This is a genomic window from Klebsiella sp. 141161 (assembly GCF_050600815.1).
Classification (GTDB): Bacteria; Pseudomonadota; Gammaproteobacteria; order Enterobacterales; family Enterobacteriaceae; genus Klebsiella; species Klebsiella aerogenes.
In genome coordinates, this window is the sequence record NZ_JAQIRN010000001.1 from 110,674 (window position 1) to 224,873 (window position 114,200).

Annotated in this window: 110 protein-coding genes, 1 pseudogene and 2 riboswitches (2 of these 113 only partly in view); of the genes and pseudogenes, 36 read left to right on the top strand and 75 right to left on the bottom strand. The window is 55.4% G+C overall.

Features of this window, described 5'->3' with window-relative positions:
• Positions 1–138, bottom strand: partial view of a winged helix-turn-helix domain-containing protein gene (locus PGR79_RS00595; protein WP_411324897.1) — the 5' portion only. It extends 618 nt beyond the left edge of the window; only the first 138 of its 756 coding nucleotides appear in the window; it begins with the start codon at positions 136–138; its stop codon lies beyond the left edge, outside the window.
• 302 nt (positions 139–440) lie between these two features.
• Between PGR79_RS00595 and PGR79_RS00600 the strand changes: the two genes are divergently transcribed.
• The 5 genes from PGR79_RS00600 (at position 441) to PGR79_RS00620 (ending at position 6,286) form a co-directional block, all read left to right on the top strand.
• Positions 441–1,190 (top strand): fimbrial protein, encoded by a 750-nt coding sequence (locus PGR79_RS00600; RefSeq protein WP_316423890.1) that lies wholly within the window; start codon positions 441–443, stop codon positions 1,188–1,190.
• A 76-nt stretch (positions 1,191–1,266) separates the two neighbouring features.
• Positions 1,267–1,773, top strand: a complete 507-nt coding sequence (locus PGR79_RS00605; RefSeq protein ID WP_015366620.1) for a CS1 type fimbrial major subunit — start codon at positions 1,267–1,269, stop codon at positions 1,771–1,773.
• Positions 1,774–1,847: 74 nt separating this feature from the next.
• Positions 1,848–4,565 carry a TcfC E-set like domain-containing protein gene (locus PGR79_RS00610; protein WP_411324898.1) on the top strand — a complete coding sequence of 906 codons (2,718 nt, stop codon included), beginning with the start codon at positions 1,848–1,850 and terminating at the stop codon, positions 4,563–4,565.
• Between the two features lies 1 nt (position 4,566).
• Positions 4,567–5,724: a CfaE/CblD family pilus tip adhesin gene (locus PGR79_RS00615; RefSeq protein WP_213316067.1), complete on the top strand. Its 1,158-nt coding sequence runs from the start codon at positions 4,567–4,569 to the stop codon at positions 5,722–5,724.
• A 10-nt stretch (positions 5,725–5,734) separates the two neighbouring features.
• Positions 5,735–6,286: a LuxR C-terminal-related transcriptional regulator gene (locus PGR79_RS00620; RefSeq protein ID WP_213316068.1), complete on the top strand. Its 552-nt coding sequence runs from the start codon at positions 5,735–5,737 to the stop codon at positions 6,284–6,286.
• Here the strand turns inward: PGR79_RS00620 and PGR79_RS00625 are convergent.
• Positions 6,269–7,192, bottom strand: a complete 924-nt coding sequence (locus PGR79_RS00625; RefSeq protein WP_430920791.1) for a LysR family transcriptional regulator — start codon at positions 7,190–7,192, stop codon at positions 6,269–6,271. The two genes, PGR79_RS00620 and PGR79_RS00625, sit on opposite strands and share 18 nt — an antisense overlap.
• 130 nt (positions 7,193–7,322) lie before the next feature.
• Between PGR79_RS00625 and PGR79_RS00630 the strand changes: the two genes are divergently transcribed.
• Complete coding sequence (locus PGR79_RS00630; RefSeq protein ID WP_271032512.1) at positions 7,323–8,711, top strand: MFS transporter; 1,389 nt, start codon at positions 7,323–7,325, stop codon at positions 8,709–8,711.
• Between the two features lie 43 nt (positions 8,712–8,754).
• Here PGR79_RS00630 and hpxK read toward each other — a convergent pair whose 3' ends face one another.
• The 7 genes from hpxK to hpxU form a co-directional block, all read right to left on the bottom strand.
• Positions 8,755–9,981 (bottom strand): allantoate amidohydrolase, encoded by a 1,227-nt coding sequence (gene hpxK, locus PGR79_RS00635; protein WP_430920794.1) that lies wholly within the window; start codon positions 9,979–9,981, stop codon positions 8,755–8,757.
• Positions 9,978–11,219: a pyridoxal-phosphate-dependent aminotransferase family protein gene (locus PGR79_RS00640; RefSeq protein WP_271032514.1), complete on the bottom strand. Its 1,242-nt coding sequence runs from the start codon at positions 11,217–11,219 to the stop codon at positions 9,978–9,980. The genes hpxK and PGR79_RS00640 overlap by 4 nt, the downstream gene beginning before the upstream one ends.
• A gap of 14 nt (positions 11,220–11,233) precedes the next feature.
• Positions 11,234–11,971 (bottom strand): amino acid ABC transporter ATP-binding protein, encoded by a 738-nt coding sequence (locus tag PGR79_RS00645; protein WP_015705410.1) that lies wholly within the window; start codon positions 11,969–11,971, stop codon positions 11,234–11,236.
• Positions 11,952–12,608, bottom strand: coding sequence for an amino acid ABC transporter permease (locus PGR79_RS00650; RefSeq protein WP_162750154.1), 657 nt, complete (start codon positions 12,606–12,608; stop codon positions 11,952–11,954). Before PGR79_RS00650 ends, PGR79_RS00645 begins: the two co-directional genes overlap by 20 nt.
• Entirely contained in the window at positions 12,608–13,273 is a 666-nt protein-coding gene (locus tag PGR79_RS00655; RefSeq protein WP_087860779.1) for an amino acid ABC transporter permease, read from the bottom strand. Before PGR79_RS00655 ends, PGR79_RS00650 begins: the two co-directional genes overlap by 1 nt.
• Positions 13,274–13,282: 9 nt before the next feature.
• On the bottom strand, positions 13,283–14,068 hold the full coding sequence (locus PGR79_RS00660) for a transporter substrate-binding domain-containing protein (RefSeq protein WP_271032592.1): 786 nt from the start codon (positions 14,066–14,068) through the stop codon (positions 13,283–13,285).
• Positions 14,069–14,280: 212 nt separating this feature from the next.
• Positions 14,281–15,120, bottom strand: a complete 840-nt coding sequence (gene hpxU, locus PGR79_RS00665; RefSeq protein ID WP_271032515.1) for a MurR/RpiR family transcriptional regulator HpxU — start codon at positions 15,118–15,120, stop codon at positions 14,281–14,283.
• A 177-nt stretch (positions 15,121–15,297) separates the two neighbouring features.
• On the opposite strand from hpxU, the gene hpxW reads away from it, so the two are divergent.
• The 4 genes from hpxW to hpxZ are packed head-to-tail and all read left to right on the top strand — an operon-like array spanning position 15,298 to position 18,860.
• Positions 15,298–16,881 (top strand): oxamate amidohydrolase, encoded by a 1,584-nt coding sequence (gene hpxW / locus PGR79_RS00670; protein ID WP_271032516.1) that lies wholly within the window; start codon positions 15,298–15,300, stop codon positions 16,879–16,881.
• A 10-nt stretch (positions 16,882–16,891) separates the two neighbouring features.
• A complete protein-coding gene (gene hpxX / locus PGR79_RS00675) occupies positions 16,892–17,080 on the top strand; it encodes an oxalurate catabolism protein HpxX (protein WP_032708053.1) in 189 nt (62 codons plus the stop codon).
• Positions 17,077–18,474 (top strand): AtzE family amidohydrolase, encoded by a 1,398-nt coding sequence (locus tag PGR79_RS00680; protein WP_271032517.1) that lies wholly within the window; start codon positions 17,077–17,079, stop codon positions 18,472–18,474. Before hpxX ends, PGR79_RS00680 begins: the two co-directional genes overlap by 4 nt.
• Positions 18,471–18,860 carry an oxalurate catabolism protein HpxZ gene (gene hpxZ, locus PGR79_RS00685; RefSeq protein ID WP_271032518.1) on the top strand — a complete coding sequence of 130 codons (390 nt, stop codon included), beginning with the start codon at positions 18,471–18,473 and terminating at the stop codon, positions 18,858–18,860. The genes PGR79_RS00680 and hpxZ overlap by 4 nt, the downstream gene beginning before the upstream one ends.
• 693 nt (positions 18,861–19,553) lie before the next feature.
• Here the strand turns inward: hpxZ and puuE are convergent.
• Genes puuE through PGR79_RS00700 form a run of 3 tightly spaced genes read right to left on the bottom strand, consistent with a single transcriptional unit; the run spans position 19,554 to position 21,958 of the window.
• Positions 19,554–20,486 (bottom strand): allantoinase PuuE, encoded by a 933-nt coding sequence (puuE, locus tag PGR79_RS00690; RefSeq protein ID WP_430920798.1) that lies wholly within the window; start codon positions 20,484–20,486, stop codon positions 19,554–19,556.
• A 15-nt stretch (positions 20,487–20,501) separates the two neighbouring features.
• Positions 20,502–21,242, bottom strand: coding sequence for an allantoin racemase (hpxA, locus tag PGR79_RS00695; RefSeq protein WP_416348343.1), 741 nt, complete (start codon positions 21,240–21,242; stop codon positions 20,502–20,504).
• Positions 21,242–21,958: a GntR family transcriptional regulator gene (locus PGR79_RS00700; protein ID WP_271032519.1), complete on the bottom strand. Its 717-nt coding sequence runs from the start codon at positions 21,956–21,958 to the stop codon at positions 21,242–21,244. The genes hpxA and PGR79_RS00700 overlap by 1 nt, the downstream gene beginning before the upstream one ends.
• Before the next feature lie 143 nt (positions 21,959–22,101).
• Between PGR79_RS00700 and PGR79_RS00705 the strand changes: the two genes are divergently transcribed.
• Both PGR79_RS00705 and guaD read left to right on the top strand, forming a co-directional pair.
• The gene (locus PGR79_RS00705) at positions 22,102–23,598 is read left to right on the top strand and encodes an NCS1 family nucleobase:cation symporter-1 (protein WP_271032520.1); all 1,497 of its coding nucleotides are present in this window, start codon (positions 22,102–22,104) and stop codon (positions 23,596–23,598) included.
• 94 nt (positions 23,599–23,692) lie between these two features.
• On the top strand, positions 23,693–25,006 hold the full coding sequence (gene guaD / locus PGR79_RS00710) for a guanine deaminase (protein ID WP_430920801.1): 1,314 nt from the start codon (positions 23,693–23,695) through the stop codon (positions 25,004–25,006).
• 43 nt (positions 25,007–25,049) lie between these two features.
• On the opposite strand, the gene uraH is transcribed toward guaD, so the two are convergent.
• From uraH to PGR79_RS00725, 3 genes are read right to left on the bottom strand one after another with little or no spacing between them, the layout of a single operon-like run.
• A complete protein-coding gene (gene uraH, locus PGR79_RS00715) occupies positions 25,050–25,376 on the bottom strand; it encodes a hydroxyisourate hydrolase (protein WP_087860786.1) in 327 nt (108 codons plus the stop codon).
• Positions 25,373–25,873, bottom strand: a complete 501-nt coding sequence (gene uraD / locus PGR79_RS00720; protein WP_348854674.1) for a 2-oxo-4-hydroxy-4-carboxy-5-ureidoimidazoline decarboxylase — start codon at positions 25,871–25,873, stop codon at positions 25,373–25,375. Before uraD ends, uraH begins: the two co-directional genes overlap by 4 nt.
• Positions 25,851–27,233 (bottom strand): nucleobase:cation symporter-2 family protein, encoded by a 1,383-nt coding sequence (locus PGR79_RS00725; protein ID WP_395226238.1) that lies wholly within the window; start codon positions 27,231–27,233, stop codon positions 25,851–25,853. The genes uraD and PGR79_RS00725 overlap by 23 nt, the downstream gene beginning before the upstream one ends.
• 359 nt (positions 27,234–27,592) lie before the next feature.
• Between PGR79_RS00725 and hpxO the strand changes: the two genes are divergently transcribed.
• Positions 27,593–28,747, top strand: coding sequence for an FAD-dependent urate hydroxylase HpxO (gene hpxO, locus PGR79_RS00730; protein ID WP_430920804.1), 1,155 nt, complete (start codon positions 27,593–27,595; stop codon positions 28,745–28,747).
• Here the strand turns inward: hpxO and hpxR are convergent.
• Positions 28,726–29,661: a LysR family hpxDE operon transcriptional regulator HpxR gene (gene hpxR, locus PGR79_RS00735; RefSeq protein ID WP_430920806.1), complete on the bottom strand. Its 936-nt coding sequence runs from the start codon at positions 29,659–29,661 to the stop codon at positions 28,726–28,728. The two genes, hpxO and hpxR, sit on opposite strands and share 22 nt — an antisense overlap.
• A 125-nt stretch (positions 29,662–29,786) precedes the next feature.
• On the opposite strand from hpxR, the gene hpxD reads away from it, so the two are divergent.
• Entirely contained in the window at positions 29,787–30,824 is a 1,038-nt protein-coding gene (gene hpxD, locus PGR79_RS00740) for a molybdenum cofactor-independent xanthine hydroxylase subunit HpxD (RefSeq protein WP_430920808.1), read from the top strand.
• Between the two features lie 15 nt (positions 30,825–30,839).
• On the top strand, positions 30,840–31,808 hold the full coding sequence (locus tag PGR79_RS00745) for a PDR/VanB family oxidoreductase (protein ID WP_430920810.1): 969 nt from the start codon (positions 30,840–30,842) through the stop codon (positions 31,806–31,808).
• A gap of 39 nt (positions 31,809–31,847) precedes the next feature.
• Here PGR79_RS00745 and PGR79_RS00750 read toward each other — a convergent pair whose 3' ends face one another.
• Positions 31,848–32,453, bottom strand: a complete 606-nt coding sequence (locus PGR79_RS00750) for a hypothetical protein (RefSeq protein ID WP_228302248.1) — start codon at positions 32,451–32,453, stop codon at positions 31,848–31,850.
• Between the two features lie 40 nt (positions 32,454–32,493).
• Positions 32,494–33,753, bottom strand: coding sequence for a mechanosensitive ion channel family protein (locus PGR79_RS00755; RefSeq protein WP_430920812.1), 1,260 nt, complete (start codon positions 33,751–33,753; stop codon positions 32,494–32,496).
• 224 nt (positions 33,754–33,977) lie between these two features.
• Here PGR79_RS00755 and ivy point away from each other — a divergent pair, with 224 nt between their 5' ends.
• Positions 33,978–34,427, top strand: coding sequence for an Ivy family C-type lysozyme inhibitor (gene ivy / locus PGR79_RS00760; protein WP_430920814.1), 450 nt, complete (start codon positions 33,978–33,980; stop codon positions 34,425–34,427).
• A 57-nt stretch (positions 34,428–34,484) separates the two neighbouring features.
• On the opposite strand, the gene PGR79_RS00765 is transcribed toward ivy, so the two are convergent.
• The 37 genes from PGR79_RS00765 to PGR79_RS00945 all read right to left on the bottom strand — a co-directional run bounded on the left by PGR79_RS00765 (position 34,485) and on the right by PGR79_RS00945 (position 71,393).
• Positions 34,485–35,072, bottom strand: coding sequence for a hypothetical protein (locus PGR79_RS00765; RefSeq protein ID WP_430920816.1), 588 nt, complete (start codon positions 35,070–35,072; stop codon positions 34,485–34,487).
• Complete coding sequence (locus tag PGR79_RS00770) at positions 35,072–35,404, bottom strand: thioredoxin family protein (protein ID WP_430920818.1); 333 nt, start codon at positions 35,402–35,404, stop codon at positions 35,072–35,074. The genes PGR79_RS00765 and PGR79_RS00770 overlap by 1 nt, the downstream gene beginning before the upstream one ends.
• Before the next feature lie 74 nt (positions 35,405–35,478).
• The gene (locus PGR79_RS00775) at positions 35,479–35,871 is read right to left on the bottom strand and encodes a DUF4150 domain-containing protein (RefSeq protein ID WP_015366584.1); all 393 of its coding nucleotides are present in this window, start codon (positions 35,869–35,871) and stop codon (positions 35,479–35,481) included.
• 10 nt (positions 35,872–35,881) lie between these two features.
• Positions 35,882–36,487 carry a DUF3540 domain-containing protein gene (locus PGR79_RS00780; protein ID WP_430920820.1) on the bottom strand — a complete coding sequence of 202 codons (606 nt, stop codon included), beginning with the start codon at positions 36,485–36,487 and terminating at the stop codon, positions 35,882–35,884.
• An 11-nt stretch (positions 36,488–36,498) separates the two neighbouring features.
• Positions 36,499–37,569, bottom strand: coding sequence for a pentapeptide repeat-containing protein (locus tag PGR79_RS00785; protein ID WP_430920822.1), 1,071 nt, complete (start codon positions 37,567–37,569; stop codon positions 36,499–36,501).
• Positions 37,566–40,106: a DUF2169 domain-containing protein gene (locus tag PGR79_RS00790; RefSeq protein ID WP_430920825.1), complete on the bottom strand. Its 2,541-nt coding sequence runs from the start codon at positions 40,104–40,106 to the stop codon at positions 37,566–37,568. The genes PGR79_RS00785 and PGR79_RS00790 overlap by 4 nt, the downstream gene beginning before the upstream one ends.
• A 65-nt stretch (positions 40,107–40,171) precedes the next feature.
• Positions 40,172–40,552, bottom strand: a complete 381-nt coding sequence (locus PGR79_RS00795; RefSeq protein WP_430920828.1) for a DUF3592 domain-containing protein — start codon at positions 40,550–40,552, stop codon at positions 40,172–40,174.
• A 33-nt stretch (positions 40,553–40,585) separates the two neighbouring features.
• Complete coding sequence (locus PGR79_RS00800; protein ID WP_430920829.1) at positions 40,586–40,963, bottom strand: hypothetical protein; 378 nt, start codon at positions 40,961–40,963, stop codon at positions 40,586–40,588.
• A 129-nt stretch (positions 40,964–41,092) separates the two neighbouring features.
• Complete coding sequence (locus tag PGR79_RS00805; RefSeq protein WP_349177262.1) at positions 41,093–41,482, bottom strand: hypothetical protein; 390 nt, start codon at positions 41,480–41,482, stop codon at positions 41,093–41,095.
• A 39-nt stretch (positions 41,483–41,521) separates the two neighbouring features.
• Positions 41,522–41,908, bottom strand: a complete 387-nt coding sequence (locus PGR79_RS00810) for a DUF3592 domain-containing protein (protein WP_308959007.1) — start codon at positions 41,906–41,908, stop codon at positions 41,522–41,524.
• A gap of 13 nt (positions 41,909–41,921) precedes the next feature.
• The gene (locus PGR79_RS00815) at positions 41,922–44,180 is read right to left on the bottom strand and encodes a type VI secretion system Vgr family protein (protein WP_430920831.1); all 2,259 of its coding nucleotides are present in this window, start codon (positions 44,178–44,180) and stop codon (positions 41,922–41,924) included.
• Between the two features lie 38 nt (positions 44,181–44,218).
• The gene (locus PGR79_RS00820) at positions 44,219–44,593 is read right to left on the bottom strand and encodes a DUF3592 domain-containing protein (RefSeq protein WP_032708080.1); all 375 of its coding nucleotides are present in this window, start codon (positions 44,591–44,593) and stop codon (positions 44,219–44,221) included.
• 24 nt (positions 44,594–44,617) lie between these two features.
• Positions 44,618–46,057 (bottom strand): serine/threonine protein kinase, encoded by a 1,440-nt coding sequence (locus PGR79_RS00825; protein ID WP_430917577.1) that lies wholly within the window; start codon positions 46,055–46,057, stop codon positions 44,618–44,620.
• 24 nt (positions 46,058–46,081) lie between these two features.
• The gene (tssH, locus tag PGR79_RS00830) at positions 46,082–48,694 is read right to left on the bottom strand and encodes a type VI secretion system ATPase TssH (RefSeq protein WP_430920833.1); all 2,613 of its coding nucleotides are present in this window, start codon (positions 48,692–48,694) and stop codon (positions 46,082–46,084) included.
• A gap of 49 nt (positions 48,695–48,743) precedes the next feature.
• Positions 48,744–49,787: a type VI secretion system baseplate subunit TssG gene (tssG, locus tag PGR79_RS00835; RefSeq protein ID WP_213794030.1), complete on the bottom strand. Its 1,044-nt coding sequence runs from the start codon at positions 49,785–49,787 to the stop codon at positions 48,744–48,746.
• A complete protein-coding gene (gene tssF / locus PGR79_RS00840; protein ID WP_020078759.1) occupies positions 49,784–51,655 on the bottom strand; it encodes a type VI secretion system baseplate subunit TssF in 1,872 nt (623 codons plus the stop codon). Before tssF ends, tssG begins: the two co-directional genes overlap by 4 nt.
• 2 nt (positions 51,656–51,657) lie before the next feature.
• On the bottom strand, positions 51,658–52,221 hold the full coding sequence (gene tssE / locus PGR79_RS00845; protein WP_015705452.1) for a type VI secretion system baseplate subunit TssE: 564 nt from the start codon (positions 52,219–52,221) through the stop codon (positions 51,658–51,660).
• Positions 52,218–53,012, bottom strand: a complete 795-nt coding sequence (locus PGR79_RS00850; protein WP_430920835.1) for a type VI secretion system accessory protein TagJ — start codon at positions 53,010–53,012, stop codon at positions 52,218–52,220. Before PGR79_RS00850 ends, tssE begins: the two co-directional genes overlap by 4 nt.
• Positions 53,013–53,021: 9 nt before the next feature.
• Positions 53,022–54,005: a hypothetical protein gene (locus tag PGR79_RS00855; RefSeq protein ID WP_430920837.1), complete on the bottom strand. Its 984-nt coding sequence runs from the start codon at positions 54,003–54,005 to the stop codon at positions 53,022–53,024.
• A 21-nt stretch (positions 54,006–54,026) separates the two neighbouring features.
• The gene (locus tag PGR79_RS00860; RefSeq protein WP_015705455.1) at positions 54,027–54,821 is read right to left on the bottom strand and encodes a PP2C family protein-serine/threonine phosphatase; all 795 of its coding nucleotides are present in this window, start codon (positions 54,819–54,821) and stop codon (positions 54,027–54,029) included.
• Positions 54,821–56,548 carry a type VI secretion system-associated FHA domain protein TagH gene (tagH, locus tag PGR79_RS00865; protein ID WP_348854682.1) on the bottom strand — a complete coding sequence of 576 codons (1,728 nt, stop codon included), beginning with the start codon at positions 56,546–56,548 and terminating at the stop codon, positions 54,821–54,823. The genes PGR79_RS00860 and tagH overlap by 1 nt, the downstream gene beginning before the upstream one ends.
• 80 nt (positions 56,549–56,628) lie before the next feature.
• Entirely contained in the window at positions 56,629–57,036 is a 408-nt protein-coding gene (locus tag PGR79_RS00870) for a putative T6SS immunity periplasmic lipoprotein (RefSeq protein ID WP_213794026.1), read from the bottom strand.
• A 9-nt stretch (positions 57,037–57,045) separates the two neighbouring features.
• Entirely contained in the window at positions 57,046–57,225 is a 180-nt protein-coding gene (locus PGR79_RS00875) for a hypothetical protein (RefSeq protein WP_113373352.1), read from the bottom strand.
• 55 nt (positions 57,226–57,280) lie between these two features.
• On the bottom strand, positions 57,281–57,763 hold the full coding sequence (locus tag PGR79_RS00880) for an Hcp family type VI secretion system effector (RefSeq protein WP_015366565.1): 483 nt from the start codon (positions 57,761–57,763) through the stop codon (positions 57,281–57,283).
• 179 nt (positions 57,764–57,942) lie between these two features.
• Complete coding sequence (locus tag PGR79_RS00885; protein WP_113373351.1) at positions 57,943–58,365, bottom strand: T6SS amidase immunity protein Tai4 family protein; 423 nt, start codon at positions 58,363–58,365, stop codon at positions 57,943–57,945.
• Entirely contained in the window at positions 58,362–58,868 is a 507-nt protein-coding gene (locus PGR79_RS00890; RefSeq protein WP_182941316.1) for a type VI secretion system amidase effector protein Tae4, read from the bottom strand. Before PGR79_RS00890 ends, PGR79_RS00885 begins: the two co-directional genes overlap by 4 nt.
• Before the next feature lie 16 nt (positions 58,869–58,884).
• The gene (locus tag PGR79_RS00895; RefSeq protein WP_228302251.1) at positions 58,885–59,271 is read right to left on the bottom strand and encodes a Rap1a/Tai family immunity protein; all 387 of its coding nucleotides are present in this window, start codon (positions 59,269–59,271) and stop codon (positions 58,885–58,887) included.
• 59 nt (positions 59,272–59,330) lie between these two features.
• Positions 59,331–60,830, bottom strand: a complete 1,500-nt coding sequence (gene tssC / locus PGR79_RS00900; RefSeq protein ID WP_015705459.1) for a type VI secretion system contractile sheath large subunit — start codon at positions 60,828–60,830, stop codon at positions 59,331–59,333.
• 3 nt (positions 60,831–60,833) lie between these two features.
• Positions 60,834–61,358 carry a type VI secretion system contractile sheath small subunit gene (gene tssB / locus PGR79_RS00905; protein ID WP_015366559.1) on the bottom strand — a complete coding sequence of 175 codons (525 nt, stop codon included), beginning with the start codon at positions 61,356–61,358 and terminating at the stop codon, positions 60,834–60,836.
• A 75-nt stretch (positions 61,359–61,433) separates the two neighbouring features.
• A complete protein-coding gene (gene tssA / locus PGR79_RS00910; RefSeq protein ID WP_430920839.1) occupies positions 61,434–62,444 on the bottom strand; it encodes a type VI secretion system protein TssA in 1,011 nt (336 codons plus the stop codon).
• Between the two features lie 11 nt (positions 62,445–62,455).
• On the bottom strand, positions 62,456–63,163 hold the full coding sequence (gene tagF, locus PGR79_RS00915; protein WP_015366557.1) for a type VI secretion system-associated protein TagF: 708 nt from the start codon (positions 63,161–63,163) through the stop codon (positions 62,456–62,458).
• A gap of 16 nt (positions 63,164–63,179) precedes the next feature.
• Positions 63,180–66,791 (bottom strand): type VI secretion system membrane subunit TssM, encoded by a 3,612-nt coding sequence (gene tssM, locus PGR79_RS00920; protein WP_430920841.1) that lies wholly within the window; start codon positions 66,789–66,791, stop codon positions 63,180–63,182.
• A gap of 2 nt (positions 66,792–66,793) precedes the next feature.
• Positions 66,794–68,023 (bottom strand): DotU family type VI secretion system protein, encoded by a 1,230-nt coding sequence (locus tag PGR79_RS00925; RefSeq protein ID WP_032714535.1) that lies wholly within the window; start codon positions 68,021–68,023, stop codon positions 66,794–66,796.
• Between the two features lie 14 nt (positions 68,024–68,037).
• On the bottom strand, positions 68,038–69,381 hold the full coding sequence (tssK, locus tag PGR79_RS00930; protein WP_430920843.1) for a type VI secretion system baseplate subunit TssK: 1,344 nt from the start codon (positions 69,379–69,381) through the stop codon (positions 68,038–68,040).
• Positions 69,382–69,405: 24 nt separating this feature from the next.
• On the bottom strand, positions 69,406–69,912 hold the full coding sequence (gene tssJ, locus PGR79_RS00935) for a type VI secretion system lipoprotein TssJ (protein WP_101704605.1): 507 nt from the start codon (positions 69,910–69,912) through the stop codon (positions 69,406–69,408).
• A 24-nt stretch (positions 69,913–69,936) separates the two neighbouring features.
• Positions 69,937–70,431: a hypothetical protein gene (locus tag PGR79_RS00940; RefSeq protein ID WP_015366552.1), complete on the bottom strand. Its 495-nt coding sequence runs from the start codon at positions 70,429–70,431 to the stop codon at positions 69,937–69,939.
• A 647-nt stretch (positions 70,432–71,078) separates the two neighbouring features.
• On the bottom strand, positions 71,079–71,393 hold the full coding sequence (locus PGR79_RS00945; RefSeq protein WP_087860815.1) for a DUF2502 domain-containing protein: 315 nt from the start codon (positions 71,391–71,393) through the stop codon (positions 71,079–71,081).
• 280 nt (positions 71,394–71,673) lie between these two features.
• On the opposite strand from PGR79_RS00945, the gene PGR79_RS00950 reads away from it, so the two are divergent.
• Positions 71,674–72,957 (top strand): glycoside hydrolase family 10 protein, encoded by a 1,284-nt coding sequence (locus tag PGR79_RS00950; RefSeq protein ID WP_032715566.1) that lies wholly within the window; start codon positions 71,674–71,676, stop codon positions 72,955–72,957.
• A gap of 74 nt (positions 72,958–73,031) precedes the next feature.
• On the opposite strand, the gene PGR79_RS00955 is transcribed toward PGR79_RS00950, so the two are convergent.
• Positions 73,032–74,009 (bottom strand): NAD(P)H-dependent flavin oxidoreductase, encoded by a 978-nt coding sequence (locus PGR79_RS00955; RefSeq protein ID WP_271032545.1) that lies wholly within the window; start codon positions 74,007–74,009, stop codon positions 73,032–73,034.
• Positions 74,010–74,171: 162 nt separating this feature from the next.
• On the opposite strand from PGR79_RS00955, the gene PGR79_RS00960 reads away from it, so the two are divergent.
• Positions 74,172–75,056 carry a LysR family transcriptional regulator gene (locus tag PGR79_RS00960; RefSeq protein WP_271032546.1) on the top strand — a complete coding sequence of 295 codons (885 nt, stop codon included), beginning with the start codon at positions 74,172–74,174 and terminating at the stop codon, positions 75,054–75,056.
• Between the two features lie 47 nt (positions 75,057–75,103).
• Here the strand turns inward: PGR79_RS00960 and PGR79_RS00965 are convergent, their stop codons facing one another.
• The 6 genes from PGR79_RS00965 to PGR79_RS00990 form a co-directional block, all read right to left on the bottom strand.
• A complete protein-coding gene (locus PGR79_RS00965; RefSeq protein ID WP_015366547.1) occupies positions 75,104–75,652 on the bottom strand; it encodes an RNA polymerase sigma factor in 549 nt (182 codons plus the stop codon).
• A 17-nt stretch (positions 75,653–75,669) separates the two neighbouring features.
• Positions 75,670–76,092 (bottom strand): hypothetical protein, encoded by a 423-nt coding sequence (locus PGR79_RS00970; protein ID WP_271032547.1) that lies wholly within the window; start codon positions 76,090–76,092, stop codon positions 75,670–75,672.
• Positions 76,093–76,201: 109 nt separating this feature from the next.
• Positions 76,202–77,155 (bottom strand): hypothetical protein, encoded by a 954-nt coding sequence (locus PGR79_RS00975; protein WP_271032548.1) that lies wholly within the window; start codon positions 77,153–77,155, stop codon positions 76,202–76,204.
• 72 nt (positions 77,156–77,227) lie between these two features.
• Complete coding sequence (locus PGR79_RS00980; RefSeq protein ID WP_213316102.1) at positions 77,228–78,334, bottom strand: DUF4056 domain-containing protein; 1,107 nt, start codon at positions 78,332–78,334, stop codon at positions 77,228–77,230.
• Positions 78,335–78,400: 66 nt separating this feature from the next.
• Positions 78,401–79,354: a hypothetical protein gene (locus PGR79_RS00985; protein ID WP_045382251.1), complete on the bottom strand. Its 954-nt coding sequence runs from the start codon at positions 79,352–79,354 to the stop codon at positions 78,401–78,403.
• 14 nt (positions 79,355–79,368) lie between these two features.
• Positions 79,369–80,493: a BamA/TamA family outer membrane protein gene (locus PGR79_RS00990; RefSeq protein WP_271032549.1), complete on the bottom strand. Its 1,125-nt coding sequence runs from the start codon at positions 80,491–80,493 to the stop codon at positions 79,369–79,371.
• Positions 80,494–80,750: 257 nt separating this feature from the next.
• Positions 80,751–80,854: riboswitch (TPP riboswitch) on the top strand.
• Between the two features lie 66 nt (positions 80,855–80,920).
• Between PGR79_RS00990 and PGR79_RS00995 the strand changes: the two genes are divergently transcribed.
• The 6 genes from PGR79_RS00995 (at position 80,921) to PGR79_RS01020 (ending at position 87,216) form a co-directional block, all read left to right on the top strand.
• A complete protein-coding gene (locus PGR79_RS00995; RefSeq protein ID WP_271032550.1) occupies positions 80,921–81,616 on the top strand; it encodes a TenA family protein in 696 nt (231 codons plus the stop codon).
• On the top strand, positions 81,613–82,338 hold the full coding sequence (locus PGR79_RS01000; protein ID WP_430920847.1) for an ABC transporter ATP-binding protein: 726 nt from the start codon (positions 81,613–81,615) through the stop codon (positions 82,336–82,338). Before PGR79_RS00995 ends, PGR79_RS01000 begins: the two co-directional genes overlap by 4 nt.
• The gene (locus PGR79_RS01005; protein ID WP_430920849.1) at positions 82,335–83,075 is read left to right on the top strand and encodes an ABC transporter permease; all 741 of its coding nucleotides are present in this window, start codon (positions 82,335–82,337) and stop codon (positions 83,073–83,075) included. The genes PGR79_RS01000 and PGR79_RS01005 overlap by 4 nt, the downstream gene beginning before the upstream one ends.
• A 27-nt stretch (positions 83,076–83,102) precedes the next feature.
• Positions 83,103–84,032, top strand: coding sequence for an ABC transporter substrate-binding protein (locus tag PGR79_RS01010; protein ID WP_063410364.1), 930 nt, complete (start codon positions 83,103–83,105; stop codon positions 84,030–84,032).
• A gap of 307 nt (positions 84,033–84,339) precedes the next feature.
• The gene (locus PGR79_RS01015) at positions 84,340–85,725 is read left to right on the top strand and encodes a diaminobutyrate--2-oxoglutarate transaminase (RefSeq protein WP_047048511.1); all 1,386 of its coding nucleotides are present in this window, start codon (positions 84,340–84,342) and stop codon (positions 85,723–85,725) included.
• Positions 85,726–85,734: 9 nt separating this feature from the next.
• Positions 85,735–87,216: a pyridoxal phosphate-dependent decarboxylase family protein gene (locus PGR79_RS01020; protein ID WP_271032554.1), complete on the top strand. Its 1,482-nt coding sequence runs from the start codon at positions 85,735–85,737 to the stop codon at positions 87,214–87,216.
• Positions 87,217–87,283: 67 nt separating this feature from the next.
• Here PGR79_RS01020 and PGR79_RS01025 read toward each other — a convergent pair whose 3' ends face one another.
• From PGR79_RS01025 to PGR79_RS01040, 4 genes are all read right to left on the bottom strand, one after another.
• Positions 87,284–88,474, bottom strand: coding sequence for a cytochrome c biogenesis protein/redoxin (locus PGR79_RS01025; protein ID WP_271032555.1), 1,191 nt, complete (start codon positions 88,472–88,474; stop codon positions 87,284–87,286).
• Positions 88,475–88,562: 88 nt separating this feature from the next.
• Positions 88,563–89,915 carry an ATP-binding protein gene (locus PGR79_RS01030; RefSeq protein ID WP_271032556.1) on the bottom strand — a complete coding sequence of 451 codons (1,353 nt, stop codon included), beginning with the start codon at positions 89,913–89,915 and terminating at the stop codon, positions 88,563–88,565.
• Positions 89,915–90,652 (bottom strand): response regulator, encoded by a 738-nt coding sequence (locus PGR79_RS01035; protein ID WP_430920853.1) that lies wholly within the window; start codon positions 90,650–90,652, stop codon positions 89,915–89,917. The genes PGR79_RS01030 and PGR79_RS01035 overlap by 1 nt, the downstream gene beginning before the upstream one ends.
• Positions 90,653–90,738: 86 nt before the next feature.
• Positions 90,739–91,731, bottom strand: coding sequence for an alpha/beta fold hydrolase (locus tag PGR79_RS01040; protein WP_337071900.1), 993 nt, complete (start codon positions 91,729–91,731; stop codon positions 90,739–90,741).
• 247 nt (positions 91,732–91,978) lie between these two features.
• Between PGR79_RS01040 and PGR79_RS01045 the strand changes: the two genes are divergently transcribed.
• The 7 genes from PGR79_RS01045 (at position 91,979) to pqqF (ending at position 98,645) form a co-directional block, all read left to right on the top strand.
• Positions 91,979–92,998: a dipeptidase gene (locus tag PGR79_RS01045; RefSeq protein WP_430920855.1), complete on the top strand. Its 1,020-nt coding sequence runs from the start codon at positions 91,979–91,981 to the stop codon at positions 92,996–92,998.
• Between the two features lie 138 nt (positions 92,999–93,136).
• The gene (gene pqqA, locus PGR79_RS01050; RefSeq protein ID WP_002905689.1) at positions 93,137–93,208 is read left to right on the top strand and encodes a pyrroloquinoline quinone precursor peptide PqqA; all 72 of its coding nucleotides are present in this window, start codon (positions 93,137–93,139) and stop codon (positions 93,206–93,208) included.
• Between the two features lie 54 nt (positions 93,209–93,262).
• A complete protein-coding gene (pqqB, locus tag PGR79_RS01055; RefSeq protein WP_113373334.1) occupies positions 93,263–94,180 on the top strand; it encodes a pyrroloquinoline quinone biosynthesis protein PqqB in 918 nt (305 codons plus the stop codon).
• Between the two features lie 2 nt (positions 94,181–94,182).
• Entirely contained in the window at positions 94,183–94,938 is a 756-nt protein-coding gene (gene pqqC / locus PGR79_RS01060; RefSeq protein WP_430920857.1) for a pyrroloquinoline-quinone synthase PqqC, read from the top strand.
• Between the two features lie 2 nt (positions 94,939–94,940).
• Positions 94,941–95,219 (top strand): pyrroloquinoline quinone biosynthesis peptide chaperone PqqD, encoded by a 279-nt coding sequence (pqqD, locus tag PGR79_RS01065; RefSeq protein ID WP_015366526.1) that lies wholly within the window; start codon positions 94,941–94,943, stop codon positions 95,217–95,219.
• Positions 95,206–96,348, top strand: a complete 1,143-nt coding sequence (gene pqqE / locus PGR79_RS01070; RefSeq protein ID WP_020078732.1) for a pyrroloquinoline quinone biosynthesis protein PqqE — start codon at positions 95,206–95,208, stop codon at positions 96,346–96,348. The genes pqqD and pqqE overlap by 14 nt, the downstream gene beginning before the upstream one ends.
• Entirely contained in the window at positions 96,348–98,645 is a 2,298-nt protein-coding gene (pqqF, locus tag PGR79_RS01075; protein WP_430920859.1) for a pyrroloquinoline quinone biosynthesis protein PqqF, read from the top strand. The genes pqqE and pqqF overlap by 1 nt, the downstream gene beginning before the upstream one ends.
• A gap of 5 nt (positions 98,646–98,650) precedes the next feature.
• Here the strand turns inward: pqqF and mrdA are convergent, their stop codons facing one another.
• Both mrdA and PGR79_RS01085 read right to left on the bottom strand, forming a co-directional pair.
• Complete coding sequence (gene mrdA, locus PGR79_RS01080; RefSeq protein WP_183269073.1) at positions 98,651–100,570, bottom strand: penicillin-binding protein 2; 1,920 nt, start codon at positions 100,568–100,570, stop codon at positions 98,651–98,653.
• A gap of 186 nt (positions 100,571–100,756) precedes the next feature.
• Positions 100,757–101,389, bottom strand: a complete 633-nt coding sequence (locus tag PGR79_RS01085; RefSeq protein WP_087859615.1) for a LysE family translocator — start codon at positions 101,387–101,389, stop codon at positions 100,757–100,759.
• A 17-nt stretch (positions 101,390–101,406) separates the two neighbouring features.
• Positions 101,407–101,486, bottom strand: a riboswitch (ZMP/ZTP riboswitch).
• A gap of 363 nt (positions 101,487–101,849) precedes the next feature.
• Between PGR79_RS01085 and katG the strand changes: the two genes are divergently transcribed.
• A complete protein-coding gene (katG, locus tag PGR79_RS01090) occupies positions 101,850–104,021 on the top strand; it encodes a catalase/peroxidase HPI (protein WP_430920861.1) in 2,172 nt (723 codons plus the stop codon).
• Between the two features lie 76 nt (positions 104,022–104,097).
• Here the strand turns inward: katG and zapE are convergent, their stop codons facing one another.
• Both zapE and PGR79_RS01100 read right to left on the bottom strand, forming a co-directional pair.
• Positions 104,098–105,120, bottom strand: a complete 1,023-nt coding sequence (gene zapE, locus PGR79_RS01095) for a cell division protein ZapE (protein ID WP_430920863.1) — start codon at positions 105,118–105,120, stop codon at positions 104,098–104,100.
• A complete protein-coding gene (locus PGR79_RS01100) occupies positions 105,104–105,712 on the bottom strand; it encodes a TetR/AcrR family transcriptional regulator (protein ID WP_087859612.1) in 609 nt (202 codons plus the stop codon). The genes zapE and PGR79_RS01100 overlap by 17 nt, the downstream gene beginning before the upstream one ends.
• Before the next feature lie 168 nt (positions 105,713–105,880).
• Here PGR79_RS01100 and PGR79_RS01105 point away from each other — a divergent pair, with 168 nt between their 5' ends.
• A complete protein-coding gene (locus PGR79_RS01105; protein WP_087859611.1) occupies positions 105,881–106,750 on the top strand; it encodes an arginase family protein in 870 nt (289 codons plus the stop codon).
• 98 nt (positions 106,751–106,848) lie between these two features.
• Here PGR79_RS01105 and mgtU read toward each other — a convergent pair whose 3' ends face one another.
• Genes mgtU through mgtA form a run of 3 tightly spaced genes read right to left on the bottom strand, consistent with a single transcriptional unit; the run spans position 106,849 to position 109,793 of the window.
• Complete coding sequence (gene mgtU, locus PGR79_RS01110; RefSeq protein ID WP_271032594.1) at positions 106,849–106,935, bottom strand: magnesium transporter protection protein MgtU; 87 nt, start codon at positions 106,933–106,935, stop codon at positions 106,849–106,851.
• Positions 106,936–106,946: 11 nt separating this feature from the next.
• Complete coding sequence (mgtR, locus tag PGR79_RS01115; RefSeq protein ID WP_020078726.1) at positions 106,947–107,039, bottom strand: protein MgtR; 93 nt, start codon at positions 107,037–107,039, stop codon at positions 106,947–106,949.
• Between the two features lie 21 nt (positions 107,040–107,060).
• Positions 107,061–109,793: a magnesium-translocating P-type ATPase gene (gene mgtA / locus PGR79_RS01120; RefSeq protein WP_430920865.1), complete on the bottom strand. Its 2,733-nt coding sequence runs from the start codon at positions 109,791–109,793 to the stop codon at positions 107,061–107,063.
• A 687-nt stretch (positions 109,794–110,480) separates the two neighbouring features.
• On the opposite strand from mgtA, the gene PGR79_RS01125 reads away from it, so the two are divergent.
• A complete protein-coding gene (locus PGR79_RS01125) occupies positions 110,481–111,602 on the top strand; it encodes a polysaccharide pyruvyl transferase family protein (protein ID WP_113373328.1) in 1,122 nt (373 codons plus the stop codon).
• A 39-nt stretch (positions 111,603–111,641) separates the two neighbouring features.
• Here the strand turns inward: PGR79_RS01125 and PGR79_RS01130 are convergent, their stop codons facing one another.
• Complete coding sequence (locus PGR79_RS01130; protein ID WP_087859608.1) at positions 111,642–112,160, bottom strand: anti-virulence regulator CigR family protein; 519 nt, start codon at positions 112,158–112,160, stop codon at positions 111,642–111,644.
• 272 nt (positions 112,161–112,432) lie between these two features.
• On the opposite strand from PGR79_RS01130, the gene PGR79_RS01135 reads away from it, so the two are divergent.
• Complete coding sequence (locus PGR79_RS01135) at positions 112,433–113,839, top strand: MFS transporter (protein WP_430920867.1); 1,407 nt, start codon at positions 112,433–112,435, stop codon at positions 113,837–113,839.
• Here the strand turns inward: PGR79_RS01135 and PGR79_RS01140 are convergent.
• Entirely contained in the window at positions 113,836–114,036 is a 201-nt protein-coding gene (locus tag PGR79_RS01140; RefSeq protein WP_430920869.1) for a hypothetical protein, read from the bottom strand. The genes PGR79_RS01135 and PGR79_RS01140 overlap by 4 nt on opposite strands.
• Between PGR79_RS01140 and PGR79_RS01145 the strand changes: the two are divergent.
• Positions 113,969–114,200 (top strand): annotated as a pseudogene (locus PGR79_RS01145) (substrate binding domain-containing protein) (its annotated part continues 497 nt past the right edge of the window); the annotation flags it as partial. The gene PGR79_RS01140 and the pseudogene PGR79_RS01145 overlap by 68 nt on opposite strands.

The window sequence follows — 114,200 nt, forward strand, 5'->3', positions numbered from 1 at the left end:
TCCTTTATGACGAATAAACTCCTGTAACAGACGCACGGCGGGTGCCGAAAGCGTTAATACGGATTCAGGTTGTCCAACAACACTTATTGTGTGAGCTTCAGGATCAAATAACAACGAATTGTTGCATATAAAAAACATATTTCACTCTCATCTGTTGCCGCTTGCTTTTAATCCTTGTAACAGCAGGCAAGAAAGCCCTTCTGAATTAGCTTGTTTTTTCATCAGTGGGAATTTTCTTAAGCCCTTTAGGATTTGGCATTTTCTTTTAACTATACAACTTTAAAGTCCGGATTGCAGGATAAAGAACTGTATTTTTTGAGTTAACTAATACAAATTTTCACAACCTGCTGTTCCGGTTAAAGTTTCCCTGTCCTGAAGCGATACGAAAGCAGACGGTGTCGTGGTGTCAAAACGTTGTACATGAACTCAGAGCAGGCAGAATGAATGTGAAAGTAAAAAACAGAGTAAACAAATCCACTGCGCTTTATCTCGCTGCCTTGTCGATGTCATTTTTCGCAGAAATGACACAGGCCAATATGAGCGTCTACCCGATGGAACTTAACGTCGACAGTTCCGGGACGGCCCAAATCAGAGTGGCCTCTAAAAGCGATGATATTCAGTTCATTCGGGTGAGGCAAAAGAAAATTCTTAATCCGGGTACGCCACAGGAAAAAGAAGTTGAGATGGCAGCCTGGAAAGACGGAGGCGTTGTCGTCACCCCTGAAAAATTTGCTTTAGCGGCAGGCGCTTTACGTATCGTAAGGCTGGTTTCTCTGACGCCGCCAGAAAAAGAGAGTACCTGGCGCGTTTATTTTGAAGGTGTAAAACAGCCGGATAGCATTCTGCCAGTACAATCTTCGGGGACGCCGGCTTCGGCCAAACTCGGCGTTAACGTTATCTGGGGAGCATTGGTACATTTGGCGCCGGAAAAGCCGCTGGTTTCCCTGCGAATAAATCCCGCGTCAGGAACATTAAAAAATGATGGCACGTTGCGGGTACCGTTGAAAGAAATTGGCGCATGCGATGTTAATGATAAATGCCAATGGTTTAAAGAAGACGCGACCATTTATCCTGACACTGAGCGAAAGTTAAAAGTGCTCGCTAAGGCTCGCGGCCAAAAATATAAATTCCGCTATTTCAACTGGATTAATAAAACAGCTGAAGAAGCAGACTTACCCGTCGTGCAATAACACGACATCACTGTCAAAACCACGAGTGGTTTGTTTAAAGAGCTAATGGAGCTCGTTTATAAATATGGAGATATCAATGAAGAAGTATATTAAACCTCTGATGATCGTTGCTGCGATGTCTACTGCGTTCAGCGCAATGGCTATTCAGAAGGATATTACGGTTAATGCCAACGTCGATTCCCAGTTGGATATGACCCAGGCCGATAATACGCCGTTACCTGCCAGCATCGATATGCAATATCTGCCGGGCCGTGGGCTGGAAAGCTACCGTCTCAATACCAAAATCTGGTCGAACTCAGCCACCAGCAACGTCAAAGTCCGTCTGGTTAGCGCAGCGAATCTGACCAATGAAGATGGCGCCGAGACGGTACCGATGACCGTAAAACTGGGCGATAAAACCCTGAACACTACCGATGCAGAATTTACCGGCAGCGAGCTGTTCCCGGGCAGCGTTGAAAACGGTTCTGCGGTCCTGCCGCTGACCATCTCTCAGACCACCAAAGGCATTCTGAAAACCGGTCAGTACAGCGGCGTGGTGAGTCTGATGCTGACTCAGGCGACCACCGCGGAAGGCGGCGCGTAACCCCACAATACGTATAAGGAAGTACATCAGAGGGCGCCTGCCCTCTGATGTCAGGATGACGTCGAGGCTCGTTCATGGCTTTTCACAGAAATGCTCTTCTTTTTGTCGTTTTGTTACCTGCTTCCGTTCAATTAGCCAGCGCCAGTATCGTCGTACCTGCGGGTTTTGAAGATCTGGCGAAAACGCAGCGCCTGTGGACAGAAGTCAGTCTGTATGGCGCGTCGCTTGGCCTGTTTGAAGCCGATATCACGCTTGAAACGGTAACCTTTGTGGCGCCGGAAACGCTCATCGCGGCAATTAAGCGTCAGTTCAACGATGATCCTGCCTTGATCGCCTCTGTGACCGGCGCCCTTTCCTCTCCGCTTGCGCGTAACGGCAATCTCGCCTGCAGCAGCAATGGTTCCGCGGCGGGTTGCGATTTTATCGACACCAAAAGCGTGGCCCTGATTTATGACGAGAATAACGCCCGTATTAACCTGTTTTTCGACAGGCGGTATCTACCGAAACAAACGGCGGAAAATCAGTGGTATCAGCCTACGCGCAATACTGAGAACGCGCTGATCCACCAGCAAAATATCAACTTCGTGGCCGATGAAGACTATCAGTCGATGACCGTGCAGGGAAACGGCGCGCTGGCCATGACTGAGAATGGGTATTTTAACCTCGACTGGACCTGGCTTGGGCAGCGCTCTCGCCATCAACAGCAGCAGGAGATCACGGTCAATAATGCCTGGTTCCGTCAGGATCTGTGGCATGAATATTACGTTCAGTTAGGTGAAATGGATACGCGCGATCTCTTCAGCGCGGCTGGCGGCAATATCAACCTCAGCCAGCTACCGATTGGAAAAATTCGCGGTCTGCGTACCGGCTCGACGCGAGCGTGGATCAACCCCGTTCAGCAGTCCAGTGGAACGCCCATTACGGTGCTGCTTTCCCATGACGCGCGTATCGACGCCCGCCGAGGCAATCAACTGCTGGCCAGTTTTTATCTTAATGCCGGGGCGCAAACCCTGGACACCCGTTCGTTTCCGGACGGGAGCTATACCGTGACGCTGGCGATTTATGAAAACAACCGCCTGACCCGCACCGAGCAGGTTCCGTTTACCCGCACCGGCATCACGCCATTCGACCGCGTCGAGTGGTTTATGCAGGCCGGTGAAACCGATAACGACGATATGAGCGACGAACGCAGCGCCGTGGCGCAAGCGGGCATTCGCCTGCCGGTGACATCTACGCTTGCGGTCACCAGCGGCGCAACGGTGAAAAAGAACCAGCGTTTTGTGGAAAGCGCCGTCGACTGGAGCCGCGGATTCAATACCGGCCCCATTGATGGGGTGCTCAGCACACGCTTTAGCTACCTTTATGGCAGCCAGGGCCAACGCGGCAATATCCAGCAAATCAGCTATAACGATGGCTTTTCACTGAGCTTTTATCGCAATGCCTTATCGGCCGACAACTGTAATTCCAACAGTACCGGATTTGACGCGGTGAATGGTTGCTACCGAAGCCTTTCGGTGATGTTCTCCGTTCCTGTCGGTTCGTGGTATGCCAACCTGGGTTATTCCGATAACCGCAATGAAGGCCGTTATGTCTCGCGGCGTGAATTACCGAATAATGACGATCGGCGCGACGACGGTTTGCCCTGGGAATCGGTGTATATGACCCGTTCCCGTTCGCAGGCATGGCAGGCCGGACTCAGCAACGCGTTCAGCACCCGCGGATTGAATATCAACAGCAGCATAAACCTGTTTATGCGTAACGATCATTTTGGTGATGGTAAGGATAAAGGCGGCTTCCTCAGCGTAAGCCTGTCGCTGGCACATAATCGTCAGGGCGATGCCTCCAGCTACACCTCGGTGGGAGCCACGTGGCAACAGCAGAAGCATGAAAAAAATCAGCTCAACTATAACGTCGCGCACAACTGGTACACCGACGCGCGCGGTGAAAATGAGTATGGTCTCAACGCATCCGGGATTAATAGCGACTCGCTGAATACTTCAGCCTATACCCGTCAGGGCGGCCGATTTGGTAACGGAAGTTTGACCGTCAGTGATTCGTGGGATCGCCAGGATCATCGCCACCGGTTCAGCAGCAGCGGAAACTACAGTTCTACGCTGGCGTTATCTCGTTCCGGCCTGTGGTTTGGCCGCTGGGGGGACGGACGCCCGGCGTCAGCCATTGCGGTCAATGTCGCCACACCGGAAGCGACTCCTGATTCTCGCATAGCTGTATCGCTTGATAACAGCGGTAGCGCCGATATCCCGGCAAACGCCCGTGCGTTGTTCGCCCTGCCCGGCTATCAGCAAACCACGCTGACTATTAATGAGTCGACGGACATTTCCCACGGCGCCAACAGTGAAATCACGCAGGGCTCAGGAAGCAGAACGGTATTTATGGTGCCAGGAAAAATGCTGCACAGAGAGGTGCAAACCACCACGCGTTATACCTGGCTTGGCCAGTTGACCGATGAACAACATACGCCGTTTATCGGCGGCATGCCGCTCAATGTCAGCGGCTGGAGCGATTTAGGTAATGGCGGCTTTAGTGCGGAAAGCGACAGCCTGATCCAGTCGCTCTACCTGGTGAAACAACAGCAGTTTTACCAGTGTGCGCTGAAGGTGAAGACCATGCGAGACGTCGTGCGCTATGTCGGCACGGTGACCTGCGAAGAACTGACTTATTCCGCGTTACCGGAAACCGTGCAGCAGCAGGCGCAACTGTTGCTGGCTGGCCGTACGCCGGCGGTCAGCCCAACGGCGATGAATAACTCTACTCTCTCTACAGGAAAATGATGTGATAACGCGTCTTTTGATTTTACTGCTTGCCTGCATCTGTTTTACCGAGGCTCAAGCCGCTAGTCCTGCCGGCAGGAATACCAGCGTGGCGTTCGCCTTCGATCGCCAGTCTCCTCCTGCCCGCCTGGATATCTGGCTACACGAGTCCGGCGGTTATGATACGAGCGATCCGCAAAAATGGGGACGAAATACCCTGACCTGCCAGTCGCGTACCGATACAACCTATGGCGCCTGCATGACCGCGCCGGTATGGTTTTCGGCGAACCCGGCCGCGCCCTATCCGATAAACCTGCGTTTTACCCACGCAATAACCAACAAAACGGTGGACGTAAAAGTCTATGGCGAACACCGTATGTTCATCAATAACAAAACCTTTATCTTCGCCAGCTACGTAACGGGCGGTACAGAAGATTTGCCAGCCTGGAACAGTGCGCCCTATTTTGATTTTTACATCGTCCGTAGCGAATTAAACAAACTCGATCAGGCCGGGATCTGGACGGCCACGCTGAGGCAGGATTTGCGCGAATGGGGCACCGCCAACTGCGGCGGTAACTTTAATAACGTCAACATTGGCTGCCCAGGCTACCTCACCCTTGCTAAGTGGCAAGCAAACCTGCGTGTTGAGGTGGTCGATCCGGGCAACCAGCAGATTTATTTACCGGCATTTCCGCACTCCACGCCGGTGGTGAACCTCAACCTCACCAATTTCCCGGGCAGACCCGGCGGCAGTGAGATTAAGGGCGAAAACTCGCTGGATATGTGCCTCTATGATGGCAATAACAGCACCAGCTCGCGGGCATTTCTACGCTTCGAGGACGATGGGCTTGACGCGACCGGGCGTGCCGAAGGGGCGTTTTCTATCCGGCGACGGGGGGGCAGCCAGACAGACCCAAGAGATCGTCTCGATTATCAGGTGCTGGTGACCAACCCGACCACCGGCGCAACTGAAGTTGCCGCTAACGGTAAAACGTTGACCTGGGAGGGTACCAACAATCGCCGCTATTTGCGCCAGGTTGTCCTGCCGGGCGGCCGCGAAAGCGTGTTATGCATCCCGGCGCCCATTACCCTGAAAACCCCCGCCTTTGCCGCCAGCAGCAAAAACGCGGGTGACTATACCGGTACGTTACGCGTTATCTATACCCCCAGTACGTTATAAAGAGGCCACTGTGAGCTACGTTGTTCTTGATAATAATCGCTTTTATGCGGAGGGGCTGCGTTACGCCCTTCTCCGTCGTAACCTTACGATGGAAGTGCATAGCGGCACGGTGCAGTGGCAGCCCTTACTGTTAGAGAGCACGACGCTGGTTATTCGCTGCCGTTTCTCCATCAGCGGCACGCATCAGTCGCTGGTTGATATTTTGCTTTCCCTGGAAGCCCATTGCTGGCGAGGAACGGGCTATCTGGTGTGTAATGAAAAAAGCTGGGGGCTGGCCACCTATCTACGCAAGCGTTTTGAAACCTTAACGTTGCACATCATCGATGACCGGATCTCCGTGGCGGATGCCGCCTGGCTGTTATCTAAAGAGCCAAGGCGGATCCGCACCCTGCGCTGCTGCCTGACCGAGATGGAATTTAACGTCCTCGACAGGCTGGTTAAGGGGCAGTCGGTAAGATATGTCGCGCACATGACGAAGATGAGTGAAAAACAGGTCTCGACCTATAAATGTAACGCCCTGAAGAAACTCAATGCCAATAATCTTCTACAGCTTCTGGTGTAACGACTTGTCCACGCGGCATATCGCCACAATTTTCTCTCTGAGCCAGCGGTGAGCGGGATCGCGTTCAATTCTCGGATGCCACATTTGCGAGACGGTAATCCGCCGGCTTTTAAACGGCAGCTCAAAAAGATGTACCTGCTCCATGACCTGCTGATTGACTAAATAGAGAGCGGGGATCATGGCGATAAGATCCGATTGCAGCGCCACGGAAAGCGCGGTCGGAAATCCGGGGACGACGCTGGCGATTTTGCGTTTCATGCCGAGCTCGGCCAGCACATCATCGACGGACCCGTGCAGCGTACCTTCTGGTGAGGCCACCACATGACCCCAGGCGACATAATCCGCCACGGTTATCTCTCTCAGGGCGGCCAGCGGGTGCCCCTTACGCACCACCCCCACAAACCGATCTTCAAATAGCCGTTGCAGTCGTATTTCAGGCCCCATATTGCTCTGGACGCCAATCTCCAGATCGACCAGCCCTTCCCGTAGATAGCGTGACGTTTTTTCGGGCTTAGGCGCAAAGCGTAGACAAACATTGGGCGCGGCTTCGGCTACTGCCGCAATGAGCGAAGGGCCAAACGCCACCACAAAACCATCGTTTGCCCTGATGGTGAAAAGACGCTCCAGATTTTGTACGTTGAGCGCTTCGGCCGCTGGCTGCAGCACCGCCTTCGCCTCGAGGACCGCGCGACGGGCGCGATCGCGGGTCGCCTCCGCCCACGGCGTTAGCACCATGTTACGCCCGGCGCGAACCAGTATCGGATCTCCGGTGACGTCGCGTAACCGGCTTAGCGTGCGGCTCATGGCTGACGTACTGAGATTCAAACGACGTGCTGCGCCCGCCACGCTGGCTTCGTTCAGTAATACATCGAGTGCAATCAATAAATTAAAATCGGGGTCTGTCATGACCACAACTCCTGCAACCTTCAGATAAGGCGTTTAATGCAACTATAGAGTGTAAATGGTGCGCCTTCCGCCCGGTAAAAGCCAACTTTATAGTTTCGTCATCCAGATATCCTCTGCAGGAGACAACACGATGACACTATTTTCCAGCCAACCTGGCGATGACGGCCTACCAGGCCCGGCGCGAGCGCGGGTAATGGCCGCGATAATGACCACCACCTTAATGGGCGTCTTTGATGGCACTATGGTAAACATTGCTCTGCCGTCGATGGCGCAGGAACTGCAGGCGTCAGCCAGTACCGCCATCTGGTTCGCCAACGGGTATCTGCTGGCGGCGGCGATGACGCTGGCGATATTCGCCGCGCTGGCGGCGCGTTTCGGCTACCGCCCGGTGTTTCTGGCCGGACTGACGACATTTATTGTGGCATCAGCAGGTTGCGCGCTGGCGACGACGCCTGAGCTGCTCATCGGCATGCGGGTGCTGCAGGGGATCGGCGGCGCGGCAACGCTCAGTATCGCACCCGCCATATTGCGCTCCGTTTTTCCGGCGCGACTGCTGGGGCGTATTCTCGGGATACACGCCCTGCTTATCGCTTCGAGCTCCGCCATCGGGCCGGTACTGGGCGGCACGATCCTGCATACTTTGAGCTGGCAATGGCTGTTTGCAATAAACGTGCTCCCCGGTACCCTCGCCCTACTGCTGGCGGTCAGATCGCTCCCGCGGCCGACAGTTGGCGGGCAAGCCGCTTTCGATACGCCCGGAGCGATATTGTCGGCGCTGCTATTGGGTTCAACGATCATGGCGGCGAATAGCATGCAGAGCGCTTCGCATCATATCGATAGTCTGTACTGGACGTTACTTGCGGCAATAAGCGGCACCGCCTTTATCTGGCGCATCCGGCAGACGGACAACCCGCTGCTGCCGCCTGCGATGTTTAAGAATGAACGCTTTACCCTTTCGGCCTTTACGTCGCTGATCGCCTTCGTAAGCCAGGGGATCACTTTTATTGCGCTGCCGTTCCTGTTCCAGAACGAGTATGGCTATAGTCCGGTGCTCTCGGCGCTGCTGTTTACTCCGTGGCCATTAGGGATAGTGCTGATCGCACCGCACGCCGGCCGCTGGGCGGACTCAATCTCCGCTCCGCTCATCTCGACGCTGGGATTGATGATTTTTGTCGCGGGTTTAATCCTTCTGGCGATGCTGCCCGCTACGCCCGCCGCGTGGGATATCTGCCTGCGGAGCCTGGTATGCGGTATTGGCTTTGGCTGCTTCCAGAGCCCGAATAACCGGGAAATGCTGTCAAACGTGAGTCGCGAACAGGCGAGCTATGCCTCAGGCGTTTTATCCATCATGCGCACGTTCGGGCAGTGTCTGGGCGCCGCCGTGATGGGCGTACTGTTGGCAAAAGACGAAAGCGCCGTTCATCTTGCGCTGTGGATTGCCGCCGCGGCCTCGGCGTTGTCGGTGGCCGTTAGCGCCAGCCGACTGCGGAGAATAGCTTTTCCTGCGGGAGCGGAATAAGTTTGCGGCGCATCCCCGAAAAGAGGATGCGCCCGTTAGTGATTTACCCGGCAAGTTTTATCACTGTCCGGCTAAAGGCATCAATGGCCAGTTCGACATCTGCTTCGCTGACCGATTCCGCCGGATGGTGACTAATTCCCCCTTTGCAGCGCACAAACAGCATCCCCACCGGCCAGCGTTCCGCAATGGCAATCGCATCATGTCCGGCGCCGCTTGGCAGCGTCAATGCCGCTCCCTGTACCTCGCATACCGCTTCGGCAATCACCGCCTGTAATCGCGGATCGCAGGCGGTTGCCGCTATGCGATAGAACTCCTCAGCGGCAAACTGCAGGCCGCGACGCCCGGCAATCTCTGCGGCGGCCGCCAGCAATGGCTCCAGTAATGCATCGAGCGGTTGATCCTGCGGACCGCGGATATCCAGAGTCAACGCGGCCTCGCCGGGAATGACGTTGACCGCCGCCGGCGAGCAGCGCAATGTCCCGACGGTGGCGACCAGGTTGCCTCCCTGCTGGCGCGTCGTGCTCTCAATATACAGCATCCACTCCGCGGCGGCGGCAAGCGCGTCCCGGCGCTGGTCCATCGGCACCGTGCCTGCATGACCTGCCTCGCCGGTAAAACAGCAATTGAGCCGCCGCGCGCCGTTGATCGCCTCGACCACGCCGAGTGCCGAACCGGCCTGTTCCAGCCTGGGCCCCTGCTCGATATGCAGTTCCAGATAGGCGGAAAAATCTTCCGCCGGGCGCGAGGCTGAATGGACGCGTGATGGATCCAACCCGGCGCTGACCATCGCCTGCGTCAGGCTAATGCCTTCGGCATCGCGCTGGTCCAGCCAGGTTTGCGGCCAGCTTCCCGTCAGCCCCTTGCTGCCCAATAGCGTGATACCAAAGCGCGTTCCTTCTTCATCGCAGAAGCCGACGATTTCGATGGCCTGCGCCAGGCGGCGCGCCTGATTATGTAAGCTCTGCACCACTTCAATGGCGGCTAACACCCCCAACATGCCATCATATCGCCCGGCGTTGCGTACCGTATCGAGATGCGATCCGAGCAAAATCGCCGGCGCCCCTTCTTCTCTGCCTTCATAGCGCCCGCAAATATTGCCGACGCTGTCCTGCCAGACAATCATGCCTGCCTGACGCATCCACTGTGCAACCTGCTGATTAGCTTCAAGATGTTGTGGCGAAAGGTAAACCCGCGTCAGGCCTTCCGGCGTTTCGCTTATCGCCGCTAATCTCTCTGCCCGCGCCATCACTCGCGCTGCGGCCAGGTTCATAGCGGTTTCTCGCTGCGATAATGATCCCACGCCGCCTGCATGGCTGCCCCTTGCGTGGTGGGGAATTTCAGGTAATTGAGTACTGATTCCAGCGCGCTGAGGGTGGTCATGACGCAATCTTTTCGCGCGTTGTAACCCATTGTGCCTATACGCCACACTTTGCCGTGCAGCGGGCCGAATGAGGTGCCAATCTCAATGGCGAAATCTTCCAGCATCAGTTGGCGTACCTGGTCGCCATTAATGCCCTGCGGGATGATCACGCCCAGTACGTTATTCATTTTGTGTTGCAGGTCGCCAAAAATTTTCAGCCCCATCGCCTGAATCCCTTTCACCAGCGCGTCGCCGTGTAGTTTGTGGCGGGCAATGCCGTTATCGAGCCCTTCTTCAAGCATCAGGCGCGCGCATTCGCGGGCGGCGAACAGTGCGGATGTCGCTTCAGTATGATGGTTAAGGCGTTCTGGCCCCCAGTAATCCATCACCATCCCGAGATCGAAATAGTTGGAGTAAACCATCTCATCGACGCCATCAAGGTGCTCGGCGGTGCGGATCCCCTGCTCAACGCATTTACGTCGACGAATAGTCTCTTCCATCCGCGGACTCAGGGTAATGGGCGAGGTGCCGGAGGGGCCGCCGAGGCACTTTTGCATTCCCGCCGATACCGCATCCAGCCCCCAGGCATCGGTCTCAAGCGCATTGCCGCCCAATGAGGCGGTGGCGTCGGTATAAAACAGCACATCATAACGACGGCAGATCTCGCCCAGCTCCGCCAGCGGCTGCAGCATGGTGGTCGAGGTGTCTCCCTGCACCGTCAGCAGCATACGTGGACGCACCCGTTTGATCGCATCTTCAATCTGCTCGGGAGAGAACACTTCACCCCACGGCACCTCAATGGTATGCACTTCCGCCCGGCAGCGGCGAGCAATTTCACATAACAGATGGCCAAAGCGGCCAAATACCGGCACCAGTACTTTGTCGCCGGGGCGGATCGCGGAGATCAGAATGGCTTCAATCCCCGCCCGTGAGGTGCCATCCACCAGCATGGTCCAGCGGTTGCTGGTGCGGAATACCCCGCGGTATAACGCCATGACTTCGTTCATATAGTGCGTCATAGCCGGATCGTATTGGCCGATAAGCTGGCTGGACATCGCGCGCAGGACGCGCGGGTCGGCGTTGATCGGCCCCGGCCCCATCAGCAGACGATGCGGAGGATTGATTGGTGAAAATTGAGCGATATCCATCGTAGATTCCTTTATTAATTCAGTCCGCGCACGGAGGAGATAAATTGTTTGAGTTCATTGGTTTGCGGCTGGCTGAACAGCGTTTTGCTGTCGCCCTGCTCCCAGACTCGCCCCTGATGCATAAACACCACCCGGTCGCCGACTTCACGGGCAAAATTCATTTCATGGGTAACCAGAATCAGCGTCATTCCTTCCGCGGCCAGCTGTTCCAGCACTTTGAGCACCTCGCCCACCAGTTCCGGATCCAGCGCTGAGGTGATTTCGTCGCAGAGTAAAACTTTTGGCGACATCGCCAGCGCGCGGGCGATAGCTACCCGCTGCTGTTGCCCGCCGGAGAGGCTGGAGGGATAGAAATCCAGCCGATCGCCAAGCCCGACTTTAACCAGCATTTGCTGCGCCAGTTCGCGGCATTCGGCAGGTTTTTTTTTCAATACCCGCCGCGGCGCCAGCATCACGTTTTCCAGCGCCGTCATATGCGGAAATAAATTGAAGTTCTGGAATACCATGCCAACGGAGCGGCTAATCTCCCGCGCCTGCGAATCGCTGTCGGTAATGGTCATGCCGCCGAGCTTAATACTGCCTTCCTGGTACCCCTCCAGCCCGTTAATGCAGCGCAATAAAGTGCTTTTCCCCGAGCCGCTTCGGCCGATGATGGAGATCACCTCACCCATATTGATATCGAGATCAACTCCCTTCAGCACGTGATTATCGCCGTAGAATTTCTGCACCTGATTAATGGTGATGAGCGGCATTGAATTTATTCTCCAGATAGCGGCTGTAACGGGACAGCGGATAACACAAGATGAAGTAGCCCAGCGCGACCAGCGCGAAAACTTTAAACGGCTGATATGTCACGTTGGTGAGCATGGTGCCAGCCTTGGTGAGCTCGACGAAACCGATAATCGACGCCAGCGCGGTGCCCTTTATTACCTGTACGGCGAAACCCACGGTGGGGGCGATGGCAATACGCACCGCCTGCGGCGCCACCACGCGACACAACGTCTGGGTGAAATTTAACCCCAGACAACGCGATGCCTCCCACTGTCCTTTCGGCAAGGCCCGGATACTGCCGTACCAGATATCCAGCAAAAAGGCGCTGGTATAGAGGGTCAGCGCCAGGGCGGCGGCGGTCCACGGCGACACATCGATCCCGAATAACGCCACGCCGAAAAAGGCGAGAAACAGCTGCATCAGCAATGGCGTCCCCTGAAAAAGCTCGATATAGCCGCGAATGAGGCGCTGCAGCCACAATTTACCCCGCAGGCGCAGCAGCAACAGCGGTAATGTCACCAGCGCGCCGCCAATAAAGGCCGTCAGCGATAGCAGCACGGTCCAGCGTCCGGCCAGCAGCAGGTTGCGTACGATGTCCCAGTCGGTAAAGGTTGTCATCATGCCTGTACCCTCAGCCATCTACGTCCAGCCGCCATTAGCAGCTGGCGCATCGCTATCGATAACGCTAAATAGAGACCGGTCGTCACCAGATACACCTCGAAGCTCAAAAACGTTCGCGATTGAATTAAGTTGGCGGCAAAGGTCAGCTCTTCATAAGAGACCTGCGATACCACCGACGATCCGAGCATTACGATAATGCACTGGCTCACCAGCGCCGGGTAAATACGCTGCAACGCCGGCGGTAAAACCACCTGAATAAAGGTCTGACTCCGGCTTAGCCCCAGTACCCGGCCGGCCTCCCACTGCCCTTTTGGCGTCACCTGGATCCCGGCGCGGACGATCTCCGTACTGTAGGCGCCCAGGTTGACGATCATCGCCAGCAGCGCCGCTTCGCCCGCCGTCATCTTCAATCCCAGATTCGGCAGGCCGAAGACAATAAAGAACAGTTGAACCACGAACGGCGTATTACGGATAACCTCAACGTAAGCCCCCCATATCCGACTCAGCCAGCTTGTCCGTCCGCTACGCAGAGCCGCACCGATAATCCCGATGGCCAGGCCGCCGAGCGTGGCGAGTACAGTGAGTTGGATAGTAACCCAGAGTCCCGCAACGAGCTCCGGCCAATAAGGCCAAAGCGCGGAAAAATGTAATTGCTCCGTCATCGCCGTACCTTAAGCGGCAAAGTCGCTGGGCAACGGCGCTTTCAGCCACTGCTGCGATAACGTATTGAGGGTGCCGTCTTTAATGCCCTGCGCGATTAAGGCATTCACCTTTTCCTTCAGCGCCGGTTCATTTTTTTTCAGGCCAATCACGCACGGTGAATCCTTAAGCATAAAGTTGGCGACCGGGGCTTTCGCCGGGTTTTGCCGCGAGATAGCCGCCACCACCAGATTACCCGTCGCCACGTATTGCACCTGACCAGAAAGCCAGGCCGACAGCGTGGTGTTGTTATCTTCGTAACGCTTAATCTGCGCCGCTTTCGGCGCAATGCTGGTCAGGACCATATCTTCCACCGCGCCGCGGGTCACGCCGATGCTCTTACCGCTCAGTTCGGCTGCGTCTTTCAGGGCAGCTCCCTGCGGGCCGAAGACGCCAAGGAAAAACGGAGCGTAGGGTTGGCTGAAATCAATGACCTTTTCCCGCTCGGCGTTCTTACCCAGGCTTGAGATCACCAGATCCACTTTATCGGTCTGCAGATACGGTACCCGGTTGGCGCTGCTCACCGGAACCAGCTGCAGTTTTAGCTTCATCTGCTTTGCCAGATAGCGGGCCATATCAATGTCATACCCCTGTGGCTGGAGATCGGTGCCGACAGAACCAAACGGCGGGAAATCCTGGGGAACGGCGATGCGGATCACCCCGCGTTTTTCAATATCCTGGAGTTGGTCCGCGTGTGCGGCGGTGATTTGTGTCAACAGACAAGCGGCCCCGGTCAGCGCAATCAGCAGTTTTTTCATCATCATTACCCGTTACGTTAGTATGAAACAAAAGATTCTTTAAATAAACTTCTGCAACTAATGTGCCAGATACGGACAAAAGAAATTTGCGCTGCCTAATCGGCTTTTAGCGAGAAATGACGCGAATATTAACCATGGCGGTAAGAAGAGTCGCCCTTCTCCTTACCGCACTTTGGCACCAAAAAGGTGCAAAGCACCAGACTGGCTCCCCATTATCGTTGTTCAAGCTCATCCAACTGCTGGTATAACGTGGCGATGTCATGAATGCGCGGGCGACCGCTATCGAGAATTTCATGTAGCAAGGCGTTCGCCAGCAGGTTGATAAGACTATTGGCCGACGCGTAGCTGTCGAAAGCCGACACGCTATCCAGCGGGGCGCATAACCGCCAGCACGCCAGCGGAAACAGGCTATGCGCCTGCGGCTCGCAGATTAGCAGTTGCGGAACTCCCCGCTGTTGCAGTTGCTGCATCAGGGGACGAATAATCCGCGGCCGACGGCGAAACGCCATCACCACCACGATATCTTCCGCGCTTATATCGACCAGCTCTTCACTTAGGCTTTGCCCCGGTTGCGGCAGCACCACCACTTGCCCGCGCGCCTGAAGCAACTGCTGGCGCAAATGCAGCGCCACCGGCCAGGAATTTCGCATCCCAATAATGACGACGCGCCTGGCCTTGACCAGCGCGTTAATGGCTTCGGCAAACTGCCGGGCATCCAGCGCGTTTACCCACTGCGTCAGGTTTGCCATCTCCTGTTTATAATGCCGCGCCAGCAGCGTATTACCCTGCACCGCCTCGCGATGATCGGTCAACGGCATCCCGCTCTGGCGTAACGTGCGCAGCTCATCGCGCATATCGCGATACTTTTCATATCCCAGCCGTTTAAACAGACGGCTTACCGTCGCTTTTGATACCCCGCTCAGTTGGGCCAGCTCGGCGCTGTTGTAGCTAATCAGGTCATCAAAGTGGTCGACAATGAAATCCGCCACCCGTTGCTCCTGGGGTGACAACGACGCATATTGCGCCTTCAGCCGTTCATCGAGTTGTTCCATAGCGCCTCTGTAACTTTTGTTTCACTGAACTATACCGCTAACCCCCTTCACAATGCATGCCACAATGAGAAAAGACAACGGCAGCCGCAACATTGAAACTTTCTTTTCAAAGTGGAACAGCTTTTGCACGGACAGCATTCGCAGCAGTGGCTGCATGATTCGTTACGAGGATAAGTTATGCAGAGTCATTTCTCGACCCAGGGGATGGCGGTCGCCCCCCATCATCTGGCTAGCCAAAGCGCGCTGTCCGTGCTGCGCGAGGGCGGAAGCGCAATAGAAGCGATGGTCGCCGCCGCCGCGACCATCGCGGTGGTCTATCCGCATATGAATGGTTTAGGCGGCGATGGGTTCTGGCTGATCGTACCGCCACAGGGCGATCCGATCGCCATTGACGCCAGCGGCGCCGCGGGTTCACTGGCGACGCCGGAAGCCTATGCCGGACTAACGCACATCCCGCATCGCGGCCCGCAATCCGCCCTGACCGTCGCCGGCACCGTCAGCGGCTGGGATGAGGCGCTGAAAGTTTCACACTCGCTGACCGGTAAATCACTACCGCTTTCGCGCCTGTTACAGGACGCGATCGGCTATGCCGATAACGGTATTCCGGTGACCGCCTCGCAAGCCAGCGCCACCGCCGGAAAATTAGATGAACTTCAGCGCCAGCCGGGCTTCGCTGAGACCTTTCTGGTCAATGGCCGCCCTCCGCAAAGCGGCAGCCGCTTTTGTCAGCCTGCGCTGGCCTCCACGCTAAAACGGCTGGTTGCGGAAGGGCTTGATAGTTTCTATCGCGGCTCTCTGGCGGAACAACTGGCGGCCGGCATGGCCCGTTATGGCCTGCCTATTACGCTTGACGATCTGCGCCAGCATCGCGCGCGCCGCCCGCAACCACTGCGGTTACAGCATCAACATGGAGAGTTATGGAACCTGGCACCGCCGACGCAGGGGCTGGTATCGCTGGCCATCCTCGGCATCACTGACCGGCTGGAGATGGAACAGGCCGACGATGCGCAGACCATCCACCGTATCGTGGAAGCGACAAAACAGGCCTTTAGCCTGCGAGATAAACATATTACCGACCCGCAGCATCTGGACGTGGATATTCAAAGCCTGCTGTCCCCGCAGGCGTTACAACCGCTGGCGGAGAAGATCGACGACCAGCGCGCCGCGCCATGGGGCGCAGGCAAAGGCCCCGGCGATACCGTCTGGATGGGCGTGATGGATAGTAACGGGCTGGCGGTTTCCTTTATCCAGAGTCTCTATCATGAGTTTGGCAGCGGCGTGGTGCTGGCGGACAGCGGTATTGTCTGGCAAAACCGCGGTGCGTCGTTCAGCCTCGACCCGGCGCATTTGCTGGCCCTGGCGCCGGGCAAGCAACCCTTCCATACCCTTAATCCCGCCGCCGCGCGCCTGAACGATGGCCGGGTGATGGTTTATGGCTCAATGGGCGGCGACGGGCAGCCGCAGACGCAGGCGGCGCTTTTCACCCGCTATATCCTGCAGAATGTCCCGCTTCAGGAGAGTATTTCTCGTCCGCGCTGGCTGCTTGGACGCACCTGGGGACAGACCTCGGACTCACTAAAAGTAGAAGGCCGCTTTGCGCCGCAAACCCTCGCCCGGCTCAGGGAACTGGGGCATGAGGTTGAGGTACTGGCCGACTTCAGCGAGGCCATGGGACATGCCGGGGCCATTGTCCGCCATCCTGACGGCCTGTTTGAAGGCGCGTCTGACCCGCGCAGTAACGGCACCGCCGCTGGCTATTAGGGGGAGAAGCATGAAACAAACCGAAAAAGAGTGGCGCGACTGGCTTCGACAGATGGAGCAGATCCTCGCCCTTGAACTGGATGAATCGCGCCGCGCTGAGCTGCTGGCGCAATTTCGCCGCATTGCCGATATGGCTGAACCGCTGATGGCCTATCCGCTCGATCAGCGTCTGGAAATCGCCGGAGTGTATAAAGCATGAAGCTACATCAGATGACCATTGCCGACATTCAGCAGTCGCTGAGTCGCGGTGAATTTAGCGCCAGAGAGCTGGCTCGCCAGACGCTTGATGATATTGCGCAAAGTAACCCACTACTCAATGCCTGGACGACTGTCACCGGGAAACGGATGCTCGACGAAGCGGACGCCATTGATGCCCTACGGCGCACGAATCAGCCGCTGCCTGCGCTGGCAGGCATTCCCTACGCGGTCAAAAATCTGTTTGATGTCGCGGGGGAAACCACACTCGCCGGCGCGCAACTGTTCAGCGATAACCCGCCTGCCCGCGTCGATAGCTGGGCAGTAAGTCAAATCCATACCGCAGGCGGCCTGCTCAGCGGGATGCTGAATATGGACGCCTATGCTTACGGTTTTACTACGGAAAACAGCCACTATGGCGCGACGCGCAATCCGCACGATCTTAACCGCATTGCCGGCGGATCCTCCGGCGGCTCAGCGGCGGCGGTCGCCGCCGGGCTGATTAATTTCTCGCTCGGTAGCGACACCAATGGTTCAATCCGCGTTCCGGCATCCCTGAGCGGGATTTTTGGTCTCAAGCCAACCTTCGGGCGTCTGTCGCGTACCGGCAGCCACCCTTTTGTTCCCAGCCTCGATCATATTGGTCCGTTTGCCCGTACGGTAGAGGATTTAGCCACAGTCTACGATGTTCTTCAGGGGCGAGACGTTAATGACGGTTTTCAGGCCGAACGCGGCGTCACCCCTGCTACGCCGCATCTACGATATGGCCTCCAGGGGCTGCGTTGCGCGGTTTTAGGCGGCTATTTCAGCCGCTGGTGCGATGACGATGCCCGCGCGGCGGTGGCTCGCGTCGCCCGCTATCTCGAAGCCTCTGAAGAGTATCTCTTCCCCGAGGCGGAGCTGGCGCGCGCTTCTGCTTTTATCATTAGCGCTTCTGAAGGCGGAAACCAGTACCTGCCAGCCTTACGGCATGAGCCGGAGCGCTTTGAACCGCACTCGCGCGAACGTCTGCTGGCGGGCGCGATGATCCCTTCCGCCTGGTACCTGCAGGCGCAGCGCTTCCGTCGACACGCCCAGCAGCAAGTCGCGTCGCTATTCACCCATGCCGACGTGCTCATCGCCCCAGCAACACCATGCAGCGCCACGCTTATTGGCGAGCAGACGATGGAGATCAACGGCGAGTCTTTACCGATACGCGCCAGCATGGGCATGCTCACTCAACCAATCTCCTTTATCGGTCTGCCGGTGGTAACCGTCCCGCTACGTACCGCGACGGGGCTGCCTGTCGGCGTGCAGTTAATTGCCGCGCCGTTTAATGAACAGGCTTGTCTGCGCGCCGCCTATGCGCTGGAAGCGATGGGGATGACCGATTCCCGCCCGGTGGAGGTAGCCGCATGATCGCGTCGCAAGAAATCAATATTCCGCAGGTGGTCGCTGAAGTAACGGCGGCCTTTTATCGCTATGAACAGGCACTGGTGAGTAACGATATCGCGGTGCTGGATGCGTTGTTCTGGCACGATACGCGCACGGTTCGCCTCGGCGCCGGAGAGAATCTGTATGGTATTGATGAGATCCGCGGCTTCCGCGCCGCGCGCCCTGCCGCAGGGCTTGCGCGGGAGTTACGCCATACGGTGATCACCACCTATGGGGAGGATTATGCGGTATGCAGTACCGAGTTCAGCCGTGAAGGCAGCGATCGTATCGGCCGTCAGCAGCAAACCTGGGTTCGGTTTGCCTGCGGCTGGCGTATCGTTGCCGCACAGGTTAGTTTGATGGGACATTGATGCCGTTGTCGCCCCCTGCTTGCGCTGCGCTTAGCAGGGCTACAGATCACATGCCGGCGTAGATACTGTTATCGATTTGCAACGGTTTTGGTCTGGGAAAAACATGTGCTTTGTGTTAATTCTGAGCACATTGCGCTCCCGGTTAATTTTTCCGCAATATGTTTTCCGTGGCGCTGGGAGCGCACAGAGGGCGGCCAGTCGCCGCCGCCCTCTGTACTCCCGGGCTCTGGCCGCCAAAATCGCCACTTCGTGGTTCCTTCGACTTATCCCGGCAGGCTTCGGGTCGGGCCGAGGCAGCATCCCTGCAAATCACGGCCCTCAGCCCGCATCCATGCGGGCTGCCCCGGCCTTCCGGGAACGTCTCAGCGATTTTTAGGCCACCAACACCGCAGTTTCAGAAGCCATTTACAAGATAGAGATCTTAAGCTCACAATGGCACGGACCGTAGATACTGTTATCGATTTGCAACTTTTTTAAGAGGTTTTCCCGGACGCGGCGCGTTGCGCCTTCTCCGGGCTACCAAATCGCATTGTGCTGTAGCCCCGGTAAGCGGCAGCGCCACCGGGGATTTTGAGGCTACCAACACCGGCAGTTTCAGCCAGCGCGGTGAAGACATTAGGCAGGTCGCAATGACCGTAGGTCGGGTAAGGCGTTAGCCGCCACCCGACAAATAACGGCGCAATGGGTCTGCCGCTATGGCTGGTACGGATGCACCCGCCGCCAGTGGTCGGCAATCTGCTGGCGGGTACAAATCCACACGCGCTCATGCTGCTGCACGTAATCGAGAAAACGTTGCAGAGCGCGGAAGCGTCCGGGGCGGCCCAGCAACCGGCAGTGCATGCCGATAGACATCATTTTCGGCGACGTTTCACCTTCCGCGTACAGCACATCAAAGCTGTCTTTCAGATAGGTATAAAACTGTTCAGCGGTATTAAACCCCTGAGCGGTGGCAAAGCGCATATCGTTGGCATCGAGCGTGTAAGGCACGATGAGATGCGGTTTACGCCGCCCGTCGGCGCAAGGCACTTCCGTCCAGAACGGCAAATCATCGCCATAATAGTCGCTGTCGTAATCAAATCCGCCATGTTCGACCACCAGTTGCCGGGTGTTAGGGCTATCGCGCCCTGTGTACCAGCCGGTGGGCGGTTTGCCAAACAGGTCGGTCAGCACCTGCACCGCTTTATGCAGATGGTCGCGCTCCTGTTCAATCGCCATATGCTGATAGTGGATCCAACGCCACCCGTGGCTGACCACATCGTAGTTGGCCGCTTTGATCGCCGCGACGATATCCGGATGACGCGCCAGCGCCATTGCCACGCCAAACACCGTCAGCGGTAACCCCCGCTCCTGAAAGGCATGATGGATACGCCAGAAACCCGCGCGGCTGCCATATTCATACAATGAGTCCATCGACATATGGCGATCGGGATAGCTGGCAGCGCCGATGATATCGGAGAGAAACTGTTCAGAACCCGCATCGCCGTGCAGGACGTGATTCTCGGCGCCTTCTTCGTAATTAAGCACAAACTGCACCGCGATACGCGCCTGGTTTGGCCACTGCGCGTGCGGCGGCTTTCCCGCGTAGCCGCGCAAATCGCGCGGATATAATTCTGCTGCTGGTATCATCTCCCACCCCTTCATTTAATCATTAAACACGGCAAATTTACCGCTAAGCGTTTTACGTTCCGGATAAGCTAAATCGCCGTGCTTGCTGGTTGTCAGGCCTAGCGCTACCAGAGATTCCACCATCTTCACCGCCGCGCTGACGCCATCAATAACGGGTACCTGAAGTTCCCGGGTCAGTTGCTGCGCCAGGGTCGCCATGCCGCCGCAGCCCAGCACGATAGCGCCGCAGCCATCCTCCTGTAGGGCCTGAATACAGCGGGCGCGTACTTTTTCCTGCGCCACGCCGCTGCCATCTTCCAGCGCCAGCACCGGTAGATCGATCGCATGCAGACCGGCGCAATGCTCATGGAAACCATACTGATGTAGCAGATGACGAGCGATAATCAGCGTGCGCGGTAAGGTAGTGACCACCGAGAAGCGGGTAGCGACCAGCGTCGCCATATGCATCGCCGCCTCGGCAATACCAATAACCGGTCCCTGGGCCAGTTCACGGGCGGCCAGTAACCCCGGATCGCCAAAACAGGCGATAACATGCCCGGAAACGCCCTGCTGCTGCCCGGCTTTTATTTGCTCCAGCACGCCGACGGCGGCGATGGCTTCGTCAAAATGCCCTTCAATCGACGGCACGCCGTCTGGTGGACAGACCGCGACAATATCGGTTCCTGGCGACGCCGCGGCGCGGGCCGCCTCGGCGATGGTTTGCGTCATACCGGGATCGGTATTGGGATTGATAACTTGTATACAGATGGTGGACATTACCGCTCCTTATAGCCGGCGAACAGCCGGGCGAAATCGGGAACCGACTCCCCCGTGCGGGAAAAACATAAACTGGCAACGATGTGTTCAAAGTGATGGTTGAGCGCCTCGGTCAGCGCGGTTAGCGCTTTTTCGCGGAGCAGGCCGACAAGGCGCTCGTGGTCATCGCAGCGGCACCCCTGCCGCCACGGCGCGCCCCAGGCGGCAATCACCAGCGATGAGCGTTGACTGAGTCGGGTGACCATCTCCGTTAGTACCTGGTTGCCGGAAATGGCCTGTAACTGAATATGAAAATTAGCGGAATGGCGGATAGCGGACGGGCCATCATAGGCCTCATGCGCCAGTTGCTCCTGCTGAATAATGGCTTCCAGCGCCGCCAGATGTGGAGGCTGGCAGCGTTGCAGTACATCCGGCAGATTCGCCACTTCCAGTAGCGCGCGGGTGCGGAATATATCCCGTGCCTCGTCAACCGTCGGACTGGCGACCTGTGCACCACGTTTGGGCGTTAATGTCACCATTTGCACAGCGGCGAGTCGTTGCAGCGCTTTGCGTACCCCCGTTCGGCTGACGCCAAACACCTCCGCCAGCGCCTCTTCCGGCAATTTGCTGCCCGGCAGCAGTTGTTGCTCGACAATCGCGGTCAGCAAGGCTTCGTAGATAGACTCATCCTTGTCATGCAGTCCGGCTGCGGCCTGCAGCGGATTTTCATTGCCCATTGGTCCACTCCACTTTCCATTTCGATATCAAATCGTATACATAAAATAAATATTTTGTATACAAGATTAACTATTCTGGCCTGGATCCTGCAACGCCTTCCGCTATCAACGGCAAAACGTTTGTCTTCAGAGGAGCAGGATCCATGCCAAATACACAAAACACGCATCAGCTCAACGCCGGAGACCCGGCATCAGGCTACAGCCCGCGTCTTTGCAACGAGGATCTGGCGCCGACGCGCGAGCAAAACTGGAACTGGTACAACATTTTTTCTTTCTGGATGTCGGACGTGCATAGCATGGGTGGCTATGTGGTGGCGGCGAGTTTCTTTACGCTGGGGCTGGCGAGCTGGCAGGTACTTATCTGCCTGTTGGCCGGAATTGTTATCGTCCAGCTTTGCGCCAATCTGGTGGCCAAACCCAGCCAGATTGCCGGCGTGCCCTATGCGGTCATCTGCCGTCAGGCGTTCGGCGTATTCGGCGCCAATATTCCGGCGGTGATACGCGGGCTGATTGCTTTCGCCTGGTACGGGATCCAAACCTATCTTGCTGCGAACGCCTTGATGCTGGTGCTGCTGAAGTTCTGGCCCTCGCTGGCGGCAATGACGCAAACGTCATTGCTGGGTCTTTCATCGCTTGGCTGGATCTGTTTCGCCACCATGTGGCTGTTGCAGGCGATGGTGTTCTGGCACGGCATGAACGCGATTAAGCGCTTTATTGATATCGCCGGCCCGGCGGTATATGTGGTGATGCTGGCGCTGGCGGGCTGGATTGTATACAAGACAGGCCTCGATGGTATCTCCTTTACCCTCGCCAGTAAGACGCTGACCGCCGGTGAGCAAAGCTGGCAGATGATCACCGCCACCGCGCTGGTGGTCTCCTACTTCTCCGGTCCGCTGCTTAATTTTGGCGATTTCTCCCGTTACGCCAGAAGCATGGGCGAAATTCGCCGCGGCAACCGCTGGGGGCTGCCGTTTAACTTCCTGCTGTTCTCGGTGGTGACCGTAGTAATCGTCTCCGGGACGCAATCTTTATTTGGCCGGATGATCACCGACCCGATTGAAACGGTGAGCCATGTGGGTAACGATCTGGCGGTGGCCATCGGCCTGCTGACCATGATCACCGCCACTATCGGCATCAATATTGTCGCCAACTTCGTCTCGCCGGCATTTGATTTTTCCAACTGCGCGCCGCAAAAAATCAGCTTCCGCACCGGCGGGATGATTGCCGCCGTCGGCTCGATACTGCTCACCCCGTGGAATCTGTTTAACTCCCCAGAACTTATCCACTACACCCTGGATGTATTGGGAGCGTTTATCGGGCCGTTGTTTGGCATTCTGCTGGTTGATTTCTATTTGATTAAACGCGGACAGGTATCGATCGACGATCTTTTCGATGATACCCCGAAAGGCAAATACTGGTACCGCAACGGCTTTAACCCGAAGGCCATCGCCGCGCTGCTGCCCTCGGTGGCGGTCGGCCTGATTATCAGCTTTATTCCCGCTCTGCATGAGGTGGCCAATTTTAGCTGGTTCATCGGCGTACTGCTAAGCAGCAGCCTGTATCGCTGGATTGCCCGCGACGAGCGGCAGGCTGCTTCCTCCGCCCGCTTCACCCCCGGCGCGTTGGCGCAGAAAGAATAATCCCGCCCGGCCGCGGTGCTTTCCGCGGCCTCCTGGCATTAAATTTGCAAATATTTGCGCAATAGTTATCACCCTACTTATATAAGGCGGCAACATGCTGGAATACCACACCGCGCTACGCGGTGCGTTTTTTGATATTAGCCAACCCGCCGCCAGCGCTGACGATATCGCACGCTACGCGCGATATATTGATGATGGCGTGCTGTTTATTTACGCCGGGAAGATTCAGGCGCTACTGCCATGGCAGGAAGGCGAAGCATTACTCGATCCACATAAAGGGTATCGCGATCTGCGCGGTAAACTGCTGCTGCCGGGGTTTGTCGACGCCCATATTCATTATCCTCAAACCGAAATGATCGGCGCCTTTGGCGAACAGCTGCTGGAATGGCTGACCACTTATACCTTTCCGGTGGAAAGCCAGTTTGCCGATGAACGGTACGCGGCAGATATCGCCCGTTTTTTTGTCAACCAGTTGCTCAGCCATGGCACCACCACCGCGCTGGTGTTTTGTACGCTTCATCCGGCGTCCGTGGAGGCTCTGTTTACCGAGGCATTACGTCTGAACATGCGCCTGCTGGCCGGTAAGGTGATGATGGATCGCCATACGCCGGAGTATTTAACCGAAACCGCCGAACAAAGCTATTGCCAGACCCGCGAACTGATCCAGCGCTGGCACCGGCGCGGCCGTCTGGGCTACGCTATTACGCCGCGTTTCGCTCCCACTTCCACACCGGAGCTGCTACAAGCAGTTCAGCGGCTGCGGGAGGAGTTTCCTGATACCTGGTTGCATACCCATCTGAGTGAAAACCTTAATGAAATCGCGTGGGTAAAGCAGTTATGGCCGGAGCATGAGCACTATCTTGATGTTTATCATCACTATCAATTGACCGGTGCGCGCAGCGTCTTCGCCCACGGGATCCATCTGGCGGAGAAAGAGTGGCGGTGTTTGCATGAGACCGGTTCGGCAATCGCCTTTTGCCCGACGTCAAACCTGTTTCTAGGTAGCGGGCTATTTCGCCTGCCCGCCAGCTGGCAACATCAAGTCCGGATTGGCATCGGCAGCGATGTTGGCGCCGGAACCACCTTCAGCCTACTGCGCACCCTCGGCGAGGCCTATAAAGTGGCGCAGCTACAGAGCTATCGCCTGCGCGCTAGCGAAGCGTTTTATCATGCGACGTTGGGCGGCGCGCATGCGTTACGCCTGGATGACAAAATTGGTAATTTCCAGTCGGGAAAAGAGGCCGATTTGGTGGTTATCGACCCGGCGGTAACGCCGCTACAAAAGCTGCGCGGCGCACGCTGTCATGATGTCTATGAGCAGCTGTTCGTATTGATGACCTTAGGCGATGAACGGAACATTAGTGAAACCTGGGTCAATGGCCAACAGGTATGGTGTAACGAAGGCTGAACCGCTGCCCGGCGCTTCATTCTGGCCGGGCGGCGGACTCAACTTAACTTCCGCGATAGGTCGACCAGCCGCCGGGGGCAATTAAAAATGGCAGATGAAAATGGTCTTTGTCATCAATGGTAATCATAAAATCGATCTGCGCCTGCCGGTACAGGGTCTGGCGGCCATCGCGCGCAAACCACGATTGCAGTTCGGCCACCAGCTGATAGTTGCCGGGACGCAGTTGTCCCGTCGCCAGCTCGCCCAGGCGGCCATGGCTGTCTGTCACGCCTGATGCCAGGCTGCGCCCTTCGCAGAACAGGGTGACCGCCACGCCTTGTGCAGGCTTGCCGGTAGAAATATCAAGAATATGGGTGCTCAGGGTGATCATTCGCTAATAACTCCCGCCAGTCTGAGTAAGGTGATTTCACGTAATTGTTCCAGCGCCGCTTCAATTTCCTGCGCGTCATTATGGGTCAGCCGTTGGGTCAGCGCCTGCAGGATTTCGGCGGCGCTGCGCCCTTTGGCGCGGATTAGAAACACGCGGTCAAAGCGGGCTTCGTAACGGGCGTTCCCTTCTTTCAGCGCCCGGGCGATAGCGGCATCGTCGGCATTAACCTCCGCCTGCTCCTGGCGAGACAGCGCGGCATGCGCTTCCCCGCCCGTCGGCTTTTCCCCGATCCGCGGGTGGGCGCAGAGCGCCCGCGCCAGTTCTGCCTCTCCCCAGTGCTGCATCAGTTGTTGTGCGCGATCCGTTAAGGCCGTCAGTGTGGCATAGGGTCGCTCCAGCGCCAGCGCTTCGCGCCAGGCGGGGAGCGCCACGCAGGGTTCAAGCTGGCGAATGGCTTCCGCCTGCGGCAGCTGATTAAAGTGGTTGAGTGTTATCATCATTGCTCCTTGCCGCAGCCGTCATGGCGGCTTTCTCTTGCGGAATAATCAGATTCAGTACAATCGCCACCAGCCCACCGCTGGTGGCCGCAGATCCAAACAGGTTGCCGATGATAGGCGGGAAATGGGCAAGGAAAGCGGGAACCGCCTCAATGCCGAGGCCAAAACCAAATGCCAGGCCAACAATCAGCATATCGCGGCGGGTTAGCGGGTTCTGGGTGATAATGCGGATCCCGGCCGCCACGACACAGCCAAACATGACCATCGTCGCGCCGCCTAACACCGGCGTGGGGATCTGGCGCAGGATCTCGCCAAAGGGAGGAAACAGCCCAAGCAGAATCAGCAATACGCCAATATAACGCCCGACATAGCGGCTGGCGACTCCGGTCATCTGGATGACGCCGTTATTCTGCGCGAAGGTGGTATTGGGAAACGCGCAGATCGCCGCGGCGATCAGGCAGCTAATGCCATCCGCGAGGATCCCGCCTTTCAGGCGTGAGCGAAACGCGCCGTCATCAATGGACTGTTTTGAGATCAGGCAGTTGGCGGTTAAATCGCCGACGGCTTCAAGAATGCAAACCAGCGATACCAGCGCGACCGGTAAAAATATGGCGCTATTAAACTGAAAGCCAAAAGGAAATATCGCCGGCAGACGAAACCAGCTATCGCCGATCGGCGCCAGATGAAATTTTCCGCTTAGCGCGGCGGCGATACAGCCCACCGCCATGCCGATGACCACCGACGATAAACGCAGCCAGCGGTTTTTCGCGCAGCTAAGCACCACGATAATCCCTAACGTTATGCCGCCCAATGCGATATTGCCCGGGCTGGCGAAATCCATCGCATGCTCGCCGCCGCTCCAGTTAATAATACTGACCTTTATCAGGCTAATGCCGATCAGCGCAATGACGCTGCCGGTAATAATCGGGGTAAAAAGTTTTTTCAGCGGTTCGATAAAGCGGCTGACGACGACCGGTACCAGCGCGGCAACAACGTTAACACCGAACAGCATGGCCATAATGTCCTGCGGGCCGCCACCCTGTGCTTTTACCCACATGCCGCCGGCAATCGCTACGCCGAGAAAAGCGAAGCTGGTGCCCTGCATACAGATCATGCCCGCACCGATCCCCCAGACGCGGTTAGCCTGAAGAAAGGTGCCAATCCCGGAAGCCATTAGCGACATACTAATTAAATATGGCAGCCATTCGCCAAGTCCCAGCGCGGCGCCAATAATCAGCGGCGGCGTAATAATGCCGACCAGCCCTGCCAGCACGTGCTGTAAGGCGCTAAAAAAAGCCGGTAGCGGCGGGATGCGCTGCTCCAGGCCATAAAGCAGGTTGCTGTTCTTTTCATCAGACATGGGGTCACCGTCTCGTCGTGGATAAGCGTTGACGATGTAGTGCACAAAGCAGGCCACATTGCTTATTCCCTCTATCTTTATCCACGTAAAAATCGTTTTATCTTTTATTTATCAGTGGAATAGCTTCATTAAAGAGCGGGTGTTCTGTAACGATCGTTGGCGCGGGGCGCTGAAACTTTTGATTCCTTAATTCACTAAAAGAAATCTTTGATTCATAAAAAGGCAACATAATCGCAACTTTGCCCTTCTTTGGTGCACCTCTCCGCCATCACCCGTCCGTTTACCGCTGATTTCGCAGGTTCTGGTACCTGGTACGCAAATTGCTGAACCCCTTAAATAACACACCTAAGGGGAAGACAATGAAAGCAATCGTGATTGGCGCGGGAATCGGCGGGTTGAGCGCCGCGGTGGCGCTCCGTAACGCAGGCATCGCATGCGAAGTGTTCGAAGCGGTAAAAGAGATTAAGCCGGTTGGCGCCGCGATCTCTATCTGGCCCAACGGCGTCAAGTGTATGAACCGCCTGGGGATGGGCGAGATCATCGACGCTTATGGCGGCCCGATGCATTATCTGGCGTATAAGGAGTATCAACGCGGGGAAACACTCACCCGCTTCAGCCTCGCGCCGCTGGTAGAACGTACGCAGGGCCGCCCTTCGCCAGTGTCGCGAACGGAACTGCAGCGCGAGATGCTTGATTTCTGGGGGCGTGAGCAGGTGCAGTTCGGCAAGCGGGTCACCCGCGTGGAAGAACATACCGACGGCGTCACCGTCTGGTTTACCGATGGTAGCGAGGCGCACGGCGATATGGTCATCGCCGCCGACGGCAGCCATTCGGCGCTGCGGCCATATGTGCTCGGCTATACGCCGGAACGCCGCTATGCCGGTTACGTTAACTGGAATGGTCTGGTCGATATTGATGAGTCCATTGCTCCCGCCGATCAGTGGACGACGTATGTCGGCGAAGGGAAACGCGTGTCGCTGATGCCGGTGGCGGGCGGACGTTTCTACTTCTTCTTCGATGTGCCGTTGCCGGCCGGATTAGCGGAAGATCGCCTCACCCTGCGCGACGATTTAACCCGCTACTTCGCCGGCTGGGCGCCGCCGGTGCAAAAGCTTATCGCCGTACTCGACCCGCAGACCACCAATCGGATAGAAATTCACGATATTGAACCTTTTGATAAGCTGGTGCGTGGCAAGGTGGCGCTACTGGGCGATGCCGGGCACAGCACCACGCCGGATATCGGCCAGGGCGGCTGCGCGGCGATGGAGGACGCGGTCGTGCTGGGTAATGTACTGCGCGACAATAGCGATATTGTCACCGCGCTGCGCCAGTACGAAGCATTGCGTTGTGAACGGGTGCGTGACCTGGTGCTCAAAGCGCGTAAACGCTGTGATATCACCCACGGTAAGGATATGGCGTTAACCAAAGCCTGGTACCAGGAACTGAAAACGGAAACCGGCGAGCGTATTATCAACGGCTTGTGCGAAACCATTCAGGGCGGGCCATTAGGCTGACAGTGAGCAGCGCTACGCATCTCCTCCATCACCAGCGTTAGTTTTTGAATCGCCATTTGCGCCGGACGAGATAGCTGGCGCGATGGCGCGGTGCATAGCGCCAGAGTCAAAGGCCGCAGCAGCTTATTACGTAGCGGCACAAACGCCAGCGAACCGTTGTTTACCTCGTCCTGCACATCCAGCAGGCTCAGGACCGTCACCCCGCCGCCTTTAAGCACCAGCGATTTAATCAGACGAATATCATTGCAGCTAACGGTGTTGGGCGGCGAAAAATCATAATGGTGATAGAGCATTGCCACCCGGTCATGCACTATTAACGGCGCGCCGGGAATAATATGCCGTTCATCGCTAAGTTCCCCCAGCGAGATCGCGGGCGCGGCGGCAAAAGGATGGTGCGGATGCAGTACTACTCCGACTTCCATTTCAATAAACGCCAGTACGTTGAGACCCGCCTGACCTTCAGGATCGAGGATCAGACCAAAATCGACATCGGACTGACGTACTCTGTCGCTGATGCTCTGGCTATCAGCGACCTGCAACATCAGTTCCAGCCACTCGTACTGGTTGATAATCTCTGCCAGCGCCGCGGCAAAACTCCCTTCGGCCAGCGCCTGCACCATACCGACATTCACCGTTCCGCGTTTTAGCCCCTGCAGTTCATCAAATTTCTGTTGGGTCACGCGAAACTCTTTTTGCCAGCGCAGCAGATTGTCATACAACAGCTCGCCTGCGGTGGTCATCCGCAAACCTTCCGGCAGCCGTTCAAACAGCGGCGTGCCGAAGGACGCTTCAGCCTGCAGTATCTGGCGGTTAATCGCCGAAGCTGAAATATGCAGTTTTTCCGCCGCCCGGCGCAGGCTGCCGCTGCGGGCCACTTCCATAAAATAGCGAGCAAATCGTGAGAAAGGACTCATCGGTTACCTGTACTGATTTTTGCAACGGATAGCTGAATTAATGCTGATGGATGTCAACACCCTACTATGGCAACAATTAACTCACAACAATTAAACAATCAACTTAGCCATCAGGAAGCAAGACGATGAACAGACAACCGCTCGCGCCCCCCGCGCATTGCACCTTTGAACCCCAGGACTGGCTGCGGCTGGCAAAATGCTGGCATCCGGTGGCGCGCAGCGCTGATATCGGCCCGCAACCGGTGAAAGCCACCCTGCTGGATGAAAAACTGGTTATCTATCGCCTGCACGAACGAGTCGTGGTCGCCCGCGATGTCTGTCCCCACCGCGGGGTACCATTGACGTTAGGTTTTCATGACGCAGAAGGTATCATTTGCCCTTATCACGGCCTGCGCTTTGGGGAAGATGGCCGCTGTAACCGAATCCCCTCCAGCCCAAATCAGCCGATACCGGCGAAATTAAACCTGACCTGCTACGCGGCGGAAGAACGCTATGGTCTGGTATGGGTATGTCTCGATTATGATGCTGACAATCCCCCGCGGTTACCGACCATGCCACACTGGGCAGACGACGGATTCCAGCAACTGACCTGCCCGGCGTTTGAGGTCAATGGCTTTGCAGGCCGTCAGGTGGAAGGGTTTCTTGATGTGGCGCATTTTGCGTGGATCCATACCGACACCTTCGCCGATGCGGAGAATCAACAGGTTCCTGACTACCTGCCTGAGGAAACGGAAAACGGGTTTGTCGTCGACTACTGGAGTACGGTCGGCAATTATTCGGCAAGCGCCGGCTACCGCGCTCCGGAGGGATTTCAATGGCTGCGTCGCTTTGAGATGCATTTGCCCTTTACCGCCACCCTGACGATTCATTTTCCCGGCGAGGCCCGGCTGGTTATTATGAATGCCGCCTCGCCCGTCTCATCACGGGTCACGCGAATGTTTGCCCCTATCGCCCGCAATTTCGACCTGCATGTGCCGGTGGAGGAAATCTACGCTTTCAACCTTCGCGTGTTCGAAGAAGACCGGCTGATGGTCGAGAGCCAGCGCCCGGAGACGCTACCTCTGGATCTTACCCTGGAAGCACATATTCCAGCCGACCGTAGCTCAATTGCCTACCGTCGCGGCTTGAAGCGGCTGGGTTTCGGTGAGTTTTTCCTGGTCTGAGCAAGGAGTTATACGATGAGTAATCTGATTGAGGTGGTTGTCGATGGTCTCTGGCGTGAAGGCGAACATAATCTGGCGGTCACGTTGGTGACGACTGACGGCGCCCCATTACCCGCATGGCAGCCCGGCGCCCATATCGATCTGCATCTGGCGAACGGCGTGACCCGTCAGTACTCACTCACCGGGAGCCACCGCAGGCTGGAACGTTATCTGATTTGCGTGGCGCGATCGGCAGAGTCGCGCGGCGGTTCGCGCTACATCCATGAGACGCTGCGACCGGGTCAGAGGCTGATGATATCACCGCCGAGAAATCAGTTTGCCCTGCAGACGGCGCGACATGTCACCCTGCTGGCCGCCGGGATTGGCATTACGCCGCTGTATAGCATGGCGCGGGCGTTAGCGGCGCAAGGAAAGCCATTTACCTTGCAGTATTACCTCAACCGCCTTGAAAACGGCGCCCTGGTAGCCGCGATTACCCGCAAGCTGGCACCTGAAAACGTGAGGATTTATAGCTCAGCTAAAGGCGAGAGCCCGCGAGAAAATTTGCCTGGAAGGTTGAGCGTTCCTCATCGTGAAGATCGGCTTTACGTGTGTGGGCCGGCGGGATTTATGGCCGCCGCGCGCCAGGCGGCGGCGATACAAGGCTGGCATGCTGAGCAGATCCATGAGGAGGCGTTTCAGGCGTCAATGCCCGCCAACGACGTTCGGCAGGAAGAGTCGTTTACGGTGACGCTCGCCTCTTCTGGCCAGTGCTGGCCTGTCGCCGCCAATCAAACCATCGCGCAGGTATTGCAGGAAAATGGTGTGGCAGTGCCGCTCTCCTGTGAGATGGGGATTTGCGGCGCCTGTCTGACCAGGGTGGTTGAGGGAGAGGTGGATCATCGTGATACGGTGCAGTCAGCAGCAGAAAAATGCGCCATCGTGCAGCATGTCGCGCTGTGCTGCTCCCGCAGCCGCAGCACGAATCTGCTTATTGATTTATAAAATAAGGCCAGGCTAAAACTGGCCTGTTGCCGCCCTTTTCTAACGTGAAGCGCGGCGCAGCGTCTGGCGCTGAATATTAAGCTGTTTTCGCCAGACCCTGTTATGTAGATAAAGGGCGTTTGCACGGTAAAAAGTCTGGCTATTAATGCATCGGATACCGCCTAAAATGAATACTAGCCCCAGCACGGCGCTAATGAGAAATCCTGGTTTTAGTCCGGCGCCGAATAATGCCCCCAGGCAAACAGAAAGAAAATAAACAATCGCAACCAGACCGCTAAAAGCCATCAAAGCCAGTGATAATTTAAGCGCCAGAAAATTGCCTCTGGCAACGAAGTACATCGTCAGAACCATTATCAGACTATAAATTAGCGATACAGGCACAATCGCCGCCATCACGGCATACTGCGGCAGCCCAAATAGCTCGAACACCGCCAACCAGAGATAAGGTTGAGCCAGGGCAAAAGCGAACATGCTCAGAATCATAGCCCCTACCAGCGGTATTCCTGACATATGCCAGCCGACCGGAATACCCATCCGGTCTTTTAATCTGTCTTTAAGCTTTTCAAGCTGCTGCGGATCGTTGGTTTTTATTCTGTCCCTGACGGCCGCACTGAGCAGCAAACTGTATTTAATGAACTTCAGCATCCTCTGAACATCCTGTTGCCGAGATGGATATACGCGCCAATTATGGCCCTTCCGTCGACGGCGGTGTCGTCGTCCGTGAACTGTTTTCCTGCGATAAGCGCCAGAAATCATGCCCGGCGGGATACTGGTAAAGACGCAGTGAAAACTGCCCGGCCACGGCGGTAATGTATTCAAAAATAGCGGACTGAGTGTTCTCGTAATCCATCCATAACGTCGAGGAGGTAAAGCAGTAGATTTCCAGCGGCAGCCCGGACGGCGACGGTTTTAACGTTCGCGCCACGATGTACATATCTTTAACGATATCTGGCCGTTCGGCGAGATAGCTCATCAGGTAATGGCGAAACAGCGTCAGGTTAGTCAACCCGTTATCAATAAACCAGCGATCCGCGACGCCGCCCGGATCCCGGCCATCCAGTAATTTACTGAGCGGCTCACTCACCCCGCGGATTGCCAGCATCGGGGTTAACATCTCCTGATTCAGGAAGGTCACCGAGTGCTGATCGATATTAATACTACGCATGATCCGCCGTGCGCCGGACGAGAACATCGCCTGCCAGTTGGTATACGTTTCTGTAAGGAAATTCTTGGTCGGAATACGCGAAATGGTGTTGTCCCAGTTACGGATAGTAATGGTATGCAGCGCGATATCCGTCACTTCCCCGCTCAGGTTCTTGTCGGGCATTTCGATCCAGTCGCCCAGTTGCAGGACATCGTTGGACGATAGCTGGACGTTGGCCACCAGCGACAGCAAGGTATGTTGAAACACTAACATCAGCACCGCCGCGACGGCGCCGAGGCTGGAAATGATAATCACCGGTGATTTATTCGACATCACGGCGAGGATCATAATTGCGGCCAGAATGTGAACTAAGATTTTGCCTATCTGGATATAGCCTTTGATGGAGTGGTTTTTGCGCTTGGTCTTACGCAGATAAGAGCTATTGACGATATCCAGCATTTCGTTGAAGAAGATCGACAGAAAAATAAAAAACAAAATTCCGCAGATGGTATTAATCGCCGTTACCAGCGATGCCGGCATATTGGGCATAAACTGCAGAACGTAGTAGACGATAATAACCGGAATGAAGTTTGACAGTTTCTCGGAGATACGGCGGTCTTTTTCCAGCGGTACGTCCTGCTTATGGCTGGCGAAGAACACCTTGCGTATCACTTTAATCAGCAAAAACTTGCACAAAAGATGGGCAAAGATGCCGGAGACGACCAGCAGAATAAGGTTAAAGCCGATCGCCAGAGCCGGATTACTTTCAATAAACGTCAACAGATGATTCAAATACGCCATGCGTTATCGCCTGAATTAATATGCCCTTTTGTATTAGCCCTTCACTCTCGGCTATTAATACAAAAATTTAACCAATGTGCATCATGACATGTCAAAGCCGGATAAGTCCACGCTTTGCGCGGGGGATCACATTCATTGTATAAATATGTTCATTTGCATTAATGATGCTCTGCGCCCACTATTAAGGGGCCCGAAATGAGGACATATCAACTCCAGGAGGAAACATGTTCAAAGCACTTGCCGCCATCGTCGCACTCACCGCATCCGCCAGCGTTATGGCGCAAAGTGATGTCACGCTGACTTCACTTGCTAAAGATAATGCGACCAAAGCGTCGTTCAGCCAGATGGTGAAAGGCCATAAACTCCCGGCCTGGGTTAACAGCGGCGGTACCGGTTCTCCGGCACAGACCGTGAAACTGGGCTCTGAGTCCTGGCAGGTATTAAGCGCCTGTAAACCACACGATTGCGGAAGCGAACGTATCGCCGTGATCTGGTCGGAAAAATCCAAACAGATGTCGGGCGTTTTCTCGGTGGTTAATGAGAAGACATCGCAGGAAAAACTGACCTGGCTTAACGTCAGCGATGCGCTGTCGATTGATGGCAAAACCGTGCTGTTTGCCGCGCTGAGCGGCAGCCTTGAAAACCATCCTGACGCGTTTAACTACCCGCAATAAACAAAACCCCTGGCTATCCGTTGATAGTCAGGGGTTGCTCACCGTCTTCGCCGCTCTCTATCTGCGCTTCTGACGTAGTTTGCCCGCGAGAAGAGCCAACCGCTGGCTACGACAATAAATCGCGAACAGCACGAATCCCTGGCGGTTAAATATTAGCCGGCAACACAGTAATGCCAGCGCGGCGAACGCCAGCGGCCAGAGACTTTCACCTGCGCTAACCATCGCTCGCAATGCTTGCACCACCGTTGACGCTGAGAGGATAAGAAATAGCGCCAGAAATCCCTTCAGCCCGAGGGTATAACCGCGAGCCAGCAACACGCCGCTGGTTAACAGAAAAAATATTATCACCAGCGCCGGTACAAAAAAACTCGCTACCCGTATCGGTGCCGAGAATGGCGGGAGCGTCTGCAAAAATGGTAGCAAGTTGAATGCAAAAGCCACTAAGAACAGTGGGAATAGCGCGGCGACCGGAAATGGGTTTTGCCGGGGAAGTTCGCCTGGTGGACGCGAAAAGTAGCGTTCAAGTCCTGGAGTGGAGTGATTCAGCAAGCTGGCGTCCCGGCGCGCAATAGCGCGGTCTAACTCCCGACCATGCTGCAGGAGATCGTAGAAGACGGGCCCCACTATCGGAGAAACTATCGACATCAGATGAGGGCCTGGGCGCGAATTATCGCTGCCAAAATAGTGCTGAATGTTTGCGGGCCGCTGAGACGCTCCACCACCTGACCATCGCGGAAAACAAGCGTATTGGGTAACCCCCAGACGCTATATTTCGCCGCCAGCACCGGAGCCTGAACAACATTTACTGTACCGACTAAAACATCAGACGGTAGCCGGTCGGCCGCCTGGAGAAAAAGACTTTCGCTGTTTTGACAAGGGCCGCACCACGGCGCATGAAAACGCACAACAGCCACGCCGTTATAGCGTTCAACTTGCGAGAAATTGTCTTCATTCCACTGAATGACGCTCGGATTCATCTTGACCCTTATAACTCTGCACAAAAAATGATTCAGTTGAGCGATTGTAATCGTTTTCTCGCATAGCCGACAGCTTACGGCGCCAGCATCAATACCTTGAACTGGCTGGGTACGATGCGCATACCGACCGCGTTTGTCGAATTTTGCAGGCTAACGCTGGTTAGACGCGTCGCCGGCGTGCCTTTCAGCAGCACGGTAAATGCGCCGGTCAGATGACGCGATGGTCCCATCACCGTACCTGACGCTACCCCGGTCGCCACGCCGGGGTTATCGCCGTTGGTGAGCGGCGTCACCGTCGCCATATTGTGCGCGGGCATGCCCATAAACAGAATATTGAGCGCGTTAGGGATCGCCGTCGGCCCCAGCGCGATATCCGGATAGGGAATCGGCGTTGGCGCCGGCATCGGCGTCAGACAGACGTCGGGAAAGGCTAAATCGACACCGAAAAGCTGGCAGTTGGCAAACATGATTAGCTCCTTAGCCCATATGAATCTGTTCTGAATCGACTTTGGTGATCGCTTTTGAGGTGATGACCGTATTGTGCGCATGCAGCCGGGCGTAATCTTCCGCTTTCATATCCAACTGCCCGGCGCGTACCTGCTCGGTCTGCCGGGTGGTGCGCAGCAGATTGTGGCTAATTTGCGTCACCGTTTGCCAGACCGATTCGGCGCGCTTGCCGACAATACGTGACAGCGTCACCCATGCCGAGAGCTTATCGCCGCTGTAGTTCATCTCGCTGATATGGCAGTCCCCCTGCGCGGCATTGACGCACAGCCGCTGACCGCTGAGGCTGAGTTCCCCCTGACTTCGAATATGCAGGTCACCCGGTACGCTGAGCTCCGCCTGCCGGCTTTCATCACGCTCCAGCACCGCTAACAGCCAGATCTGGTTGTCCACGCTGCTGATGAGTACGCGATCCCCAGCCTGCGGCGCGATCAGACAGCTGACCGCTCGCCGACAGTGCCAGCCGCGCCCTTCGCTCTCGACGGTCACGCTACCGTCGGCAAAGCAATGGGTCACCGTGCCGGAAGCCTGCGCCGGCGGCATCACCGCCTGGGCCAGTTTGTGATTAATAGTTGTCATCTGTTGTCTCCTTAACAACGGCTGTGGCGCTGGGCGCTCCACGCCTCAGCGGCTAATAACTCTTCATCGTATTCCAGGATCCCCTGGCGGCCGGTAAACAGCGCTTCGTCCTGGCGGGCGCGATGCAGCCGGGTGCGGGAAAAGGTCGCGCCGCGCAGATCCGCCTGGCGCAGATCGGCGGCGGAAAAATCACTCCACGTCAGATCGCAGAGCGCGAATCGCGCTCCGGCGGCCTGAACCCGCTGTAAAACGCTCTGGAACAACCTGCTCTGGCTAAAGTCGGCCTGCTCCAGTATCGCGCCGACAAATATTGCCTGGTCGAACAGGCTGCCGCGACACTGGGCGCCGCGCAGATCGGCCTCCATAAACAGCGCCTGGCTGGCATTCACCTGATTGAGCTCTGCTTCACGCAATGACGCGCCTTTGAAATTGCACTGGGTTAACTGGGCGGCGTTAAACTTCGCGCCGTCCAGCGGACAATCGGTGAACTGGCAGCCGGTAAAGCCCTGCCTTGAATAGTCTTTGCCGCGCTGATCGCACTGGAAAAACACCAGCCGGTCGCACTGCATTCCGTCCAGCGCGGTGTCCCGCAAATCAATATGGTAAAAGGTGGTCAACAGACCGCGGCTTTGCGCAAAGCTGGCGTGAGTCAGGTCAGCCTCATAAAACACGCTGCGTTCCAGCGTTGAACCGCGAAAACGGCTCCTGCTCATCTGGCAACGCATAAACTGGCTGCTTTGCAGCGTCGTCGCCGAGAAATCGCTCTCTTGCAGGTCGCACTGATTAAACACGCAACTATCAAGCGTGGTTTCAGCGGCCTGAAGATGGGTCATTTCACACTGATTGAAGGTCGTCTGATTAAGTTGGGCGCCTTGCAGCTGCAGGTTCTGCAGCTGGCATTCGGTAAACAGGGCTTCATGCAGATTGGCATTTTGCAGATTAGCGCCGCGTAGCGACACCTCCTGAAACAGTCCGCCGGAGAGATCGCAGCCCTGCAGGTTGATACCATCCAACGATATTTCATTGAGTGGCTCGCCGTTTTTGATGCGCTGAACGAGCTCCTCCGGGCTCAGTATCGTCATATCACTTCTCCATCGCGCTTCGGCAGAGTTTTAATGCGTTTGGTCCATGCGCCGTCCAGCCGCGTGGTTTTACTGGTAAAGGATTGTGAAAGATCGGCGCGGAACAGATTGGCGCCTTCGAAATTGGCTCCGGCAAGCTGGCTTTTTTGCAGCAGCGCGCCCATCAGGTTGGCGTCGGTAAAATCGGCTTCGCGAAAATCGGTGCGAACAAACAGACTGCCGACCAGATTCGCGCGTATAAAGCTGGCATCGCGACAATCGGCCTCACTCAGATCGCTGTTTTCGATTTTTGCCAGCGCAAAGCGCGCGCCCTGTAATGGCGTCTGGCGCAAATTGCTCTGCTGCAGCGTCGCGTGGCTGAAGTCGGCGCCGATAAGTGAGCATTCCGAAACCGCAGCGCTGGCTAGCCATGTTGCAGCGCTAAAATCAGCGCGCTCCGCGATGGTCTGCACCAGCGAACAGCTTTCCAGCGTCGCCTCGTGGAAAATGGCATGCTCCAGTTCAGATTGTAAAAACGAGCATTTGTGCAGCCGTGCGTGGCTGAAATCAGGTTGTGCCAGCGTCAGTTCCATAAAGACGCAGCCATCCAGCTCGGCGCGCTGAAAACGGCAGTCAATCAGGCTGATTTCCCGAAGGATCAGCGTTTTTAGCGTCGCGTTATCGAAAATGCATTGCGCAAACAGCGCGTTCTGTAACTGACTATCTTCAAAGCGAGCGCCGGTGAAGTCGCTTTGATGGCACTCCGCCAGTACCAGGCTGGCGCCGCTAAAATCACAGTTACGCAGCGACGAATGCTGTAGCTCCGTTCTGGCCAGCACTGCCCCCTGAAAAGAGGCGTTATCCAGCTGACAGTGGCTGAGGTCCGCGCATTCCAGTAACGCCTTTTCAAAATTGGCGCCGCGAAAATCCATGCCGGAAAAATCAACGCCGGTCAGATCCATCCCGCTAAAATTGCCGCCCTGCGCCATGGTACGCTCGGCGCGTTGGCGCAGGATCATCGCCAGATCGCCCTTCAGCCGGACCGCCGGCGGCTGATGCTGCACCGCGGCCAGGTACATCTGATGTAGCGCCTCGCGCGTTTGCGCGCGCTTTTTCTCACTCAGTTCCTGCTGGTGCTGATGAAGCATCTCCTGCATCCGGTGCATGGATTCGGGGCCGCGCGGTTGGTTTTCATCGTTATTCAACTGCGGATATTGCGCCTCCATCTCACGCTTGCGCTGTTGTGCATCATTCTCCATTTCCTGCGCCTGACGCTCCATGTCGGCGATAAACTCCGGCAGGTCTTCAAGCTTAGGCAACGTGGGCTCGTCGATATCCGCCAACAGGCTATCGATATCACCGCCGCTGGCTTCGATGGCGGCGCGGTGCTGTTCACGCAGCAGATGAGCGCGGTTTTTCATATTCTCCTGCTGCGGACTCGGCGACTGTTCAATTTCATTGTCGATCCACGGGCCGATGGTCTCTTCCGGTATGAGATCCTTTTCGCGAAAGGAGAAGAGCGCGCCCTTCTCTTTATCCATTCGCTGGGCCAGTACCTTGCGATAGTGATTAAGCGAACGGGCGGCACCCTCTTTTTCCAGCGCCGGGATCAGCTGCAGGACGTCGGCGGCATCGTCTTCATTGATACGAATGTGCCCCTGCCAGATAAGCATCATCTGTTCCCGATGGGGAAAGAACCATACCGTGGTGGCGCGTAAGGCAATTTCTTCGAATAGCGTTTCATCCGCGCGCTGGCGATGTATAAAACAGCGAGCCTGCCACGGCGGCAACTGGCCCTCCTGCATTGATTTCTCAGGATGCATATTCCAGATCCGCCATTTCGCCCCTGGCGGCAAGGTATCCCGATCCTCCCACCATTGATCCGAACTGGCGGCGTTAAAGACTTTCCAGTCAATATCGCGGGCAAAACCGGGAAACTCCTGTTGTAGCCAACTGGCATCATATTTTTTGCCCATTCGGCTAAAGCGCCGCGGCCACTGAATATCCAACGGGCCAAAACTTGCCGGCTGCGGTTTCTGCTGCGGCGAGCTTACTCTTCCCTCCAGTGGTTCAATATTCGGCAGAGGATGATGCTCGCGCCCCTGCTGTTTTACCGGCGCGACACCAAGACCGTGCGGGTTGTCGGCATAATCACCGCCGCCAAAGGCGCGGCTCCAGTCGAGGCGCATTTCGCTGAACGGCTGCGGTCGGGTCATACGTTGCCCCGTCCACTCGCGATCGCCGAACACCACCAACGACTTACTCAGTTTGTCGATATCGATGCGCGCCACGCAGGCGCTTTTTTCCTGCTGATGATGGGTATAGGCAAAACCGGTGGCAAGAAATTCGGCGCGGACTTTAGGGATGGCCATATCCACCACGCCGCCGCTGGTTTGTAGTTCGTCGGCGGCAAGCTGCCACAGTTCCATTTCAGGGCGCAGTTGCGGGTTTGGCCCCATATCCGCCAACGCCAGCACCGAAACGCCAAGATAATTTTTGCCCTGCCAGCGGAATGGCCGGTTCAGTACGCTCAGGCGTAAGGGTTTAATGATTTTCATAGGAGGTCTTTGTACGTTGCTGAGTAATCAGTGAAATGAGACTCGTGCATGGGAAAATAGCGGGATTACAAAAAAAGCGGCCTGTCGTATAGCGCAATTCTCTGCGGGTTCGCCGGATCGTATTTAATCGTTGTGCCATTACCCGGCTTAAAACGCTCAATGTCGCTGAAATTCAGGGTGTGATTCAGGCTAGCCTGGACTTCCACCTGCTCGCGGGTCTTAAATTTAAAGGTGAGACGATAGATCGGTTTACTTCCGCTCCAGGCGCTGGTCTGGTGTGCGGCAATGATATCCGCGTTGACCGCAATCCCGGATTGCAGGACCTCACTGTGGGTGAAACTATCCTTTAAATACGGGTAAACATCCTGATAAAGAAAACGGGCCATGGGATAGATACCAAACACCAGGACAATCAGCCCCATGGCGACAAAAAAGAGTATATCCATCGTGACAAGCCTTATTTGCTCATGGCTTACAATTTAATAATTGACAGCAATAACCGCGATCTTTACAGGCGTGTGATTACTGTACTTTACTGATAATAACATTCCTTTCTTTAATTTATGAACGTCATTGGGTCTCACAATGCCTTTCGCAATGTATTTTTTCACAGAACCGGTTATATTCGCACTAAAATAGAAATCATAAATATAATCATTGCCGTATTTTGTTTCTGTCTGACGCCATGATTCTACCGGGACCTGGATTGTTTGACCGGACCACTTATCTCTCGACAACCAGTTTTTAATTGCTGAGACTTCAGTTTTATTCGGTTTGAATGCAGCAAATGATATACCTAATGCTATGATTGTCATCACAATGCCAAAGATAAAAGATGGTTCCGTGATAACATTCATAGGGTTGCATCCGTGCTATTAACAAAAACCATCATCGATAGCTTACTCCATTTCTCCAATTAGACATATTGTGAGTATTTCTAAGTGGCCATATGAATGACCACAGACATAGTAAGTCCAGCCGACTATTTATTCATAATCCACATCCATAACAGCCATTCGTTTTGGCGGAACGCCCTCATGCTTTATAGTTAATTGAAGCCCCGGTTTTAATTTTGGGATTTCTGAAGCACGTACTACGGCGGCAGCATTATACTGTTTTGTCGTACCCTCAATGTTCGCATCAAAGGTAAATACAAAATAATAATCGAAATTATTGGTCGCGTTAGTTTGACGCCAACTTACCAGAGATGCGTTTTTGATCTCACCGGGCCAGCGCTCACGGTTTAACCAGTTTTTTATTTCAGTAAGGTCCCCTCCCTGTCCTTTGAGACTTCGCAACGAACCGAACAATAGAAAAAAGCTAAATGCAACCGATGCAATGACAATTAACAAAGAGTGTTGATAAATAAAGTTCATTGTTAGGTCTTTAGGTTTTAAATATAAATAATTGTCAACTTATAAAAACAATGGTCTGTCATAAATTGCGATTCGTTTAGGATTTTTAGCGTCATATTTTATTGTTGTCCCATTGCCGGGTTTAAATCTTTCAATTTCTTCAAAGCTTAGCCCCATATCAACACTCGCTTCGGTTTCAACTCCTTCAAGAGTTTTAAATTTTAAGGTCAAATGGTATATTGGCTTATTTCCACCCCACATACTAGTTTGATGTGCAGCAATAATATCGGCATTTACTGCGATTCCTGTTTTAAGAACAGCACTTTCAATAAACCCTGCTTTAATCATAGGGATAACGGAACTACGAAAATCTCGCCCAATAATATAGAATGCTATAATGCATGCCACAAGCAGAATATAAAACCACTTCGTATTTAAAAAATCCATATAGTCACCATTTTTATAAGAATAAAGTTAAAGCCTTTGAGCTCCAATGAATAGCTCCGCTTGAAATCAGAGCGCCTATTTTCTTAAGTTCCATGGGGCTATTTTTAAGTTCAAATGTTTTGTGGCTAATTGATATAACATTGTGAGCTACATACGAATGGGCCAAACTAACAGACAATCCCTTTACATCAACAGCAGCGCCAGTTAAGCTCTCCGATGCACCAGTTATATTCGCACTATTCCCCGTAATTGCTTCTTTATGCCCTGCAATAGTACAACTTGACTTTGGTGCTTGAATATTTATGTTGGTTGCACTTCTCAATGTAATATCCAGAGGGCTTGTGATGGTAATAGTACCCGCATTGACATTCTGGACCCAATCCCCGGTATCCACATTAATGGATAAACCACCATTGATCACTTTACTTTGTCCACCCTTAATGTCTGCGTGGCTTCCATTTTCAATTGTCTTAGTCAATGCCCCCGTGATGTGTAGTGTGTCATCCCCTGTTATATTTGTAGCTCTGCCATCATTTATATTTACGTCATCACCTCCGCTAGTTATTTTAAGAATGCGTCCTTTTTGGATGGTTGTTTTTTCTCCCCCATTAAATGTATTGATAACAGCATTAGTAACAGTAATATTCCAAGAGTCCTCGTAAGTCTGCATTACGGAACCAATAACATGATCCTGCTGTTTTTTTTGTATAGTTGTATTGCGATTGCCATCAATCAATATTGTTTTATCATTCTCTACCGAGATCTTCATATCTTTCTCTGAATGCATCTCGACGGATTCATTGCCCGGATTATCTTCGAAGAACAAGAAACTGCTGTTATCAATATTCCCATCCTTACTCCGCGTCATAAAGCCCATCCGGGTGGCGTCGCCGGGGAGATCCCATGGCGGCATGCTGGCTTCATTATACACACGTCCGGTGACGATCGGGCGGTCAGGATCGCCGTTGATAAAATCAATGACCACTTCATCGCCGACGCGGGGAATTTGCACGCCGCCAAAGCCCTGGCCTGCCCAGGCGCTCGACACGCGAACCCAGCATGAGCTGGTGTCATCGCCTTTGGCGTGGCGGTCCCAGTGAAACTTCACTTTGATGCGTCCATACCTGTCGGTCCAGATGCTTTCCCCTTCAGGCCCGACAACTTTCGCCGTCTGCGGGCCATAGGTGCGCGGCCAGTCGGTTACCTGCGCCGGGCGATAGACTACCGAAGAGGGGATCACTCTAAAATGGATTTGGTGCGAGATATCGCTATTGCCGCCGCTGGCGTAGCTGTTCTCTTCAAACAAGTAATCTGCGGAGGTCGTCAAATATTCGCCGTTATCGCTAAAGAATGGCGCATTGGTTAGGGTAAACGTTGCGCCGGGAGCGATGCCCACCGCGGTGGCGGACGCCTGAATTTGCTGATGTTCTACCTGCCAGCGCTCCTGGCGGATACGGGCGTAGAATTCACCGTGTCCGTGATCGACAAACCGCCCCGGCCAGTCGTACACGTCGATACTGCCCGGAGAGGGCGATGCCGGGTTCTGCCGCGCCTGAAACAGCCAGGCGTTAGGTTTACGGAAATCATAGTCATCGAGGCTGTAAATCCCCGGCGTCACGCTATCTTCCAGCGCCCACTGACCGATCCCCTCTTCAGTGGTAATACCGCCCGATGCCGTCTGGTGGTAGGGAATGGTTTCATAGCCGCTTACCGGTTGATGCTGGGTGGCTGAATCGGTCAGAACCAGCGTATGTTTACCCGCCTCGTGACGGAAATGGTAGGCAATCCCCTCCAGCTCCATCAGGCGGCTGATAAAGGCGAAACTACTTTCCTGATATTGGACGCAGTAATCCCAGACGCGGTAACTGCCGTTCAGCTTATCCTCAACGTTGACCTGGTATTCACTCAGCAACGTATTGATGATCTGCGGTACCGTCTGCCCCTGGAATATACGCAGGTTGCGGTCGCGTTTCATCGGCCATAAGTCGGGTTCAACGGTCAGTTGGTAAGCGGCGTAGCGGATACCGCTCAGCTCAACGGCGCTCACCGCCACGCGGGTAATTTTACCGTTAAAATAACGCGAACTCAGCGCGTTTTGCGTCGGAATGGTCACGGTGACCGGCTGGCCAAGCAGCTTGCTGCGATCCAGACGCGCATCGCTGCCAAGCAGCGTTAAGCTGAGCTCGAACATTTCCGACATGGCTTCATGTCCGCTGAGTTTCCAGAAAAGCAGCCCCTCAACGGGGAGCTGAACGGTGATCCTGTTAGACATAATATTATTCCATTCAGGGGGATACAGTATATGCAGCACTAGCTGCGCGTTAACAATGGGTTCGGCAGATCGACCAGCACCTGTTGCGGGTCAAGGCGCAAGTAGCGTAACGGAATCGGCTTTCCCGGTTGAAAGTTTTGGATACGCGTAATATCAATAACGATATCCCGCTGACCGGTCAGCAATTCACCCTTTTCGTTAACGTAATTAAAATCGACGCTAATATTAATAAACCCGGAATTACCGCCCGAGCGGCTTCTCACATTTGTGATGGTGCCAGATACCGCAACGCCATCATTGTGGATAGCCGCTTTGAGTTTTTTATTTTTCGCATCGCGAATCAGCAATGACGCAAAAATATAAATAAACAGTAGGACCACGGCCAGAACGATTACGTTAGTAAAAATACTCATCTTCCACTCGTCAGTTTTGGCTTATCAACTCGATGGATTAATAAGCCAGGTTCCCGGTTTGGCGATCTCCAGCGTCTGCTCGCGGGTTTGTCCATTACCCTGCAGGGAAATTTCATAATGTCCCGGCGCCAGTTTCAGCGAGGCGAAGCCGTTTGTGGCCGGTTGCGTATTATGAGGTTCGCCATTGAGTTTAAGCTTTTCCCCTTCCCGCATGCGCACGTAAACCTGAGCAACAGGCGCCGCCGCGGCGGCAGGTTTGCTCTCTTGAACAGCAACGGGCGGAGCGGACTGCACGTTAGCGGACTGCACGTTAGCGGTCTGCGTTGTTACCGGTGGCGTAACTGCCGCTGGCGGCTGGGCGCTGGCGCTCTGTGCAGGTTGCACCTCGCTGCCGCCGCCGCTGAACAGCATACCGCCGGCAATAATGCCGACCAGTACGCCTGCGGCGACCATCCCCGGAACCTTATAGCGCCGCCAGTCTGTCGCGGCCGGCGCCTGTTCTTCCTCTTCGACCAGCGCCAGCATGGTGCCGGTTTTTTTGACCGACAAGACGTCATCGATACTGGACACCGGCATTTCAATCAGCTCGGCGAACGCGTCGATTGACTGGGGACGATCTTCCACCCGCAGCGCCAGAGCTTTATCCACCGCCTGTAGCAGCGGCAGCGAGTAACCCGCCGGCTTCAGTTCCGCCAGCGGCTGATAGTTGTCCTGAATACTCCGCACCACGCTCACCGGCGGCGGTGAACCCACGATCAGCGTATGCAGCACAGCGCCGACGGCATAAATATCGGTCCAGGCGCCCTGTTCGCTGTCATTATCGTCGGTATACTGCTCGATAGGCGCATAACCCGGGCGCAGCATAGTTTCGGTTTCGTCGGAGAGATTACCGATGGTCCGGCGCGCCGAACCGAAATCGAGTAGCACCGGCAGGCCGTTATCCTGGATCTGGATATTTTCCGGTGAGATATCACGGTGCAAATAGCCGGCGTCGTGAATGGTTTTAATGGCGCCGAATAGCATCGGCAGCATCCGGCGGATCCATGCCTCATCGATGAGGTTTGGCTGCTGTTCGCGCAGGCGGCTCAAGGTGGTGCCGCTATAAAACAGCGTGCCCATATAGGCGGTGTCGTTCTGAACCCAAAAGCGCAGCACGTGCAGCAAGTTGGGATGATTAAAGCGCGCCAGCAGCCGCGCCTCCTGGATAAAGCTGTTTAATCCGGCGGAGAACGCTTTGCTGAAGCGTTCGCTACGCAGTACCAGGGTCATATCTTCGTTACGTACCGCCAGCGACGAAGGCATAAACTCTTTTATCGCGATGGTACGTTCCAGCTGATGGTCCCAGGCGCGATACACAATGCCGAAACCGCCGCCGCCAATCACTTCCTTTATTTCAAATTCGTTAAAACGATACCCGACCGGCAGCGCGTTCAGGACAGTCCGATTGTTTTCGTGATCCGTCATCTTAAGACTCACTTTCTGATGGTGTTACGCGGCAAACTGACAATGAAACTCGCCTTGCGCATAGCTGATGCGCAGTTGCGTAAACTGCTCATCGTTACGGTTGGCGGTTAACAGAATTTGGCTCATCTGCGGCAGCAGCGTGTTGGTCAGAATCGCATCGACCATACGCCCGCCGGATTCCACTTCGGTACAACGCTGAACCACCTGCTCGACGACGCTGTCGTCAATCTCGCAGACAATGTTGTGATTGTCCTGCAGACGGCGCTGAATACGCGCCAGCTGCAGGCGCACGATTTGCCCCAGCATCGCATCGCTCAGCGGGTAGTACGGCACCACCAACAGGCGGCCGAGCAGCGCTGGCGGGAAGACCTGTAATAGCGGCTGACGCAGCGCGCCGCTCAGCGCTTCCGGCTCGGGTATCAGATCCGGGTCGGCACACATAGCGCTAATCAGCTCGGTACCGACGTTAGACGTTAAAATAATGATTGTATTGCGGAAATCGATATGGCGGCCTTCACCGTCTTCCATCCAGCCTTTATCAAACACCTGGAAAAAGATTTCGTGCACGTCCGGATGCGCCTTCTCGATTTCATCCAGCAGCACCACGCTATACGGGCGGCGACGCACCGCTTCAGTCAGCACCCCGCCTTCGCCGTAACCCACGTAACCCGGCGGCGCGCCCTTCAGGGTCGAGACGGTATGCGCCTCCTGGAACTCACTCATGTTGATGGTGATAACGTTCTGTTCGCCGCCGTACAGCGCTTCCGCCAGCGCCAGCGCGGTTTCGGTCTTACCCACGCCGGATGGCCCGCAAAGCATAAAGACGCCGACCGGCTTATTGGGATCGTCGAGCCGCGCGCGTGAAGTGCGCACACGTTTGGCGATCAGATCCAGACCGTGGCGTTGGCCAATCACTCGCTGGTTGAGCGTGTCGGCCAGGCTCAGTACGGCGTCAATTTCATTTTTGACCATCCGCCCCAGCGGAATGCCGGTCCAGTCAGCGACCACCGCCGCCACTACGTTCTCATCTACCGCCGCGAACAGCAGCGGCATCTCACCCTGCAGGGTTTTTAGCGCCAGCTGTTTTTCATTAAGCGTCTGGCGCAGCGCCGGCTGGGCGTCGTCATCAGCCTCCTGCAATTGCGCGCGCAACGCGATGACTTCATCAACCAACGCGCGTTCCTGCTCCCAGCGACGACTCAAGGTATCGCGTTCAGTTTCCTGCTGCTGACGCGCCTGCTTGAGTTGCTCAATGCGCTGAGCATCGCCAATCGCCACCCGGCTCTCGCGTTGGGCAATCTCCAGTTCCACATCCAGGGCGGCAATGCGCTGCAGGCAATCTTCCAACTGCGGCGGCGGTGCGCTTTGGCTGACGGCGACGCGGGCGCAGGCGGTATCCAGCAACGCGACCGCTTTATCCGGCAACTGCCGCGCGGGAATATAACGATGCGACAGCTTCACCGCCGCGTTGACTGCTTCATCAAGCAGCAGCACCCGATGGTGTTTCTCCAGCGGCGATACGGTACTGCGCAGCATCAGCAACGCTTTCTCTTCATCCGGCTCGTGGATTTGCACCGTCTGAAAACGGCGGGTCAACGCCGGATCTTTTTCAATATATTTTTTGTACTCCGCCCAAGTGGTCGCGCCGATGGTACGTAGCTGTCCGCGCGCCAGCGCCGGCTTCAGCAGGTTCGCCGCATCGCCGGTGCCCTGCTGGCCGCCTGCGCCTATTAGAGTGTGGATCTCGTCGATAAACAGCACGATCGGCGTCGGGCTGGATTGCACTTCGTTAATTAACGCCTGAAGACGGGCTTCAAATTCGCCTTTCATGCCCGCACCGGCCTGCAGCATACCGATGTCCAGCAGCCACAGCTCAATATTACGCAACGGCTGCGGGACATCGCCTGCGGCGATCCGCCGCGCCAGCCCTTCCACTACCGCGGTTTTACCGACGCCGGCTTCCCCGGTCAGCAGCGGGTTGTTCTGCCTGCGCCGCATCAGGATATCCACCATCTGGCGGATCTCTTCATCGCGGCCAACCACCGGATCGATCTTGCCCTCCTGCGCCCGCTGCGTCAGATTCTGTCCGTACTGGGCCAGCGTGCCCTGCGCCGTCGGCGTCGCGCCCGTGTTGGCCGTCTCCACCGCCGCCTGCTGGCTCTCTTTACTGGCGGCCAGCAGCATCTCAAAGCTCTCGCTCAACGCATCGACATTGATTTTGCTAAACTGCGGCGAAATACCTTTCAGAACATTAGCCAGATTCCAGGTTTTCAGCAGCCCTATTAACAAATGGCCGCCGCGGATGCGGTTGACGCCATATTTCAGCGAGCCATAAACCCACGCGCGTTCGACGGCGCTATCGATATGCTCAGAAAGGTCGGAGACCGAGCTGGCGCCGCGCGGCAGCGCATCCAGGGCCGCGATGATATCGCGGGTCAGCGCCTGCTCATCAAGGGCGAAATGGCGGATAATGTGTTGCAGATCGCCGTCCTGCTGCTGCATCAGTTGGTGCAGCCAGTGCACCAGCTCAACGTAAGGGTTGCCGCGCAGTTTACAAAAGGCGGTTGCGCTTTCCAGCGAGGTAAACAACAGCGTATCCAGTTTGCCGAAGAGTACGGCACGGCTGATTTCTGACATGTTCGGTTCCATTGATAACATTAATAAAGGTGTCAGAGAGCAGACGACATCAAGCGCCGCTCTGCTCCACGCTAAACACTAAATCGCCACGCGGCGCGGGGGCTGGCTGGTGGCCAAGCCAGGTGCTGTAACCCAGTTTGCCGTCGCCGCTGAGGACCGTACCGGGTATTTCATCGCCGCGGATAAGTACCCTGACATCCCATGCATATTCGATCCCAAGATACTGACGGATCCAGTCGCGTAATTCGTTCACCGCGTTTTCGCCCGGCAAAAAACGGGCGTATTCGGCGGCGCTAAGCGGGCCGATTTCAAGGCGGAATTTATGCTGAACATCGCGTACCGCGACGCCGAGAAACGCCGAGACGCCCAGGCGAGGTAAACGCCTTCCCGCCCCCAGTTGCGCTTGTTCTCGCGAGGTCAGCGGCATCCACTGCGGCACGTTGCTGATAATGTTGACCGGGACTTTGAAGTAATTTCGCAGGATCTTCTCCAGCCCTTCCGGATCCCGACCATGACGGCTGAGATGGCCTGCGTGGGTGAAACGCGCATGCGGGCTCAGGTCGCCCTTCTCCAGTTGCCCCGGCTGACCCATGCCGATGAGTGAGGCGAGATAGCGCTCAAAGCGGCGGTTATCCGCACGGTCTAACGATACCGTTGGCTGCGCGTCGGCCCAGGCGCGGTAGAACAGTAGCGTCAGGCGGTGATGAAAGAGATCGGCAAAAGCGCTCAGGCTGTCGTCCTGATGATGATGAATACGCTCGCGGGCGTATTCGGTCATATGAACCGGCAGCGGGCCATTAGGGCCGAACAGACCGAAGCTGAGAATCGATATCTCATGCACCGCGCTATTTTCCCGTTTTTGCGCGCTGGCCAGCGTCGCGGGGGCAAACCCCATTGATGGCGTTTGCCCGATGCGCAGCGATTCAAATTTCGGCAGCGGCGCGCGCCCAAGCGGGTAACGTTCGCCCCCTTGCGCGTCAATGCGGCGCAGCAGATGAAAAAGATCGTAGCGCCAGGGCGCGGCGGTAACCTCGCGCCAGAAAACGTCCGCCAGCGGCGTCAGGCGATGAATGGTAGCCAACGTCTCACTCATATCAGCGCCCTTTTCCCCATTCGCGGCGCCCAGTAACCGATTTCGCCGCGCTGCTGGCTACATAAGGTGAATTCGGTAAAGCTGTTGAGCGACACCAGCCGGGCAAAGACCCGTTCCAGTACGCTGCCAAACAGCCACGGGCTGGCGCCGGAAAAAGCGCGCTCATCTACAGTTAAGGTGATGCCGATACCGCGGGCGAAGACGATCGGCCCCGGCTCCGGAACCCGGCGATGAACCGGCTCCAGCACGCAGTGGCGTACCCCTTCGATTTGGCGGGCCACGGCGGTCTCCGCCAGCCCGGCATACAGCCCAAGCAACTGGCGCAGCGCTGCTGCACCTTCGCCATTTTCACCGTCCATCAGGCTGAGATAGTTCATCTGCAGCTGGCTTATCAGCCGCCAGGTGCTGAGCCCTTCCGCCAGCGCCGGTCGCGGCGGCGTCGGGCCGCTACGCATTTTCAATGTTTTTACCGGTAGCGAATCCGCCAGCACGAATTGCCCCAGCTCCTGTTGTAGCATCAACGGCAGATCGCGGCTGGTGCACAGCACCTCGGCGGTGATGTAACGCAGATCTTCCTGCCACGGCGCATGCTGCTCATCGACCAGTGAGACAAAGGTCTCAGAGCCGGTATAGCCGGTACGCGTGCCATAGCGCAGCGCGTGTTCGGAAAGCACCCGCTGTTCGCGGCGCAGTGAAAAATAAGCGCCGTAATCTCCGGCATCCTTGCTCCATGAACTCCAGAATGGACGGAACTCGCGATCGTCGCGGTGACCATCGGCACTGCCGTGAATTTTACTCACCGAATAGATTTCGTAGTCCAGCGGGCGGATGTTATCGACCACCAGATGGTATTCATGTTGGCTGTCGCTCAGCGACTGGCGGGCGGCGATTTTCGGAAACAGGTTAATCACCGGCGTGCAGTGCAACGCGAAGTGGTTAGCTTCCACCACTTGTTCCAGCCGGTCGTCGGTTTTATCCAGCAGAACAATAATATCGAAGGATTTTTCTTCCTTGCACTGACCGATTAACTTGCTGAGGCCGTTAATACTGATAAAGCGGAAGCGCGCCGGGAAGGCAAAGTATTCGTGCAGCAACCTGTAGCCGTCAAAATTGCGAAGATCTTCCGGTAGCAGCGCCTGATTGGCGGCGAAACCCTCTTGTTGTATAGCCTCTTCGCTCAGCGAAAAACGCAGCGGATCGCGCCCGGTGGTCTGGCACACCACGCCGACCTGGTGGGCAAGAATCAGCTCCAGCAGGCGCAGCGCCTCAATATCCGGGCCGCTTAAGAAAAACGCCAGCCGGTCAAAGGTCAGATGGCCAAGATGTTGAGCCCCTTCACAGCTGATACGCAGGCGCAAAGCGCTGACGGCGCCGCGCTGGCTGAGCCCAAGCGCGGCCAGCGGCACATCGGCGGGTATCCCGCCAAGTTCGGCTTTCTCAATACGCAGCGGCAACAGCGTGACATCGTGCGCGGTGGTATAGCTACAGGTGACGCCGTTTTTCTTCAGTACCTGGCTGTCCATCATCGTACCGCGCGGTACCACGAAACCTTTACTCAGATCGCCCTTATTGATGTCCGGCTGCAGTTCGGCTATCGCCATCGACGGCGTAGGCGCCAGATAATTGGGCGCGATCATCTCCAGCAGACGTTGTGAAAAGCGCGGGAATTCGGCGTCCATTTTTAGCTGGACGCGGGAAGTCAGAAAGGCGAACCCCTCCATCATCCGCTCAACGTAAGGATCGGCGACCTCAATACCGCGCATGCCCAACCTGCCGGCAACCTTCGGATAGCGTTCGGCGAATTCAGCGCCCATCTCACGCAGATAGGCCAGCTCGCGGTTGTAATATTCAAGCAGTTTGCCTTCCATCGTTACCCCGCGTCTTTCAATTCAAAGTGGCCATTTTCGAGATCCACATCGGTGCGGAACAGAAACTCTAATGGATACGGTACGCACCACAGACGCCCTTTAATTTCAATCGACAGGACGTTATGTAAATCCAGTGACTGGGTATCAGAAATACAGCGGACCTGAAGCCCCTGCGGCAGAATGCGCGGTTCGAAGCTGATAATCGCCTCGGTAAGTTTGCGCTGAATATCCTGCCATTCAATGTCCGACATCCGTTTCCCGGCCAGCGGCGCGACGCCGAAATTAACCACCGAACGGCGCACGTGCGCCAGCGCGGCCAACGCCTGCGGATCGTCATGATTGATGGTATTGAACAGCCACTGCAGATCGCGCAGCACGTGACGGCGCAGCGTACTGTGGGTGATCAGGTTGCTGTTAAGCGGCTCCGATTTTTTCTGCGGCTGATTATCGGTCAGGCGGTCGAGCAGCGACGGCTGCATCTTATCGCGGGCGCCAATGGTCTCTTGCTTGCTACGCGCCTGCCAGCCGCTGCGCAGCGCGTCACCGTCGCGTACCGGTTTGTTCATGCAAAACTCACCACGTCAAGAGAGAGAATCGGGAATTCATCGCTATCGTTAAGCCACACTTTCTGCCCTTGGCCCTGATACAGCGCGCCTTCGTCGTCCAGCGGCTGCCACTCGGTGGCGCGGCCCAGCTGGAAGCGCGCCTCCGTCTGCGGCGTGACAGGGTAACGCGCGGGGATCTGACACACCTGCTCGCTTCCATCGGTCAGGCGCACCAGCGCATGGCGCCACACCAGATCGGTGACGCTCGCCGGGGCCTGAAAACGAATTTCGGCGATAGCGGCGAACGGCAGCCAGCAATACCGGCCATTGACGATAAGTTCGCAAACCGGCCCCAGACGCGCGTCGCCGTCCATCAACCAGTGAAAAGCGACCGCGGGGGTATCCGCCTGATTGAGATTGCCAGGATTAAGGGGCGCCTGTTCAAAGGCGGCCAGCCGCTGTCGCTGGGCGGTTTCTGAATCAGCACAAAGCGCGGAGGCCAGCGCAGACAGCCACGGCCACTGGCTGTCCGGCATCTGCGGGCGTGCGCTACCGGCAAATACCGCATCGCGCTGCTGCTCGCCCTGAATGCTCTGTTCCAGCAGGGTGACCGTTGGCCGGGCCTGCGGCTTCAGCGCCAGCCAGCTTTTTAGCTGCGCCAACGCGCGCGTCCAGTTACCGCTCAGGCATAGAAACTGGACGAACGCCGCGCGTAAATCGGCATCGGCGGGACGGCTTTTGATGTCGCTTTCCAGGCGCTGCAGCGCCGCGTCGACGCTTTCGCCAGCCAGCTGTTGATATAGCGTGTTCATCGTCGCTCCTTAGTTTGCCGCGCGCCATGCGCTGGCCGCCGGATTACGCAGCAGCGGGTGCAGGCCGTCGATCAGCACAACGTTGAGTTTGATATCCGGCGCCAGCCACGGCGACCAGACGCTCCGCGCCGCCTCTATCCGCGCCTGTAGACGCGACGGATCGTTGGCCAGTTCGCGGGACATTTCGATAGCCAGCGTGCCGGTCATCTGCCAACCGTTTTGTCCGGCGACATAGGGCAGGATCATCCAGCTTTGTTGGGCGTTTTCATTGCTGACTACCATGCGTTGGTTATTGACCGCGGTGATCAGAAGTTTGTTGGGGTCAGCGGCGGCATTGAGACCCACCACCGGGAAGCCGTGCACAAACGTCACGGTGCTCTGCTTTTCTTTACCGTTAACGGATTGAGTGATGACGGTGCGACCGCTCAGCCAGCCGCCCTTTTCGCAACTACCGGATTCAACGGCGGGGATGAATAAGGCGGCGGCGCTTTCCTGCCAGAAGGTGCGCAGTCGACAGCCGCCCTGCAATGTGAACTCCTGCCACGGCGTACGGTCGGCGGCGGGAGACAGTTTTTCCGCCTTCTCTTCCGGCGGCAGCCAGGCTGGCGCGACGGGCTTTTCCGCCGCCGCAGCGGTCTCGGCTGGCGCGACTTTTACCGCCCATTTTTTGTTTTTCGCCGCGCTCCCCTGAGCGATATGCCCATTGTTAGCGTCAACCAGCGTCCAGTTCAACTGCTGCAAACGCGAACACTGATGCTCCATTAACGCGCCGACGCGCGGCAGGAAGTTATCCAGTATCTTGACGTTCTTGTTGCCGTTGGCGACGATGCGTAGCGCCACTTCATTAGCGCACCAGCTCTGCGCGGTATTGCCCTTGATGTTATCGATCCAGACATCCAGTTTTTGCGAAGGCGATTGCACGATACGGTAGTTTTCCGCCTGCGCGACGCCGGTGGCGGCAAATATTGCAGCACCCAATATCCAATGTTTCATAAAAATCCTTCTTAGCCTGTCTCAATCCCGCAGGGGGAAAAATTGCGCGGCATCGGCCAGCGAGTGCAGCAGCGTCGCCTCTTCCGGACTGCCCATCCATACCGCGACGGCGCTGTAGTTGTCTTGCGAGGCCTGGTCGCCGTCATTGTTTCTCTGAAGATACTGATTCATCAGGGTTAACCACTCCTGCGGGGTATTGACCATCTGCAGGGAGGATTTCATCTGCTCTTCGCCAACGCCGTGCCAGAAACCATCGGTACAGAGCAAAAAGGCATCGCCGTCTTCCACCGGCACCACATCGCTATAGCTGGCTTCCGCACCGTCGCTGGCCATGCCTAACGCCCGGTACAGTAGGTTGCTGTTAATATCGTCGGTCTGATGTCCGGCATCTTTCATCTGTTGGACCAGACTGTGGTCAGTGGTGACGTGGTACAGCCAGCCGCGGCGAAACAGGTATAACCGGCTATCACCGGCGTGGGCCCAGTAGGCCAGCTTATAATCGCGATCGATAAACAGGCTCACCAGCGTGGTGCCCATTCGCCGATAATCCGGCGTCGCCTGCTGTTGCTGGAGAATGGCGCCGTTGGCCTGCTGTACATACTGGCGAATGGTCTGGGCGTTCAGATGATTATCGCCGTCAAACCGATCCAGAATCGCGTTGCGCGCCAGTTCCGCCGCCACCTCGCCGCCGGGCAACCCGGCAATACCGTCGCAGACCACAAAGCAGGCGGAGCGCTCACCTACGCATTCGCCGGTCTGATCCTGATTGCTGGCGCGCGTTCCCTGGCGGGAAAGAGAAGCCGTGGTAATGTCCATTATTCTTCCGATCCGCTCTGTGAGTCTTTGTACTGATTCACTTCCATGTCATAGGCATAGAGGAACGCTTCGCCAAACAGGGTGTGGAAATCGTCTTCAATTTCCCCGGCGGTTTCGCCGTAGGTACGGACAAAATAGTCCCATAACGCCGCTTTGCGGCTGGCCGGAAGCGCCAGGCGCGAAGTGTGGCCATCGCGTTTAGCCTCTTCTTCCAGCTGCTCGGGGTTAAAGGACTGCAGCATCGCGGCGATAATCGCGCGGATCCCCGAGATCATCCCTAACTGATGGGCCTGCAGGTCAATCAACGCATCGCGTACCGATTTTTTCGGCGGCATAAAGCCCGGCATCCGCGCGCCGAACATCTGCATCAGCACGGTTTTGCCCGAAGGCAACAGCTTGAACGGGTTATTGGCGTCGTCCAGTACCATGGTCATATCGGCTTTGACACCGCGTTTGAGGATCGAACGCGAAGAGAGCAGCGCGACGGTTCCCTGCGAGAACATGCTCAGCATTTGGCCAAGCTGTCGCATATTCTCTTTGTCGAACTGCGGGACCGGCTGCATATCGCCGAGCCCCATGCCTTCCAGTAAGGCCTCCAGTAACTCTCCCTGCAGCACTTCGCCGTTACTCGGCTGCGGCGTGCTGGTCGCCTGATGTTCATGACGCACGGGATCGATACGCAAGCGCCCTTTTGGCGTTTGGGCGGCTTGCCGCGCCACGGCCTGCGGCGTCGGTAAGGTTATTTCCGGCGCTTCTTCACGCGCTGCCGCGGGCGGCTCCTGCGGCGGCTGGGCCATCAATAATGGCGAATCAAAAGCGGCATCAGGCTCGTCGGCAACCGTTTTAGCAGGCTCTTCGTTGCTGAAGGCATCTACCGATGTCAGCGGCGCGCCGCCCATTAGCCCCAGCGGATCGTCATGACGCGCGGTTTTGGCGCTAGCGTCGCCGCCAAAGAGCGCCAGCGGATCTAATTCTGCCTGCGGCTCATCGGCGACAGGCTGAGCCGGTTTTTCAACTGGCGGCACCAGCGTCGTTGGCGTAACGTCGGCAAAGATACTATCGCGATCAAATGGGGTGTCATCGGCAAACAGGTCGTCCGTCGCCACCGGCGGGCGCTCAAACAGCGGTTCGCTATCAGCGAACATCGCCAGCGGATCTTCCGGATTACGTTCAGCAGGCTTCGGCTCTGCGAAGGGATTCGGCGCATTATCGGCCTGCGGCTTAGCCCGGCTGCTGGAAATACTGTCGGCAATCGAGAATTCCTGCATCAAGCTATCCCAGATTTCTGACGGCACCGCGGTTGGCGCGGCTTCCGCCACGGTGGGCGCTGCGGATGGCGCAGGTGTTGACGGTTTCGCAGTGACAGGCGGCTGACCGCTCGCCGCCATTCGGCTTATCGGTTGGCTATCCTGCAGCAGATCGCTGACTTCGATACGATAGTCGTCAATGGCGAGGATATCGCCATCCTGGAGTTCAACCTGACGCCCCCGCTCCAGCGGGATCTCGTTGAGTACCACCCGCGTCACGTTGCCGCGATTGGTAATTTTGCACTCGCCGTCTGCCGCCACGTGAACGATGGCCTGCAGGCGAGAAATGGCGCGGTCGTCATCCGGCAGCACCAGGTTATTGTCCGTACCGCGCCCAATGGTACCGCCCGGCGCGTAAAAGTCACAGCTGCCCTGCGGGGGCTGATGACCGGCTTTGGTCGAAATAATCGTGAATCGCATAGCCTATTCCTGCTGATATGATTGGCGCACAAACGCTGCCGCTCTCGAAATAAGAACGGCGGCGTTTGCGGAGGCACATTTTATTCAGTCTGTGTAAGCTTAAATTGCCCTGAAGCACTTTCTACTAAGGAGAATCGAGCACCATAACGAACGGAATCGTTTTTACCAGACACTTTTAGTGCAACATCATATTCTCCAGCTTGCCATGTAATACCACTCCATTGGTGACACTGCTGGCTATTTAACATCGCGGTAGGGCTGAACGTCGCTGGCGGTGATATTGGTTTCCATTCATTGGCCGTTTTTTTCATAATGGTGGGCGAAGAACTAGTGATAGGCGCATCCAGCCCTGAGTTAACGGGGAGAGCAAAACAAGGTTCATTGTTTTTTAGTGTTACTGAAAACGTCTGATATTGTGCCGGGTGAGGTACACAGGCGTTTATCATGATTGTGAACGCCAATATAATAAAAAATTTACTCATAACCATGCCCGCCGATCAATACATTTCACCATTAGGCGTCATTACAACATTATTTGATTGCATGTTAAATGGTAAGTAAATTTTATTATGTCCTTTAACTTCAGAATATTTTATTGCGTCGCCAAAAACCAAACGTGCTAATGCTATCTCGCCGATAGTAAGAGAACGATAACCCCCTTCCTGCAAATTTGCCATGTATCCTTCCTCCTTGATTGAGAATGGCCGGGGAAAATCCCCGGCACGTAGGCAATTATGCTTCTTTATTTTCTTTGATATTCCAGCCGGCGCTGCTTTCTGCCCCTTTACCGCCAGCGGAAGTCTGCTCCCAGTACTGCTGTTTCACTTTCGCCGCCTGGAAGGCATAGGTTACGCCAACGGTGTCGCCGTTATCGGCGCCGGTGTACTGCACGGAAGTCACCAGTACATCTTCGAGGGTGATTCGCGCATATTCAACCTGCTGACCACCGGCTTTGCAGACCGAAAGTTCAACTTTGGTCAGGTGCTTGCCGCTGGAGCAGTGCTTCAGAATCGCGGTGGTGGATTTGTCGATCAGCGCATTTACGTGCAGGTCGTTGAAATTCACTTTACCCGCACCGCCACCGCCGCCCACGCTCATATTACCCGGCTGGGATGCGCCCCAGGAAAAAGAGGTAATATCAGTCCAACCGGTGTGATTAGAATCTTTTGATTCACCGGTTACACCCTCGACCTTCAGAAACATATCAATAGCCATAATATCTACTCTTCGTTAATGAAAATTATTGCTTTCGAAAAAGCACTTATATGGCAAACAGGAAAGCATGGGGCTGAATAAAACCATCCATATTTTACCTCTGCCTCAGAGCAACAGGCTTAAGCCCATTGCTGGTCTTAACACTCATGCTGTGAAATAGCAGGAATGCAAAGTTGAAATTAATGCGGGTTATCCTGATTCCAGGTTTTATTAGGATCACCGATGATTATCTGCGAAGTTAATTGATCCAGTTCCGTACTATGATAAAGGCGCAAACAATTCAAAGTGACGCCCTGAATTGCGGGTTGTCTCTCGGAATGAAAGTCATTGGTGGCACTTTTGTATTTAGTAATAATGGCGTTAATTTTGTCATTACCGTTTTCAATATCGAAAGGCACCCACTCCAGCAACGCATTGCTACTGCGCGCAGCATCCACAGAAAACTGACTTTTATCATCGGCTACCTGCGCCAGACAGCGGGATAAAACCACGTCTTTAACAACCTGCTTATAGGGTAGCTGTTTAACAAACAATACCGGGTCGTCCCAGGCATAAGCCGACGCACTGCTAGCAAGCAGCAGACTGATAATGATTCTGTTCATGGCAACTCCCAAAAATTGGCTTTGGTCGTCGTGTAATTAGTGTCCTGGGCATTGAAATAACAGTGATCCGAACAGGTTAAGCCATTCCAAAAAGTGGCATGGCCAGCGGCATCGCTCCAGCCCTGTACTTCGAACAAAATCACGCCTTTTGTATTAGCCAACTGCTGAACGGGTAAAGAAGGATAACTAACGATCATATCGGGGTTACCCCACTGGCGGGTCAGCCAGGCGATAACATCTTTAACCCGGAAGAAATACCATTTGTTATCTGCGCCAGATACTGTCAGTCCGGCAATACGCGGCACTGGATGCCCGGTATAGTTCAACACATAGCTCATGCGTACGGCACAGCTATTTGACCAGCCACCCTGCTGTTCCGGTATTTCAAAGTTGTGTTTCACTTTTCCACCGATGACTCGCTTAACTTTACCAATAGGATCGTTAGCGTCGTAAATGCGCGTTGCCGCCGCCCATGCGGCAACAAAAGAAGGTCTGGCGTTCATTTTTATTCTCCAGTGGTTATCCATGACAAGGCAACTCCTTCGCCAACGCTTCGGTAATCAGCATCGCCGCAGGCTGTTTTATTCGCTCGTCGGGCAGCTTTTTGAAATAGCTGTAGACGCTTTCTCGAAGCGATCCCGGCAGTGCCTGCTGATAACCGCACCAGGCTTTACCTTCTGTTGCATCCATCACGCCAAGCAGATACATATTGGCCTTTAACTGCTGCTGGGTATTGTCTTGCGCCAGCCAGGCCTTGAGAAACTTTTCGCCGCTCAACCGCACATCATTACGTGATAGTTGATTGGGATCGCGTAGTAAATTGGCGGAATCATCAGCCGCCTGGACGACAGTAAATGGCGTCAGCACCGTGAGCAGTCCCAGCGTGCAGAGTGGTAATAATTTCATTTCTTTACCTCCTTCCATGGCGTTGTACCTGCCGGGAGTCGCCTCCCGGCGGCATCATATTACGCTTCCTTGGTTTTCAGCGACGGCAGCTTGGAAACCAGACGCAGCGACACGGTAAGCCCTTCCAGCTGGTAGTGCGGACGCAGGAAGAACTTCGCGGTGTAGTAACCCGGGTTGTCTTCGATCTCCGCTACCTGCACTTCAGCCGCCGCCAGCGGTTTGCGCGCTTTGGTCTCCTGCGACGAGTTAGCCGGATCGCCATCAACGTAGTTCATCACCCAGTCGTTCAGCCAGCGTTCCATGTCATCGCGCTCGCGGAAGGAGCCGATTTTGTCGCGCACAATGCACTTCAGGTAGTGAGCAAAACGGCAGCAGGCGAACAAGTACGGCAGACGCGCGGCCAGACGTGCATTCGCCGTGGCGTCGGCATCATGATATTCCGCCGGTTTCTGCAACGACTGCGCGCCGATAAAGGCGGCAAAGTCGGAGTTTTTGCGATGGATCAGCGGCATAAAGCCGTTTTTCGCCAGCTCCGCCTCGCGGCGATCGCTGATGGCGATCTCGGTCGGGCATTTCATGTCCACGCCGCCATCGTCGCTCGGGAAGGTGTGGCAAGGCAGATTTTCCACCGCGCCGCCGGATTCCACGCCGCGAATGGAGGTGCACCAGCCAAACTCTTTGAAAGAGCGGTTAATGTTCGCCGCCATCGCATACGCCGAGTTGGCCCACGCGTAATTGTTGTGATCCGCGCCGTCGGTCTGCTCTTCAAAATCAAAACTGTCCACCGGGTTGGTTCGAATCCCGTAAGGCAGGCGCGACAGGAAGCGCGGCATCACCAGCCCCAGATAACGCGCGTCTTCCGACTCGCGCAGCGAACGCCAGGCGGCGTATTCGGTATTCTGGAAGATTTTGGTGAGGTCGCGCGGGTTCGCCAGCTCCTGCCAGGACTCCATCTGCATCACTTCCGGTGCGGTACCGGTAATAAACGGACAGTGCGCAGCCGATCCGATACGCGCCATTTCACCCAGTAATTCCACATCCTGCGGACTATGGTCGAAATAGTAATCGCCGACGATGCAGCCGAATGGCTCGCCGCCAAACTGGCCGTACTCCTGCTCATAAATTTTCTTAAAGATCGGGCTCTGGTCCCAGCCCACCCCTTTGTAACGCTTCAGAGTGCGCCCCAGCTCCTGCTTGGAGATGCTCATAAAGCGGATTTTCAGCATCTCGTCGGTTTCGCTGTTGTTGACCAGGTAGCTCAGGCCGCGCCATGCGCTTTCCAGTTTCTGGAACTCGTCATGATGCAGGATCTGATTCACCTGGCGCGACAGCTGTTCATCGATACCGGCAATCAGGTTCTGGATGGTGCGATAGGTGTCGTTGGAAAACGTGACGGTGTTTTCCAGCGCCTGCTGCGCGAGGGTTTTTACCGCGCTCTCAACGGCGGAACGCGCCTGGTCGGTTTTCGGGCGAAACTCTTTGTTCAGCAGCGCGCTGAATTCATCCTGGCTAAAGGCCTGGCTGGACTGCTGCTCATGTTGTTGAGTCGGGTTGCTCATCGATTACTCCTCGCTACCTTTCGCACTGTCATCTTGTTTCGGCATCTGGCTCAACGATTTGAGCAGCGTCGGATCCTGCAAAATTTTGGCAATCAGCTCTTCCGCGCCGTTTTTGCCGTCCATATAGGTGAGCAGATTCGAAAGCTGGGTACGGGCTTCCAGCAGTTTGTTCAGCGGCTCCACTTTGCGGGCCACGGCATCCGGCAGGAAGTCGTCCATGCTGTCGAAGGTTAAGTCGACGTTCAGTTTGCCTTCGTTGGTCAGCGTATTGTCGACCTGGAAAGCGACGCGCGGTTTCAGCGCTTTCATACGTTCGTCGAAGTTATCAATGTCGATGTCGAGGAACTTACGTTCATCGACCGCCGGTTGATTGTCGACCGGTTTACCCACCAGATCCGCCATCACCCCCATTACAAACGGAAGCTGGATTTTGCGTTCCGCACCATAAATCTCTACGTCGTACTCGATCTGTACGCGGGGCGCACGGTTGCGTGCGATAAATTTCTGCCCACTTTTACTTATTGCCATGATGTTCTCCATCGAAGATGCGCGGTAAAGGTTGAGCGCCAGACCTTATGCCTGTCGCCATAATGTCCGGACGCGTCAGTCGCGACGTCCAAAAATGTTTTCCAGTTGATGAACGCCGTCCGGCGCTAAATCGCGGATGATGTCCATAAAATCCAGCTCAATCAGCCGCTGTACCCGTTCAATCATCAGCGGCGCGGGGTGACTCGGTTCGTGCTGAGCGAAGTACTGTTTTACTTTTTCCAGCATCTGCTGCGCCTCGGCGCGGCTGCTGATTTGCGCGCTGCGCCAGTCAACGGCAGACGGCGGCGGCGCGTTGGGAATCGCTTGATGTTCACTCACGGCACTCTCCTCGCGGGACGCGTGAAAGGACGAAATATCGGTTATCTGGCAGGCGCCGGCGACGATACCGACGGTCTTCTGCAGTTGTTCCATTTCCGGCACGCCGCTTTCACCCAGACAATCGCTTAATATTTCGCGGATGGTCTGCAAGCGCTGGTGAATGGCGAGGATGGCGTCAATCCCCGGCTGTCCGCCGCGGGCCAGTTCATCAATCAATCGCGAACGGCCGCCGGGATAATCCGCGCATTCGGTTTTACTGCCATCGAGCAGCGCCTGCGCATCGCGCAATAGCAGTTCATCGCCATTACTGCGTAACAACACGGCATTGCGTAACGCGCTGGTCAGCGCTGATTTATCACTCAGCCCCGCGAGCGCATTGATGCGGTAAAACGGATCAGTTTCGCCATACTCTTCCAGCAGCGGATAGATAGGCTGCCAGTAAAGCGACAGCGCCTGTTGCACCAGCAGCAGGCCATCTGCGTAACCACTCAGGCCGTGGCGTTTTGTCCACGCCTGAGTCAGCGCCAGCATGACGCGCAAATCTTTGGTGCGGCTAAGTAGCCCAGCCGCCAGCTTTTCTACCGTCGTCCAGTCAGCGGGTTCCGCCGGGATAATGGTGTCGCCAAACTGCTGCTCGGCTTTACCCTGCATCGCTTGTTCCATTGCCTGGAAATCGGCGTCATATTCGAGGTTTTCACCGCAGGGCTGCTCCGCGCTAACCGGAGCAAGGAATTCATCAATATTCATGGCCTACCTGCTTATTCAAACATCGGCGGATACAGACCGTGACGGCCCGGTCTCGCGCCCCCGGCGGGATCAAACAGCAGCGTGAACAGCTGACCGGTCAAATTACCGCTATGGACGTGGGTATAGAGCGGATAACCATCGGCGCGGTTGGTCCACCAAAAACTGGTCTGACGCTGCGGATCAAAACAGTCCGCCGCCTGCTGCCAGCCAAGGGAGCTTTGCCCATCTTGCTGATAGCCAATCACGTCGAGTATTTCCGAACGCTTTTCCGCCTCTACCAGCTTTGGCGCCGGAATGGCGAGTAGCGCCTGGTCAAGTTGTTCAGCGGAAAAGCCATTACGTACCGCATGCAGCAGCGTTCTGCCCACCTGCTGATACCACTCTCCGGCCTGAGTGAGGATTGAAGGCGACCACTCCAGCGGGTTGAAGGCCATTTGCGCGCAGATGGGATACTGGCGGCCTACCCGATCGCGTCCGGGGATCAGACACCCCATCTGTACCATCTGGCCGCTCAACATCGGCGGGACGATAAAATTCCAAACCGGCGCGTTGCTGAACTGGCGTTCGCCGCTACGCTGTTGCTCCTGTTGCCAGGCTAACAGCCCCACCTGAAACCATTGCGACCACTGGCGAACCAGCATGTCCGGAAATCGACGTTGTAAAAAATCGCCGGTACTGGGGAGTTTCCCGTACCAGCTCATCGCAGGGGCGTGAGTCATTCGGCTTTCCTTGCGGTTATGGACATGAGAAACGGGGAAGCTGGAACGGATTGCGAATACTGTTCGGCGCAAACTCCAGCGTGACCTGATAACCATCGACGTTAAACGTTGCCCGACGGCTCAAACTGCTGCTGCCGGGCGCGGTGCGCGCTTTATCAAAGAAGCGGTTCAGCGCCCATGAGCCGCTGGTCACCAGCGTCGAGGTGGTACCATCGGCCAGACCGAGTTGCATACGCATCTGATTGGTGCCGCCCGGCCCTGGCCAGCTCATCATTTGCACCGCCTGCGGACCGTGGCTGTAGCGCAACTGCTGGCCATCAACATCCAGCGTCAGGTTGAGGATCCGGTTGTCCATGCTGATGGTGCGCACCGTCACTTTAAATGACGGCGTGGTCGCGCCATTGGCAAAGAACGCGTCGCGGATCGATTGCGCCTGCTGGAAAGGCCTTAATAACCCTTCACTACCCGGCAACGTTTTGCCATCGATGCCGGGCATAAAACGCCAGCTGGACTGCGTGGTATCGACTTTATTGGTCAGGTTGTCACGGAAGAAGGTATCCATCATGCCGGTGCCCGGAGCGAACATACGCGCCAGATCGTCCGGCGTGACTTCGCTACTGGCGCTGCGAACCAGCGGATAGCGCCCGGCGATAGCCTGGCGGCAGAAACCGCCGACCTCCACGCTAATCCGTTTACGTACGTTTTCGAGATCGCGGCGCTGGGTATCACTACTGGCGCCGACCGCCATTTTGCTGAACATGGTTTGCAGGCCGCCCGGTAAGCGCCCGGCGCTGGCCTGCAGACGGCTAATGGCATCGCCGCCCGGCGGTTGCATACCGCTGTTGGCGGCATCCTGTACCGCGGTCAGGTAGCGATAAAGTTCGTCGATCTGTTTGAGGAAATCATCGAACACAATCGTTTTGCCGCCCTTTTCCAACGGCTGCGCCAGCTCGATCAGCGGCGCGTAGTGTTCGGTTACCAGCTGTTCCGGCGTCTGGCTAAGCGCCGCGCCCTGGGTTGCGCCGCCCTCATCATGGCGGAAAAGCGCTTCCAGCGTTCGGGTCGCACGGTTGCCCTGCTCGGCTGAACTTTCGCTTTTAACCGTATCCGGCTCGGCGCGCGCCAGGTTCAGCACCTGACTCAGGTTGATAACCAGACGGCGCAGCGGCGAGTTACTGGCTGAAAGCAGACGCGCGGTGTTGATCCGCGATGACAGATCGGCGCTATTGTTGAGCTGAATATCGGCAAGGAAGCGATCCCAGTTGGCGATAAAATCACGCATATAGAGCTGACGGACGGCGTTATCGGTTTGCTGTTTATCTTCCGACGCGCTGGCGGCGCCCAGCACCCAGATATCATCTTCATGCAGCGCGCTGGTGACGTTATCGATCTGTTTATTGAACACCTTCCAGTAGCCATCTGGCGTGTACAGACCGGGCACGCCTTCCGCGATCGGCGTACCGCTTTTACGCGAGAACACCAGTTCGCTCTGCGGCCCGCCGAGCGTCGCCAGCGAGACCGCTTTCAGATTGTCGTCATGCTCAAGCAGACGTTTCAGCCGACCATACACTCTTGAGGAGAGCGGCTGCTGGTTAATCAACGCCCGTTCGCGGGCGATCAGCGCATCGTCTTTGGCATACGGCGATGACTGGATTTGCGGTTCCAGTAGCTGGACCAGATGCCCTTCCAGCTGCTGAAGCTGCGTCTGCGTCACGTTTTGCGGCAGGTTACGCTGCAGGTTAAGCATCACCCAGGAGAGTAAAAACTTGCCGTCATACTGCTTGGGCTGATAGAGCATTTGATAGGCTTTCAACGCCTCGTAGCTATATTCGGCGTCACTGCCATTGTCGTTACGCAACCAGGTAGTGATACGCATGGCGACATCCGGTAGCAGCATTTGCTGTAGCGCTTTTTGATACAGCGTCTGCGAGGCGTCGCTGACATCATTACCGCGGTAGAGTCCCATCCGGCGGCTAACCGGCGGGTCGTTGACGTCAAAGTCGGCGCTCTTCGGCAATTCCAGCAGGCCGTTGAGTAGCGGCAGCATGGCGAACAGATCGCGCTGCTCGGGGTTTTGCAGCGCTTTGCTCTGCTGCTCAACCTGCGGCACCTTCGCCGAGACTTCTTCCAGGTAGGCCTTATTTTTGCCGTAGCTGGTCAGCCACAGTACGCATGAAATGATTAACAGCGCCGCGAGCGCCGCATAGCCTGACCAGATCGCTGCGCGGTTACGCAGTTCCCACCAACGGTTCTGCCCGGCGATGCCGGCTTCCTGGAAAATCACGTTTTGCAGCAGGTTTTTAATGAAATAACTCTGGCCTTTGGCGCCGGGGATCGGCGCTTCTTTACTGACCGAGTCCCAGTTGTCGTTTTCATTTCCCTGCGGCAAAGACAGCGCGCGATTGAGTTCACCCATCACGCGGTCGAACGGTAACCCTTCCTGGGTGCCGCTGGCGAAATAAATGCCGCGCGGCGAAAACTCGGTTTCAAAGTTAGAGCGGGCAAAGACGGTACTAAGATAGTCCGCTAACAGCGGCCGCAACGCCGCAAACTCTTGCGGGAACAGCCAGGCTTCGGCGCGGGTTTTGGCGTCATGCTCTTGCAGCATTGTATCCGGCAGCCCGGCTTCAAGCCGCTGTTGCAGTAACGCAAACTCCTGGGTAAAGCGGCCCATCAGGTCGAAGTCAGCAACGCTTGCCTGCTCCCACGGGAAAGTGAAGCCCCAGATTTGATCGCGCTGCGCCTTGTCGTAATCGGCAAACCAGGCGCGGAAGCCTTTAAGCAGGTCGGCCTTCGTCACCAGTACGTACACCGGGAAACGAATACCCAACTGTTCATGTAGTTCAGAGAGACGCTGGCGCAGATTAACCGCCTGCTGCCGCGAGGCCTCCGTCGATTGCGTTAACAGATCGGAGATACTCACCGTGACGATAACGCCGTTAATCGGCTGGCGGCGGCGGTATTTACGCAATAACCCCATGAACTTCAGCCACTCGCTGGCGTCCTGCGCCTGCTCGCTCTCCTGGGTGGTATAGCGCCCGGCGGTGTCCAGCAGCACGGCTTCGTTGGTAAACCACCAGTCGCAGTTGCGCGTGCCGCCGATGCCGCGTAACGCCGTTTTTCCGAAGCGGTCGGCCAGCGGAAACTGCAGCCCGGAGTTGGCTAAGGCGGTGGTTTTACCGGATCCGGATGCGCCAATAATCACATACCACGGCAGCTGATACAGATAGTGGGTGCTAAAGCGCTGGGTCCACTGACCATTACCGGTTTTACTGAAGTGCGCTTTTTTCAACATTTGCGCGGCTTCATCAAAGCGATCGGCGAGGATCTGGTCTTCGCTATTGAGGCGCTGCTGCGGATCGTTGCCCTTCGGCGTGTCTTCCTTCAGGTTATCCATCAGCTTGCGGTTGAGCCAGGCGTTGTACAGGCGCGGCAGAATGTGGCTTTGCGCCCAGATGAGGTAGACCAGCGCAATAGATATAACGCGGTTTTGTTCCGATTCCAACGGCCGGGTATCGACAATCGACAATAGCGGGCCAATCATCCAGATGACGGCCGCCACCGCCGTAGCGCCGAGAAAACCCCACAGCAGCCGGTTGGTCAGTATGGAAAGCAGAAGTGTCAGCATCCTTAATTTCCTTGGGGCAATCCGTTCAGCTCAGCCCGGGTATTATCGGGCGACACCAGCAGAGTAATTTCCACACGGCGGTTACGGGCACGGTTCTCAGGAGTGGTATTCGGCGCGATGGGGTTCATTTCCCCTCGCCCTTCGGCTTTTACGCGTTCGGGCTGCGTCAGATGATTTTGCAGCTGTTTTTGTACCGATCGCGCGCGTTCCAGCGACAGTTCGTAGTTCGAGGCAAAGCGCGCGCTGCGGATAGGCACGTTATCGCTATAGCCGACTACCAGAATGCGTCCGCTGACGTTGTTCATCGCTTGCGCAATACGGTCAATGACCGGGTCGTAACGGTCGCGCACCACCGTTGAGGCCGAAGCAAATAGCCCGTCGCCTTTGAGAATCACGACGCTGCGGTCCGCTTCGTCACGGACCGCAACCAGCCCTTCGGCAATTTCCGGGCGCAGAAAACCTCGCAGGTTAAGTACCGCCGGCAATTTTTCCGCCGGCTGAGCAATCGACGCTTCCGGCAACGGCGTCTGGTAAATTTTCGCCAACACCGGGTTGGTGGCATCGCCAAGCCGCCAGTTAAGAATGATATAGAACAGACAGGCGGCGAACCCCGCCAGCGCGACGCAGGCCCATAGCGGCACCACCGGACGCCACAGTTTACGCAACACCGGGCGATCCTCGCCGTGAACCGATAACGGCGGCGCATAGCCGCCGCGTACGCCGCAAATCATCTGCCACAGGCGCTGCTTGATGGTCTCCAACTGCGTGCGGCCGTTATCCATTACCCGGTAACGCCCTTCAAAGCCGAGCAATAAGCAGTAGTTGATCAGTTCCAACAGATTGATGTGTTCACGCGGATTCTGCGACAGGCGCGCAAGCAACTGGAAGAACTTCTCCCCGCCCCAGGTTTCGTTATGAAAGGTCACTAAAAGACCGCTGCCCGACCAGACGCCGCTACTCCCCCATGGCGTCAAGGCCGCCGCCTCGTCCAGTGCGGTACACAGGCAGTAACGGGCGCCGACTATCACTTCGTAGGGTAACCCCGCCTGCTGACCGCGCACTTCAAAACGGCGGATTTCATCAATCAAACGCTGGCGCAAACCGGCCTGGTCATCGTGCGAAACCGAATGACGGATCTGGGGAATCGCATTTAGCAATGGGTTGGCGGCCGTCACCAGGGGATTATTGCCGCTCACGCCATGACTGGCAGCGGCCTGTTGTTCCTGCATCATCAACGCTCGCTTTCTTATTCCGACGGGCTACGGATAGCCCAAAATTCCATATCCAGGCCGGGGAACTCGCCTGCCAGATGCAGTGCGAAGGCGCCAGATTTCTCCATGTCGTTCCACAGCTCGCCGCCCTTTTCGACTGCAAAGTAGTTGTAACCGGCATGCCACGGAATTTGCTGCGGCGCGGCGGGCATAGCGCGCAGGATCAAACCCGGTAGCTGTAGTTGCACCAGATCGCGAATTTTGCTCACCGGCGCAACTTTCATCTGCGCCGGGAAGTGCGTTTGCAGTACATCACCCGGTACGCTGGCTTTAACCGCCAATACGAATCCGAAATCACGCACCATGCTGCTCTCAGGTACGGTCGCGATGTTTAGCCCATGCGACCGTTCTATCAGCGGCAGCTGGATGGCATTGTCTTCCATTACCTGTGATAACCCCTGGCGCAGCAACAACATCAGTTTGCCGAAGCAGCTAGCGAGATCGTCATGGTCATAAATCGGCAGCGCGGCATCCGGACCGCGCTGCGCCATCCAGGTCGTCAGCTCGGCGGCGAACGGCAGCCAGCTATTCCACAATGACTCGGGGTGAATTAACGGCAACGTTTTGAGATGTGAGAGATGGCCGAGATGGCGATTGACCAGCGCAAGTAGAGTGAACTCAATTAATTCAGAAGTATTAAAACGCCCCGGCTGTCGCAGCCGGCTGCCGATTTGCTGGCTACGCTGCGCCAGCAGACCATGCAAGTCGTTGATCATCGCGTAAATCAAAGGATGATTGATGCCGTTGAGCATCGGCGGGATGTAGCCATTATCGAGTTTTACGGCGTTATCGTTGCGCTTCTCGGCGATGAACGCCACGCCGATAGCCGTCCACTCGGCGGTCAAATCCTTTTCCAGCATCAGGGTGAGCCGCGGGCGGGCAAACTGCACGGTGGCATCGCCGACCGACAGCGCATTGTCATCTTCCACATCCTGTTCAAACGCGGTAAATCGCGCTAGCGAGTCTTTTTCCTCGCTGAAGATAACCTCTTCCCGACCGCCGCGGCGTATCGGCAAGGCCAATACGACTTTTTCGCCCGTGACGTTATCCGGGATTTGCAACGGCGCCGGGCCCTGACGAGCATCGCGAAACTGGAAGAACGTCCCATCCGGCAGCAGGCCGCTGGCATAGCTCAGAGCTATGCACCCCTGACGCAGCATCGCATCATCAAGTTCAATCTCAAGAAAACCCCACAGCCAGGAGCGCTGTAATCCGCCCCATTCGCGAATTTGCGTTTGCAGGTAGCTTTCTGCCCGCTGAAAGTGATGCGGACGCAAAAACATGCCTTCGGTCCAGACCACCTTTTCTGCTTTATTCATACAAATTTCCTGTTAGGGCTCGCGCTATTGCTGCACGACGCGGATCCCGTTAACGTCAAGATATAAATTGGCTTGCAGTTGATCTGCCGACAGTTTCCAGAACTGCCAGAAAGGGGTTTCGCCAGGCGTTGGCAGAGGAAGAGAAATGCGCCACTTTTTACCATCCAGAGATTGGTATTCCGCCATCACTCCGATATAACGCGCCTCCGGCGAGCTTTGCCCGCTGAGTTTTTTTGCCAGTTGCCCCGGCATCAGGAAAAATTCATCGCTGTTCAGCAAGTTGCCGGCGAGAACTTTTTGCGCGTTATTTTGTAAGGAGTAGAAATCGGCGGACATGAATTCCGCATCGGATTTCAGCACTAACACTCTGACCTTTAATGGCGCAGAGCTGTTAATTTGCGGGTGGGCCTGGAACTGAAGATTGTATCGGGCAGGGTCGCTGTGTGAAGACGAACCACATCCACTAACCAACGTAAAAAGAAACAAATAAAACGCCAGCATGACCTGGCGTAAAAGAGAGTTATTATTCATACGGTGTCGCTCGTAAAGGCGGGATTAATCCAGAATCCAGGTACCGTTATTGCCGTTTTTGCAGGCTTTGGTATTTCCGTCGACGCTCACGCAGGTCGCTTTCTTACGCGCCTTCGGGCGCTTCGACTGTTCGCGAACCGTTTTATCATACAGCTCACTTTTGACAACGGCATTGGCCGGAGCATAGCCAATTAAATTTTCCTGACCTTCATTGGCTAATGCTATCCAGCCGTCCTGGGCCTGTCCCAATGCAATATAATTAGCACCGGGAACTAATTGCACAATCACTTTGCCGCCATAACCGGCCTGGCTCATTACCGCGGCGGAATACAGCGCGCGATATTCTGCGTTAATCGGGGTAAATTCCGTTGGCGGAACAACAATATGGCGATGGGTCAAATTGACGCCGTTAACCTGCGTGGTTTCAATGGTGTCATCGGTAATTTGCGGCTTCGGCGGCGCTTCGCACCCTGCCAGTGAAACCGCAATCATAGCGGCTAAAAACACTCGCGTTTTCATATGCTTTTCCATTGCAATGCTATTATTTTCTTAAGGGTTATCCCTGCTTGAATAACAAGTCTGAATATCCTTAATCACTGTGCGTAAAAGGGTTCCCGGTGTGGTATGGGCATAGCTACCGCACGAATCTTCACCGCAGTGGATCCCTTTATTACATTTCATTAACTATCACCACACAATTTTACAGATCGATCGAGTCAATTCAATACGCAATTTCGCCTCGTAGTTATGGGTGGTTAGCGTATTTAAACTTTTAGGATTAATCTCACTCGCTCTTTTAGCGCAGAAAGTCGAACAATCGCCGAAAAAGTGTAATACCAGAGACCATACAAAAGAAAGTGTAATTTAACCATGTGATTTAAAAGATATATTTAATTATTTTGCAAATCGGATTTTTCATTCGCTGTGAATATGGAATAGTCTTAAAAAACATTTCGCGGTAAATTTGCCCGCCAATCTTGGTAGGCTATTTTTATTTTCATCAGGTAATACTGATGCTGTAAAAACTCAAAGTGATATTTGACATTATTGCGGGAGGCTTCTAAAGACAGTTTACGCAAACCATCGACAGCAGCGAATAATGAGTTGAATCTTGAGGGGTGAATTGCAGTAGCTAAAAAACGGAGCCTGATGGCCCCGTTAATGTTTTAGTGATGATGCTTCTTGTGATGTTTATAGTATTCTTTCTCACGCTTCTTCGCATCTTTACGACCGTCGTGGTAGCCCTTCTCGTAGGCTTTACGCTGTTTTTTCTCTAGCTTTCGCCAGTGCTTGTCGCGATATTCATAATGACGATGCCAGTAGTCTTTATCACGCCAACGGCCGCCGTCCCAGTAATGACCGTAGGAATCCCGGTCGCCTATCTGCAGTTTAATAGCCGGTAAAAGCGTAATCTCCTCGGCCTGGGTGACGATCGGTGCGGATGCCAGCAAAACGGCGGCCAGCAATAATATTTTTCGCATCGGATTCTCCTTAGCTGTGCGTCTCGTAATATGTTGTAACACAACTGACCAGCTAATTATCCAGGTTAATTCTGCTTTTTCAGCTAACTGCTGAGAAAGGTTGTCGTTAGTTCTGCACGTTACGCGTACAGATACCAGACAAAAGGCATTTTATTTTTCTTTGCATCGGAGCGCGGCTTGCCCTGGTGGGGGAATCATAAGACAATGTGATTTTTCAAGCGTCTACATGCCTACGGGAGTAATAATTATCGCTTCTCGTCGCCTTCTCTCCGTCACCTGCATGACCCGGCTCGGCGCGGTTGCCGCCGCCGTACTGCTGCTCGTGACTTGCACCAGTAAAGCGCCAAAATCGCTGGTGACCGCCAGTAAACCGCCCGTTACGCAAAAATCGGCAAAAAATCAGCAGCCAGTACGCGGCGTCTGGATCACCACGGTTTCTCGTCTCGACTGGCCGCCGGTGGGTTCAATTATCGCCAGTAGCCCGGAAAGCCGTATCAGCCAGCAAAAGCTGGCCCTGATCGCCAAACTCGACAATCTACAACGCCTGGGCATCAATACCGTCTTCTTCCAGGTTAAACCGGACGGCACCGCGCTGTGGGATTCCCACATCTTGCCGTGGTCAGACATGTTGACCGGCAAAATTGGCGAAAATCCCGGCTACGATCCGCTGCAGTTTATGCTCGATGAAGCGCATAAACGCGGGATGAAAGTTCACGCGTGGTTCAACCCGTATCGGGTATCGGTTAATACCAAACCCGCTACCATCGCCGAGCTTAACCACACCCTGACTCAGGTCCCCGCCAGCGTATTTGTCCTCCACCGCAACTGGATACGCACTGCCAGCGATCGCTTTGTCCTCGACCCTGGGATCCCGGAAGTCCGTGACTGGATCACCAGTATCGTGGCGGAGGTGGTGCAAAACTATCCCATCGACGGCGTGCAGTTTGATGACTATTTCTATACTGAGACGCCGGGATCGACGCTGAACGATAATCAAACCTATCAGCGATATGGTCAGGGTTATGCCTCAAAAGCCGACTGGCGGCGTCACAACACCCAACAGCTGATAGCGCAGGTCTCACAGACCATCAAGAAACTCAATCCGCAGGTTGAGTTTGGTGTCAGCCCGGCGGGGGTATGGCGCAACCGCTCCCACGATCCGGCCGGCTCTGACACCCGCGGCGCGGCGGCTTATGATGAGTCCTATGCCGATACCCGCAGTTGGGTTCAACAAGGGCTGTTGGATTATATCGCGCCGCAGCTGTACTGGCCGTTCGCCCGCGATGCCGCGCGCTATGATGTGCTGGCTAAGTGGTGGGCTGATGTCGTGAAACCCACTCACACCCGGCTCTATATCGGCGTAGCGCTGTATAAAGTCGGCGAACCGTCAAAAAATGAACCAGACTGGATGGTCGACGGCGGCGTGCCGGAGCTGAAAAAACAGATCGACCTCAATGAAACCACACCGGGTATTCAGGGGACGATTCTGTTTCGTGAAAACAACCTTAACCAGCCGCAAACCCAGCAGGCGGTTCAGTATCTGCAGCAGCGCTGGGGGAGCTAATTCCGGCTAATCACCCTCCCCGTTGTCGCAAACGGGGAGTTTCTGTTTTCCGCATGAGAGCGCGGGAAGGCAGATTAAACCGTCAGTTCCTCCACCACTTCCGCTACGCTCTTAATCCGCTGAATACTGCCGATGCCGGTTCCCAATGAAATGTAGCCTTCGTCAGTGTTGCCCTCCAGCATACCAATTCGCAGGCCACGTAAACCGCCCATTTCCGCGGCTATGGTTTCATTACTGGCGCCGGATTTATCTAACGCCACCAGCCTGGCGGCTAATTTACCCGGCAGCGAACGATAGTAATCTGGCAATGTGCGAAATAGCTGCAAATCCAGACCGTTAGCTTCCACGATCATCTCTTTCACCGATGGCGGCACGCGGCTCTCGGTGGTGCTGATAAACACGGAGCCGGCAAATACCCCCTGCGCGCCCAGCGCGTGGGCGGCCCTGGCGGTGCGCCGGTCGGTAATCCCGCCAGCCGCCAGCACCGGCACACGCTTCACCGCATCAACAATCAATGGCACGATTGAAAACGTACCTAGCGCCGTTCCCGGAAGCGTTCCGCCTTCGTCGAAGCCGGTGGCGACAATAACATCGGCCCCCATCTCCTCGGCTTCGCGGCTGTTTTCCGGCGTCGGGTTAATATCACGATAGATAATGTTGATCCCGGCCTGCTTAAGCGTGGCAAACAGCGAGGGAATGATAGCCCCTTGACCATAGCCGGTATAAACCACCGCTTTAACCCCCTCTTCTTTTACTACTTCTACAATCGGCGGCGTCCAGATATCGTTTTCAACCGTCGGAATGAGATTGACGGCAAAAGGTTTCTCGGTGAGTAATTTCGTTTTACGGATCTCTTCACGCATCTTTTCTGCCGTTTCCTGCGGCGTCGAGACGGCGGTTTGCGCGGTTAAACCCGCATTCGGCCCTAATACGCCAAGCCCGCCGGCATTACTGACTGCGGCGACTAACCGGGCGTCGGTTAGCCAGGATAGCGGCCCCTGAATGACAGGTTTTTCAATACCGAGAATATGGCTAACAGAATGGTTTTGCATGATGCGACTTCCTTAGTGTGTTTTCTGGCGCTTAGCGCTGGGATGACGCCACTGTAGGCCGCTTTATTGTTGGGAAAAATAGTAAAAGTTATCCTTCACTGTTATTAAATAAGTAATAATCAAAGTGAAATACGATGTTGTCATCGGAGCACATTGGCACAAATGAACTTAAATCTGTTTGAATCTATTAAGATTTTTATCGAGATTATCGAGTCTGGCAGCTTTACGCGCGCCGCCGAGAATCTGCAGATCCATCGCCCGGCGGTCACGAAAGCGCTACAGCAGCTTGAGCAGCACTGCGGCGTTCGACTTCTGCAGCGTACCACCCGACAGATCCACCTCACCCCTGATGGCGAGGCGTTTTATCGTCGTAGTAAACCTCTGCTGGCGCAGGCCGATGATCTTATGGAGTCTTTCGCCCCGCAGCGTCCGCTACGTGGTCAACTGCGCATAGATATGCCTATCGCTCTGGCGAAGTTAGTGGTCGTGCCGAATCTCCCCGCCTTTTATCAGCAACATCCGGAGATTGAAATTGTGCTGAGCAGCTCCGACCGGCGGCGGGATATGCTTCGCGAGGGCCTCGATTGCGTCCTGCGCATTGGCGAGCTTGAAGACGGTGACTATATCGCACGTCATCTCGGTACCGTCGGTATGAAAACCTGCGCCAGCCCGGCCTATCTGGCGAAATACGGCGTTCCCTCAACCCTTGACGACCTGCAGCATCATCAGGCGATCAACTGGCTGAATAACAGTAATCATCAGACCATGCGCTGGGTGTTTCAAACTGACGCCGGGCAGCAGGACATTTCGCTAGCGGGTAAACTGGTGGTGGATAATTCAGAGACTTACATCGCCGCTGGCCTTGCTGGACTCGGCATTATGCAGGGCCTGGATCTTTTCCTTCACCCCTGGTTGAAAAGCGGCGAGCTGGTTGAAGTCCTGCCGAATAATCCGGTTCCCTCCAGGAAGTTATCGCTTATTTATCCCCATCGTCATGTATCGCGCAAGGTGCGCGTCTTCGCCGAGTGGCTGGCGACAATGTTATAGAAATACAGATAAAATAAAGCCCGGCGCTATCTGTCGCCGGGCATGAATTAAGGTGCGGTAAGTTCATCGTAGAGCGTTCGCAAACGGCTGCGCAGAAACAGCACCGCTTTGTGTTTACGCGACAGCCACGCCTGCTCGCTGGCGCCGCTCTCTGCCGCCAGCTCCCTGTAGCTATAGCCCTGCAGCTCGGTTTTCTCGAAGGCTTCACGCTGCAGCGGCGGCAGCTCCGCCAGCGCCTCGGTTAAAGCCTCCCACAGCAGTTCTTTAAGATAGGCTTCCTCCGGCGTCTGCGCGACGCCAAACAACGTTTCCGCCAGCTCATCCTCGGCAAAGCCGCCATCGCCATCTTCATCAGTATCGAATGTTAATGGCAACTCGCGCTTCTTACGCGACCGGTCGGTCATTTCATTACGCGCCGCCCGGAATAACCATGCCGCCACGTTCTCCACCGGTTGCTCGACCTTCATCAGTTGCAGGGTGACTTCCTGCAGGATGTCATCGGCATCGTCACGTACGGCGGTTCTACCGCGAATAAACGCGCTTAAACGCGCACGACAGGCGGCAAGCGCAGACAGCAGCCGTGATTCCCCCGCCATCGCGTTGTTTACCTCGTTCACTCGGCATCCGGCGCTTTCGCCGATGGGTTATCGTCAGTCGGTTGCCCACCGCGACGTTCATGCCAGCCGCAACGTCCGCGATGTCCGTGGCGGCCGAAACGTTGGGCAAACTCCTCTCGCTGCTCCGGGGTCATGGTCATCCAGCGTTCATGCATGCGTCGACGCGCCTGAGCCATACCAAACATACCGCGATGAAAACCTAAACCGCCAAACAAGATACGGCACAGCGCCAGCAACCCCAAAGCCTGCCAGAAACCGATGCTTTTCACCCCGAAGATAGCCGGCAGCAATGCGTTCCATAGTGACATCACGACCAGACTCAGTACCACAACAATCAGCGCGCCGATAATCAGCGGCCGCGCCATTCTGTGACGTCCAAAACCCTGGTGATGATGCCCGTGTCGTTCAAAATCTCTCATCGTCAATTACCTCATAATAATGTATGTATCGAGGTAGACGAATCAGCGAAGAAAATATTGCCAATAAAAATGAAAAAAATAGCGCAATCATGAAAACGGGTAGTATCACTCAAAAACTCATCGCTAAACCGAGGCCATACCCTTCGGTGTTATTACCGAACATATAGCGGGCCACCAGTCGGGTACGGGTGATAAATACCGGATACTGGCTGCTGTCGAGCTCCAGACCAATGCCGAGCGAACTCAGGCTATCAAAACCGAGTTCACCGCGCTGGTCGCCAAGATAGATAGTATGAGCCCCTTCCAGCACATAGCGTACCGGGCTTTTCAGCAACATCCAGTCAGCTATCGGCGCGCGTCGACGAAGGTAGATACCCAGATTTTCGGCACTGGCCTGCCCCTGTACCGCTTCTGATGTGCTACCGAAGGTTTGCAAATTCATCGCGGAATAGCGCGCTTCTATGTCAATATCCTGCGTTTTGGAAAACAGTTCATAATCAAGCATTAACGATCCGCCCAACCCATAAGCGTTCAGTCGCCCACCATCGAGGAAGCGAATATCGGCATCCGTTTTACGTTCGAGCGCCCAGCGACCGAGGCGCGCATCGCTGGCCATGGTGCCCAGCATCATATTGAAGATAGGCCGTAGCACCAGTTTTCCACCCCATCGGTCCTGATACAATGGAAAGTCCCAGCCGACGCCGCCAGTAGCGGTCAGACTGTTCCATTTGGTGGGAATGGTACGGCTCTGGGCACCATCGCTGACCACAAATTGCGGATCGTAGCGACTGTAACCGAGGGTGCCTTCCAGATAGAGCGGAAAAACCTCACTCAAGGTGGCGCCGCCGCCAAATTGCGTGAGGGTTAGTTCGTTTTTCTCATTCGCGCCGGAGCCAATATTCAGATCGCTGGCGGTAACGTCAGGTACCACGGTGTAACTCATTAAGGTGAGCACCGCATCCGCGCGCTGCTTTAGCCGACTGCCGTCAAGGGCATAGCATTCCTGACTAACTAAAAGCACCGTCAGTAGCAGCCAGCACGCACGCGGAACACCAAATACCATAGCCTGATGCTACCTCATCAATAACGGGGGAATTCGTTTGATTGAGTATAGCCAGCAGCGTCCAAACGTTAGTTATTTTTCAATACGCTGCAGCTGAATGGCATCCGCCTGCTGCGCTTTATCAGCAAGCTGCTGGAACTGTTGCGGAGAATAAAAATTATGCGGCGCTGGCAGCGACTGCATATCCTGCCCCGGATGGATTTGCAGTTGACCCAGTTCAGCGAGCGTAAATCCGGCAACTTCCTTTGGCATCGTCAGGCGATACGGCGGCGTGCGTTCAAAAGGAACCGGCGTTGGTAGGCGATTTTCGCTGAGATCGTAATTCCGCTTCAGCACCAAAAATTTGTCCGGTACCCTGCGCTTACTGTTCCACCAGTCGCCGTCAATCTCGCGAAACATCCGTTCCGTCTCACTTTGCGGCGCGACCAGCAGTTTGACCAACGCCTGTTTTAACGCCGCTTCCATCGCCCGGTTGTAGGCATCGACTGAACCGGCTTGCCCTTGCAATATGACGTTGATCGCCAGACGTGCGCCTAGCAGATTGGAATAGAGATCCTCCGGCGAAAAGGCGGAAATTTCTTCTGAAAAACCCGGAACCGACTGGAAACCATACCATTGGGCGATCTCATGCCACTGCGCAATTTCGAAGGCCAGATGGCCTGCAAGCCAGGCGGCAATGGTATATCGCTGCGGCATTGAAGCCGGCGGCGTAAAGGCATTTAACTGGACGCGGCGTACGCCCAGTTCCTCGCTATAAAAGATGCGTCCTGACTGCCCGAGCGTCGGGTAAATTCGGCTGAATAAATAAAAGGTGTAATCAGCGGTATCACGCACATGGGCAATATCAATAAAACCGCCGCGGCGGGTATAAATAAGGCCATTGTGCTCATCGCTTAAGCCAACCAGATTTTTGACCGCGCCGAGTGCGCTATCGTTGTAATGATGCTCACCTAAGGTATCGAGCGTCAGCACATTACCAATCTGATAAACCGGGATTGGCACGCCAATGGCGCGCACCCGCAGATCGAAACCGAAGGCGCAGCATGGGCGCAGCGATTCCGGCGGCGATAATTCACCCACTACCGGGCTGACATGGTTAACGGGAATCGTCGGTAATACCGGGTCCTGGGCAAATACCGAAAAAGCAGCCGCCAATAACCACCACAAACTCTTACGCATCAAAAGCGTTCTCCATGACACAAAAACAGCGCGCATCATACTCGCCGATGGCTACACGCCGTTAAGTCAAAAACGGTATTCACCGGCGACAAAGAAACTATTGCGATCGTTAAAGCCAAATTCGGTCAGAACGTTGAAGTTACGCGTGATTTCGTACTGGGCGCCGATCAGCATATTCCATGGTGAAGTGAGTTTCTGTTTGACATCAAACTTGCCGTCGCCGTCTTTATTGACCGCGGCAATCAATGGCTGCAGCTGTGGCGGCATATGCAAATCGGCCAGGTTGCCTTTAAATTCCTGCTGCACATCCTGATACATACTGCCGACCCACACGCTGAGATGCGAAGGGCCAGAAATCCCCTGAAGGTTGAAGCGATAACCAACCCTGGGTGACACTGTCACGGCAGAGATGCTGCCGTCGAGAATATCAAAATCGGTGCGGGTATAGTTTGTATCGACGAGGGCAAACCAGTTCTCATAGCCGCCAGCCAGCGTGAACCCGCCTCCCCAGGTGGTACCTTTGAAATCGAGAACAAAATCGATATTTTGCAACTCGCCGCTTTGGTTGAGGTTATGCACTGCGCCGGCGATGATGCGATCCAGACCGCGGTATTGCGTTGGGTCGGCATCGACCGACACATTCGACACCGACGAACCGCGGGTGTGGCCTAGAATCCCGTAGACATTAAGGAAGGGAAACACCCACATATCGAGCCGCAGGTTCTCAGTTTTGCTCTTCTCTCGCGTGTGTCCGGCATCGATGGCGAACATGTCGCTGGGGATCGGATGGTTACCCAGCTTCAGTCCGGAAAAGGTGATGCTGTCGACCATAATATCCTGGCGCATATTCATATAGCTGAGATTGACGCCAAACGGCAGCGGGATGGAATAACCGCGAGCGCGCGCTTCGTCGCCCCAGATGGGAAAGTAGCTATCGCTGTCGTCACTTTCCGCCGCACAGGCATTCCACACGGCGCCAGAGGTCAACAGCAGCGTGATGACGGTTGTTTTCCATCTCATTTTTATTCGTACCTTTACAGTCCGGAACCCACGTTAAAATAGACCGCCTGTTCGTGTTCGCTAAATGCGACATCGACGCCGGTAAATAAACCATACTGACGGGCGACCAGATAACGAAACCCGGAGCCCCACGCCACTTCGGTTTGCTGCCACAGCGACCCCGCCTCATCGCTCGCGCTGCCGATACCGACAAAACCTTGCAGGATCCAGCGCGGCGCAAATTGCCAGGCCAGTTGCGTCTGGGCGACAGCGACATAATCGCCCTGATAGCGAAAACGCGAGATGCCGCGCAGTTCGATGTAAGGCCGGGCCATAGGCGTTAGATGCTTGTCATGATGAGTCAGCGACTGATAATTTGCCGCCAGCGCCAGGGTTAAGGTCGGCGCCAGCGGGATAAAGTATTTACCATCCAGCGACAACTGATTGTAATGATAGTCGCCGCCGAGAAGAGCGCGGTAAAAACGGTACTCGCCCTGCAGCGATAACCCTTTCTTAGGGTAGAAAAAATTATCGGTAGTGTCATATTCCGCCACCACGCCCACCGCCGAAGAGGTGCTGTTTTCCCCGAGCACCCGCTGCCACACCTTGTTAATCAGCGGATTATCCGCGGTCACATCGGTGTGCGCATAGAATTGCGAGGCGCCAAGAAAAACCGGAGAGTCCCCCACGCGGAATAACAGTTTTTGTAAACCGCCAAAGCCTTTGGTATGGGTTTGCACCGCCACATTTTTGTTAAACCCGGCAATGTCACCCGAATAGATATCGAGATTGACATTGGCGTAGCCCGCGCCAACCAGATAACGAATACTGTCATGATTCCAGGTATGACGATGCGCGGCGCCGATGAACCAGGTACCATTTTGCGTCCCACCACCGCCGAACCCGGTCAGCGCCGGTGGAATAAAACGATCGCCCTCGCGGGAGCCTTTACCGTGCAGAAATAAACCAAACAGACCGCCGCCGTAGCCGATAGCCGGCTCGGTAATCATCACAGGTACCGGCAGAAAACCGTACGGGTTATCCTGCAGATACTGGCTCATATCGAGCATGCCGTCTTCAGGGTCGAATAATTGCGCTGCGATAGACGCGCCAGGCGCGAGGGCAAGCATCAGTAAAAGAGTAAGGCCTGCCAGCTTCATGCGGTCTCCAGCACTGACGCATTCATAAGAGGATATTAATGTAATGTGCTAAAAATATATCGTAAGCCCTTGTTCTACGCCAACTTACCCTCTCCTTACTTTGCTTATTTTTGGATAAAAAAGCGTGGTTAATAACACAAATTGATAAATGTTATTTATCGTTCTGGTTCATGACCATTAATAAGTGACAGTGTCACCATGTGCGATGGTTTTTAGTTCGCCGCCGTTGTAATCAAAAAGTGAATGACGTATAACATGTCGCAACCGAGGGGTGTCCCGTGAGGGCTGAGATGGCGTAAAAGCCGAACCCTTTGAACCTGATCTGGGTCATGCCAGCGAAGGGACGGGTCGGCATGTTCGCCAGTTTTCAGTTTTGCCTGTTCACACTTCTGCACGCCCGGATCTCCCCCTATTTTCAGGAGGTCCCATGATGATTCCCGCTTTTACCCAAGGTCTTTACGGTCGACTGCGCGAGCAGGCCGGTGGCGAATGGCAACGCTACGTGTCGCACCCTTTCCTCCAGCAATTAGCCGCGGGTACGCTGCCGCAGGCAGCCTTTCGGCGCTATCTGACCCAGGATTATCTTTTCTTAATCCATTTCGCCCGCAGCTATGCCCTGCTGGTCAGCAAACTTCGCACGTTGCCGGAGATGCGCGCCGCCGCCGCCTCGATGAATGCCATCCTTGCTGAGCTACCGCTACATGTAGGCTATTGCGAGCAATGGGGGTTGAGCGAAGACGCTATGGCCCTGCAAAGCGAAGCGATGGAAACCATCAACTACACCCGCTACGTACTGGATATCGGCCACTCCGGCGACGCGTTGGATCTACTGGCGGCGCTGCTTCCCTGCGTCGCGGGCTATGCGGAGATCGGGCTCGGTCTGCTGCACAACCCACAAACCAACTTGCACGATAACCCCTACGCGCCGTGGATCCGCAACTACGGCGACGAGAGCTATCTACAGGGCGTCAATGCAGCGATCGGCCTGCTGGAAACGCTCTGGCAACAGCGCGGCGCGGAATCACGGTTCGCCGGGCTGAGCGACATATTTACTACCGCTACCCGGCTGGAGGGCAATTTCTGGCAAATGGGACTGAATGCCGCCGGGCAGGACAAGGCGTGATGGCGCCAGGTATTCACGTTCGCGATTTATGTCTGCGCTTTGGCTCGCGGGAGATCTTTCGCGATCTCTCTTTCGATATTGCCGCCGGGCAATGGGTGTCGCTCCTTGGCGCCAGCGGCGCGGGCAAAACCAGCCTGTTGCGTATTATCGCCGGGCTGGCGGCGCCAACCCGCGGAACCGTAATCGCCAGCGATGGCCTTCCCGTCACTACACGACTGGCGTGGATGGGGCAAAAAGATCTGCTCTATCCGTGGCTTAACGTGCGGGAAAATGTCGCCCTCGGCGCCAGGCTGCGCGGTGAAAAGGCCGATAACGCGCGGGTAAACGAGCTTCTTGAGCTGGTCGGGCTCGCCTCCTGCGCTGATGAACGCCCGGCCGCGCTGTCTGGCGGGATGCGCCAGCGCGCGGCGTTGGCGCGCACCCTTTATGAAGATCGCCCCATTGTGCTGATGGATGAACCGTTTTCCGCTCTCGATACCCTCACCCGCACACGCATTCAGACCCTGGCCGCGCGCTTACTGACCGGACGTACCGTGGTGCTCATCACTCATGACCCGATGGAAGCCTGCCGCCTCAGCCATCGTCTGCTGGTACTCTCGCCTGATGGTGAAATTGATGATAGCCATCATTTAAGTGGCGTCCCGCCTCGCGTTCCGGATGATGGCGCGCTGTTGGCAAGCCAGGCGCAGCTGCTGCAGCAATTGATGAGGGCGAACGGATGAGGGGCAAGTTACTGCGCGGGTGCAGCGTATTTTGTGGCCTACTGTTGCTCTGGCAGCTGGCGTGCTACAGCGGCATTCCCACTTTTTTGTTGCCTTCTCCGGCGGCGGTCGCTGAAGCGCTGTGGAATAACCGCAGCTATCTGGCCAGCCACACTCTGGTCACCCTAAGCGAAATTCTCAGCGGAATGGCGCTCGGCGTCGCGCTCGGTATGGTGCTGGCGCTCTGTATGACCATGTCGCCGCGATTACAACGCTGGTTGATGCCGCTGGTACTGACCAGCCAGGCCATTCCGGTATTCGCCCTCGCCCCGCTATTGGTACTGTGGTTTGGTTTTGGTATGAGCGCCAAGGTCATGATGGCGGTGCTGGTTATCTTCTTCCCCGTTAGCTCGGCGTTCTTTGACGGTCTGCAACGGGTCAATCGCGACTATCTCGATCTGGCCCGCACCATGGGCGCCTCCTTTAGCGCTCAGTTGCGTCATGTCCGGCTCATGGCGGCGCTACCCGCGCTAGGTTCCGGACTGCGGATGGCCGCCGCCGTCGCCCCCATTGGCGCCATCATCGGTGAATGGGTCGGCTCCGCCGAGGGGCTCGGCTACGTAATGCTGAATGCCAATGCCCGCCTGCAAACCGATATCTGCTTCGCCGCCCTGTTCATTTTAGTGCTGCTGACCATCGCGCTGTGGTTGGCGGTCGACGCCTTTTTGCACCGGCTGATCAATTGGTCGCCGGAATAACTTATCAACAGATAATAAGGAAGAGATATGCGTAAACCTCTGTTGGCCGGCCTCACTCTGCTGGTTTGCGGCCAGGCATCGGCAAATGAAAAGCTGACCCTGGTACTGGACTGGTACATCAACCCGGATCATGCGCCCATTATGGTGGCGGAACAGATTGGCGCCTTTCGGGATGCCGGGCTGGATGTCAACATCATCCCCCCTTCCGACCCGGCGCTCCCTCCGCGCCTGGTTGCCGCTCGCCAGGCGGATTTAGCGATAACCTATCAACCGCAGGTTCACTTCTTCGCCGATGAAGGACTGCCGCTGGTTCGCGTCGGGACGCTGATCCACTCGCCGCTGAATACCGTGATTGCGCTGGATCCGCGCATCAAATCTCCGGCCGATCTACAAGGGAAAAAAGTGGGATACTCGGTGAGCGGTATTGAACAGGCGACACTGGCCACCATGGCGCAGCACGCCAACATCGACCCTAACAGCATTAAACTGATCAACGTTAATTTCCAGCTCACCAGCGCTCTGCTGGCCGGCCAGGTCGATGCTGTTATCGGCGGTTATCGCAATATCGAAGCGCTGGAACTCAAACTGCAGGGCAAAAGACCGGTGGTCATGAATGTGGAAGACTATGGCGTGCCCGCTTACGACGAACTGGTGATCGTGGCAAACAAAGCCGAGGTCAACGCCCCTAAAATCAAAAAATTCCTCGACGCATTACAGCAGGGAGTGAGCTATTTGCGCGCGCATCCGCAACAAACCTGGCAGCGGTTTGCCAAAGCGCATCCGGAACTCAATACCGAACTGAACCAGCAGGCGTGGTTGCAGAGCGTGCCGCTGTTCGCCACCGATCCGGCAGCGTTAGATAAGCCCCGCTACGACGCGTATGAACAATTTTTATATAACAATAAGTTGGTGAAAAAAGTAACACCTTTAGCAAATTATGCGATCGAACTGCGTTAAGTAACCATAAAACTGACGGAAGTATTTCCGTCAGTCATTCAGCGAAGCGGTAATAAAAATATATAGACTTTCTCACTAATAATTACACTTTCCATGGTTTTAAAAAAAATCGAAATTTAGCTTTTAAATCAGCTAATTATATTGACATTCCTGTATGTAATAATCGCGTCAAAATAGCGCCTTAAATTAAAGATTGAATGCGGATTTAAAAAGCCATATATTGTGCGCGCTTTATGAATGCCGATTCAATTTTCTAAACCTTTTTATTCAACCAGAGTTCAAACGTAACGCTGGTTGTGGGAGTGATATGATGACGGATAAAGTCCGTATTGATACTTTAAGTGCAGATTTATTGGACGCGAACAACGAAACCTTTTTGGCCCGTCAGGCTGAATTCGAATCGAATGTCAGGAGTTACCCTCGCAAGTTGCCGCTCGCCATCACCAAAGCCGAAGGCGTTTGGCTGACCGATGCGGATAACAAACAGTACCTGGACTGCCTCGCCGGCGCCGGGACCCTCGCTCTGGGCCACAACCATCCTGAAGTACTGCAGAGCATCCAAAGTGTCATTACCAGCGGCTTGCCGTTACATACCCTCGATCTGACAACACCGTTAAAAGATCGCTTCTCTGAATACCTGCTCTCCTGCCTGCCAGGCGAAGGGAAAGAGTATTGCCTGCAGTTCACCGGACCTTCCGGCGCTGACGCCGTTGAAGCCGCGCTGAAGCTGGCGAAAAAATACACCGGCCGTACGGCGGTGATCAGCTTCTCCGGCGGTTATCACGGGATGACCCACGGCGCGCTGTCTGTGACCGGTAATCTGTCGCCAAAAGCCGCGGTCAACGGCATGATGCCGGAAGTCCAGTTTATGCCTTATCCGCACCAGTATCGTTGCCCGCTGGGTATCGGCGGCGAAGCGGGCGTGAAGGCATTGACCTATTACTTCGAAAACCTGATCAACGACGTGGAAAGCGGCGTTCGTAAACCTGCTGCGGTCATCCTTGAAGCCGTACAGGGCGAAGGCGGCGTGAACCCGGCTCCGGTTGAGTGGCTGCAACGCATCCGCAAAGTCACCAAAGAGCACGGCATTCTGCTGATCATCGATGAAGTTCAGGCAGGCTTTGCCCGTACCGGTAAATTCTTCGCCTTCGAACACGCCGGCATCGAGCCGGACATCATCGTGATGTCGAAAGCCGTCGGCGGCGGTCTGCCAATGGCGGTTCTGGGCATTAAGAAAGAGTTCGATGCCTGGGAACCTGGCCATCATACCGGTACCTTCCGCGGCAACCAGCTGGCGATGGCCACCGGTCTGACCACCCTGCGCCACCTGCGTGATAACAAGATTGCCGACAAAGTCGCCGCCCAGGGCGAATGGCTGAAAGGCAAACTGGCGGAAATGCAAAAACGCTATCCGGTTATCGGTCACGTGCGCGGTCTCGGTCTGATGATCGGTATCGAAATCGTGAAGCCGAACGAGGCGCAGGATCATATGGGCTGCTACCCGGCTGACGGCGAACTCTCCGCGCTGCTGCAGAAGAAATGCTTCGAAGCGGGCCTGATCCTGGAACGCGGCGGCCGTCACGGTTGTGTACTGCGTCTGCTGCCGTCCCTGCTGATTAGCGACGCGGAGCTGGAAGTGTTCCTCGATAAGTTTGAACAGGCCCTGCTGGCCGCCGGCGTAAAACCGGTCTGAGTGGAGTAAGTGACCGCAATGTCCAAATTGAATCCGATTCTGGCTGGGTCCGCGGCAAGCATTGACGCTTACCAGCAGGTCATTTCCCAGACCAGCCAGGCGGTTGCGCAGTGGCTGCAACAACCTGAAATGTATCAGGGGAAAAGCGTTGATGAACTCCGTGAGCGCATCACCCTTGATTTTAACGAACAGGGTCTGGGCAACCAGGCGGCGATTGAACGTGCGATCGAGTACTTCCTGAAAGACAGCCTGTCGGTGCACCATCCGCAGTGCGTGGCGCACCTGCACTGCCCAAGCCTGGTTATCAGCCAGGCGGCGGAAGTGCTGATCAACGCCACCAACCAGAGCATGGACTCCTGGGATCAGAGCCCTTCAGCCACCATCATTGAGATGAAGCTGATCGAGTGGCTGCGCGCCCAGGTTGGTTATCCGGCTGGCGATGCCGGCGTCTTCACCAGCGGCGGTACCCAGAGTAACCTGATGGGCCTGATGCTGGCGCGCGACGCCTTCTTTGCCCGTCAGGGGCATTCCATCCAGCAGGATGGTATTCCGGGCGACATTCGTCAGTACAAAGTACTGTGCTCGGAAAACGCCCACTTCTCGGTGCAGAAGAACATGGCGCTGATGGGGCTTGGCTATCGCTCGGTCACGTTGGTGAAAACCGATGAATTCGCCCGTATGGACGTCACCGACCTGAAGGCGAAGATTGCGCAAGCGCAGGCCAACGGCGAGCAGATCATGGCCATCGTCGCCACCGCCGGTACCACCGACGCGGGCGCGATTGACCCGCTGCGTGATATTGCCGGTATCGCGGCGGAGCACCAGATCTGGCTGCACGTTGATGCCGCATGGGGCGGCGCGCTGCTGCTGTCCGAGCAGTATCGCGATTACCTCGACGGCCTGGAGTTAGTGGATTCCGTTACCCTGGACTTCCATAAGCAGTTCTTCCAGACCATTAGCTGCGGCGCCTTCCTGCTGAAAGAGGCTCGCCACTACGAGCTGATGCGCTATCAGGCGGCCTATCTGAATTCCGAGTTTGATGAAGAACACGGCGTTCCGAACCTGGTCTCCAAATCGCTGCAGACCACCCGCCGCTTCGACGCGCTGAAGCTGTGGATGGGGCTTGAGGCACTGGGCAAGAAACAGTACGCTTCAATCATCGATCATGGCGTGACGATGGCGAAAAACGTCGCGGAATTCGTGAAGTCTCAGCCAACGCTGGAGCTGGTCATGCAGCCGCAGCTGGCAAGCGTGCTGTTCCGCTCACGTCCGGCGCAAATGGCTGGTAGTGATACCGCCGCGATCGCCCTGCTCAACCAGCGCGTGGGCGACGCCCTGCTGGAATCCGGCCGCGCCAACGTCGGCGTGACCGAGCATAACGGCGTAACCTGCCTGAAGCTGACGCTGCTCAACCCGGTGGTGACGCTGGACGATGTGAAGGTCTTGCTGAGCCTCGTTGAACGCACCGCCCAGGAACTGCTGGCGAAATAAGACGCTGCCGATTAGCGAGTGTCCTCCAAAGCCGATAACTGTCGTTATCGGCTTTTTTATTTCCCTCTCACGTCCGCGCTTCGCGCAGCAGTTTTTGGATTACCTGCTCCTGACGGGCATAATCACCTTCGCCAAAGGCGGTATAACGCAGTTGCCCCCGCGCGTCGAAGAAATAATGCGCCGGCCAGTACTGATTACCAAACGCATTCCAGATGGCGTAGTTGTTATCTGCGACAACCGGATAGTTTAGCTGCCGCTGGCTGACCGCTTCACGAAGCTGCGGCAACGACCGTTCCCACGGATATTCCGGCGTATGTACGCCAATCACCACCAGCCCCGCATCGCGATACTTATTGGCCCACGCCCGTACATAAGGCAGCGTATGCTGACAGTTGATGCAATCGCGGGTCCAAAAATCAATCAGCATCACCTTGCCCTTTAACGCCGCATTGGTAAGCGGCGGGCTATTAATCCATGCGGTGCCGCCTTGCAATTCCGGCATAGCGCTGGTTGGCCGCGGCGAAACGATAGGCTCCAGCCGAACTCGTTGTTGATCCTGGGGCATAAACGCGCTGAGCCGCTGCTCCAGACGATGGGTTAAACCGCTGGCGCCCTGCAGATAACGATCGCTACCGCTGGCGATTAATGCCACTGCGGCCAACATTGCCACGCCAGCCAGTTGGCGTAACCGCCCACTTATCACCTGACCACCGCGCAAACGGGAAATCAGCCGCGCGCCGAACCACCCCAATAGCAGCAACATCAGCGCGCATCCGCTGGCATAGGAAAGCAGCAAGATGCCGGTAGTCACTGAATTTCCTTGCAACAACGCCAGGCTAAATATCGCCCCCAGCACCGGTCCCGCGCACGGCGCCCAAAGTAGTCCAATCGCCAGTCCGGCGAATACTGAAGCGAGCCCACTGCCATAACGATAGCTCTGTTGGTTAAGTTGATTACCCAGCGCCACCGCTGGCGATCCGAGCCAGCCTGCAACGCGTGATGACAGCAAACTGATGGCCACAACGACCAAAAAGCCCAGCGCCAGCCAACGCCCGACGATAGTCAGATTGACTAACCACCCTGCTGCCGTCGTGGCCAGCAGCGATACAGCGGTATACATCAACCCCATACCGAACAACAACAGGATGAGTTGTCCCTTACGCCCGCTTACGCTGGCAAACACCAGCGGGATCACCGGTAAGGTACAGGGGCTAAGCAGCGTCAACATACCGGCCAAAAATGCAATCACAACAGCCATGATCATTCTCCTTCGCAACGTTGCCGAAATGGCAACGTCAGCATTACAACAGGAGATTGTATGGCGGATATGTCCGTGAAACGGCGGTTTAGTATATGGATTTATCTGCAGTTGGAATGGATACAGAAGGATACAAAACGGCGGCATTGAGACGTACCCGCGCCTCAAGACCGCCCTGTTGCAGATTGTGCAGGGTCAAACTTCCCTGCATCTGCCCGGCGAGCTGGGCGGCGATTGCCAGCCCCAAACCGGTACCGCCGGTATCGCGATTACGTGACTGCTCGAGCCGATAAAACGGCTGCAGTACGGCGGTGAGCTCTTCTTCCGGGATGCCGGGGCCATCATCAGCAACGTGAATGATAACATCGCCATTCGGCGAATAACTCAGGCTGATTTCCACCTTTTCGGCGTATTTCAGCCCATTATCGATTAAATTACTCATGATTCGCCGCAGCGCCTGCGGCTGAAGCGCCATGACGTCCGCCCCTTTAGCGGCATGAAAACTGACCGATTTACCGATGTCGGCATAATCACAGGCGATGCTATCCAGTAATGCATTGAGACTCATCCGCTGCGGCGCTTCTGCCAGCGGTTCGGCCGATCGTGCCAGCGCGATGCCTTCGCGAACCAGTCGGGTCATGCTATCGAGATCCTGTAACAGCTTATCGCGGAGTGCCGGTTGGTCGGCCATCTCGACTCTTAGCTTCATACGGGTAATCGGCGTCTGCAAATCGTGGGAGATCGCCGCCAGGATCCGCGCGCGCTCCTGCAAATGGTCCTGTATTCGCTTTTGCATCGCGTTGAAGGCGCGCGCCGCGCGCTGCACCTCTTGTGGTCCCTTCTCGGCCAGCGGCCCTGCAGCCGGAGTAGCCGGTTGCAGCGTATCAATGGCGCGGGTAAAGCGGGTCATCGGCGCGACCACCTGGCGGACGGCGTACCAGGCGCAAAATAGCAGTAACAGAAACTGCGCGACCAGCACCAGCGGTAGCCAACGTGCGATGGCCGGCAGCTTTGGCCACAGGTCAATGCTTAGCGGCGCGCCGTCGCGCAGGGTGACGTGGGCCTGAATATGTTCGCGCGGTCCAGGGACGGCGATAATACTCACAGGATAGCGACCGCTCAGGGCTTCCTGTAACGAGCGTACCGCATCGCGGGTACGCCAGCTGGTGGGATAATCGCCAGTTTGTCCGGCAGAAAGCTGATAGCGGTAGTTACCGCGCGCCAGACGCGCCAACCAATGCGGCCGTTCTTGCGCAGGAAGACGATCAAGGATAGCCACGCTGGTGGCGACATCGTATTCAAGGTTGCCCAGCATGACGCTACGGGCGCTGCTCATGCGCTCGTAGAGCAGAAGCGATAGCGTCAGGGCATTCGCGAGCAGCAGAGCGAGAAAAATCATTATCATTAAGCGCGACTGCAGTGACGCCGGCCACACTTTCATTATCGCGCCTCGCGGATCGACACCGGCACTGACAGCACGTAACCCTCGCTGCGCACGGTTTTGATATAGGCGGGCTCACGCGCGTCCTCCCGCAGGCGCTGACGCAGACGGCTCACCAACAGATCGACAGACCGTTCAAACAGTTCGGCATCACGCCCCTGGGTAAGGTTCAACAACTGATCGCGGTTGAGCACTCGTTGAGGATGATCAAGAAACACCCGCAGCAGGCGATATTCCGCCCCGCTTAGCGCCACAATTGTGCCACTCTCGTCCAATAGATGCCGCGCCGAGGTATCGAGCTGCCAGTCGCCAAAAGCGATAAGCCTGCCGGCTTCGCTGATTTGTAAATTGGGGGGAAGCGCGCGGGCGCGGCGTAAGATGGCTTTGATCCGCGCCAGTAGCTCCCGCGCCACGAAGGGTTTCACCAGATAATCGTCGGCCCCCATCTCGAGACCAAGTATACGGTCGCTATCTTCGCTACGCGCGGTCAACATCAGCACCGGGATATCCTGTTGGTCATCATTGCGCAACTGGCGACAAAGGGTTAAACCATCATCGCCGGGCAGCATGATATCGAGGACAATCAGATCGATTTGATGGTTTTTAAGTACAGACCACATCGCTTTGCCATTAGCTGCGCCGCTGGCGCGATAGCCCGATTTCTCCAGATAACCCACGATCAGTTCGCGGATATCGCGATCGTCATCGACAACCAGGATGTGGTCAATACGTTCCAAAGGCGTCTCCTGCGGAAAAATAAGCTCATGAAAAGCATATGCGGCTTCTCCGTAAGCGCAACTCTGCGCTTGCGGCGCGGTGAGGCTTATAAGCGATCGGCGTCAATAACCGCCTGAACAAATTCCGCTGGCGCCTCCTGCGGCGGGTTATGTCCCACTGCGCCTTTGAAATCCCGATGCTCATATTTACCGGTGAATTTCGCCCGATAGCTATCCGGCGCCGGATGCGGCGCGCCATTGTTTTCCCCCTCGATGGTAATCGTGGGTACGATAATCGCCGGCAGTTTCGCGAGTCGCTGTTCGTAGGCCGCATATTTCGCTTCACCCTGCTCCAACCCCAGGCGCCAGCGGTAGTTGCTGATGGTGACGGCAACGTGATCCGGGTTATCCAGCGCTTTCGCGCTATTGGCGAACGTGGCATCCGTGAATGTCCACCGCGGCGAAGCCTGATGCCAGATAAATTTAGCAAAGTCATGGGTATTTTGCCGGTAGCCCGCCTCGCCGCGCGGGGTGGCAAAGTAGAATTGATACCACCACGACAGTTCCGCCTGCGGCGGTAACGGCTTCTCGCCAATTTGCTGGCTGCTAATCAGATATCCGCTCACCGATACCAGCGACTTAACCCGCTGCGGCCAGAGCGCCGCGACGATATCCGCTGTACGCGCGCCCCAGTCAAAGCCGGCGAAATCCGCTTGCTTAATATTTAGCGCATCCATTAGATGCACAATATCCGCCGCCATCGCCGATGGCTGACCGTTACGCGGCGTTTTAGCCGACAGGAAACGGGTGGAGCCGTAGCCGCGCAGATACGGCACGATGACCCGGTAACCCTTCTGCGCCAGCGCCGGGGCCACCTGCGCGTAGCTTTGAATATCATACGGCCAGCCGTGCAGCAAAATTACCGCCTGGCCATCGCGTGGCCCCATATCGACATAACCGATATTCAAATCGCCGGCGTTGATTTGTTGCACCTTGTCGAAAGCGCCTGCGTCTTCAGCAGCACACACGCTGGCAGACCACAGCGTGGAGAGACACAGCGCCGCCGCGCTGACATGACGGATTGCGGATAATCTGTTCATCCTCATTTCACCTTTTATCTGGAAGTGTTAAGCAAGTACGTGAACAGTTAATCAGGCCTGTGTATCCAGCATGTGTGGGATTTATCGTGTTTTTGCATCGCCATGTATGAGGTTTGCCGATTGATACAGTGTGATACAAACGCCAGATTTGGCGATTGTTGCTAAGTTGTGAATTTCCACTTGCCGCAGCGAACAAATCAGTTACCGTGTCAGGCATTTCCAGTACAACCAGCAGATGGAGCGCGCTATGGCGATTTTTGATGGTCACAATGACCTGCTGCTCAATTTATGGCTTTACCATCGCGAGGATCCTGCAACCGCTTTCTTTGCCGGGATTGAGAACGGTCATCTCGACTATCCGCGCATGCTGCAAGGCGAATTTGCCGGCGGGCTGTTCGCGCTATTCGTGCCGCCGCAGGAATATATTGCCCGTATGGCGCCGCAACACGCCAACCAACGCTGGGATCCGATCGCTATCCTCTGGCAGCAAGTGGCCATCCTGAAACAACTTGTCGCGCAGTCCGCTGGACGCGTGAGATTGTGTCTGAGCGCGGCGGATATCGAACGCTGCCGCCAGGATAATGTACTGGCGATGGTGGCGCATATTGAGGGCGCCGGGGGTTTTGATGGCGAGGGCCGCGACCTGCAGGCCTTTTATGCCGCCGGGGTACGCAGCATTGGTCCGTTCTGGAATATTGCAAACCGCTTCGGCAGCGGCGTTAACGGTTCGTTTCCCGGTAGCCCGGACACTGGACCTGGACTGACAGCGGCAGGTATCTTTCTGATTAAGCAGGCCAATGCCTTGAAGATGCAGATTGACGTGTCTCATATGAATGAAAAAGCGTTCTGGGATACCGCCCATCACTCGACGTCTCCGCTGGTCGCCACCCACTCTAATGCCCATGCGCTATGCCCGCAGCCGCGTAATCTTACCGATGAACAACTGCGGGCGATTCGCGACAGCGGCGGCGTGGTCGGCGTCAATTTTGGCAACGCCTTCCTGCGCGCCGACGGCAAACGCGACAGCGATACTCCATTACGTACCATCGTTCACCATATCGACTATCTTATTAACATCATGGGCGTCGATCACGTGGCGCTGGGATCCGATTTTGACGGCATTACGCTACCGGACGAATTGGGCGACGTCAGCGGTTTACCACGGCTAATCAACGCATTGCGCGATAGCGGTTATGAACAATTGGTGCTGGATAAACTGCTGTGGGGTAACTGGCAAAGCGTATTAAAAAATGTTTGGCAACAATAGGTTATATTGTAAACATAAGGTTAAATACTTACATGTTGCCGGTTGACCTTTATCCCCCTGAGGGGCAATATTTGATTGCCATCACAAAACCGACACAACCGACGATGTTGATGTCGCATTTTTATAGAGGAAAAAACAATGTGGAAGAAACCTGCTTTTATTGATTTACGTCTGGGTCTGGAAGTTACGCTGTACATTTCCAACCGCTAATCGCTCCGCCCGCCGTCCGTGCGGGCATTTTGTTTTTTTATCTGGTCCGTCTTCATGTTTATAAAAGTCCTCGGTTCCGCCGCTGGCGGAGGCTTTCCCCAGTGGAATTGTAACTGCGCCAACTGTCAGGGTCTGCGCAATGGCACGATTCAGGCCACCGCCCGTACTCAATCTTCCATTATCGTGAGTGATAACGGTAAAGAGTGGGTGCTGTGTAACGCCTCTCCCGATATCAGCCAGCAGATTGCCCATACGCCAGAGTTAAATAAACAAGGCGTTCTGCGCGGCACGCATATTGGTGGCATTATCCTTACCGATAGCCAGATTGACCATACTACTGGACTGCTGAGCCTGCGCGAAGGCTGCCCCCATCAGGTCTGGTGCACGCCGGAGGTACATGAGGATCTCAGCACGGGTTTTCCCATTTTTACCATGTTACGGCACTGGAACGGCGGCCTGATTCACCATCCTGTGACCCCGTTGAATCGCTTTACCGTTGACGCCTGTCCCGACCTGCAGTTTACCGCCGTCCCCATCGCCAGCAATGCGCCGCCCTACTCGCCGTTTCGCGATAGGCCGCTGCCGGGCCATAACGTGGCGCTGTTTATCGAAAACCGCCGTAACGGCCAGACGCTGTTCTATGCGCCGGGGCTTGGCGAACCGGACGAAGCGCTCCTGCCGTGGCTGAAAAAAGCGGACTGCCTGCTGATTGACGGTACCGTCTGGCAGGATGATGAACTACAGGCTGCCGGCGTCGGGCGCAATACCGGTCGTGATATGGGCCACCTGGCGCTTGGCGATGAACACGGCATGATGGCGCTGCTGGCCTCACTCCCGGCAAAGCGCAAAATTCTGATTCATATCAATAACACGAATCCTATCCTTAACGAGCAATCGCCGCAGCGCAAGGCCCTGACGCAACAGGGAATTGAAGTGAGCTGGGACGGGATGCCTATCACGCTTCAGGACTAACTATGCAGATACGCGAAACCCTATCGCCACAGGCGTTTGAACAAGCGCTACGGGAAAAAGGCGCCTACTACCATATCCATCATCCGTACCATATTGCGATGCATAACGGCGAGGCCAGCCGCGAACAAATCCAGGGCTGGGTGGCGAACCGTTTTTACTACCAGACCAATATCCCGCTAAAAGACGCGGCGATTATGGCGAACTGCCCCGATCCACATACCCGCCGCAAATGGGTGCAGCGGATCCTCGACCACGATGGCAGTAATGACCAGGAAGGCGGTATTGAAGCCTGGCTGCAGTTAGGCGAAGCCGTGGGGCTAAGCCGCGATGAGTTACTCAGCGAGCGCCACGTGCTGCCCGGCGTGCGTTTTGCCGTCGACGCCTACGTCAATTTCGCCCGCCGGGCCAACTGGCAGGAGGCGGCGTGCAGTTCGCTAACCGAACTGTTTGCCCCGCAAATCCATCAGTCGCGCCTCGATAGTTGGCCGCAGCACTATCCATGGATCAAAGAAGAAGGCTATTTCTACTTCCGCAGCCGCTTAAGCCAGGCCAATCGCGACGTTGAACATGGACTGGAACTGGCGAAGATCTACTGCGATAGCGCGGAAAAGCAGAACCGGATGCTGGAGATCCTGCAATTTAAGCTCGACATTCTGTGGTCGATGCTGGATGCCATGACCATGGCTTACGCGTTGCAGCGCCCTCCCTATCATACGGTCACCGACAAGGCGGCCTGGCACACAACTCGACTGGTATAACTATGCAAAAGAGCGCAATCATTGCCTTTCGTCGCGGCTACCGTCTACAGTGGGAAGCCGCTCAGGATAGCCACGTGATCCTCTATCCGGAAGGAATGGCGAAACTGAATGAAACCGCCGCTGCGATCCTCGAACTGGTCGATGGTCAACGCGACGCGGCAAAAATAATCGCCGAACTCAACGCCCGTTTCCCGGAAGCGGGCGGCGTCGATGACGACGTCATCGAATTCCTGCAGATAGCTTACCAACAGAAGTGGATTATCTTCCGTGAGCCAGAATAAACCCGCCGTTAATCCGCCGCTGTGGCTACTGGCGGAGCTGACCTATCGCTGTCCGTTGCAGTGCCCCTACTGCTCTAACCCGCTGGACTTTGCTCAGCAGGAGAAAGAACTCACCACCGAACAGTGGATTGAGGTCTTTCGCCAGGCGCGGGCCATGGGTAGCGTGCAGATGGGGTTCTCCGGCGGCGAACCGCTGACGCGTAAAGATCTGCCGGAGCTGATTCGCGCCGCGCGCGACCTCGGTTTTTACACCAATCTGATTACGTCAGGCATTGGGCTCACCGAGAGCAAACTCGACGCCTTCAGCGAGGCCGGGCTGGATCATATCCAGATTAGCTTCCAGGCCAGCGATGAAGTGCTTAACGCGGCGCTGGCGGGCAACAAAAAAGCGTTCCAGCAGAAGCTGGCGATGGCGAAAGCGGTAAAAGCACGCGACTACCCGATGGTGCTGAACTTTGTCCTGCATCGCCACAACATCGACCAGATCGATAAAATCATCGAGCTGTGTATCGAGCTGGAAGCGGATGACGTTGAGCTCGCCACCTGCCAGTTTTACGGCTGGGCGTTCCTCAATCGTCAAGGGTTACTGCCGACCCGCGAACAGATCGCCCGTGCTGAACAGGTCGTTGCTGATTACCGACACAAAATGGCGGCTAACGGTAATCTGACCAATCTGCTTTTTGTCACCCCGGACTACTACGAAGAACGACCCAAAGGCTGTATGGGCGGCTGGGGCTCGATATTCCTCAGCGTAACCCCGGAAGGCACCGCACTGCCGTGCCACAGCGCTCGCCAGTTACCGGTCGAGTTCCCGTCGGTGCTGGAACAGAGTCTGGAATCGATCTGGTATGACTCATTTGGCTTCAACCGCTACCGCGGCTTTGACTGGATGCCGGAGCCGTGCCGTTCCTGTGATGAAAAAGAGAAAGATTTCGGCGGCTGCCGCTGTCAGGCCTTTATGCTGACCGGCAATGCCGATAACGCTGACCCGGTGTGCAGCAAATCGCCGCACCATCATAAAATCCTCGAAGCGCGGCGCGAAGCGGCCTGTAGCGACATCAAAATCAGCCAGCTGCAGTTCCGTAACCGCACCCGTTCACAGCTGATTTATAAAACCCGGGAATTGTGATGACCACCGCCACCCGCATCGTGGAACTGGCAGGCGGGATTCGCGCAACGCTGATTCATCAGCCGCAGACGACGCGTGCGGCGGCGTTGGTTAAGGTGGGCGCCGGAAGCCATCACGAAACCGATGCCCTGCCGGGGCTGGCCCATTTACTGGAACATTTGCTGTTTCGCGGCAGCCAGCGCTATCACGATGATGAGCGATTAATGGCGTGGATCCAACGCCAGGGCGGCAGCGTCAACGCCACCACCCTTGCCCGCCACAGCGCCTATTTCTTCGAGGTCGCCCCCAATAGTCTGGCCGAGGGCATCACCCGTCTACGGGATACGCTCCAGGCGCCGCTGCTGTCGCCTGAAGATATCCGTCAGGAACTAGCGGTCATCGATGCGGAAAATCGGCTTATCCAGCAGCACGATCCCTCCCGCCGTGAAGCCGCGGCCCGTCACGCGATGGCGGCGCCCACGGCTTTTCGCCGTTTTCAGGTCGGCAGCATGGATTCGCTGGGCGGAAACTTGCCTGCGTTGCAGAGCGCGCTCGGCGAGTTTCATCAGCGCTATTATGTCGCCAGCCATCTGCAGCTATGGCTTCAGGGGCCGCAGTCGCTTGATGAATTAGCCGAATTGGCCCATTTTTTTGCCGCGGGGTTCCCTGGCGGCCTGCCGCCGGAAAGCCCGTCGTCTGCGTATTTTAGCAATAATGTGGATTTTCAACTGGCCGTTGAAGACAAACCGGCGGTATGGCGTTGTCCGCTGATCGAAATAAGTGACAATGTCACTACTTTTCGTGAATTCTTACTGGATGAAGCGCCCGGCAGCCTGCTGGCCGGGCTGCGTGAATGCGGGCTCGCGGACGATATCGCGCTGAACTGGCTTTATCAGGATGAACGCGTCGGCTGGCTGGCGCTGGTATTTAGCAGCGACCATCCCGACGCCATCTATCAGCATGTCGAGCGATGGCTGCAGGCATTGCGCCACACCTCGCCTGAACAGCAGATGCACTATTACAGGCTGGCGCAACGGCGTTTTGACGCACTGACCCCGCTCGAACAGCTCGGCCAGCGGGCATTGGGTTTTGCGCCCGATTCCCCGCCCGTCGATTTTGCTGGCTTCTGCGCCAGCTTGCTGTCTGCACCGGTCTCTTCGCTGGTTTGCCGCAAAATAGCGGCTGGCGATGGCGTGGCAACCCAGGGCTTTACCTTACCGCTCAGCCGCTGGCAGCCACGGACAATCGTGATTGATCCGCTGGCATTTAGCTTTTATCCGCAGGCGGCGACCGTTGCTACATCTGACCTGCCGCCAACGACCAGCCCGCTGTTGCACGTCATTGCAGATAATCAAACGCCAACGCTGATCGTTCGCAAACCTTTCTATAGCGTGCTCAGCCAGGCGCAAGGGATGGCGATAAGCCAGCAGATCCGTCCCTTGCTCGCGCAACTTCGCCATACAGGCGGCAGCGGCGAGTGGCAAACGGTGGACGGCAACTGGCAGCTTACTCTACAGCTACCTGAATCCGACGGCGTAGCGGAGAGCGTCGTCACCGCGCTCATGCGCCGATTATCTCAACCCGCGCCGGGGACGGTGGTTGCACCTGAAACCATCGCCATTCGCCAGCTACTGCAACAATTACCTGAACAATTGGCTATCGCTCCGCCGCAGGAGGGTTGGCTGGCGGCGATGGTGGGCGGCAGCGGCAATCTGGCGCAGCAGGTTGCCCGTCAGTTGACGCTGCTCAATACCCCGGTTAACGCCGAACTTCACTCTTCGGCGGGCTGTCGCCGCGGTATTCAGCGTATTCCTCACGCCAGCTCGGATAACGCGCTATTAGTTTTTATTCCATTGCCCGAGGGGGCATCGCTGGCCGCGCTGCAACTGCTGGCGCTACTTTGCGAGCCGCAATTCTTCCAGCGTCTGCGGGTCGAACAGCAGATTGGCTACGTGGTGAGCTGCCGTTTTCAGCGGATCGCCGATCGCGATGGCCTGCTGCTGGCGCTGCAGTCGCCAGACCGTTCTATCAGTAATCTACTACGCTGCTGTAAAATCTTTCTCCGCCAGTTAACGCTGTGTGGGCAAGCCGAGTTCAGCCAGTTACAACACCAGCTGGCTGAGCAGAACGGTCAGGCGCGGGACGCCAGCGCAACCGCGCTCGCCGCCCTGCGCCAGCGCTATCATCTACCGTTAGCCACGCCGCAGGACGTTAACGAGCTGCAGTTGGGCGAGGTCATCGCGCTATGGCGTGAGATAACTCGCCGTCGCCGTAGTTGGCAAATCTTATATAGCGCGCCGACGACTTCCACCACTTAAGGTCGTTACTGCGCATCAGCGCTTTCGACCTGCGGAACGTTGCTTTGCGCGCTATCCGCAGCTGGCGCATTCGCCGGGTCGAAGATATGGTCGAGAATCGCGCGCGCCGTCGGGCCAGCGACAACGCCATCGCCGCCGCCATTTTCGAGAATGAGCGCCATCGCCACTTTCGGATGCTGATACGGCGCAAACAGGGTATAAAAAATATGGTCGCGCAGACGCACCGGGATCATTTTGGCATTGTAGGTTTGATTCTCCTTCAGGCTAAATACCTGCGAGGTCCCCGATTTCGCCGCAATCTGGTACGGCGCGGTATGGAACAGCTTATATCCCGTTCCGTTCGGCAGGTTCGCCATCCCATACATACCATTGCGGACAATCCCCCAGTATGGCGATTTCGGGTCGCCGACCTGCGGTAAATTGGCCGGCTGCTGGAAGCGTTCGACCTTATTCCCCTGCTTCATTGAATACAAAAGATGCGGGTTTTGTACCTTGCCGTTGTTGATTAGGGTGGTCAGCGCTTTCACCATTTGAATAGGAGTGGCGATCCAGTAGCCCTGGCCGATACCGACGGAAATCGTATCGCCCTGATACCACGGTTTTTTATGGACCCGCTGTTTCCATTCGCGGCTCGGCAAAACCCCGGCGTATTCTTCATTGAGATCGATGCCGGTCGATTGTCCGTAGCCGAACTTACTCAACCACTCGTGTATGCGATCGATGCCCATTTCAAAAGCGACCTGGTAGAAGAACGTATCCGCCGACTCTTCAATCGCTTTGGTCACGTTCAACATGCCGTGCCCCGTTTTTAACCAGTCGCGATAGCGGCGCTGAGTACCGGGTAACGTCCAGGTCGGTGCGCCAAAGAAGGTGGTATTTGGCGTGATCACCCCGGCAGAAAGGGCTGAGAGCGCCATATACGGCTTGACCGTAGAAGCCGGGGGATACAAGCCCTGAGTGACGCGGTTAATGAGCGGGCGATCCTGGTTATCGAGCAGTGATTTGTAAGCCTGGTAGCCAATCCCCTTAACGAAGGGATTAGGGTCATAGCTGGGGCTGGAGACCATCGCCAGTACGCCGCCATCGCGCGGATCGACGGCCACGACCGCGGCGCGCTGGCCCTTCAGGACCGACTCAATATACTGCTGCAAATGCAGGTCGAGCGTCAGATAGATATTTTTGCCGGCGACCGGCGGGACTTCTTTCAACAGGCGAACAACGCGGCCATGATTGTCTACCTCGACTTCCTGATAACCAGTGGTGCCGTGTAGTTCTTTTTCGTAATAGCCTTCAATTCCCTGTTTGCCGATATTGCGGTCAGCCGCGTAGTTTTCTGCTTCGCCGTTTTTCGCCAGCCGTTGCAAATCGTTATCGTTAATTTTAGAAACGTAACCGACGACGTGCGCCAGTTCCGCGCCATAAGGATAACTTCGCTGCTGGTAGCTCTCGACGGTGACGCCAGGAAAACGGAATTCGTTGACCGCGAAGCGCGCCACTTCCACATCGGTAAGATCGGATTTCAGCGTCACTTCTTTATAGCGGCTATTGTGGTGCATATCGTCGCGGAAACTGGCGATATCATCCGCCGTCAGGTCGACAATCGGGCTTAACGCCTGGAGCAGCGCCGACATATCGGCAATCTTGCTGGGGATCACCTGCAGGCGATACAGGGTGATATTTTGCACCAGCGGAATACCGTTGCGGTCGAAAATCAGCCCCCGGCTTGGCGCGATCGGCAGCATTTTAATGTCGTTTTGATTGGAACGAGTCTGATAAAAATCGTGCTGCTCTACCTGGAGATGGTAGAGATTGAAAATCAACACGCCAAAGCAAACCACCACCAACAGGAAAGCAATAACGGCGCGGCGGATAAACAGCATCTCTTCTGCCGAGTGGTCGCGGATCTCATCTCTCAATAGGGGCATTGGCGGCAATTTACCTGCGTCACTGGAAAGCACAAAAAATAAAGGCGGGGAAGAATAGCTTTATTGACGCATTAGCCCTACAGAAAGGTTGCTAATGAACTGGCAGAAATGTATCAGTATGTTAGAACGTGAGATGCCTTTCTCCGGTTGAGAAAGGCATAAGCATGCGGGGTTTGCCAGCAACGGTTATTTTCTGGCCTCAAAAGCTATTTTCACGGCCATTCCGGCAAGTACCGTCGCCATCAGCCAACGTTGAAATTGTTGCCAGCCCGGCCGCCGCCCAAGAAAAAGCGCCACCTGCCCGGCCAGCATAATAATAAGTCCGTTTACCGCCACGCTTATTAGCGCTTGGGTGCAGCCTAGTATGAGCGACTGACTCAGCACGCTGCCGAGTCCGGGGGTGATAAACTGCGGCAGCAAAGACAAATACATAATAGCCACTTTAGGATTCGCCAGGCTGGTAAGAAAGCCCATCAGAAACAGCTTACGCCCGCTATCTGCCGGTAAGTCGCGTACCGCGAAAATCGGCCGCCCGCCGGGTTTAATCGCCTGCCACGCTAAATAGAGTAAATAAGCCACTCCGCAAATTCGCAACGCATCGTAGGCATAGGGTACGGCGAAAACCAGCGCGGTTATGCCAAAAGCGGCGCACAGCATATAACAGAAAAATCCCACCGCAACGCCAGCAAGAGATATAAAGCCGGCGCGTTTTCCCTGGCAAATCGACCGTGAAGTGAGGTACATCATGTTGGGGCCAGGCGTTAACACCAACCCCAACGCCACCGCGGCAAAAGCCGATAATGAAGCTAATTCAGGCATAACTTATCTCCAGATAGGGGTAATGCCCAGGCGCGCGGCGTACTTGACCATGCTCCCCAACAGTATTCTGTCTTTAGCGCCAGTCACATGGTGTCTAAGTATTAGCTTATTCCCGTTCGGTCGACAACCATTTCGCCCTTCCCGACCGTTTGGGTTTACCGGCGTTTTCGGCACGCCGCTTGACTGGCAACGCTAATCCTTTCATCGCAGTAAAATTGTCATATCTCAAACAATTAGCGATCCGTAGCGGTTAACGCATCATAACGTTTCCTTTACCGCTGCGTTACGACTATGTTTAAAGGTGTGGTTTTGAATTTCGCCGATTACACACAATAAAACGCTGGTTTTATTTATGTTTGTTGAACGGTAAAAGCTATTAAATCCGTAGACTCATTCAAATATCGCTTATTGGTAGCAGTGTATATCGTAATGGCATTCACAAAAGCAAACGGAGCCTGATATGAGCACGTCAAATGATCCCACTAACAACCCATCCGCAGGGAAATGCCCTTTCCACGCCGAGACGCCGAAGCAAAGCGCCGGCAGCGGTACCGCTAACCGTGATTGGTGGCCCAACCAACTTCGTGTTGACCTGCTGAATCAGCACTCCAACCGTTCTAACCCGCTGGGTGAAAACTTCAACTATCGGGAAGAGTTTAAAAAGCTCGACTACTCCGCATTAAAAGCCGACCTTCGCGCACTGCTGACCGACTCCCAGGAGTGGTGGCCCGCCGATTGGGGTAGCTACATTGGCCTGTTTATTCGCATGGCGTGGCACGGCGCGGGGACCTACCGTACCGTTGATGGCCGCGGCGGCGCGGGTCGCGGGCAGCAGCGTTTCGCTCCGCTTAACTCCTGGCCGGATAACGTCAGCCTTGATAAAGCCCGTCGCCTGCTGTGGCCGGTAAAACAAAAATACGGTCAGAAAATTTCCTGGGCCGACCTGTATATGCTGGCGGGTAACGTCGCATTAGAAAACGCCGGTTTCCGTACCTTCGGTTTCGGCGCAGGCCGCGAAGACGTGTGGGAACCAGACCTCGACGTTGACTGGGGCGATGAAAAAGAGTGGTTGAAGCACCGCCACCCGGAAAGCCTGGAAAAACAAGCGCTGGGCGCCACCGAAATGGGTCTGATCTATGTCAACCCGGAAGGCCCTAACGCCAGCGGCGATCCGCTTTCCGCCGCGGCAGCCATTCGTGCCACCTTCGGCAATATGGCGATGGACGATGAAGAAATCGTCGCGCTGATCGCCGGCGGCCATACGCTGGGTAAAACGCACGGCGCCGCACCGGCAAGCCACGTTGGCCCAGAACCAGAAGCCGCCCCGCTGGAATCTCAGGGTCTCGGCTGGAGCAGTACTTACGGCAGCGGTGTAGGCGCAGACGCTATCACTTCGGGTCTGGAAGTGGTATGGACGCAAACCCCGACCCAATGGAGCAACTACTTCTTCGAGAACCTGTTCAAATATGAATGGGTGCAGACGCGCAGCCCGGCGGGCGCAATTCAGTTTGAAGCGAAAGATGCGCCGGAGATTATTCCCGATCCGTTTGATCCGAATAAAAAACGTAAACCGACGATGCTGGTAACGGACCTGACGCTGCGCTTCGACCCGGAATTCGGCAAAATCTCACGCCGTTTCCTGAACGATCCGCAGGCCTTCAACGAAGCCTTCGCACGTGCCTGGTTTAAGCTGATTCACCGTGATATGGGGCCAAAATCCCGTTATCTCGGCCCGGAAGTGCCAAAAGAAGATCTGATTTGGCAGGATCCATTACCGGCACCGACACATAACCCAACCGCCTCCGATATCGCCACATTGAAAACGGCCATTGCGGATTCAGGCCTGTCGGTTAGCGAACTGGTCTCCGTTGCCTGGGCTTCCGCCTCAACCTTCCGCGGCGGTGACAAGCGCGGCGGCACTAACGGCGCGCGTCTGGCCCTGCTGCCACAGAGAGAATGGCCGGTAAATGCCATTGCCAGCAAAGTGCTGCCAACGCTACAGGCAATCCAGAAAGCATCAGGTAAAGCTTCGTTGGCGGATATCATTGTTCTGGCGGGCGTCGTGGGAGTTGAGCAAGCCGCTGCCGGCGTTCGCGTAAACGTGCCATTCGCGCCGGGTCGCGTTGATGCGCGCCAGGATCAGACCGATGTTGAAGCAATGGATCTGCTGCAGCCGCTGGCCGACGGTTTCCGTAATTACCGTCGCATCGAAGGCGGAGTGTCGACGGAAACGCTGCTGATCGATAAGGCGCAGCAGCTCACCCTGACGGCGCCGGAAATGACGGCGCTGGTCGGCGGCCTGCGCGTGTTGGGCGCTAACTTCGATGGCAGCCAACATGGCGTCTTCACCGATCGCGTCGGCGTCCTCAGCACTGATTTCTTCGTCAACCTGCTGGATATGGGCACGGTCTGGAAAGCCGCTGATGATCAGGCGGAGCTGTTTACCGGTCGCGACCGTAAGAGCGGCGAAGAGAAATATACCGCCACTCGCGTCGATCTGGTGTTCGGTTCTAACTCGGTCCTGCGCGCGTTGGCCGAAGTCTATGCCTGCGCCGATGCGCAACAGAAATTCGTCACGGATTTCGTTGCCGCGTGGACGAAAGTGATGAATCTGGACCGCTTCGATCTGTAATTCCCCTGCCCGCCGGTGAATAACCGGCGGCAGGTTACTCGGTTAAAGCGCCGCTCATTATCGAGAGGCGCTTTTTTTATGCTTCCCGCGCGAGCTGCTGTAACCGACTAAAGGTGCGTTGAATATCATCCAGCTCCACATCCGCCACCAGTGTTTCCAGCCCGCAATCGGTAATTAATATTAAGCGGCACTGCTTTTCATACAAGATATCCACCACGTTGATAAAACGCTGCTGCGCCGCAGGGCTAACTCGCCCCAACGGTGGAACATTCTCGACGAGCCAGTTCTTATGCTGCTCACATAGCGTCAGGTAATCCATGACCGAGGTAGGCGCAAGGCAGAGCTGGTCGAAAGTGAAATGTAAAAAAGCGCTGCCTTGCGATGCCGTTTGCAAGGTCCGGTAACCCACCGCCAGAGTCTGCGCCTGCTGGGCAATATCCGGCAATCCGAGCGCCGCGCGGGTGCTGAGAGTTGGCTGTTCCAGCAGCTTCCCCCGGCAGAAATCATTCTCCAGCGAGGTATGTCGCTCGCGATAATCCTGTTCGCCGTTTAGCGCCGTTACCCTCATATGGTGTTTAATGAGGTTAATGGAAGGCAAAAAGCGTTCGTGATAAAGCGGATTCGCCAGCAAACGGTCGGGCGGATAATTGGAAGTCGCTAATAAGACGATATTTCGCGCGAACAAATGCTCCAGTAGCACCTTTATCAACATCGCATCAGCCGGGTCATGAAGATGAAACTCATCAAAACAGAGCAGACGACAGTTGTCGGTCATTTGCGCGACGACTTGCGGCAATCGCGGCGCCGAAGGGGCGTTCAGCCGCTGATGGAGCTCGCGGAAAAAGTGATGAAAATGCACCCGCCGCTTTTCACGCAGCGGCAAGCTGGCAAAGAAACTATCGAGAATAAAGCTCTTCCCGCGCCCGGTTCGCCCCCAGACGTACAATCCTTGTATTGCCGTTTGCTGCCGGAATAACTGCTGGCTCAGCGTTTGCAAGTTGGCGACCAACGCGAGCTGGTCGGCATCAAGGGTGAGATTTTCTTTTGCCGCCCGTTGGGCCATCACGGCGCTAAAACAGAAATCAGCGTACTGTGGCATGCGATTCACTGGCGCTATTTTTATCGAGAATGGCCGCCATAACGTTGTCAAAATGCGGCAGATCCGTAGCCACGCTAAATGCGGGATTCATCGCTTTACGGCCAATCAGGCCATCGATGAACGCAAAGATGGTGAGCGTTGCTTCTTCGACGTTAACGTGTGGGCTGAGCTCGCCTGCGGCAATTCCTTGAGCAATAATCTGTGCCATTCCGTCGCGCATAACCCTGTCGCTTTTGACGAAAATCTGCCGCAGCGCCGGCTTTCTTGCCGATTCCGCAATAATTTCCACCCAAAGCTGATGCGAAGAGGGATACCCCACTTCTTCTATACAGGAAACGGCTAAGGCGCAAATCTGCGCAAAATGAGAACCTTCGAAGCGCTCCTGATGCTTAGCTAATGCCGATTTTTGCTCTTCAAGGATAATCGCCTCAATGAGTTCATCTTTGCCTTTGAAGTAGGTGTACATCGCGCCGAGGCTAATACCTGCGCGCAGTGCAATTTCGCGCACGCTGGTTCCATTAAATCCTTTTTCGGCAAAGCACGCCGCCGCGGCGACAATCAGCTTATGGTACGTTTCTGAATTATTTAACATTTCAACTACCTCCGGCGATGGGCAATTCTACCTGCTTCAACCACTTTTTGGCTAGCAACCTAATGTTAGGGTAAATAACCATTTTTACTTGCCATCACCGACAGTGCGCTTCATTATAAATGAATGAACGTTCGTTCATTTGCCATGATAAATATGAGGAGAACCATGATGCCAAATACCCAAGCCAGTCTGCGTTTACTTTTCCCGCAGTGGCAAGGCGGTAACAATCCGCCCTACTTTTTCGGTTCGCAGCTACTGGCCTGGCTGGCGCCCCCAGCGCAAGGCGTCGTTCTGGAAATCAGCGTACCTGAACCCACAGACGCTGAACTGGCAAATGAAGAAGGTATTGTCGGCCGCCGGGCGATCGTTGAACAGTTGCTTGAGGCACAAGACAAAATCACGCGAAATCAGCCAGAGACCATCGTCACCTTAGGGGGCGATTGCCTGGTCTCTCTGGCTCCTTTTGCCTGGCTTGCGGAAAAATATGGCGATAAATTGGGGGTGTTATGGATTGATTCTCACCCTGACGTCATGACGCCCCAGCAGTACCCACATGCCCATGCCCACGTTCTTGGGGCGTTAATGGGCAATGGCGACGTGGAACTAACCCAGGTGGTCAGAAAGCCATTATCGCCTGGCAAAGCCCTTATTGCCGGGATCCATAGCCCGCTGGATGTTGAAAGGCAGTTTATCAGCGAACACGGTATTACGACCTTGAGCCCGGCAGAACTACGCCAACATCCTCAAGCAATAGACGAGTGGATTGCGCGGGAAGGTATTGAGTACCTTGCCGTCCATCTCGATCTGGATGTCCTCGACCCGGCCCTGTTTCGCGCGGTGCTGTTTGCCCGACCGGGGCGCGGCGTACACGATTTTGGCGACGTCGCAGAAGGGAAACTAACAATTGACGAAGTGGTTAACCTTATCCACAAGGCCGCCGTGCAGGCCAAACCGGTGGGGCTCACCGTCGCCGAACACTTGCCCTGGGATGCCTTAAACCTGAAGAATATGCTCGAAGCTCTACCATTATTGAGCTAATCGTCGTGGGAAGTGTCTTTTGCCATGTTGCAGGCGCCAGAGCGAATACCGAAGGGACGTTACATCATGCCCGGAGCAATAATGCCCCGGGCCTTAAACTACCTAATCCAGACGGTGAGTAAGACTATCATCACCATCATCAACACAGCCTGGATAAAGATTGGGTCTAACGACGTTTTGCGCATAGTCCCCTCCGCTATTCAAAGATTTGCCGTATCGCCAGCGCCAGTACCAGCAAACCGGCCAGTAAAAACATCCAGGCGATGAGATCCTCCGGTGAACGATTCATCGTCATCCCTCCTTTTTGTCATCAGAACCACTGGCCGAAGCGCTTGATATAGAAACGTTTCATACCCTGCGCCACCAGGCAGTAGCTCAGCAGCGTGGCAACGAGCCACGGGAAATAACTCAGCGGCAGCGGCTCAAGCCCCACCATGGCGCCAAGCGGCGAGAACGGGATATAAATGCCGATGGCCATAATAGCGGCGGTGGTGAGCAATACAGGGAGCGTCGCGCGGCTTTGGATGAACGGTATTTTCTGCGTCCTCAACATATGCACCACCAGCGTCTGCGACAGCAGCCCTTCGATAAACCAGCCGGACTGGAACAAGGCCTGCGCCTCAACATGATTGGCGGCGAAGACGTACCACATCAGAGCAAAGGTGGTGATATCGAATATCGACGATGTGGGGCCAATCCACAGCATAAAGCGGCCAATGTTCTTCGCATCCCACTTGCGCGGTTTACGCAAAAACTCCTTATCCATTTTGTCCCACGGCAGCGACAGCTGTGAGATGTCGTACATCAGATTCTGGATCAGCAGATGAATAGCCAGCATCGGCAGGAACGGGATAAAGGCGCTGGCGACTAACACCGAAAACACGTTGCCGAAGTTGGAGCTGGCGGTCATGTTCAGGTATTTAATAATGTTGCCAAAGGTCTCACGTCCTTTAATAACGCCCTCTTCCAGCACCATCAGATCTTTTTCCAGCAGAATAATATCCGATGACTCCTTCGCGATATCCGCCGCGCTATCGACGGAAATACCCACATCGGCATCGCGCAGCGCCGGAGCGTCGTTAATGCCATCGCCCAGAAAACCAACGGTATGGCCATTTTTCTGTAGCATCTGCAGAATGCGCGACTTCTGCAGCGGCGTCAGTTTGGCGAACACCGCGCGTTTCTCCACCTCCTGCTGAAGCTGACGGTCAGTCATTGACTCAACCTGTTGGCCGGTGAGAATGTCGTGCGCATCAATACCCACTTCAAGACAAATCCGCGCCGTTACGACCGGGTTATCACCGGTAAGCACCTTAACCGCGACACCGTTATCACGCAGTGCGGTAATGGCTTTGCCCGCGCTTTCCTTCGGCGGGTCGAGGAACGTCAACATGCCTTCGACAGTGAGCCCCTGTTCATCGGCGGCAGTGAGCGGAACGCTTAGCGCGGCATCATCCAGCTTGCGGGTAGCGACCAGCAATACCCGGAAGCCCTGAGCGTTATAATCTTCGGTTTTCGTCAGCAGTAGTTCCCGGCGCAGCGCGTCCAGTTCAACGACCTTGTCGCCCTCACGGATATGGGTCGCGGCTTCGAGCATCTCTTCAACCGCCCCTTTGCAAATCAGGCTCTTATCGCCATAACGGCTATCTTCCACCGAGACCGATACGCGGCGGCGAACAAAATCGAACGGCAGTTCATCGAGCTTCACAAAGCGCTCTTTTTCCGTCGGCGCCAGCCGTCCTTCTCCATAACGAAGCACGGCTCTATCCATCAGATTGCGCGCCCCGCTTTGGCTGCTGCTATTCAGCCACGCCAGCATTAATACCCGATTGCTTTCCGCGCCGCCGACGTCGAGATGATGCTCAAGGATGATATTATCCTGGGTCAGAGTGCCGGTTTTATCCGTACACAGCACATCCATTGCGCCGAAGTTTTGAATGGCATTGAGACGCTTAACGATCACTTTGCGTCGCGACATGGCGATCGCGCCCTTCGCCAGATTCGAACTGACGATCATGGGTAACATTTCCGGCGTTAAACCGACCGCCACCGCCAGGGCGAAAAGCGAGGCTTCCACCCAATCACCTTTACTGAAGCCGTTAATCAACAACACGATCGGTACCATGATCAGCATGAAGCGAATTAACAACCAGCTGACGCTATTCACGCCGCGATCGAAGGCGGTCTGCGTACGGGTGCCGACGATCGATTTTGCCAGTGAGCCAAACCAGGTTCGGTCGCCGGTCGCCACCACTACCGCCTGCGCTCTACCGCTGGTAACGTTCGTCCCCATCAGACAGATATTACCCATCTCTAACAGACTGTTATTTTTATCCGGCGTCGGTAAACGATCGCTGCATTTACCCGACACGCTGGCCATGAGATCATATTTTTCTACCGGTAGTGATTCACCGCTAAGAATAGACTGACTGACAAAGAGGTCCCGTGATTCCAGCAGACGAACATCTGCCGGCACCAGATCGCCTGCGGCAAGAAATATAATATCTCCCGGCACCAGCTCTTCTATGGGTATTTCGTCCTGGCTGGGGCCAATATTGCCCGGCCCGCGGCGCAGTACCGTTGCGGTGGTACGGACCATGGATTTCAGCGCCTGCGCGGCTTTGTTGGTCCTGAACTCCTGCCAGAAGCGTAATAAACCGCTCAAACTTACCATCGTCAGGATAATAATGACGCCGGTAAGATCGGTCTCTTCACCGTTACGCAGCGGTAGCCAGTAATCGGTAATAAAACTGACCGCCGCCAGCGCCATCAGCACGTAAATAAACGGGTTATTAAATGCCTGCAGTAATTGAATAAAAAACGGCGGCGCGGTTTCTCGTGCCACTTCGTTACGGCCATAGTCTTCCAGCCGCTCCAGCGCATCGGCGGTCGTCAGCCCCTGCCGACTGCTATTTAAACGCGCCAGCGTGTGATCCGGGCTATTAAAGGCCTCCGTTTCAATCGCAAAGCACTTTTTATGCTGCTTATCATTTTCTGACGCAGACCGGTTGGTATTCCGGTTTTCTAATTTCATGTCAGTCATGATTCATCCCCAAATTTAGATGTGGTTGTCCCTGCATAAATAAATCATGCATAGCTAGATATTATTTTTTTCACACTCACCAATTCCGCGCAGTAAATATCCCTACGTAGTTTGCTAAACCGCAGTGAGATAGCCTTAAGGGCCTGTGTGAGCGTGTATTACCGCGTCAAAGGCGGAGGGAACAGCGCGTAGAAAAATAATAGCATGGTGAATTACCTCGCAAAAAAGCGAATTCCAGTTCTCAGGAGGCAATCAGGGGCGGGAAAGGATTGCTGCCTGCCGGTTGGCAAACAGCGCAGAGTAGATAGCGTCAGTTTGCCTTGATGTTTAAATAAGGGTGACTGTCCAACATATCTCTCCTGTGTAAAGTTGTGCTTAGTATAGACGTGACTAGCAAGGAGTAAAGTGCCGCAAGCCCGTCAGTGAGGTTTGGTTTAGATTCGAGTTCGTTCAAAGCCTCTCGTTGGAGGGGGCACAGCGCGCATTCAGCCGACGCCTCACACGCCCGGCCGCCAGCATGCTGCAGTCATTGTGAACATTGTGCCACCCACATCACCAAATCAGACTACATACCTATACGATAAACATTATTTATATTAACATCTTAAATATTCGCATTATTTATTTATCTGTACGAAATACCATCATAATTTAAGCAAATTTACACAACTACATAAAGGAAACGGTATGAGCAAGAGAGTTTATTTGGTTTCATGTTCCGGAAGACCAAATTATGGCGATGAATTAATCACCGCCACCTGGCTATCTTTCCTTTATAAAAATTATCCACAGTATGAAGTTTGGCTTGATACCCCTGAACCGGGTAACGTGCAATCGTTGTTTATGAAATATCACCCAAATTTCAAAGCCATTAATACTCTGTGGAAAATATGCTGGCGTTCCGTCAACGATCTTAAGGATATAAATCATAAAACCGCCAGTCTTATTAAGGATTATGGTTCTCCTGATATTGACCTGAATATCGATATTTTACGCTCGGCTGATATTGTTCACATTCTCGGCGGCGGCTATATCAATGCCAACTGGAAGGAAAACTATGCCATCCTGTTCGCTTGCCAGGCGTTAAAACAGGTCTCTCATGCTAAAACGATTGCTACCGGCATCAGCATTTACCCGCACGAAGAGTTCCTTGCCGCTGAAATTTTTAACGATGCGATAACCTCTTTTGATTACTTTTCCGTTCGCGATCCTGCTACTGCCAGTCGATTTGCGGTTGAAAATACTCAGGACGATGTGTTCCTGGGTTATGACCTGGATGTGGTATACAAAAACGATAGCCCCGATCTGCCGGATATTTTATGCTGCATTCAGAATGAACTCTCTGAAGACGATATATTTCAAAAACTTGTTTCCCAGGTTGCCGATTACCTTCAGCAACAGCATCAATGCGGCAAGAAAATAGGTTATATAGAAGCTATTCCAGGCGCCGACAACACGGCATTTGTCGAACTGCAGAAGGCCATCCCTGATATTGAGTTTTATCCTTTCTCGCATGTCTGGCATGGAGGTATCCCGGTTCAGGCTGATGGTGAGATGATTAGTACCCGTTTTCATCACCATCTGGTAGGCGCTTGCCTTGGGATTAAAGGCACCGCACTTAATATTGATAGTGAATATTATAAAAACAAGCACGAATCGTTGAACCTGCTGGGGACCGGCTGGAATGTGCAATCGGCAGACACCCTTGCTGGTAATTTACACTCAACTATCAATGACGATTTTCAAGCGCAACTCAGTAATATTGCCTCTGCCAAGTCAATAAAGGCTTTGGCGCTGTATCAGGAATAACGACACTCCAGTCCCCCGGCAACGCCGGGGGCTTCAGGTTTAATCAAATACGCTATTAATAATCGCGGTGACCACAGCAGTACTCAGCGCAATCAGTACCAGATCGTCACCGACGACCCGCCACTCATAGCCAGGATAATAAGGTAATTGGTTGAGCATCGAGGCGGGCACCGCTTTTTTAGCGATGCCCGGAGGTAATGGTTTTCCTCGTGCAAGATTTTTCGCAATCCCCGGAGGCAGCGCCTGATAGCCGGTTAAACCATAGTTCACCGCCAGCGCGCGAGCAGTGGTATAGCTGATATCACTGTTGACGTGATCCGGTTTGCCGTAGTTCTTACGTTGTCCCTTGCCTGCGGCGTTATCGCTTTGGCTGGCGCTATGGCCATTGTTGCCTTTGTCTCCATGGTTGCCGTTATTACCACTATTACCATGGTTGCCGCTATTACCATGACCACCGTTGCCATTACCGTTTCCGGGATTAGCAAGCGCCGGTGCCGCGGCCATTGTTAGCGACAGCACCATAGCCAATGTCGCTTTCACTACCTGACGCTTTAACATGATCTTTTCCTTTAAATGCACAGAGTACACGCTGCAAATGTAGGTGATATTCGCCAACGATACCATTTCACTTATTCTGATTTCTATCGCCGGTCGTTTACTTCAATTCCGCCGTGACTCCAGGCAAAAAACCAGCATATTCGCCATCCATAAACGCATTAAGCATGATTTCTGACTGTTAAATCGTGATGCCGCTAACAATTAAAAATTTAAAACCATTAACAACCAATTAACATTAGCAGGCAAACATTTCTCCTGAGGAAAATAATAATATGTCTACCACCCAGGTTCTCGGCGAGGCCTCCTTTAGCCCGCCAGGACAACATCCCGACAGCTTAACCGCGCGTATCGACGCTTTGCCCTCCTCGCCCGGTCTTTGGTCTTTTATCACCCTGCTGGCATTAGGCGGTTTTTTCGAACTCTACGACCTGTTCCAGACCGGTTATATCAGCACTGGCCTGCTCGCCGAGAATATTTTTCATACCGGAAAAGACGGGGTATTCGGTATTGCCGATCAGGCAGCCTTCGCTTCCTCGACCTTTATGGGGTTGTTTATCGGCGCCAGTCTGCTCGCGCCGCTCGCGGACAGGCTCGGACGCCGCCTGACCTTTATGTTCGCGCTGGCATGGTATGGCATCTTTTCGCTGATTATGGCGCTACAAAATAGCGCTGAAGGGGTCATTTTCTTTCGTTTCCTGGTCGGGGTCGGCCTGGGGATTGAACTGGTAACAATTGATACTTATCTCAGTGAGTGGATGCCGACGCATTTACGTAATAAAGCCTTCGCCTACGCCTTCTTTATTCAGTTTCTCTCGGTCCCGACGGTCGCGCTGATGTCCTGGCTACTGGTGCCAATGACCATCCTCGGCCTGAGCGGCTGGCGTTGGGTGATTATTCTTGGCGCCCTGTGTTCATTGGTCATTTGGGTCATCCGTAAAAAGCTGCCGGAATCCGCCCGCTGGTTGGAAAGCAAAGGCCGCCACGATGACGCGCACCGGGTGATGTGTGAAATGGAACAGCGATGCGGTTTATCGCCTTCCCGACGCCATGCTACCCCAGCGATAGCGGCGCCGCAGCGCGGTAATTTTAAAGAAATTTGGGCGCCGCAGTACCGGCAACGCACTCTCATGTTAATGGTGATGAACTTTTTCCAGGCCATCGGCTTCTTTGGTTTCGGTAACTGGCTGCCCGCGCTGCTTTCCGGCCAGGGCGCCAGCATTACCCACAGCCTGCTGTACGCCTTCTTTATCACCCTTGCCTATCCGCTTGGTTGCCTGTTCTGCACTCGTTTTGTCCATCGTTTTGAAAACAAATGGCAAATTGTCCTGTCAGCGCTGATGACGGTGATCTTCGGCACACTGTTCGCTTTACAAAATAACCCAGTACTGCTGGTTATCTGCGGCTTTATGATCACCTGGTCTAATGCCTGGCTCACCATCAGCTATCACGCGTATCAGGCCGAAGTGTTCCCGACCCACATCCGCGCTCGGGCGGTAGGTTTTTGCTACTCCTTTAGCCGTCTGTCTACCGCGGTCACCAGTATTATGATTGGTGTGATCCTGCAATATGCCGGTACCCCGGGAGTAATTAGCTTTATCGTCGCCAGTATGTTGATGGTCATGTTGTCGGTAGGCGTGTTTGGGCCAAGAACCCGGGGAATTCGCCTGGAGAATATTTAAACCTCACTAACGCCGCCGGGCGCCCGTTCGGCGGCGTTGCGTACGAGTATTTTTTCTTGATAGCGCAGTAAAAATGGCAGCAGCAAGGCGCTAACTCCGCTAAATGCAATCAAGCCAGTAGACGCCTGCCGACTCATCTCGCCATCGGCCAGCCACAGTGAGCAGAGCATAAAAGCAAGCGCGGTAATGAATGACATGAAACCTCCTTGCAGTCAACAGCAGGCCGATCCTGAAGGACTGTTGCGCTTATGTCTGCCCAACGAGATAGGACCGACGATTTTTGGCCCCCTGCTGGCGCAGTTCGCCATGCGTTATCCCAACATTGAAGTAAGCTGTGTGGTCAGCCTTGCCGGAGCCGACG

Bases quoted from the DNA above. Each gene is read 5' to 3' on its own strand.
- mgtU (WP_271032594.1), bottom strand. From the start codon at position 106,935: ATGCGCAAAACGTCGTTAGACCCAATCTTTATCCAGGCTGTGTTGATG.
- PGR79_RS00945 (WP_087860815.1), bottom strand. From the start codon at position 71,393: ATGCGAAAAATATTATTGCTGGCCGCCGTTTTGCTGGCATCCGCACCG.
- PGR79_RS00820 (WP_032708080.1), bottom strand. From the start codon at position 44,593: ATGAGTATTTTTACTAACGTAATCGTTCTGGCCGTGGTCCTACTGTTT.
- PGR79_RS00605 (WP_015366620.1), top strand. From the start codon at position 1,267: ATGAAGAAGTATATTAAACCTCTGATGATCGTTGCTGCGATGTCTACT.
- PGR79_RS00975 (WP_271032548.1), bottom strand. From the start codon at position 77,155: ATGGTATTTGGTGTTCCGCGTGCGTGCTGGCTGCTACTGACGGTGCTT.
- PGR79_RS00855 (WP_430920837.1), bottom strand. From the start codon at position 54,005: ATGAAACATTGGATATTGGGTGCTGCAATATTTGCCGCCACCGGCGTC.
- PGR79_RS00800 (WP_430920829.1), bottom strand. From the start codon at position 40,963: ATGAATGTTATCACGGAACCATCTTTTATCTTTGGCATTGTGATGACA.
- hpxR (WP_430920806.1), bottom strand. From the start codon at position 29,661: ATGAGTCCTTTCTCACGATTTGCTCGCTATTTTATGGAAGTGGCCCGC.
- hpxA (WP_416348343.1), bottom strand. From the start codon at position 21,242: ATGTCCACCATCTGTATACAAGTTATCAATCCCAATACCGATCCCGGT.
- PGR79_RS00995 (WP_271032550.1), top strand. From the start codon at position 80,921: ATGATGATTCCCGCTTTTACCCAAGGTCTTTACGGTCGACTGCGCGAG.
- hpxW (WP_271032516.1), top strand. From the start codon at position 15,298: ATGCAGAGTCATTTCTCGACCCAGGGGATGGCGGTCGCCCCCCATCAT.
- PGR79_RS00970 (WP_271032547.1), bottom strand. From the start codon at position 76,092: ATGAGAGATTTTGAACGACACGGGCATCATCACCAGGGTTTTGGACGT.
- PGR79_RS01025 (WP_271032555.1), bottom strand. From the start codon at position 88,474: ATGGCTGTTGTGATTGCATTTTTGGCCGGTATGTTGACGCTGCTTAGC.
- PGR79_RS00750 (WP_228302248.1), bottom strand. From the start codon at position 32,453: ATGCTGAAGTTCATTAAATACAGTTTGCTGCTCAGTGCGGCCGTCAGG.
- zapE (WP_430920863.1), bottom strand. From the start codon at position 105,120: ATGCCACAGTACGCTGATTTCTGTTTTAGCGCCGTGATGGCCCAACGG.
- mgtA (WP_430920865.1), bottom strand. From the start codon at position 109,793: ATGACTGACATGAAATTAGAAAACCGGAATACCAACCGGTCTGCGTCA.
- PGR79_RS01105 (WP_087859611.1), top strand. From the start codon at position 105,881: ATGCCAAATACCCAAGCCAGTCTGCGTTTACTTTTCCCGCAGTGGCAA.
- PGR79_RS01045 (WP_430920855.1), top strand. From the start codon at position 91,979: ATGGCGATTTTTGATGGTCACAATGACCTGCTGCTCAATTTATGGCTT.
- hpxD (WP_430920808.1), top strand. From the start codon at position 29,787: ATGAACAGACAACCGCTCGCGCCCCCCGCGCATTGCACCTTTGAACCC.
- tssB (WP_015366559.1), bottom strand. From the start codon at position 61,358: ATGGCAATAAGTAAAAGTGGGCAGAAATTTATCGCACGCAACCGTGCG.
- PGR79_RS00650 (WP_162750154.1), bottom strand. From the start codon at position 12,608: ATGACAACCTTTACCGACTGGGACATCGTACGCAACCTGCTGCTGGCC.
- tssE (WP_015705452.1), bottom strand. From the start codon at position 52,221: ATGAACAAACCGGTACGCGACGGTGACGCGCTGCGCAGCGGCTGGCAG.
- hpxU (WP_271032515.1), bottom strand. From the start codon at position 15,120: ATGGAACAACTCGATGAACGGCTGAAGGCGCAATATGCGTCGTTGTCA.
- PGR79_RS00850 (WP_430920835.1), bottom strand. From the start codon at position 53,012: ATGAACACGCTATATCAACAGCTGGCTGGCGAAAGCGTCGACGCGGCG.
- katG (WP_430920861.1), top strand. From the start codon at position 101,850: ATGAGCACGTCAAATGATCCCACTAACAACCCATCCGCAGGGAAATGC.
- tagH (WP_348854682.1), bottom strand. From the start codon at position 56,548: ATGCGATTCACGATTATTTCGACCAAAGCCGGTCATCAGCCCCCGCAG.
- PGR79_RS00610 (WP_411324898.1), top strand. From the start codon at position 1,848: ATGGCTTTTCACAGAAATGCTCTTCTTTTTGTCGTTTTGTTACCTGCT.
- pqqB (WP_113373334.1), top strand. From the start codon at position 93,263: ATGTTTATAAAAGTCCTCGGTTCCGCCGCTGGCGGAGGCTTTCCCCAG.
- PGR79_RS00790 (WP_430920825.1), bottom strand. From the start codon at position 40,106: ATGAAAATCATTAAACCCTTACGCCTGAGCGTACTGAACCGGCCATTC.
- hpxZ (WP_271032518.1), top strand. From the start codon at position 18,471: ATGATCGCGTCGCAAGAAATCAATATTCCGCAGGTGGTCGCTGAAGTA.
- PGR79_RS00960 (WP_271032546.1), top strand. From the start codon at position 74,172: ATGAACTTAAATCTGTTTGAATCTATTAAGATTTTTATCGAGATTATC.
- PGR79_RS00870 (WP_213794026.1), bottom strand. From the start codon at position 57,036: ATGGTTATGAGTAAATTTTTTATTATATTGGCGTTCACAATCATGATA.
- PGR79_RS00860 (WP_015705455.1), bottom strand. From the start codon at position 54,821: ATGGACATTACCACGGCTTCTCTTTCCCGCCAGGGAACGCGCGCCAGC.
- PGR79_RS00880 (WP_015366565.1), bottom strand. From the start codon at position 57,763: ATGGCTATTGATATGTTTCTGAAGGTCGAGGGTGTAACCGGTGAATCA.
- tssM (WP_430920841.1), bottom strand. From the start codon at position 66,791: ATGCTGACACTTCTGCTTTCCATACTGACCAACCGGCTGCTGTGGGGT.
- tssH (WP_430920833.1), bottom strand. From the start codon at position 48,694: ATGTCAGAAATCAGCCGTGCCGTACTCTTCGGCAAACTGGATACGCTG.
- PGR79_RS00645 (WP_015705410.1), bottom strand. From the start codon at position 11,971: ATGCCGCTCATCACCATTAATCAGGTGCAGAAATTCTACGGCGATAAT.
- PGR79_RS01015 (WP_047048511.1), top strand. From the start codon at position 84,340: ATGATGACGGATAAAGTCCGTATTGATACTTTAAGTGCAGATTTATTG.
- tssC (WP_015705459.1), bottom strand. From the start codon at position 60,830: ATGAGCAACCCGACTCAACAACATGAGCAGCAGTCCAGCCAGGCCTTT.
- PGR79_RS00755 (WP_430920812.1), bottom strand. From the start codon at position 33,753: ATGGCGTATTTGAATCATCTGTTGACGTTTATTGAAAGTAATCCGGCT.
- tssF (WP_020078759.1), bottom strand. From the start codon at position 51,655: ATGGAAGGCAAACTGCTTGAATATTACAACCGCGAGCTGGCCTATCTG.
- PGR79_RS01125 (WP_113373328.1), top strand. From the start codon at position 110,481: ATGAGCAAGAGAGTTTATTTGGTTTCATGTTCCGGAAGACCAAATTAT.
- PGR79_RS00965 (WP_015366547.1), bottom strand. From the start codon at position 75,652: ATGGCGGGGGAATCACGGCTGCTGTCTGCGCTTGCCGCCTGTCGTGCG.
- guaD (WP_430920801.1), top strand. From the start codon at position 23,693: ATGCTGGAATACCACACCGCGCTACGCGGTGCGTTTTTTGATATTAGC.
- PGR79_RS00810 (WP_308959007.1), bottom strand. From the start codon at position 41,908: ATGGATTTTTTAAATACGAAGTGGTTTTATATTCTGCTTGTGGCATGC.
- PGR79_RS00955 (WP_271032545.1), bottom strand. From the start codon at position 74,009: ATGCAAAACCATTCTGTTAGCCATATTCTCGGTATTGAAAAACCTGTC.
- PGR79_RS01140 (WP_430920869.1), bottom strand. From the start codon at position 114,036: ATGTCATTCATTACCGCGCTTGCTTTTATGCTCTGCTCACTGTGGCTG.
- PGR79_RS00640 (WP_271032514.1), bottom strand. From the start codon at position 11,219: ATGGATATCGCTCAATTTTCACCAATCAATCCTCCGCATCGTCTGCTG.
- PGR79_RS00990 (WP_271032549.1), bottom strand. From the start codon at position 80,493: ATGAAGCTGGCAGGCCTTACTCTTTTACTGATGCTTGCCCTCGCGCCT.
- PGR79_RS01010 (WP_063410364.1), top strand. From the start codon at position 83,103: ATGCGTAAACCTCTGTTGGCCGGCCTCACTCTGCTGGTTTGCGGCCAG.
- PGR79_RS00950 (WP_032715566.1), top strand. From the start codon at position 71,674: ATGACCCGGCTCGGCGCGGTTGCCGCCGCCGTACTGCTGCTCGTGACT.
- PGR79_RS00680 (WP_271032517.1), top strand. From the start codon at position 17,077: ATGAAGCTACATCAGATGACCATTGCCGACATTCAGCAGTCGCTGAGT.
- PGR79_RS00895 (WP_228302251.1), bottom strand. From the start codon at position 59,271: ATGAAATTATTACCACTCTGCACGCTGGGACTGCTCACGGTGCTGACG.
- PGR79_RS00705 (WP_271032520.1), top strand. From the start codon at position 22,102: ATGCCAAATACACAAAACACGCATCAGCTCAACGCCGGAGACCCGGCA.
- PGR79_RS00875 (WP_113373352.1), bottom strand. From the start codon at position 57,225: ATGGCAAATTTGCAGGAAGGGGGTTATCGTTCTCTTACTATCGGCGAG.
- tagF (WP_015366557.1), bottom strand. From the start codon at position 63,163: ATGACTCACGCCCCTGCGATGAGCTGGTACGGGAAACTCCCCAGTACC.
- PGR79_RS00775 (WP_015366584.1), bottom strand. From the start codon at position 35,871: ATGTTTGCCAACTGCCAGCTTTTCGGTGTCGATTTAGCCTTTCCCGAC.
- PGR79_RS00655 (WP_087860779.1), bottom strand. From the start codon at position 13,273: ATGACGGAGCAATTACATTTTTCCGCGCTTTGGCCTTATTGGCCGGAG.
- PGR79_RS00795 (WP_430920828.1), bottom strand. From the start codon at position 40,552: ATGGATATACTCTTTTTTGTCGCCATGGGGCTGATTGTCCTGGTGTTT.
- ivy (WP_430920814.1), top strand. From the start codon at position 33,978: ATGTTCAAAGCACTTGCCGCCATCGTCGCACTCACCGCATCCGCCAGC.
- PGR79_RS00770 (WP_430920818.1), bottom strand. From the start codon at position 35,404: ATGAATCCGAGCGTCATTCAGTGGAATGAAGACAATTTCTCGCAAGTT.
- PGR79_RS00815 (WP_430920831.1), bottom strand. From the start codon at position 44,180: ATGTCTAACAGGATCACCGTTCAGCTCCCCGTTGAGGGGCTGCTTTTC.
- PGR79_RS01040 (WP_337071900.1), bottom strand. From the start codon at position 91,731: ATGAACAGATTATCCGCAATCCGTCATGTCAGCGCGGCGGCGCTGTGT.
- PGR79_RS00725 (WP_395226238.1), bottom strand. From the start codon at position 27,233: ATGTCTGATGAAAAGAACAGCAACCTGCTTTATGGCCTGGAGCAGCGC.
- pqqD (WP_015366526.1), top strand. From the start codon at position 94,941: ATGCAAAAGAGCGCAATCATTGCCTTTCGTCGCGGCTACCGTCTACAG.
- puuE (WP_430920798.1), bottom strand. From the start codon at position 20,486: ATGATACCAGCAGCAGAATTATATCCGCGCGATTTGCGCGGCTACGCG.
- PGR79_RS00660 (WP_271032592.1), bottom strand. From the start codon at position 14,068: ATGAAAAAACTGCTGATTGCGCTGACCGGGGCCGCTTGTCTGTTGACA.
- PGR79_RS00980 (WP_213316102.1), bottom strand. From the start codon at position 78,334: ATGCGTAAGAGTTTGTGGTGGTTATTGGCGGCTGCTTTTTCGGTATTT.
- uraH (WP_087860786.1), bottom strand. From the start codon at position 25,376: ATGATCACCCTGAGCACCCATATTCTTGATATTTCTACCGGCAAGCCT.
- pqqC (WP_430920857.1), top strand. From the start codon at position 94,183: ATGCAGATACGCGAAACCCTATCGCCACAGGCGTTTGAACAAGCGCTA.
- mgtR (WP_020078726.1), bottom strand. From the start codon at position 107,039: ATGAATCGTTCACCGGAGGATCTCATCGCCTGGATGTTTTTACTGGCC.
- tssG (WP_213794030.1), bottom strand. From the start codon at position 49,787: ATGAGTGAGACGTTGGCTACCATTCATCGCCTGACGCCGCTGGCGGAC.
- PGR79_RS00785 (WP_430920822.1), bottom strand. From the start codon at position 37,569: ATGACGATACTGAGCCCGGAGGAGCTCGTTCAGCGCATCAAAAACGGC.
- hpxX (WP_032708053.1), top strand. From the start codon at position 16,892: ATGAAACAAACCGAAAAAGAGTGGCGCGACTGGCTTCGACAGATGGAG.
- PGR79_RS01005 (WP_430920849.1), top strand. From the start codon at position 82,335: ATGAGGGGCAAGTTACTGCGCGGGTGCAGCGTATTTTGTGGCCTACTG.
- tssA (WP_430920839.1), bottom strand. From the start codon at position 62,444: ATGAATATTGATGAATTCCTTGCTCCGGTTAGCGCGGAGCAGCCCTGC.
- PGR79_RS00630 (WP_271032512.1), top strand. From the start codon at position 7,323: ATGACACTATTTTCCAGCCAACCTGGCGATGACGGCCTACCAGGCCCG.
- PGR79_RS00805 (WP_349177262.1), bottom strand. From the start codon at position 41,482: ATGAACTTTATTTATCAACACTCTTTGTTAATTGTCATTGCATCGGTT.
- PGR79_RS00925 (WP_032714535.1), bottom strand. From the start codon at position 68,023: ATGATGCAGGAACAACAGGCCGCTGCCAGTCATGGCGTGAGCGGCAAT.
- tssJ (WP_101704605.1), bottom strand. From the start codon at position 69,912: ATGAATAATAACTCTCTTTTACGCCAGGTCATGCTGGCGTTTTATTTG.
- uraD (WP_348854674.1), bottom strand. From the start codon at position 25,873: ATGATAACACTCAACCACTTTAATCAGCTGCCGCAGGCGGAAGCCATT.
- PGR79_RS00700 (WP_271032519.1), bottom strand. From the start codon at position 21,958: ATGGGCAATGAAAATCCGCTGCAGGCCGCAGCCGGACTGCATGACAAG.
- PGR79_RS00890 (WP_182941316.1), bottom strand. From the start codon at position 58,868: ATGAACGCCAGACCTTCTTTTGTTGCCGCATGGGCGGCGGCAACGCGC.
- PGR79_RS00825 (WP_430917577.1), bottom strand. From the start codon at position 46,057: ATGACGGATCACGAAAACAATCGGACTGTCCTGAACGCGCTGCCGGTC.
- PGR79_RS00765 (WP_430920816.1), bottom strand. From the start codon at position 35,072: ATGTCGATAGTTTCTCCGATAGTGGGGCCCGTCTTCTACGATCTCCTG.
- hpxO (WP_430920804.1), top strand. From the start codon at position 27,593: ATGAAAGCAATCGTGATTGGCGCGGGAATCGGCGGGTTGAGCGCCGCG.
- PGR79_RS00985 (WP_045382251.1), bottom strand. From the start codon at position 79,354: ATGAGATGGAAAACAACCGTCATCACGCTGCTGTTGACCTCTGGCGCC.
- PGR79_RS00885 (WP_113373351.1), bottom strand. From the start codon at position 58,365: ATGAACAGAATCATTATCAGTCTGCTGCTTGCTAGCAGTGCGTCGGCT.
- pqqF (WP_430920859.1), top strand. From the start codon at position 96,348: ATGACCACCGCCACCCGCATCGTGGAACTGGCAGGCGGGATTCGCGCA.
- PGR79_RS00625 (WP_430920791.1), bottom strand. From the start codon at position 7,192: ATGACAGACCCCGATTTTAATTTATTGATTGCACTCGATGTATTACTG.
- PGR79_RS01085 (WP_087859615.1), bottom strand. From the start codon at position 101,389: ATGCCTGAATTAGCTTCATTATCGGCTTTTGCCGCGGTGGCGTTGGGG.
- PGR79_RS00780 (WP_430920820.1), bottom strand. From the start codon at position 36,487: ATGACAACTATTAATCACAAACTGGCCCAGGCGGTGATGCCGCCGGCG.
- mrdA (WP_183269073.1), bottom strand. From the start codon at position 100,570: ATGCCCCTATTGAGAGATGAGATCCGCGACCACTCGGCAGAAGAGATG.
- PGR79_RS01100 (WP_087859612.1), bottom strand. From the start codon at position 105,712: ATGTTAAATAATTCAGAAACGTACCATAAGCTGATTGTCGCCGCGGCG.
- PGR79_RS01130 (WP_087859608.1), bottom strand. From the start codon at position 112,160: ATGTTAAAGCGTCAGGTAGTGAAAGCGACATTGGCTATGGTGCTGTCG.
- PGR79_RS00745 (WP_430920810.1), top strand. From the start codon at position 30,840: ATGAGTAATCTGATTGAGGTGGTTGTCGATGGTCTCTGGCGTGAAGGC.
- PGR79_RS01030 (WP_271032556.1), bottom strand. From the start codon at position 89,915: ATGAAAGTGTGGCCGGCGTCACTGCAGTCGCGCTTAATGATAATGATT.
- PGR79_RS00940 (WP_015366552.1), bottom strand. From the start codon at position 70,431: ATGAAAACGCGAGTGTTTTTAGCCGCTATGATTGCGGTTTCACTGGCA.
- PGR79_RS00600 (WP_316423890.1), top strand. From the start codon at position 441: ATGAATGTGAAAGTAAAAAACAGAGTAAACAAATCCACTGCGCTTTAT.
- tssK (WP_430920843.1), bottom strand. From the start codon at position 69,381: ATGAATAAAGCAGAAAAGGTGGTCTGGACCGAAGGCATGTTTTTGCGT.
- PGR79_RS01135 (WP_430920867.1), top strand. From the start codon at position 112,433: ATGTCTACCACCCAGGTTCTCGGCGAGGCCTCCTTTAGCCCGCCAGGA.
- hpxK (WP_430920794.1), bottom strand. From the start codon at position 9,981: ATGAACCTGGCCGCAGCGCGAGTGATGGCGCGGGCAGAGAGATTAGCG.